The organism is Agrococcus sp. UYP33 (assembly GCF_054060915.1).
On record NZ_JBSSDR010000001.1, the window covers coordinates 947107 to 1057463 of the forward strand.

Consider the following 110357-nt stretch of genomic DNA (forward strand, 5'->3'; position numbering starts at 1 on the left):
GCGCCTCAACAACCCGCGCTTCCGCGAGGAGCAGCTGCCGAAGCTCATCCCGCGCACCGGCCTGCTCGTCGTCGACGAGGCGCACTGCATCTCCGACTGGGGCCACGACTTCCGCCCCGACTACCGCCGCCTGCGCGACCTGATCGCCGAGATGCCGCACGGCGTCCCGGTGCTGGCCACGACGGCGACCGCCAACTCGCGCGTCGTCACCGACGTCGCCGAGCAGCTCGAGCACGCCGGCGGCGAGCCGGTCGTGACGATCCGCGGCCCGCTCGCGCGAGCCTCCCTCCGCCTGGGCGTGCTGCGGCTGCCGGATGCCGGCGCGCGGCTCGGGTGGCTGCTCAGCCACCTCGGCGAGCTGCCGGGCTCGGGCATCATCTATGCGCTCACGGTCTCCGCGGCCGAGGACACCGCCCGGCTGCTGCGCGAGGCGGGCCACGAGGTGCAGGCGTACACCGGGCGCACGGACGCCGGCGAGCGCGAAGGGCTCGAGCAGGCGCTCAAGCAGAACCGCGTGAAGGCGCTCGTCGCGACGAGCGCGCTCGGGATGGGCTTCGACAAGCCCGACCTCGGCTTCGTCATCCACCTCGGGGCGCCATCGTCGCCGGTCGCCTACTACCAGCAGGTCGGCCGCGCCGGTCGTGCCGCGATGATCGCCGGCAGGGCGGCGAGCGCCGACGTGCTGCTGCTGCCCGGCACCGAGGACGAGGCCATCTGGCAGTACTTCGCGACCTCGTCGATGCCCGACGAGCGGAAGGCGCTCGCCGTGATCGACGAGCTCGCGTTCGAGGGCGCGCCGCTGTCGACGCCCGCCCTCGAGGCGCGCGTCAACCTCAAGCGCACGCCGCTCGAGCTGCTGCTCAAGGTGCTCGACGTCGACGGCGCCGTGCGGCGCGTCACGGGCGGGTGGGTCGCCACCGGCCAGCCGTGGGTCTACGACGCCGAGCGCTACGCGCGCATCGCCGCCGCCCGCGTGCAGGAGCAGCAGTCGATGCTCGAGTACGAGCGCACGACCGGCTGCCGCATGGAGTTCCTGCAGCGCGCGCTCGACGACGACACCGCCGTGCCCTGCGGCCGCTGCGACACCTGCGCAGCCGCGGCGGGGCAGCCGGCCTGGTACCCGCGCGACGTGCGGGAGGAGGCGTCCGGCCAGGCGCAGCAGTCGCTCAGCCGGGTCGGCGTCGCCATCGAGCCGCGCGCGCAGTGGCCGACCGGCGCCGGCTCCCTCGGCGTCCCCGTCAAGGGCAACATCCCGCAGGCGGATCGGCTCGAGGCCGGGCGGGCGCTCGCGCGGCTCACCGACCTCGGCTGGGGCGGCGCCCTCCGCGACCTCTTCTCGCCCGGCACGCCCGACGCTCCGGCGAGCCCCGCGCTCGTGCAGGCGTGCGTGCGCGTGCTGGCCGAGTGGGGCTGGGACGAGCGCCCGGCGGCGATCGTCAGCGTGCTGTCGCGGCGCCGGCCGCAGCTGGTCGACTCGGTCGCCCGGGCGCTGTCGGAGGTGGGTCGCCTGCCGTACCTCGGCGCGCTCAGCCTCGTCGACGGCGGCCCCTCGGGCGAGCCGGGCGGCAACAGCGCCTACCGCTTGGCGAGCGTCTGGGACCGGTTCGGCGTCGGACCCGAGCTGGCGACCGCGCTCGAGGGCGTCGCGGGGCGGCCGATCCTGCTCGTCGACGACCTGGTCGACAGCCGGTGGACGATCACGGTGGCGGGCCGCCTGCTCCGCGGCGCCGGCGCATCCGCGGTGCTGCCCTTCAGCCTCGCCCTGCAGGCGTAGCGGTCAGCCCGCGACGTACCGGAGGTCGGCGACGTCGCGCGGGGCGAAGCGCGCGTCGAACGCGCGCTCGGTCGGCGCCCACACATCCCGCCAGAGCGCGTCGTGGTCGTCCCCCGCCTCGCGGTCGCGACGCATCCCCCGTTCCGTCGCCAGCTCGAGCGGCACATCCACCCAGACGGTGAGGTCGAACCGGGGCAGCAGCTGCGGATGCAGCAGGCCGACCGCGTCGACGAGCTGCACGGGTCCCGCCGGCGCGATGCGCGCGGGCTGCCGGCCTCCCGTCGCCCAGTCGACGGGGCGGTGCTCGGCCGGCTCGCCCGCCCGGAGCGCGTCGAGCACGGCGCCGAGCTCGTCGCGCAGCAGCGCCGCCCAGTCGTCGCTGCGATTGCGGCTGCCGCGCGGGTCGAGGAAGTCGTCGCCACGCACCCGCTCAGCGGGCAGGCGTGCCGCGAGCGCCCGCGCGAGCGTCGTCTTGCCGGCGCCGCCGTAGCCCGCGAGACCCACGATCACGACGTCGCGGCCTGCCATCAAGGCGCGGATGCGCGCGGCGACCTCGTCGACGGAGGTCGCGGTGCGCGCGTCGGCCGCGTCAGGCCGCATCGGCCCGCTCAGCGGCGACCGCGCCGACCTCCGGCCGGATCCGCAGGCTCGAGAGCAGCCCGACGACGAGAGCGCTCGCCGCGATCCAGGCCGCGAGCGACGTGCCGTCCGTCATCGCGGCGCGCGCCGCATCCGCCACGAACGCCGTCTGCGGGTTGGCAGCGAGCGCGGCGATGCTGCCACCCGAGCTCGCGTTCACCGAGTCGACGAGGCCATGCAGCGTCGGGTCGCCGGCGACCGCATCCGCGAGCCGGTCCTCGGTGCCGACCTGCAGGGTCGTGAAGAAGGCGGTGCCCAGCACCGCGATGCCGAGCGCCGAGCCCGTCTGGCGCGCCGTGCTCTGCGTGGCCGAGCCCTGGCCGCTCCGCTCGACCGGCACATCCGCGAGCACGACGCTCGTCAGCTGCGCGGTCGCGAGCCCGACGCCCATGCCGTAGACGAAGAGCACCGGCGAGGTCAGCCACGCGGTGCTGTCGGGGCGGATGAGCAGGGCGAGCGCCGCGATCGCCGCGATCTCGAGCACCATGCCGATCCGCACGACGGCGATCGGGCTCAACCGGCGCGAGAGCGCCGCGACCCCACCGCTCGCGAGGAAGGAGCCGGCCGCGAGCGGCACGAGCGCGAGCCCGGCCTCGAACGCAGAGAAGCCGAGCACGTTCTGGAACCACAGCGGCAGCGAGAGGATCAGCCCGAACTCGCCGAAGCTCACGATGAGCGCGGTGATGTTGCCGTTCGCGAACGACGGGATGCGGAAGAGCGACAGGTCGAGGATCACGCCCTTGCCCGCCCTGCTCCTGGCCCGCTCGAGCAGCACGAAGGCGGTGAGGGCGACGACGGCGACGAGGAACGCGACCGGCACGGGCGAGAGCCCCGCGACGTCGAAGGGCGCATCCTCCGAGGCGGTCCACCAGCCGTAGCTCCGCCCCTCGATCAGGCCGAAGACGAGTGCGCCGAAGCCGAGGATCGACAGCATCGCGCCCCCGAGGTCGAGCCGCTGCACCGCACCGGTCACCGCCTCCGACGACTCCGCGACGAACAGCAGCAGGCCCGCGATGATGAGCAGGCCCACCGGCACGTTGATGCCGAACGCCCAGCGCCAACTCGCGTTCTCGGTCAGCCAGCCGCCCGCGAGCGGTCCGATCGCCGCCATGCCGCCGATCGTCGAGCCCCAGACCGCGAAGGCGATGCCGCGCTCGCGGCCGTGGAAGTTGGCGTTCAGCAGCGCGAGCGAGGTCGGCAGGATCATCGAGCCGCCGAGGCCCTGCAGCGCACGGCCGCCGATGAGCAGCGCCCCGCTCTCGGCGATCGCGCACAGCACGCTCGCGACGATGAAGATGACGACGCCGATGAGCATCATCCGGCGCCGGCCGATGCGGTCGGCGAGCCGGCCCCAGGTGAGCAGCAGCGCCGCGAAGAGCAGCGTGTAGATCTCCTGCACCCACTGGATCTCGGTGCTCGAGATGCCCAGATCGTCGACGATCGACGGGATCGCCACCGAGACGATCGTCGAGTCCATGATGATGAGCGCCACGCCGAGGCTGATGGCGAGCAGCCCCCACCAGCGGTACCGGACGAAGCGATCGGCGCGGGCGGTCTGATCGGGGGTCTGGCTCACGAGTGCTCCTCAAGGACGGATGCGCGGGCCGCTCATGCAGTCCGGAGGCACCTCGATCGCAGAATGGTAGCCAGGCTTCCTATGTGCTCGGCGACGGGATCGGCGCCGAGGCCGTCACCGCTGCGCGAGCAGCGTCGCGACCCGCTCGGCGGTGCCCCACGAGAGCGTCATGCCGGAGCCGCCGTGGCCGTAGGCGGCGATCGTGCGCAGTGCCCTGTCCGGCACCTCCTCGACCCGCAGGCGCTCCCGGCCGGGCCGCAGCCCGACCGCGCGCGACAGGATGCGCTGCCCGGCCACGGCGGGCACGAGGGCCGCGCAGCGCTCGAGGATGCCGGCCTCGATCACGGGGTCGGGCTCGAGCGACGTCGCGCCCGGCTCGTGCGTGCCGCCGAGCACGAGGCAGTCGCGCCGCGGCAGCACGTACGCGAGCCCAGCCGGGTTCTCGTCGTCGACGATGAACTCCGTCACGCCCGGGTTCTCGACGCGCACGACCTGGCCGCGGATCGGCACGACGCTCGCGTCGTCGCCGAGCAGCGTGCCGCCGCGCGCCCCGGCCGCGACGATGACGGCGTCGAAGTCGTGGGCGAGCGCATCCACGTCGTCGACGGCGCGGCGCTCGAACCGCACGCCGAGCGCCTCGCACCGCCGCCGCAGCCACGGCAGGTAGAGCGACATCGTCGCGAGCGGCACGGTGGTGCGCATGCCGGTCGCACCCGTCCCGTGCAGCGTGGAGGGCAGCTCGGCCGCATCGACCTCGGTCGCCGGCACGAGCGCCGTCCAGGAGCGGTCCGGCTGCGGCGACCGCTCGACGATGACGCCGGTGCGGAGGTCGATGCCCGCCTCCGGGTGCTCGGCGGCGATCCGCGTGAACCGCTCGAGCGTCGAGGCGAGCATCGCGTCGACGATGGCGGACCGCTCGGCGGCGTAGGGGAACCAGACCGCACCGGCGACGGCCGACGTCGACTCGAGCGGGTCCTGGTCGTGCAGCACCGCGATCTCCCGGCCGCCGCGCTCGGCGAGCTCGAGCGCGACCGACAGCCCGATCACGCCCGCCCCGATGACGGCGACGCGCTCCCCCATCGATCCTCCTCAACCGGTCCAGTGGTCTGCTGACGCGATTATCTCGCCCGCCTACCACTGGACCGGTTGAGATCAGTGGAGGGGGACCGCCTCCAGGGGGTCGCCGCGGTCGATGTAGACGGATGCGTCGGGCGTCGTCGCCGCCGCCAGGTGCGCGAGCGCCGCCTGCTCGAGCTCGGGATGCCGGCCGTCGAGCGCGCCGACGCGGATCGCGACGACGAGGTCGAACGGCTGCTCGTCGCGGCGGAGCCGGAACTCCTCGGCGGCGGAGACGCGGAAGTCGAGGCCGCCGCGGTCGGGGGCGCTCTGCGCCGCCGCGATGGCGAGCGGGGAGCGGTCGATGCCCAGCACGTGGCCCTCCGGCCCCACGCGCTCGGCGATCGCGCGGGCGAGCGCGCCAGGGCCGCACCCGACCTCGAGCACGCGCATGCCCGGACGCAGCGGCAGCGCCCGCAGCACCGCCGCGAGCCGCGGCGAGAGATCGGCAGCCATGTCGCCTCCAGGGCATCGAGCATGGCGGTCGACGGCGGCGGGCACAACCGCCTGCCTCAGTAGGAGGGGTCCGTGCTGGTCCGGATCCACGTGCGCTCGGTGATGAAGCGCACGATGTCGGTGTCGGTGCACGGGTTCCCAGCCGCGCTGCAGTCGAGCAGCAGGAGCGTCAGCTCGTCGCCCGCGAGGCTCCACTCGTACGTCGCCCCGGATGCGTCGTTGCCCATCCGCAGCCGGCTCCCGTCGATCGTGAACGGACCGCCGTCGCCCTCCGGCACGCCGTCGACCACCCACACCTCTCCATCGCCGACGAAGCCCTGCCACCACCGGGGGCCGTCGAAGCCGAGGCGGGCACCGGTCAGGTCGCCGATCTCTGCCATCGCCTCCGGTCCCAGCAGCCCTGCGAGGAATGCGCGCTCCTCGGGCGCGTACACGTAGTCCCAGGTGCCGTCGAGCAGGCCGTCGCCGTAGGCGGCTGGGTCGGGCGCTGCGGCCTCGGGCGGCGCCGACCCGGGGCGCGTGGCCTCCATCTCGGCGGTGACCGCGTCCGCATCGGCGGTCGCCGGCGTGATCCGCACCACGGTGACCGCTCCGGGCCAGAAGTCCGCGGGGGCGGCGTTCGCCTGGGCTCCGCCCACCAGCAGGTCGCCGTCGACGCGGATCGGCGCGTCGAACGCCGTGGTCGCCGCCTCGGCGCCGTCGACGTAGAGGGTCATCGCGCCGGCGGCGGCATTGAACGTGCCGGCCAGGTGCACCCACCGCTGGGCATCGGCGACCGCTGCCGCGCCCTGCGCGCGCACGGTGTGGCCCTCCTCGTTGGTGTCGGCGTCCTTCATGCTGAACGCGAATCCGCCCTCGGCGACGCCGAGGTAGAAGCTGCCGGCGACCGAGCCTCGTTGCGAGACCGCCGTGGCGAACGGCTGCACATCCGCGAGGGCGACCCACGCCGAGACGGTGAAGCCCGCGGTCGTGTCGAGCTCGGCGGGTGCGGCGACCGTCGCGTACCCCGTCTGGCCGTCGAGCACCAGGACCCGGTCGACGAGCGTGGCGCCGCCCTCGAGCACGAGCGACGGGTCGGCGTCGGTGGTGAGGAGCGTCCACGCGGGCGCCTCGGAGGTGGCGCACCCGGCGAGCAACACGGCTGCGGTGAGCACGGCGGCGGCGGATGACGTGCGCGGGTGGCGGAGGGTGGTGTCCATGACGCGAGCGTGCCTGGCGTCGGTATCGACGTGACCCGCCTCGGTATGCATGCGGTATGCGGTGGCCCGAGCGCTTGTTGACCGCGCACGGGTGCGGGCAGACAATGCGACCGTGGCGATCCGCGTGCTCGGCAGCACCGCGGTCGACGACGGCGCGCTGAGCCCTCGCGATCGAGCGGTCCTCGCCGCGCTGGCGGTCCGCCCCGGCCTCGCCGTCACGAGTGCAGCGCTCGCGGAGGCGACGTGGGCGGATCGCCTGCCGGACACCTGGCCGAAGCAGCTGCAGGCGACGGTCAGTCGCTTGCGTCGGCTGCTCGGCCGCCGCGCGATCACGACGGCGCCGGATGGCTACGCCCTCGACGCCGCTGCATCGGTCGACTGGCAGCAGTTCGAGCGCGGGCTGGGTTCGGCGCGGCTGCACCTCGACGCCGGCGAGCCGGAGCGGGCGGTGGATGCGTACCAGCGTGCGCTCGCCCTCTGGCGCGGACCACCCTTCGCCGACCTCCCGGACTGGACGGTGGCGCGGGACGCCGCCGAGGCGCTCGAGGAGCTGCGGCGCTCTGGCGAGGAGGAGCTGCAGGCCGCTCACCTCGCGTGCGGTGAGCACCGCAGCGTGCTGGGTGCTGCCGAGCAGCTCGTGCGCGATGCGCCGCTCCGCGAGTCGCGATGGCACCTGCTCGCGCTCGCGAACTACCGCAGCGGGCGGCAGGCCGAGGCGCTCGCGATCCTTCGCGCCGCGCGCCGCACGCTGGCCGACGAGCTGGGGATCGAGCCGGGTCACGACCTTCTGGCGCTCGAGACAGGCATCCTGCGCCAGGACCCCGCGCTCCTCCCACCGAGGCGCACACCGCCTGCGAGCGAGGACTGCCCGTACCGCGGCCTCGCCTCATTCACGATCGAGGACGCCGCCGCCTTCCACGGTCGCACGACCATGGTGCGGTCGGCGACCGCGCGACTCGAGCGATCCGGATTCCTGGCGCTGATCGGCGCGTCGGGGTGCGGCAAGTCGTCGGTCGCCCTGGCCGGGGTCGGCGCGGCGCTCGGTGCCGCGGGCTGGTCGGTCGAGACGGTCGCGCCCTCCGGTGAGGCGACCCGCGCGCTCGAGCGCATGGCGCGCGAACGTGGTGGACGGCGTCTGCTCATCGTCGACCAGTTCGAAGAGGTCTTCCAGCTCTCGCAGCCCGATCGTGACCGCCAGTGCGCGCTCATCGCGGACGCCGCCGACGCGGGGGTGCGCGTGCTGCTGACCGTGCGATCGGACTTCCTCGACCGAGCCGCATCCCTCGACCACGTGGGCGCGCGCATCGCCGCGGACGTGCTCGTGGTCACGACCATGTCGCGCACCGAGCTCCACGAAGCGATCGAGACGCCTGCCCGGGAGGCCGGACTGCGCCTCGAGGCAGGTCTCACCGAGCTGCTGCTCCGCGACGCCGACGGCGCGCGCAGCGCGTTGCCTCTGCTCTCGCATGCGCTCGTCGAGACATGGTCGCGCCGCGAGGGATCGGTGCTCACCGTCTCGGGCTACGAGGATTCGGGCGGCATCGCCGGCGCTGTGGGCCGCTCCGCGGATTCGCTCTACCGCGCGCTCGATCCGACCGACCGTCGGCTGTGCCGCGACATCATGCTCCGGCTCGTCGAGCCCGGGCTGGACGGGCAGCCGGTGCGCCGGCGCCTGGCGGCCGACATGCTCGCCGATGACCCCGCCCGCCGCGCGGTGGTCGCGCGGCTCACCGGCGCCAGGCTCGTGAGCGCCGATGCCGATGCCCTCGTCATCACGCACGAGGCGATCGCCACGGCCTGGCCCCAGTTGCACGCCTGGCTCGAGGAGGACGCCGACGACGCTCGCGCGATGCGGCAGCTCGCGATCGCAGCCCACCGCTGGGCGACCGATGGCGAGCGCCCCGAGGACCTCGTGCGCGGCAGCCGGCTGACCGCGGCGCTCGAGTGGCAGAGGCGCGCCGATCCCGTGCTGACCGCGACGGAGGCGCGGTTCCTGGACGCTTCGGCCGGCACGGAGCGCGAGGCGGCAGCGGCGCTGGAAGCGCGATCGACGCGCGATCGCCGCCAGAACCGCCGGCTGAGCGTCGCGCTCGCGGGCGTCGCCGCGCTGCTCGTGCTCGCGCTCGCCGCCGGGAGCGTGGCGGTGGCTCGCAGCAGCGATGCGGCGCGCAGCGCGGCCGCCGCGAGCGCCGCGCGGGAGGACGCCGCGATCGAGGCGCTGCTGGGGACCTCACTGGCCCTCCGTGGCTCGGAGCGCGACGTCTCGGCGCTCCTGGCCGCGACGCTCTGGCAGCGCTGGCCCGAGGACGTCCGCGCGCGCTCGGCGCTCATGGGCGTCGTGACGGCGAGCGCCGGGCTCGTCAGCACCCGATACCTGGACGCCGACGGCATGACCGGCACCATGACGCCGACCGGGCAGGCGCTCACCGTGGAGGACGGGGAGCGACTCGTGCTGCGGGATCCGCGCACGGGCGGGGTCGTGATCAGCACCGCGGTCGCCCCGGAGCCAGTCGCGGTCGCTGCCAGCGGCGACGGCGCTCGTGCCGCGGTGCTCGGCGTGGATGCGAGCGGCTCGCTCTCCGTCACCCCCTTCTCGCTGCCCGAGCTCGAGCAGGTCGGCGCACCGGTCGTCCTCCCGGCGATGCCGCACGCCATGGCGATTGATGGCGACGGCACCACGATCGCCATGGCCTTGGACGACGGCACCGTCAGCACGATCGACGTGGCGACCGGCGCGTTGCGCAGCAGCCGAGCGCTCGCCCCCGCCGAGCCGCCGCAGGGCAGCTTCGCCTCGGCGCTCGCCTTCACCGCCTCCGGTGCCGTCGTGCTCGGGACGTCCGCTCCCGAGCTCCTCGTGCTCGACCCGGAGACGCTCGGGGTGTCGGGTCGCATCCCGGTGCCGGCGCGCTCCGCGAACAACGCGCTCGTGCGCGTCGCGGACGGCACGATCGTCGGCAGCGGCGAGCTCTCGACCGTGGCGGTCGACCCCGAGCGCGGCGAGGTGCTGTGGGCGCGCGACCTCGACGCGTCCAAGCCCACGGCGTGCCTGTACCTCGCGGCCTCCGCCGCCTCGGGCCTCGTGTACTGCGCGGACGCGTTCGGCGGCGTCAGCGAGCACAGTCTCACCGATGGCTCGCCTACGGGCCGCAGCTTCGACCCGCAGCTGGGCGAGATGGCGGGGGTCAGCCTGACCGCCGACGGCGCACAGCTGCTCGTCATCGGCGCAGCCACTCCGACGCTCTCGCTCTTCCGGACCGACGGCGGCGGCGCGGTCTCGCGCGTCGTCGCGGCCGGCCACGTCGCGTTCGACGGGTTCGGCCTCCACGGCTCGCGGATCGTGGTCGCCGAGCGACCCGCAGACGCGGTCTACGACACCGACATGACGGCGTTCTCGATCTGGGATCCAGCGCTGGATCGGGCAGCCGTCGCGATCCGCGACCCCGTCTGGGGCACCGGATGGCTCGGCGACGACTTGATCATCGCGTTCCGGCCCGCGGACGCGCGCTTCGTGCTGCTGCGCGCATCGACCGGCGCGAGCGTCGATGGCGGCCCGGTGCCGCCGACGAGCGAACGGCTGTGGCCCAGCCCCTCCGGAGCCCGCGCCTACCTGTCGATGGAGAGCGGGTCCGTCGGGGCGATCGACGGGCGGACGGGCGCACTCCTTCCGCTCGCGATCGAGCCGACCGGCGGGCGGGTCCGATGGATCTCGGCGAACGCGGACGACTCGCTGATCGCTGTCACGCGAGAGCTCGACGGCGCGCTCCGCACGGGCATCTTCGACGGCGCCACGGGGGCGCTCGTCGTCGACGCGCTCGACGGCCCCGGCGTGACCGCCTTCGGCGACGACGAGCTGTTCGCCGCCGCCGACAACCGCATCACGCGCCACGACCTCGGCACGCTCGAGCGCACCGGTGCGCTGCCTGGCGCGCGCGGGGAGGTGAACGGGCTGCAGGTCGCCGCCGACGGCGCGACGCTCCTCGCGACCGCCAACGACGAGACGGTCACCCTGTACGACATCGCGTCGGGCCGCCGGCTCGGCGACCCGATCTCGGCCGACGCGCCGCTCATCGCTCAGGGGTTCCTGCACCCTGACGGCGACACGTTCCTCGTCAACGTCGCGCAGGGCGTGCAGCTGTGGGACGCGCGGCCGCAGGCGCACGTCGAGGCAGCCTGCCTCCTCGCCGGTCGTGAGCTGACCGACGAGGAGTGGCAGACCTACCTCTCGTGGCTGCCGGATAGGCAGCCGGTGTGCGCCGGCCTGATCGACGCGGGCTGACACCGACCGCCACGCGGCGCCGCTACATCGCGGCGGTCACCGGCTCGTCACCCGTGGCGACCACGGACAGCTCGTCGCCCGCGACGTCGACGCGCACCGTGCCCGACTCGAGGCCGCCGACGATGAGGTCGGCCACCCTGTCCTCGACCTCGCGCTGGATGAGCCTGCGCAGCGGTCGGGCGCCGAACTCGGGCTCGTACCCGCGCTGCGCGAGCCACGTGAGCGCCGCATCCGTCACGTCGAGCCGCAGCTCCTGCGCCGCGAGGCGGTCGGCGACGCGGTCGAGCAGCAGCGTGACGATCTGCCGCAGCTGCTCGGGCTCGAGCTTCTGGAACAGCACGATCTCGTCGATGCGGTTGATGAGCTCCGGGCGCATCTGCTCGCGCAGCCGCCCCATGACCTTCGCCCGCAGCTCGTCGGCCGAGCCGGTGCCGTCGCCGGCCTGGAAGCCGATCGGCCCCGACTTCGACGCCAGGAACTCCCCGCCGAGGTTCGACGTCATGATCACGACGGTGTTGCGGAAGTCGACCGTGCGGCCCTGGCCGTCGGTGAGCCTGCCGTCCTCGAGCACCTGCAGCAGCAGGTTGAAGACGTCCGGGTGCGCCTTCTCGATCTCGTCGAGCAGCACGACGGAGTAGGGCTGGCGCCGCACCTTCTCGGTGAGCTGGCCCGCCTCGTCGTAGCCGACGTAGCCGGGAGGGGCGCCGATGAGGCGCGCGACCGTGTGCTTCTCGCCGAACTCCGACATGTCGAAGCGCACGAGCGCGCCCTCCGAGCCGAAGAGGCTCGACGCGAGCGACTTCGCGAGCTCGGTCTTGCCGACGCCGGTCGGGCCGAGGAACAGGAACGAGCCGATCGGCCGCCCGGAGTCGCCGAGCCCGGACCGCGAGCGCCGCACGGCCTTCGCGACCGCGGTGACCGCGTCCTCCTGGCCGATGACGCGCTCGTGCAGCTCCTCCTCGAGGCGGGCGAGCCGGGAGCGGTCGCCCTCGGTGAGGCGCGCCGCCGGGATGCCCGTCGCGCGCGCCACGACCTCGGCGATCTCCTCCTCGCCGACCTCGCCGTCCTCGCCCGAGCCGGAGTCGATCGCCGACTGGATCGACGCGATTCGGTCGCGCAGTCGGGTCGCCTCCTCGAACTCCTCGGCCTCGACGGCCTGCCGCTTCTCGTCTTCGAGGTGCTCGCGCTCCTTCGTCAGCGCATCCACGTCGACCTTCGCGCCGAGCCGGAGCCGCAGCCGCGCTCCGGCCTGGTCGATGAGGTCGATCGCCTTGTCGGGCAGGAAGCGGTCGCTGATGTAGCGGTGCGAGAGCTCGACCGCGGCGCGGAGCGCCTCCGGCGTGTACGAGACGCGGTGGTGCTCCTCGTAGGCCGACGCGAGGCCCTCGAGGATGCGCACGGCGTCCTCGACGCTCGGCTCTGCCACGAGCACCGGCTGGAAGCGGCGGGTGAGCGCCGCGTCCTTCTCGATGCGGCGGAACTCCGCGAGCGTCGTCGCGCCGATCATGTGCAGGTCGCCGCGCGCGAGCCGCGGCTTCAGGATGTTGGCGGCATCCATGCCGCCCTCCCCGCCGCCACCGGCGCCGAGGATCGTGTGGAGCTCGTCGATGAAGACGATGAGCTCGTCGCGGTGGGCGGTGATCTCGTCCATCGCCTTCGTGATGCGCTCCTCGAAGTCGCCGCGGTAGCGGGTGCCGGCGACCATCGCGGTGAGGTCGAGCGCGACGACCCGCTTGCCCATGAGCGACTTCGGCACGTCGCCCTCGGCGATCGCGCGGGCGAGCCCCTCGACGATGGCGGTCTTGCCGACGCCGGCCTCGCCGATCAGCACGGGGTTGTTCTTCGTGCGTCGGGAGAGGATCTCGATCGTCTGCTCGATCTCGTCGGCGCGGCCGATGACCGGGTCGACCTTGCCCTCGCGGGCGCGCTCGGTGAGGTCGATGCCGAACTCGTCGAGCGTGGGCGTCGTCGAGCTGGGGTCGACCGCCTTGCTCGGCGTGCGGCCCTGCTGCGACTCGATCGCCTCGCGCTGCGCCTGCGTCGCCGCGCGCTGCAGGGCCTCGGGCGTGATGCCGGCCTCCTGCAGCAGCCCGCCCGCCGCGGTGTCCCCCGCGACGAGGAACGCGAAGAAGAGGTGCTCGGGGTCGATGTAGCTCGAGCCGTTGGCGCGGGCGATCTGGTACGCGTCGCGCAGCGCCCGCTGGGCGGACGGCGTGAGGCTCGGCGGCCCGTCGACCTCGCGCTCGCCGTCGGCCGGCATGCGGCCCTCGATCGCCCCACGGAGCGAGTCGACGTCTGCGCCGGTGCCCTGCACGGCCGTGGCGACCTCGGGCAGCTCGAGCAGCGCCCGCAGCAGGTGGAGCGCGTCGACCTCCGCGTGCCGGTGCTCGCGCGCGTACTCGACGGCGGTCGCCATGACCGAGCTCGTGCGCCGTGAGACGAGTCGGGACAGGTCGATCGCGCGCTGCGCGGGCACGCGCTGTCCCTGGAGGATCCGGGCGATGAAGTCGTCGAACGATCCGTCGCCGATGGGTCCGTAGATGGCTGCCATGTGCATCCCCTCGAAGTCTGTTCGTCGAACTTGAGTCTGCTCGACTCAAGTTAGAACGGGCTGTGAGCGGATGCATTCCCGATCCGTGCGCGCGTGTCGGGGAGGCGGGTCTGCGCCGCTGTTCGGTCAGCCAGCCGCCCGGCGGACGAGCTCGGCGACGCGCTCACGCACCGCGGGGGTGTCGGCGATGAGCGCGTACGACGTCGGCCACATGTCGCCGTCGTCGAGCGCGGCGATGTCCTGGAAGCCGAGGGTGCCGTAGCGCGAGTCGAACTTCGACGCCTGCTGGAAGAAGACGACGACCTTGCCGTCCTTCGCGTACGAGGGGAAGCCGTACCAAGTCTTCGGATCCAGCTGCGGCGCGACCTCGGTGACGACCTCGTGCACCATCTGCGCGATCGACTTGTCGGGCTCCGGGAGCCCGTCGATCGCCTCGAGCGCATCCTGCAGCTCGCGCTCCTTCTTCGTGCCGCCCTTGCGGCTCGCCTGCTTCTTCAGCTCCGCGGCGCGCTGCTTGACCGCCTTGCGCTCGACGTCGGAGAGGGTGTCGTCGGCCATGGGTTCCTCCGTGCTGGTGCGGGTGCGGGATGGGATGCGTCCGCTCGGGTGCCGCTGGTACCGATCATGGCCGCTCAAGACGACGCTCGCTTCTCCGATCCTGATCGTCCACCGCGGTCGAGGCCGCCGTCGCCGCGTTGCGGGATGCCAGCTCGGCGAAGGCGAGGCGCAGCTCCTCGGGCGCGATGACCTCGATGGCGGCGTCGAAGCGTCCGAGCGACGCCGCGAGCGCGATCCACGACCACGAGCCCACGGTGTAGCGGCATCGCTCGGTGTCCAGCTCCTCCACGGTGCCGTCACCCGCGAAGGGGCGCACGCTGCTCGCGGGCGCGTGCAGCACCACGGCGCCGACGCACGGCCATCCGCCGCCCTCGAGCGCTCCCCGGAAGCGCGCGGCGACGAACGCCCTCGCGTCGCCGCCGGGGACGGTCCGCGGCGCGAATCGGAGGCTCGTCGGGTGGCGCGGGACGATGCGGTCCGCGCGGAAGATGCGCCAGTCCGCTCGCTCCAGGTCCCACGCCAGGAGGTACCAGCGGCCGCTCGAGACCAGCAGGTGATGCGGTTCGACGCGTCGCGGGGAGCGACGGCCGCCGTCGGCGGCGGGGCCCGCACCGACCTCGTCGAAGCGGAGGACCTCCCGGGCTCGCACCGCGGTCGACAGCGCGACGAGCACCTCCGGCGCGACGGGCGTCTGCGTCGCGTCACCGGCACGCGGGACCGTCTCGAACTCGACGGCGGCGAGCCGCTGGCGGAGGCGCGGTGGCAGCACGTGCCGCACGGTCAACAGGGCGCGCAGCGCCGCCTCCTCGATACCGGCGCCCGTCGTCGCCGCCGCCTGCAGCGCGAGGGTGAGCGCGACGACCTGCTCGTCGTCGAACAGCAGCGGCGGCAGCTCGCTCCCCGCGTCGAGGCGGTAGCCGCCTTCCGGTCCCATCGCCCCTCGGATGCCGTAGCCCATGGTGCGCAGCCGGTCGACGTCGCGCCGCACCGTGCGCGGGCTCACCTGGAGCCGTTCGGCGAGGCTCGTGCCCGGCCACTCCCGCCCGGTCTGCAGCAGGGAGAGGAGTGTGAGGAGGCGGGACGTCGCCGTCTCGCGCTCGATCGTCGACCGCTGCGGAGTCATGCGCTGAACATAGCCGCAGTGGAGGACAGAAACTGACCTAGACGGCTGGGAGCGTCGACACCGTCGGAGAGAGCCTCCGGCACGACCGAGGAGCAGCCATGAGCACGACGACCACCATCCACCTCAACCGCCGCGGCGACGCCCGCGCAGTCCTGGAGTTCTACCAGCGGGTACTCCAGGGCGAGCTCACGCTCGCCACCTACGCCGACCTCGGCATGCCGCGCGACCTCGCGGACGCCGACCGCATCGTCTTCGGGCAGGTCGACGCGGACGGGTCGAGGCTGATGGCCTACGACATCCCCGGCGCGGTCGGTGGGGCGGCGCCGGCGGGCGAGACCCGCCGGGAGCACGGCACCACCATCACGAGCGAGCCGTTCTTCGTGTCGCTCTCCGGCGAGACGCTCGACGAGGTCGCGGCGCTGTGGGAGCGGCTCGCCGACGGCGCGGCGGTCATCGAGCCCCTCGCCGCATCTGCCTGGAGCCCCGGCTTCGGCATGCTGACCGACCGCTTCGGCGTGACCTGGACGATCGGCGTCTCGCCCGCGCGCAGCGAGGCGCCTGGCGCGTGACGGTCGCGCGCTCCTGAGCGCCGGCACAGGGAGCGGCGGGTCCGCGTCGGGACCCGCGGGAATCGCGCCAGGCGCCCGCGGGTTCCCTCCGACATGCGCAAGCGGATCGGGTTCCTCTCCTTCGGCCACTACCGCGACGTGCCCGGCTCGCGCGTGCCGACCGCCGGCGACAGCCTGCGGATGCACGTCGAGCTCGCGGTCGCGGCGGAGGAGGCCGGCTTCGACGGCGCCTGGGTGCGCGTGCATCACTTCGACCAGTCGCTCGCGACGCCCTACCCGCTGCTCGCCGCGATGGCGGCACGAACGAGCACGCTCGAGCTCGGCACCGGCGTCATCGACCTGCGCTACGAGCAGCCGCTCGCCATGACCGAGCTCGCGTCGGCGACCGACCTGCTCGCGGACGGCCGCCTGCAGCTCGGCATCTCGCGCGGCTCACCCGAGCGCGCCACCGACGGCCAGGAGCGATTCGGCCTCGGCCTCGCGCCCGGCGGCAGCTGGTCGGACGAGGCGCGAGCGCGCGCCGACCGCTTCCGCCGCGCGCTGCGCGGTGAGCCGGTGGCGCGATCCGAGCGCGCGGTCGAGCTCGCGCAGGGGCCGGACCTGCCGGTCGAGCCGCGCTCTCCCGGGCTCGCCGACCGGCTGTGGTGGGGCGCCGGGAACCACGCGTCCGGGCTCTGGGCGGCCGAGCACGGCTACCACCTGCTCTCCTCGACCCTGCTGACGCAGGACGACGGGCGCCCCTTTCACGTGCAGCAGGCGGACCAGGTGCGCGCCTACCTCGACGTGCACGCGGGCGCGGGTCACGGCATCCGCCCGCGCACGGCGGTGACGCGCAGCGCCTTCCCGATCGTGTCGGACGACGATCGGCGCTACTTCGGCCTCGCCGACGAGCAGCGCGACGGCACCGGGCGCATCGAGGGCGGCGCCGTGCGCGGCGGACCGACGTACGCGGGCGACCCCGAGCACGTCGCTCGGCGCCTGCTCGCCGATGAGGCCGTGCAGGCGGCCGACACCGTGCTGTTCGCGCTGCCGAGCCAGCTCGGCCTGGACTACAACGCGCACCTCTTCACGTCGCTCGCGGCCGTCGCGCGCGAGCTCGGCTGGCTCGAGGGCTGACGCCCGGATCAGTCCACCGCCTCGCCCGCGAGCGCCTTCGCGGCGAGCCGCTCCTCGCCCGCCGCCTCCCACACCTCCCATGCCGCGTGCGCGGCGAGCACGGTGATGACCGCGCCGAGGACGATGTCCGGCCAGCCGCTCGCGGTCCAGGCCGTGACGAGCCCCATCGCGATGATCAGCAGGTTGACGATCACGTCGTTCCGGGCGGAGAGGAAGGCCGCCTTCGACAGCGAGCCGCTCATCCGTCGCACGCGCGCGAGCACGAGCGCGCTCAGGAGGTTGACGACCGCGGCGCCTCCGGCCGTGATCACGAGCAGCGGCACGTCCGGCGGCGTCGGGTCCGACGCCTTCACGACCACCTGCCAAGCGGCGACCGCCGCGGGGACGAGGATGATGCCGGCCATCACGCGACCGGCGAGCGCCTGCGCCCCGAGCGACCAGCCCAGCGCGATAACGATGAGCACGTTGATCGCGGTGTCCTCGAGGAAGTCGGCGCTGTCGGCGAGCAGCGACACCGAGCCGATCGCGAGCGCGACGCCCATCTCGACGAAGCAGTAGGCGAGGTTGAGCGCAGCGACGACGAGGGAGGCGCGTCGCAGCGCGCGCACGCGGTCTCGGTCGGTCACGGGGCGAGCATGCCACCCGCGCCGGGTCGGCGCACGCCAGCCGCGACTACGGGATCCAGACGGTGATCGGCCGGGCGGTGATGCGCCGCGCGTGACCCAGCATCGACGCCCACAGCTTGATCTCGTCGCCGGGCTGCCGGGCGTACCGCGTGCCGTGCCCGTCGGTGATCTCCGTCGTGACCTGCACCTCGAACGACACGCCGATCGCGTAGGTGCGGCCGCCCTGGAGCTGCACATCGACGGTCAGGTCGTCGAACGCGTACTCGTCCCGATCCACGGGCGAGTACCCGGCCCCCGTGATGCGCTGCTTCACGAGCACGCGGGACCCGTAGGGACGCAGGAGCTCCCAGCTGCCGTCCGCGGGATTCACCTGCCACGCCACGAGGTACGCCTGGCAGCGATACGCGACGCTGCCGTAGCCGTTGCCGGTCGGCAAGAACCACCAGCGCCACTCGGTCGTCACGTCGATGTCCGCGCCCAGCCGGTAGGTCGCGAGCGACTCCGTCGGGCGGAGGTAGATGCCCGTGCGCGCGATGCCGAGGTCCGGCGGGCCGAGGTGCGACGTGTTGCCCCACGCGAAGAGCGCGCCGGTGCTGCTGGACGCGTGGCTGCCCGCCGGCTGCCCGCCGATCGTGTTCTGCGCCGCCCAGTCGTACCGGTTGTCGATCGGCGGTGCCACCGGCCAGAACTCGCGGTGGTCCACGTCGGTGGGGATGAACCAGGACGGGGGCCACGAGAGCGTGAAGACGGGGCCGGGGCGGAACGTCTTGGAGAGCAGCGCGCGATAGCCGTCGAGCGCACGCAGCTGCGCCTCCCTCACCTCGGCGTCGGCCGCGTCGATGGCCAGCTCGAGCGCCGCGTGCGCATCGGCGAGCCCCTCGATGGCCGGCGGGCGGATGCCCTCCTGCGGCGGCTCGAGGCGGTCGAGCGGGATCTCGTGCCGAGCGGTGGACGTGTCGAGCGGATCCGTCATGGTGCGTCCTCATGTCGGGTCGGTCGGCGCCGCGCGCCGAGCCCCCGCCCGGCTCTTCGCGCTCAGCTTGGCCGCCCGCTGTGCGCGCGTCGAGATCCCAATCCGCCGAGGTCGCGGTGCGCCGCCTCCGGCTGCCGTCAGCGTGCGACGTCCCCGCCCACCGCCCCTCGGTGCTCGGCGACCTCGCGGTAGTAGTCGATGAGCTCGAGCCCCGCGGCCGCCGCGTCGTCGAGGACGACGAGCGCGTTCGGGTGCAGCTGCAGCGCCGTGCAGGGCCAGCGCGCGGAGACGGCGCCCTCGACCATCTCGCGCACCGCGGGCGCCTTCGCGGCGCCGGTCGCGATGACGATCGCCTGCCTCGACTCCAGGATCGTGCCGAGTCCCTGCGTCAGGCAGTGGCGGGGCACGGCGTCGACGTCGCCGGCGAAGAAGCGCGCGTTGTCGCGCCGCGTCTGCGCGGTGAGCGTCTTGACGCGCGTGCGCGACGCGAACGACGATGCCGGCTCGTTGAACGCGATGTGGCCGGTCGTGCCCACGCCGAGCAGCTGCAGGTCGATGCCGCCGGCGGCCTGGATCGCGCGCTCGAAGGCGGCGCACGCGGCGGCCAGGTCGCTGGCGCCGCCATCCGGGCCCAGCACGGCGCCGGGCGCGAAGTCGACGCGCGAGACGAGCTCGTCGTGGATGACCGCGCGGTACGACCGCGGGTCGTCGGGCGCGAGGCCGACGTACTCGTCGAGCGTGAAGCCCCGCGCGCCGGCGAAGGTCACTCGTCCATCCCGCACGCGCGCCGCGAGCTCGTCGTACACGCGCAGCGGGCTCGATCCCGTCGCGAGGCCGAGCACCGCATCCGGCCGGCGGGCGAGCAGCGCCTGCACCTCGTCGGCGACCAGCGCGCCGATCGCGTCGGCATCGGTGACGATGATCTCCATCGGGCTCCCTGCGGTCGTCGGCGGCGCGTCGAAGAAGCATCCCGTGCCCTGCTGAGGGATGCCTCCCCGACGCGCCAGCGCTGACGACGGACGGCGCTCGGCGCCGGATCAGCGCGGGTGCACGCCCTCGGCGAACTCCTCGATGATCTTCGCGTTGAAGGCGGGCAGGTCGTCGGGCGTGCGGCTCGACACGAGGCCCTGGTCGGTCACGACCTCCTCGTCGACCCACGTCGCGCCCGCGTTCTGCAGGTCGGTCCGCAGCGTCGGGTAGCTCGTGATGGTGCGGCCGGAGACGCCGCCCGCCTCGATGAGGATCCAGGCGCCGTGGCAGATCACGCCGATCGGCTTGCCGGACTCCACGAAGCGCTGCACGAGCTGCACCGACGGCTGGTCGATGCGCAGGTGGTCGGCGTTCACGACGCCGCCCGGGAGGACGAGCGCGTCGAAGTCGTCGGCGCTCGCATCGGCCGAGACCGCGTCGACCGCCTGCGTGTGACCGTTCTTGCCCTCGACCTGGCCGTCCTTCGGCGCGATCAGGGTCGGCAGGGCGCCGGCGCCCTGCACGGCCTCCCAGGGGCTGGTGAGCTCCGAGTCCTCGAAGCCGTCCGTGAGGATGAACGCGACCTTCTTGCCGGTGATGTCAGCCATGGCTGTGCTCCTTCCAGTTGGGGTACGCCGGGGACGATACCCCGGGCGCATCCGCGCCGCGTGTGAGTCCGCAGCGAGCGCGACGATCGCGCCGGATCGTGTGGGCGGCCGGTCGTAGCGTGGCCGTGACGGGGCGATCGGCGACCCGTCGGAGGGCTCCAGCGATGGCAGGGAGGGCACGATGCGCGGCTCGAACGACACCGCTGTAGTTCCCGCCCGGCGTGTCGCGGATCGAGTTTCCGGGTCGTGCACAGGCCGTCGCCACCGCTCTCCACAGGCTTTTCCGCGTCGTTCCGCGGCGGGAATCACAACCTGGGGACGGTTGTTGAAACAGGTGTGGAGAAACACACCATCTTGTGTCGTTGCTCCGCCGCAGACCCCACATATAGTGGGAGCCCGGCAACGGCCGGACTGCTTCCCAGCACACGCACCACACGAGAACACACACGAGGAGTGCCGCTCATGACCGTCACCGTCTACTCCAAGCCGGCTTGCGTCCAGTGCACGATGACCACCCGCGCGCTCGACGCGCAGGGCATCGAGTACCAGATCTTCGACGTCACCGCCGATGACAAGGCGCTCCAGACCGTCAAGGACCTCGGCTACATGCAGGCGCCCGTCGTCATCGCCGACGAGCAGCACTGGTCGGGCTTCCAGCCCGACCGCATCAAGGCGATCCTCGCGGCCTGAGCCGCATCGCCGTCGTGGAGGCTGCCGTGAGCGAGGTCGTCTACTTCTCGAGCGTCTCGGGCAACACCGCCCGGTTCGTCGAGAAGCTCGGACGGCCCGCCTCGCGCATCCCCCTCTACGCCACCGAGCCGCCCCTCGAGCAGCGTGAGCCCTACGTGCTCATCGTGCCGACGTACGGCGGCGGCGACGGCAAGGGCGCTGTGCCCAAGCAGGTCATCCGGTTCCTCAACGACGAGCAGAACCGGCAGCACCTGCGCGGCGTGATCAGTGCCGGCAACACGAACTTCGGTGCGGGCTACGGACTGGCGGGCGACATCATCGCCAAGAAGTGCCACGTGCCCCACCTCTACCGCTTCGAGCTCTTCGGAACCCCCGACGACGTGCGCGTCGTGAACGATGGATTGGATGCACTATGGCAACGGTGACGCCAGAGATGACGACGGGCAAGACGTCCGTGATGGACTACCACTCGCTGAACGCGATGCTCAACCTCTACGGACCGGACGGCAAGATCCAGTTCGAGAAGGACCGCGAGGCTGCGAACCAGTACTTCCTGCAGCACGTCAACCAGAACACGGTCTTCTTCCACTCGCTGAAGGAGAAGCTCGACTACCTGGTCGAGAACGAGTACTACGAGCAGGAGGTGCTCGACCAGTACTCCTTCGAGTTCATCAAGTCGCTCATGAAGCGCGCCTACGGCTACAAGTTCCGCTTCCCGACGTTCCTCGGGGCGTTCAAGTACTACACCTCGTACACGCTCAAGACGTTCGACGGCAAGCGCTACCTCGAGCGCTACGAGGACCGCGTCGTCAACGTCGCGCTCGCGCTCGCCGAGGGCAGCGAGCCGCTCGCCGAGGCCTACGTCGACGAGATGGTGAACGGCCGCTTCCAGCCGGCCACCCCGACGTTCCTCAACGCGGGCAAGAAGCAGCGCGGCGAGCTCGTCTCCTGCTTCCTCCTCCGCATCGAGGACAACATGGAGTCGATCGGCCGCTCGATCAACTCGGCGCTGCAGCTCTCGAAGCGCGGGGGCGGCGTGGCGTTCAACCTCACGAACATCCGTGAGTACGGCGCCCCGATCAAGCAGATCCAGAACCAGTCCTCCGGCGTCATCCCCGTGATGAAGCTGTTCGAAGACAGCTTCTCGTACGCGAACCAGCTCGGTGCCCGTCAGGGTGCGGGCGCGGTGTACCTGCAGGCGCACCACCCCGACATCATGCGGTTCCTCGACACGAAGCGTGAGAACGCCGACGAGAAGATCCGCATCAAGACGCTGTCGCTCGGCGTCGTCGTGCCCGACATCACGTTCGACCTCGCCAAGAAGGGCGAGGACATGTACCTCTTCTCGCCCTACGACGTCGAGCGCGTCTACGGCGTGCCCTTCAGCGACATCTCGGTGACCGAGAAGTACCACGAGATGGTCGACGACGCCCGGATCACGAAGACGAAGATCAACGCGCGGGAGTTCTTCCAGACGCTCGCCGAGATCCAGTTCGAGTCGGGCTACCCCTACATCATGTTCGAGGACACGGTGAACCGGGCCAACCCGATCGACGGCCGCATCAACATGTCGAACCTGTGCAGCGAGATCCTGCAGGTCAACACGCCGTCGACCTACGACGACGACCTCGACTACGAGTCCGTCGGCAAGGACATCTCCTGCAACCTCGGCTCGATGAACATCGCGCTGTCGATGGACTCGCCCGACTTCGGCAAGACGGTCGAGACGGCCATCCGCGCGCTGACGGCGGTCTCCGACCAGTCGAACATCGGCTCGGTGCCCTCGATCGCCCGCGGCAACTCGATGAGCCACGCCATCGGCCTCGGCCAGATGAACCTGCACGGCTACCTCGGCCGCGAGCGCATCCACTACGGCTCCGAGGAGGGGCTCGACTTCACGAACATCTACTTCTACACGGTGCTGTTCCACGCCCTCCGGGCGTCGAACCTGCTCGCGCAGGAGAAGGGCCAGACGTTCGAGGGCTTCGAGCGCTCGAAGTACGCGTCGGGCGAGTTCTTCGAGAAGTACACGCAGCAGGAGTGGAAGCCGGCGACGGCCCGGGTGCAGGAGCTGTTCGACACGTCGAACATCCACATCCCGACGCAGGAGGACTGGCGCGCGCTGCAGGCGCTCGTGCAGCAGCACGGCATCTACAACCAGAACCTGCAGGCGGTGCCCCCGACCGGCTCGATCTCGTACATCAACAACTCGACGTCGTCGATCCACCCGATCGCGTCGAAGATCGAGATCCGCAAGGAGGGCAAGCTCGGGCGCGTCTACTACCCGGCGCCGTTCATGACGAACGACAACCTGGAGTACTTCCAGGACGCCTACGAGATCGGCGCCGAGAAGATCATCGACACCTACGCCGCGGCCACGCAGCACGTCGACCAGGGCCTGTCGCTCACGCTGTTCTTCAAGGACACCGCGACGACGCGCGACATCAACAAGGCGCAGATCTACGCATGGCGCAAGGGCATCAAGACCATCTACTACATCCGTCTCCGCCAGCTCGCGCTGGAGGGGACTGAGGTGGATGGCTGCGTCTCCTGCATGCTGTGACGCCGACGACGAGACGATGAGAGACACCGACATGGACACGCAGGACACGCAGACGGGCTCGGCGTTCGACGAGATCGCCGAGGCCCCGGTCGCCCCCGAGGCGCGGGAGGCGATCGCCGCCGAGCGCGACGAGGTCGAGGCGGCGCTCGGCGCCGGCAAGCCGCAGACCGAGGCGCAGCAGCGCGCGCACAAGCACAACCAGCTCGTGCGGGCGATCAACTGGAACCGCATCGAGGACGATAAGGACCTCGAGGTCTGGAACCGGCTCGTCAACAACTTCTGGCTGCCCGAGAAGGTGCCGCTGTCGAACGACGTGCAGTCGTGGGGCACGCTGACGCCCGACGAGAAGACGCTCACGATGCGCGTCTTCACGGGCCTGACGCTGCTCGACACGATCCAGGGCACGGTCGGCGCGGTCTCGCTCATCCCCGACGCGATCACGCCGCACGAGGAGGCCGTCTACACGAACATCGCGTTCATGGAGTCGGTGCACGCGAAGTCGTACTCGTCGATCTTCTCGACGCTCGCGTCGACGCCCGAGATCGACGACGCCTTCCGCTGGTCGACCGAGAATCCCTACCTGCAGCGCAAGGCAGAGATCATCATCGACTACTACGAGGGCGACGACCCGCTGAAGCGCAAGGTCGCCTCGACGCTGCTCGAGTCGTTCCTGTTCTACTCGGGCTTCTACCTGCCGATGTACTGGTCGAGCCGCGCGAAGCTCACGAACACGGCCGACCTCATCCGCCTCATCATCCGCGACGAGGCCGTGCACGGGTACTACATCGGCTACAAGTTCCAGAAGGGCTACGAGAAGCTCAGCCCCGCGGAGCAGGCCGAGATCAAGGACTACACGTACTCGCTGCTCTACGAGCTCTACGAGAACGAGTCGAAGTACACGGCCGACCTCTACGACGCCGTCGGCCTCACCGAGGACGTCAAGAAGTTCCTGCACTACAACGCGAACAAGGCGCTCATGAACCTCGGGTTCGAGCCGCTGTTCCCGTCGACGGTGACCGACGTCAGCCCGGCGATCCTGTCGGCGCTCTCGCCGAACGCCGACGAGAACCACGACTTCTTCTCGGGGTCGGGCTCGTCGTACGTGATCGGCAAGGCCGAGGCGACCTCGGACGACGACTGGGACTTCTGACCCGCGACCCGTCTCGCACTGCCCGCACGAGGCCCGCGACAGCAGATCACTGCCGTCGCGGGCCTCGTGCCGTATGCGCTGCCGACGAGAGGCGGGGCGTCACACGGGGTCCAGCACCTCGCGGAGCTTGGCGGCGAACGCCTCCGGCTGGCCGGCATAGCCGAACTCGCCACCCATGAAGCCGCCGTGGTGGCTCGGGAAGACGGTCGCCTGCTGGCCGAGCTGCTCCGCCAAGGCGATCGCGGTCCGGCCGGTGTAGACATCCACCGACTCCTCCCCGACCGCGACGACGATCCGGGTCGGTGCCGCCCGCAGTGCGTCGAGGTCCGGCCGGTAGAGGGGCACCGCCCAGGATCGGTCCGACAGGAGTGGATCGTCGCGCGTCCCGTCGTCCGCGGTCGGCAGACCGAACGCGGCCGGGTCCGGCGCCGGTCGAGCGAGGTGCTCATCCGTCACCTCCCCCTCCCATGAGGTCATCGCGATGAACGCGGCCATCCCGGCGCCCCAGCCCTTGTCCTGGTACACCTGCGTGTAGGCCGCGCGGGCTCGCTGCACGGCCTCCGCATCCGGCAGGACGCAGTCGATCGGCGGCTCGTGCGCGACCAGGGTCGACACGTCTCCCGGGTGGGCCGTCACCAGGGCCAGCGCTGTCACCGCGCCGCCGCTGCTGGCGAGCATCTCCACCGGGCCGGCGCCGAGCGCCTCGATGATCGCGTGGACGTCTTCCGCCTGGACCTCCGGCTCGTTCGTGGTCGCGCCGTCCTTCCGCTCGCTCCGACCCAGGCCCCGCGGGTCGTAGGTCACGACGGTGCGGTCCCCGAACAGGCCCACCTGGGCCTCGAAGCCGCTCGCGTCCATCGGCTGGCCGATCATCATCAGCGGCGGCCGGCCATCCGCGGTCGGCAGCGGCCCGTGGACGTCGTAGACGAGGTCGACCTCCGGCAGCGCGAGGGTGTGTTGCGGCACGAGCGACCTCCTCGATGGAACGAGCTGACCGGATGCTACGACGCGGGGTCTGCAGTGCGCCAGTCGGTCGTCACCCGCCGGCCGCATGCGGCGACCGCGCCCGATCCCGTGACCAGTGCACCGGCTCAGGTGTCGAGCAGGCCGTCCGGGTCCTCGAGGCGCACCTCGTGGCCGTCGCGCTCCAGGCGCCGGATGCCCTCGCGCAGCATCCGCCGGCCGACCTTGTTCGTCGAGGCGACGCGCGAGAGGTCGACCACGACCGGCTCGCCGTCCTGCGGCACGCGCTCGAGCTCGCGCAGCGCCACCTCGGCGGCGGCGAAGTGCATCGTGCCCTGCAGCTGCACCTCGCGCACCCCGTCGGCATCGGCGTCCGGCTCGACCACGCCGTAGAGCACGTGCGAGGCGACCTCGGGCGCCTGCATGAGGTGCAGGCCCATGTCGCGCGAGAGGCGCTCGCACACGCGCACGCCCCGCACGCTGTTGCCGTACTCGTCGAGCCGCGGCGAGAAGGCGCCGATGCCGACCTGGCCGGGCAGCGCGCCGAGCACGCCGCCCGCGACGCCGCTCTTCGCCGGGATGCCGACGTGGCTCATCCAGTCACCCGCCGCGTCGTACATGCCGCACGTCGCCATCACGCTGAGCACCTGCCGGCACACCCAGGCGGGCACGACCTGCTCGCGCGTCACCGGGTTGCGGCCGCCGGCGGCGAGCGTCATCGCCATCACCGCGAGGTCGCGCACGTCGACGAGCAGCGAGCACTGCTTCGTGTAGCCGTCGACGGCGTCGTGCGGCTCGCCCACGAGCTTGCCCTGCGCATGCACGAGGTAGGCGAGCGCCATGTTGCGGCTCGAGGTCGAGCGCTCCGACTCGTAGACCTGCTCGTCGATCTCGAGCTCGCGGCCGGCGAAGGCGGAGAGGCCCGATCGGATGCGCTCGACGCGCTCGGCCGGGCTGGCGTCGGCCTCGCCGACGAGCGTGTGCGTGGTGATCGCGCCGATGTTGATCATGGCGTTCCGCGGGCGACCGTTGCGCTCGAGCGAGATCTCGTTGAAGGCGTCGCCGGACGGCTCGACGCCCACGTGCTCCAGCACCGTCTCGAGCCCGCGGTCGGCGAGCGCGAGCGCATAGGCGAAGGGCTTCGAGATCGACTGGATCGTGAAGCGGTGCTCGTCGTCCCCTGCGCCGTAGAGCGTGCCGTCGATCGTGCAGATCGCGACCCCGAAGCGCTCGGGATCGGCATCCGCGAGCTCCGGGATGTAGCTCGCGACCTCGCCCTCGTCGCCGTCGTCGGCGCACGACCGGCGCACCTCGTCCAGGTAGTCGGGTACGGGGCTGCGCATCCGTCGAGGCTACCGAGCGGCCCCTGGACGGGCTGGCGCCAGCCGGCGAGGTCGGGGCTGTTGCGCCACGTGGCGCGGTGCCATCCTCGGATCGTCCTGACGCGCGGGATCATGCGGACGCCGCGCGGATCGGGGCGGTGCTGCGAAGGGGTGGCGACGATGGCCGACGGCGGCGAGCGCGAGGACCACATCGGCGACGACGAGATCGAGATGCTCGTCGGCTCCCTCGACAGGACCGCGCTCCGGCGCCGCGCGATCATCGCGGCGGCGTCCGGACCGGTGGTCGAGGAGCAGCTGCTCGACGACCGGCCGGTGCCGGATGCCGTGGCCGAGCGGCTCGACCGCTTCCGCCAGACGCTCGTGCCGCTGACGCACCTCGATCTGCGCGGCGCGGTCATGCACAAGGTCTCCGACGGCCTCGACCTCACCATGAGCGGATGGTTCGAGGCGATGGCCCAGCCGGAGCCGCGCGACCTGCTCCACGTCTACGGACCCGACCGCGACGCCACCGGCGAGCAGCGCTACTACCGCTGGGCATGGCTCGACCACAGCACCTACGCGAGCGCCTTCAGTACCACGGGGCCCGCGATCGTGCGCTCCGGCCGCCTCGCCGGCAGCTGCGGCGTCTACTGGGGGCAGTGGGCGTTCAGCGTCGGCGGCGCGGGGATGCTGTTCACCGCGCAGCACGGCGCCTCGCGCGTCTCGGTGCGGCCCTACGTGCCGTGGGTGGCCCTGACCTCCTTCAACCACTACTCGATCGGCGCGTCGGTCGTCTGCCACCTCGGCATCCTGGTGGAGAGCTGGCGACCCGGGGATGCGCAGACGCAGCAGGAGCGCGACCACTTCATCACCGTGGTGCAGCGCACCTCGGCGGAGGGCTACCTCTTCGACAGCGAGACGAGCGGCACGGCGGTGTCGAGCGAGGGGCTGGTCACCGACTTCGTCGCCGTCCCGGGCCGCCGCTACGCGATCTACGTCTACGCGTGGCTCGAGACGAACGGCGGCGCGGTGGGCTCGGGGCCGCTCGGCTACTCGCGCATCGAGGTCGACGCCTCGGTGCCCTTCGTCGTGGCGCAGGAGACGCTGCTCTGAGGCTCAGTCGGGATCCGCTTCGTCGACCCACTCGAGCAGGTCGCCGGGCTGGCACTCGAGCACGCGGCACATCGCGTCGAGCGTCGAGAAGCGCACGGCCTTCGCCCGGCCGTTCTTCAGGACAGCGACGTTGGCGGGCGTGAGCCCCACCCGCTCGGCGAAGTCACCGACGCTCAGCTTGCGCTTCGCCAGCTCGACGTCGATCCGCACCACGATGGGCATCAGATGACCTCCTCGAGCTCGGCGCGATAGCCGGTCGCCTGGCGCAGCAGGCCGCGCATGACGATCATGAGCAGCAGCGGCAGCGACGAGAGCACGACGACGCCGAACAGCAGCATCGGGATGCCCGGGTCGCGGATCTCCGGCGTGAAGAAGATGACCGCGGTGACCGCGAGCGCGAAGCCCGCGAGCAGCGCCCAGCCGATCGCGAGCGACCACACGATCGCGTCGACCCAGCGACGCGAGGCGTCGCTGAACAGCCGGTCGCGGCCGATCAGTGTCAGCAGCCGCCAGATGCACACGATCACCACGAGCACGCTCAGCAGCACGAGCGAGAGGACGACCTGCGTCGGCAGGCGCACCCCGGCCTCCGGGGTGCCGTCGGACAGCTCGCCAGGCAGCGCGAACGTCAGCAGCACGATCAGCCAGAGGGCGGCGACGACGAGCATGACGCGGAGGGCGAAGACGACGAGTCGGGACTGCAGCATGCATCGAGTCTCGCGCGATATCGATCGAAAGTCAATTGGTTGAATGCTGGATGTCCCCCGAATGCGGTGCCTCAAACCGTCTGCCACTGTTGTCCCCCACCCGCTGTACCCCAACCAGGGGTGCGCGCAAGAAGAGGGGGAACCAATGACGGATCACACCTTCAGCATCGACGAGCTCTACCGGGGCACGGTCTACGACTCCGCCGGCGACAAGATCGGTGGCGTCAAGCAGGTCTACACCGACGACACCACCGGAGAGCCGCAGTTCGTGACGGTCAACACCGGCCTGTTCGGCGCCCGCGAGAGCTTCGTGCCCGTGCGCGGCGCGACCCGGCAGGGCGACGACATCCACGTGCCGTACACGAAGGACTTCGTGAAGGACGCACCCGGCATCGACGCCGACGGCCACATGGAGGAGAGCGAGCAGGACGAGCTGTTCCGCTACTACGACTACAGCGGCGGCTCCCGCGACACCACCACGTACGACCGCGACACCACCGCGGGCGTCGGCGGCGTCGGCGGCCTGGGCGACGGATCGCTCGACCGCGACCGTGACCTCGACCTCGACGGCGACCGCGACCGCACGGCGGACCTCGGCGACGAGTCGATCGTGCGCCGCGAGGAGCAGCTGAACGTCGGCACCGAGCGCGTCGAGACCGGCCGCCTGCGCATCCGCAAGCACGTCGTCACGGAGCAGCAGACCGTGACCGTGCCCGTCGAGCGCGAGGAGTTCGAGGTCGTGCGCGAGCCGATCTCCGGCACCTCGACCGGCGGCGCGCTCGGCGACGACGAGATCGCTGTCACCACGCACGCCGAGCGTCCCGTCGTCGACAAGGAGGTCGTCGACGCGGAGCGCATCGGCGTCGAGAAGCGCACCGTCACCGATCAGGAGCGCGTCTCCGCGGACGTCTCCAAGGAGGAGGTCGACATCGACCGCGAGGGCGACCTCGACCGCGACCGCGGCATCGACGGCGAGGGCGGCCTCCGCCGCTGACCGTCCGGGCTCGCGCCGCATCGTCGACCCGTCCCGCTTCGGCGGGGCGGGTCGACCGGCGTCACGGCAGCAGGTCGCCCTCCGGCACGCGCTCCGGGGCGGGGCGCGCAGGGGCCGCCGGCGTGCGGCGGAGCGGGATGCGGCGCAGCATCGCCGGCACATCGGGTGCGCGGAACAGCCAGGTGATGGGGCGGTACCGCTGCACGACCGCGAGCGCCGAGCAGGCGGCGATCGCGATCACGAAGAGCAGCAGCGAGGCGACCGCGATGCTGTCGCCGAGCGCGCCGCGCACGAGCAGCCAGGCACCCAGGACGATCGGGAAGTGCGCGACGTAGAAGACGAGCGAGTTGCGGCCGACGAACCGCAGCGGGCGCGTCCAGCGCCGATGCTCGATCCGCCGGGCGCAGTAGATGGCGGCGACGATCCCGCAGAGCGAGAACGGTGCCGTCCATGCCTCGAACTGGTGGCGCTCGAAGGCGGAGACCACGCCGAACCCGACGGCGACGACGCCGGCGGGCAGTGCGACCCACCACGTCGAGCCGATGAGCCCCAGGAGCCTCGGCGAGCGGCTCACCGCCGCTCCGGCGAAGAAGAAGAAGGCGAAGTAGGTCATGCGCACGGCGAGCCCGTCGGGCAGCACGAGCGCGGCGGCGAGCGCGGCAGCGGGCACGATCCACGGGGGCAGCCGGGCCAGCAGGGGCGCCACCAGGTAGTAGCACGCGATGAAGAAGATGAACCAGAGGTAGCCGGTCGCGACCCACGACCGCCAGTGGAAGAACGGCTCCCCGGAGTCCGACTGCAGGATGTGCAGGGCCGACCACACGAGGTACGGCCAGACGACGAGCTGGAGCTTGCCCCAGTAGTACCGGCCTGCCGGCTTGCGCAGCGCCGCGGGCAGCAGCAGGCCGGACACGAACATGAGGGTCGGCATCCGGTACGGCAGCAGTGCGTCGTTCGCGGCGAGCAGCCAGTCGGGCAGCTCCGCCCCGAGCAGCGCCGGGATGGCGGGCGCGTGCCACGCGAGCACGAGGATCATGGCGAAGCCCCGGAGGATGTCCATCCAGTGCATCCGCTGATCGGTGGTCAGCTGCATGGTGGATGAGCCTAGGTGGCGCCGCGGGCGCTCCCCGCGAGCGGGATCCGAGCACCGCCTGAGCGTTCCGTCAGGAGGTCAGCGCGGGTCGCGCTCCGGACGGTCAGCCCCGCGTGGTTCGATCGGCAGCATGCAGCCACCGGTCGAGGCGGATGCGCGCCGCGAGTCGCGCGCGATCGCGGCGGCGTGGGCGTGCTTCGCCGCGGGCATCGCGCTCGGGCTCATCGCGCTCGCCGGCCCCCCGCGGCCGATCGCCGGCGAGGGCTCGGTCGCCCTGCCGGCCGCCGGCATCGCCGCGCTCGTCGCCGCGACGGCGTTCGTCGTCAGCTCGGCCGTGCACCGACGCGGGGAGACGTCGCCGATGCCGGGCTGGCAGGCCATGATCGCGCGCATCTCGACCGTCGCGATCACCATCGCCTTCGCCGCGGTCGCGTACCTCGCGGTGCTCACCGCCGGAGAGATCCTCGCGCTCGGCCTGCAGGGGCTCCAGGCGCCCGCGGTGGGCGGCGCGCTGCTGACCGGTGCCGCGAGCGCGGCCGCCGGGTGGCTCGCCTTCCAGGCGGGCGTCGAGCTGCGCACCACCGACCTGGCCACCCTGCTGTTCGCGTTCCTCACCATCGGCACCGTGTTCGCGATGATCACGGCAGCCGACCCGCGCTGGTGGGAGCGGCACTTCTCCGACCTCGGCACCGGCTGGGCGTTCAACCTCACGCTCATCGTCGCGGGACTGCTCGTCGCGACGATCGGCGCCTACATCGGTCGCGACCTGCACCGCCGGCTCGGCGACCCCGCGCTCCGCCGGATCGCGCTGGTGGTCGCGCTCTTCGCCCTCACGGGCGCTGCGCTCGCCGGGGTCGGCATCTTCCCGGTGCATCGCGGGCAGCTGCTCCACGACATCGCGGCGTTCGGCGCGCTCGGCCTCTTCGGGGTCACGATGGTGGTCGTGACGATCGTGATGCCCGGGCCGCCCCGCGCGCTGCTCCTCACGACCGTCGGCGCCGGGGTCGCGCTCGTCGTCGCGGTGCTGCTGTGGCGACCCCTCGAGGTCTACAGCGCCACGGCGCTCGAGGCGATCGCCGTCGGCATCCTCTTCGTCTGGCTCACGACGCTCGTCCGCACCCTCGCAGCGCTCGTGCCGCAGGAGAGCCGCCCGTCGGCGTCGCCGTCGCCGCTGCGCGCGGCGCCCGCGACCTGACCGCGGGCGCGGCCGACTCGACATCGGTGCCCGCAGCGGGCAAGGTTGAGCCATGACGAGTCACGATCCGGTCGAGCCTGAGACGCCGCAGGACACCCCTGAGGGCACCGAGACGGCCGAGGAGGCGCAGCGTCGCAAGTTCCGCGAGGCGCTCGACAAGAAGAAGCTCGGCCACCACGGGCAGGGCATGGGCGCCCCCGGCAGCGTGCAGGGTGCGCACTCCGGTCCCGCCGTGCAGAAGCGCGTCCACCGCCGCAAGAGCGGCTGAGCACGGCACCCGCTGGTGCTCGCGCTTCGCGCTGAGCGCCGGCGTCAGCCCGCGTGCGCGAGGTAGGCGAGCTGCGCCGCCATCGACGCCTCGGCCGCCTGCCGCACCGACGGGTCGACGTCGGCGTAGACGACGTCGGTGACGGCCGCGACGGATGCGTCCGCCGCCGTCGTGCCGAGCGTCGCGAGCGCGTCGCGCACCTGGTCGAGCCGCTCGAGCCGGTGCGAGCGGTACTCGCGCGCCACCGCGGCGACGGACGGCAGCGGATCGCCGTGGCCCGGGAGCGCCTCGAGGTCGCCGAGCGCCTCCAGCCGGTCGAGCGTCGCGAGGTAGGGCCCGACCGCGCCGTCGGGGTGCATGATCACGGTCGTGCCGCGGCCGAGGATCGTGTCGCCGGTGAGCACCGCCCTGCCCGGCACCACGATGCAGACCGAGTCGGCGGTGTGGCCGGGCGTGGCGATGATCTGCAGCTCGACGTCGTCGACGGGGATCCACTCGCCGTCGACGAGCGGCTCGCCGCCCAGGCACTCGTCGGGATCCAGGCCGCGGAGCGCGGCGCCGGTGGAGCGCGCGAGCTCAGCCGCGGCCTCCGTGTGGTCGGGGTGGCGGTGCGTCACGAGGATGAGCCGCGGCCGCAGCCGCACCAGCCGCTCGATGTGCTCGGCATCGGCGGGCCCGGGATCGACGACGACCTGCCCGCCCAGCACGTAGGTGTTCGTGCCGTCCAGCGTCATGGGGCCGGGGTTGGGTGCCAGGATGCGCTCGATCTCGACCATGCGTCGACCCTACGACGCCCGGCATCCGCCGCGCTGGCGCGCCCCGGCGGCGATGTCACCGGCCTCTGGTCCCATGGACCCATGGAGCCGCTCGTCATCGTCGCCGCACTCGCCGCCGTGCTGCTCGCCGGCGGGCTCGGCGCGCTGCTCGGCACGCGGATCGGGCACGCGCGCGCCGCCGCCGACAGCGCCGCGACCAGGGGCGACCTGCAGGCCGCGCGCAGCCGGCTCGAGGTGCTCGAGGCCGAGCGGGTGCGCGAGCGCGACATCGCGGAGCGCCGGCACGCCGCCCAGCTCGAGGAGGTGCGCGATGAGGCGCAGCGCCGCGTCGCGGAGGAGCGCGAGCGTGGCAGGGAGGTGCTCGCCGAGCTGCAGCAGGACGCGCAGCGCCGCGCCGACGAGTTCGCCGCCCTCAGCAGCGCCGCGCTCGAGCGCAACTCCGCCGTGTTCCTCGAGCAGGCGGAGGAGCGGCTGCGGCGATCGCAGACCGAGGGGGCGGCCGAGCTCGCGAAGCGCGAGGCCGCGGTGCAGCAACTCGTCGAGCCGCTGTCGAAGTCGCTCGAGTCGGTGCGCGGCGAGGTGACGGCGGCCGAGCAGGCGCGCGCGCAGGCGAACGCTGCGCTCGCCGAGCAGCTGCGGGCCATGCGCGCGTCGTCCGAGCAACTGACGGTCGAGACGCGGCAGCTGGTCACCGCGCTCCGCGCGCCGCAGGTGCGCGGGCGCTGGGGCGAGCTCCAGTTGCGCCGCGTCGTCGAGTCGGCCGGCATGCTCGAGCACGTCGACTTCACCGAGCAGGCCCACCACGCCACCGACGACGGGGCGCTGCGCCCCGACATGCTCGTGCACCTGCCGGGCGACAAGCAGGTGATCGTCGACGCGAAGGTCGCGTTCAGCGGCTACCTCGAGGCGATGGAGGCGCGCGACGACGCGACCCGCGACAAGCGGCTCGACGCGCACGCGCGCCACATGCGCGACCACATCGACCAGCTGGGCTCGAAGGCCTACTGGGAGGCGGTGCCCGGCACCCCCGAGTTCGTCGTCATGTTCGTGCCCGCGGAGCCGTTCCTCAACGCGGCGCTCGAGCGCGACCCGACGCTGTTCGAGCGCGCCTTCGCGCGGAACGTCATCCTCGCCACGCCTGCGACGCTCGTGGCGCTGCTCCGCACGGTCGGCTACACCTGGCGACAGGAGCAGCTCGCCGGCGAGGCGATGCAGGTGCTCGAGGTCGGCCGCGAGCTGCACAAGCGGCTCGGCACGATGGGTTCCCACCTCACGACGCTCGGCAAGCGCCTCAACAGCACGGTCGAGGCGTACAACGCGTTCAACGCGTCGCTCGACCGCAACGTGGTCACGCAGGCGCGGCGCTTCTCGAGCCTGCAGGGGCTCGATCCGTCGCTCGACCGCACGCCGCCGCTCGAGGTGCTCGCCGTGCCGGCGCAGAAGCCCGACCTGCACGCCGTCTCGGTGACGCAGATCCGCGAGCATCCCGGCATTGCAGACGCGGATGAGGCCTCCTCAGCGATAGCGTGAGTCCGTGACCGTCATCCCGACCGCCGCCACGCTCGTGCTCATGCGCGACGGCGCGGGCGCGATCGAGGTGCTGCTGCTGCAGCGGCCCGACCGCGGCGCGTTCGCGGGCGCCTGGGTGTTCCCCGGCGGCAAGGTCGAGCCGGTCGATCGCGTCGACGACGAGGAGTCGACCGCGCGCAACGCCGCGGTGCGGGAGACGGCCGAGGAGTCGGGACTCGTCGTGGCGCCCGACGCGCTCGTGCCGCTCTCGCACTGGTCGCCGCCCGAGCAGCTCGCGACGAAGTTCATCACCTGGTTCTTCGTCGCCGAGGCGCCCGCGGGCGAGGTCGTGGTGCAGCAGGCCGAGGCCGTCGCCGCTCGGTGGATCCGGCCGGCGGACGCGCTCAAGCAGCACGGCGCCGGCACGCTCCGGCTGTTCCCGCCCACGTGGGTGACGCTCGACACGCTCATGGCCTATCCGACCGTCGACGCGGCGCTCGCCGGCATCGCGCGGCACGAGCTGCGTCGCTACGCGACGAAGCAGGATCCTCAGCGCGGGCTCGCGATCTGGGACGGCGACGAGGCCTACGACGGCCTGCCCGACACCGAGGAGGGCCCTCGCCACCGCTTGCACGTGGGCTCGCTCCCCTGGCGGTTCGAGCACCGCTGAGGTCTGGGCCCCGCTGGCGTGCGGGCATCGACTAGCATCGCGCCCATGGCCGCCCCCGGTGCGTCACGCTCGATCGGTGCGTCGCGCTCGATCGGTGCGACGGTGCTGCTCGCCGTGGTGGTGCTCTGCGGCTGCGCGGCGGACCCGGTGACCGGCGGCGCCTCGCCGTCGACCTCGTCGCCGCCCTCGTCGACGACGACGTCACCCCCGGCGGCATCCGCATCGGCCGGGCCCACGTCGATCGGGCCCGGCCCCGACTGCCCCGCGACGGCGCCACCCGAGGCCGGCACCGCGTTCGACCAGGCGCTGCACGACGAGCTCGTGGCGATGCTCGAGCGCGATCAGGCGGGGCGGCTCGGCACCGGCCCCGACGACGAGGGGGATGCGGCCCGCACGGAGCGGCTCGCCGAGGTCATCGCGGAGCACGGGTGGCCGTCGTTCGACCTCGTGGGCGAGGACGGCGAGGACGCCGCGTGGGCGATCGCCCAGCACGCCGATCTCGACCCGGGGTTCCAGCGGTGCGCGCTCGAGCACCTGCGCGTCGCCGTCGACGCGGGCCAGGGGTCGCCCGGCAACCTCGCGTACCTCGACGACCGCATCCAGGCAGCGGCGGGAGCGCCCCAGCGGTACGGCACCCAGGTCGCCTGCACAGACGACGGGCCGGTGCCCGCCACGCCGCTCTCGGACCCCGACGGCATCGAGCGGATCCGCGCAGAGGCGGGCCTCGCGCCGTACGCCGACTACCTCGCCGAGATGGCCGAGATCTGCGCGCAGCCGGAGTGAGGGCGGCGCGGCGCGACCGCCCAGCCCGCGCGGGACCGGTTCAGGAGGTCGCGCCCGTGCCGTCCGACACGCGCTCCCAGCCCTCGATGCCGCCCGCCTCCACGACGAAGCAGGGATGCGGCAGCGCGCGCACCGCGAGCGGCAGGCGGTCGGGGCTGCGCGCGGCGAGCTTCGCGCGCAGGTGCTGCAGCTCGTGCTCGAGCTGGCCGTCGGTGACCGTCATGAGCGGCGCCGGCCCCGGCCGGTCGATGCGCGTCCGGTCGTACGAGTAGCCGCGGGCATCGGCCTCGTCGGCGACGCGCGCGAGGTAGGCACCGATGCTCGCGAGCGGATCCGGCTGCGCGCGGAAGCGCTCGAGCTGCGGGTGCCGCAGGTAGCCCTTCGTGCGCCCGGCGAGCACCGCCTGCGCGAGCAGCCCCTCCCGCCAGCAGGCCGTGAGCCCCTGGCGGTCGAGCAGCGCGGGGTGCAGCGACCAGATCCTCATCTGCTCGATGCTAGCCGCGAGCGGTGCGCTCGGACGCCTCCGCGACGCCGACCAGCCGGCTCGCCATCGCCTCGAAGATCACGTGGTGCGCGGGGACGAGCGACCACCAGTAGAGGCGGCCGGTGAGGCCGCTCGGCAGGAAGATCGCGCGCTGGCGGTAGTGCGCCCCCTCGCCCTCCGGCGTGACCTCGAACTCGATCCAGGCCCGCCCCGGCACCTTCATCTCGGCGCGCAGCCGCAGCAGCCGACCGCGGTCGATTCGCTCGACGCGCCACCAGTCGACCGTGTCGCCCTCGCGCAGCCGGTCGGGGTCCCGGCGGCCGCGGCGCAGGCCGACGCCGCCGACGAGCCGGTCCGCGAGGCCGCGGAGGCTCCAGAGCAGCGGCACGGAGTACCAGCCGCGAGCGCCGCCGATCGACTCGACGACCGCCCAGACGGCCGCCGGCGACGCTGAGGTGGTGCGCTCCCGCGCATCCTCGAACACCGTCGTGCCCGACCAGCGCGGATCGCTCGGCAGCGGATCCGACGGCGCCCCCGCCGCCGACGCAGAGCGCCAGCTCGATTCGATGTCGCCGGAGCGCTCCCGCGCGAGCGCGAGGCGCACGGCCTTGCGGTAGCCGGTGAGGCCGCCCTCGGGCGGCGGGATGACGGCGTCGATGCGCCGCTCCTCGACGACGCAGTCGTGCAGCAGCGAGCCGATCAGCGGGATCGCGATCGCGCGCGGCACGGGGGTCACGAGGTTGACCCACTGCGAGGCGAGCCACGGCGTGAGCACCGGGAGCGGCGCGATCGGCCGCTGCGGCAGCCCGGCCTCGACGGCGTAGCCGTTCATCACCTGGCCGTAGCGCAGCACGTCCGGGCCGCCGATGTCGAAGGTGCCGTGCACGTCGCCGGGCACCGAGGCCGCCTCGACGAGGTAGTGCAGCACATCGCGCACCGCGATCGGCTGCACGAAGTTGCGCACCCAGCGGGGCGCGGGCATGTAGGGCAGCACGTCGGTGAGGTGCCGGATCATCTCGAAGGAGGCGGAGCCCGAGCCGATGACGATGCCCGCCTCGAGCACGATCGTCGGCACGCCGGAGGCCAGCAGCACATCGCCGACCGCGACGCGCGACGCGAGGTGCTTCGACAGGTGCTCGCCCTCAGGGTGCAGCCCCGACAGGTAGACGATGCGCTGCACGCCCGCCGCCTTCGCCGCCGCGGCGACGTGCCGGGCCTGGACGAGCTCGGCCTTCGCGAAGTCACCGCCCGCGCCCATCGCGTGGACGAGGTGGTAGACGACGTCGATGCCCTCCATGACGCGCTGCACGTCGCCGGGCGCCTCCAGGTCCCCGCGGACGATCTCGACCGCACCCGCCCACGCCGCGTCGCGTAGGCGCCCGGGGTCGCGGGCGAGCACGCGCACGGTGTGCCCCGCCTCGACGAGGCGCGGCGCGAGGCGACCGCCGACGTAGCCGGTGGCGCCCGTGACGAGCACGCGACGGCCGCTCATCGCACGCCCATCGCCCACAGGATGCAGACCATCGTCACCACGAAGCCGGCGGCGTAGTTGACCCACAGGAACCGCCGCCAGCCGCGGTTCGCGGCGGCGCTGTCGGCGTCGGTGACGCTCCAGAAGGGCGCGGCGAGCACGATGTAGGGCAGCGCGACGGCGGCCGCGAGCCACGCGGGCCACGGCGTGAGCAGCATGAGCGCGCCGGCCGCCGCCCAGAGCGCGATGGCGAGCCGCACGGTCGTCCGGGCGCCGAGCGCGGTCGCGATCGAGCCGATCCCCGCCTCGCGGTCGGGCACGACGTCCTGCACGGCGCCGAAGGCGTGGCTCGCCATCCCCCAGCAGAAGAAGGCGGCGAGCACCGCGACGAGCTGCGGGCTCCAGTCGGCGCCGGCGAGCACGAGCCCGTAGACGGCGGGGCTGACGAAGTGCGTGCTCGAGGTGACGGAGTCGAGCACCGGCACCTCCTTGAAGCGCAGCCCCTTCGCCGAGTAGGCGACGACCGCGAAGAGGCTCACCGCGAGCACCGCCCACGACGCGGGCCCACCGAGCGCGATGAGCACGAGCACGAACGGCGCGGCGAGGCCGACCGACCACGCGAGCGTCGCGCGGTGCGTCGACGGCGGCAGCAGTGCGCCCTCGACGCCGCCCTTCCGGGGGTTGTTCGCGTCGGACTCGTAGTCGAAGACGTCGTTGATGCCGTACATCGCGAGGTTGTACGGCACGAGGAAGAAGAGGGTGCCGATGACGAGCCGCGCGTCGACCTCGCCGGTGGTGAGCAGCATCGCGGCGGCGAACGGGAACGCGGTGTTGATCCAGCTGACCGGCCGGGAGGCGAGCAGCAGGCGGCGGCCGAGGCCGGTCGCGCGATCGACCTCAGGCATCCGCGCGCTCCCCTGCTCCCGCGCTGCCGGGCGCGCGGTCCGCCCAGCTCGCGCGCGCGGCACGCGACGAGCGGATGCGCGTGGGCAGCAGTCGCCAGAGCGCCACCACGACGAAGAGGGCGATGAGCGCGTAGGCGAGGTCCTCGACGGGGGCGAGGCCCACGCGCGGACCGAGCAGCAGGGCGTCGTCGTAGCGGAACAGGTCGATCGCGATCATGACCGAGTCGAAGGCGATCGTGAGGGCGAGCAGGATCGCGGCGGCGATCGCGAGCGACGCCCAGCTGCGGCGCCGCCGTCGGAGCGCGACGACGATAGCGACGATCGCGGCCGCCAGCAGCGGCGCGAGCAGCAGCGCGTAGGTCACGACGCCTCCCTCGTCCGGCGCGACACGAGCACGCGCTCCGCGCCGGTGAAGGCGACGAGCGCGACGTAGGCGAGGAAGAGCAGGAAGGCCAGCTCCTCGATCGGCAGGTGCGGCAGCACCTCGATGCCTGTCATCCACGGCGACGCTCCGAGCCGGAAGTTGCCGGTCGCGATGGCCGCGAGGTCGAAGCCGACCATCACGAGCGCGGTGAGCACCACCGCCAGCAGGGCGCGCGGGGCGTCGCGGAACAGGGCGAGGCGGTAGCGGGCGTCGAGCGCGCCGGTGCCGAGCGCCGCGACGGCGATCGCACCGAGGTACGCGAGGCTCATCGCGCGCCTTCGGTCGAGGGCGCGAGCGGCTGCAGCGGGCCCGTCGAGCGATCGCCCCGCACGTGCTTCACGACGAGCTCTGCAGAGATCAAGCACATCGGCACCCCGATGCCGGGCACGGTCGTCGAGCCGGCGAGCAGCAGGTCGCGCACCCGCGGGTGCTTCGTCGAGCCGCGCAGGAACGCGCTCTGCCGCAGCGTGTGCGCGGGGCCGAGGGCGGTGCCGCGCCAGGCGTCGAAGTCGGCGGCGAAGTCGGCGGGGCCGACCGTGCGGCGCGTGACGATGCGGCCCGCGAGGTCGTCGACGCCGGCCCACTCGGCGATCTGCGCGATCGCCCGGTCGGCGATGGCCTCGACGGCCGTGTCGCCGGCGCCGTCGACGCCGCCGGCACCGAGGCGCACGTCGGCGGGGACCGGCACGAGCACGAAGAGCGCCTCGTGGCCCGCGGGTGCGACGGAGGGGTCGGTCGCGGAGGTGCGGCTGACGTAGAGCGAGGCGGGATCGGTCACGCCGTCGGCGGGATCGGCGGCAGGCGGCCCGAAGATGCGGCGGAAGCCCTCCTCCCAGTCGCGCGTGAACAGCAGCGTGTGGTGCTCGAGCTCGGGGAGCTGCCCCTCGACGCCGAGCATGACGAGCACGGCGGACGGGCCGGCGACGCCGCGCGCCCAGCGGCGGCGCCCGCGCTCGGCGACGCCCGGCACGTGCGCGAGCAGCTTCGTGTCGGTCGCGTGGCCGTCGGCGGCGGACACGACGAGGTCGGCCTCGAGGCGCTCGCCACCGGCGAGCACGACGCCGCGCGCCGCGCCGTCCTCGACGAGGATGCGCTCGACGCGCGCGCCGGTGCGGAGCGTCGCGCCGGCCTCGGTCGCGAGCCGCGCCAGCGCCTCCACGATCCGGGTGAAGCCGCCCTGCGGGTACCAGACGCCCTCGACGAGGTCGAAGTGGCTCATCAGGTGGTACATCGAAGGCGCGGACCTCGGCTCGGTGCCCAGGAACACGGCCGGGTAGCCGAGCGCCTGCCGCAGCCGGCGATCGCGGAACGAGCGCGCGATGCGCGACTCGAGCGACTCCACGAGCAGCCGGGCGAGGGTCGGGAAGCGCCGCGCGAGCCCCATCCCGGCGAACGCGCGAGGCGAGTCGAACCGGTTGGAGAGCAGGCCGCCGGTCGCGAGCGCCGCGGTCTCGGTCGCCGAGTCGAGGTAGCGGCGCAGGCGCGCGCCGGCACCCGGCTCGATCGCCTCGACGCGCTCGATCGTGGTCGCGAGGTCGCCCGAGATCTCGAGCGCCTCGGACTCGCCCTCGAAGAGCACCCGGTAGGCGGGGTCGAGCCGCACGACGTCGAGCTCGGCATCGAGGCTCGAGCCGAGCATCCGGAACGCGTGCTCGTACGGCTCGCGCATGAGCATCCACGACGGGCCGGTGTCGAACGTGAAGCCCCGCGAGCGCCACACCCCTGCGCGGCCGCCGAGCGCGTCCGACTGCTCGACGAGCGTGACGTCGTGCCCGTCGTGCGCGAGCAGCCCGGCGCTCGCGAGCCCCGCGATGCCGCCGCCGATCACCACGATGCGGCTCATCGGACGGGCTCCGGCCGCGGCATCCGGACGGACGACGCGGAGGCGCGCGCCAGGCCGGCGCCGAGCGCCGCCCGGGCGATGATCGCCGCCTTCTCGCTGCGCGGCACGCTGATGCGCCGCGTCGGCAGCTCGGCAGCCGGGGTCGCCCGGATGCGGCGCGCGAGCGAGGCGAAGAGGTCGTGCGCCGCCGTGACGGCCGGCCGCGCCTCGCGCGGCAGGCTCGGGATCGTGCCGCGAGCGATGCGCAGCTCGCCCTCGAGCCGGTCGAGCACGCGGCCCACGGCCTCGTCGGTGGGATGCGCGGGGTCGAGCCCCGGCAGGTACGTGCGGCCGAGCCCCTGGGCGTCGGCACCGAGGTCGCGCAGGAAGTTGACGACCTGGAAGGCGCTGCCGAGTGCCCGGGCGCCACGCGCCACCCGCCGCGCCTCGGCGTCGGGCAGGCTGCGGCCGACGGTGAAGCAGCGCACGCACATGATGCCCACCACCTCGGCGGAGCCGTAGACGTACTGCCGCAGCTCGCGATCGTCGGCGAACGCGACGGGGTCGAGGTCGCGGCGCATGGCGGCGAAGAACGGCGCGGTCTGCCCGCGGTCGATGCCGACCCTGCGCGCCGTCTCGGCGAACGCGTGGACGACGAGGTCGGCGCTGAAGCCGGTCGCGATCGCGCGCTCGACCTCCTGCTCGAGCCCGTCGAGCACGCGGCGGCACGCGGCCACGTCGAGCCCCGACTCCGCGCCCGGGCCGTCGACGATCTCGTCGGCGACGCGCACGAGCGCGTAGACGGTCTGGATGTCGCCGCGCATCGCCGGCGGCAGCAGCCGGCTCGCCATGCCGAACGAGGTCGAGTAGGCGGCGATCACCGCGGAGCTCGCCCGCCGAGCGGTCGCGGTGTAGAGCTCGAGGCCCGTCATCGTCCCCGCTCCGCGCAGCGCCCGACGATCGTGGTGAGCTCGGCCCGCAGGGACGCCTCGATCGGCGCAGCCTCGAGCAGCGCCTTCACGGCCGCGCACTCGGCGTCGATGCGCCGCTCGACCTCGGCGAGCGCGCCGCTGCCGCGCATGACGGCGCGGATGCGCGCTGCGGCGCCCTCGTCGGCCGTCGGGTCGCCGTAGTGGTGCGCGACGCGCGCCCACGCCGGGTCGCGGCTCGCGAGCGCCGAGAGCAGCGTCGGCGCTCCGGCCCGGATGTCGCTGAGCACGCTCTTGCCCGTGACCGCCTCGTCGCCGAAGACGCCGAGCACGTCGTCGCGCAGCTGGTAGAGCACGCCCATCCGCAGGCCGATCGCGCCGAGCTCGGCGATCACGGCCTCGTCGCGACCGCCGAGCACCGCGCCCAGCTCGAGCGGTGCGCGGAAGGAGTAGTCGGCCGTCTTCCCCTCGAGGATGCGGCCGATCGCCGCCTCGTCGGGCACGGCGCCGGCGAAGAGGACGTCGTCGTGCTCGCCCTCCGCGGCCCGCACCATCGCGCGCTCGACGATGTCGGCGAGCCGGATGCGCACGATCGTCGGCACGTCGAGCCGCGCGAGCGCCGCGATCGCGCGCACGAGCAGTGCATCGCCCGCGACGATCGCCGTGGTCATGCCGATGCGCGCGGCGGTCGCGGCGGGGATGCCGGCGGCGATCGCCGTGTCGGCGGCGGCGCGGGACAGGGACGGCTGGCCGCGGCGCTCGTCGTCGGCGTCGATGACGTCGTCGTGGACGAGCAGCGCCGCGTGCAGCAGCTCGACCACCGCGGCGGTCGCGATCACCGCCTCGCGATCGGCGCGCTCACCCGCAGCGGCGACGACGAGCCGCGGGCGCAGCAGCTTGCCGCCCGTGACGGCGTGCTGGGCGGCGACCTGCACCGGGTGCTGCCCCGTCGGGGCCGCGAGCAGCGCGATCCGCTGCTCGACCTCGGCGAGCAGCGTCGGGGTGTCGACGGCGGTCACGGCGCACCCACGAGCGCGGGCAGCTGCTCGGCCTGCAGCACGAGCCAGGGGCTGAACGCCCACGGCGTGGCTCGGATGCCCGCGAGCAGCTGGTCGGGCTCGACCCACTGCCACTCGGCCACCTCGGTCGGGTCCGGGTCGAGCGCGCCGACGACGCGGCCGACGAAGACGGGGCAGACCTCGTTCTCGACGATGCCGCTCGCGTCGACCGCGCGGTAGGCGAAGTCCGGGAGCGCGAGCTCGAGCTCGCCCACCTCGGCGCCGAGCTCGTGCTGCAGCCGGCGGCGCACGGCCGCCTCCATCGATTCGCCGGGCGCGGGGTGGCCGCAGCAGGAGTTCGTCCAGACGCCGGGCCACGCGACCTTCGAGAGCGCGCGGCGCGTGACGAGCATGCGCCCGGCGTCGTCGAGCACGTGGCACGAGAACGCCAGGTGGAGCGCGGTCGACGTCGTGTGCACCGTCGACTTCGGCGCGGAGCCGATCGGCTCGCGTCGCTCGTCGAGGAGGACGACGAGCTCCTGCTCGAGCGGCTCGATGATCGTCATGACCACACCGTAGCAAATAGTGAGTCTACGCAACTATGAGTCTTTCGTCCTACTATGGGCTCATGATGCGCCCTGAGGACATCCCCGCCGAGCAGCGAGCGATGCTCGACCCCCGGCGCCTCGACGCATCCGCCGAGCTGGTGACCGAGCTGGGGATGAGCGATGCCGACGTCGAGGAGGTCATGGACCTCTTCCACGCGCTGCGGCGCTGGCACCAGGCGTCCGAGGCGCACAGCGAGGCCACCCGGCGCTTCATGAAGCTCAACGAGAACGACATGCGCGCGGTCCGCTTCCTCATGGTCGCCCGGCGCGAGGGGCGCATCGTCACCTCGACGATGCTCGCCGAGCACCTCGGGATCACCGGGCCGTCCGTGACGAAGCTGCTCGACCGCCTGGAGCACGCCGGGCACATCCGCCGCGAGGCGCATCCGACCGATCGCCGGGCGCTCTCGATCGTCGTGACCGACGAGACGCGGCAGACCGCGACCGCGTCGGTCGGCAGGGACCACACGCGCCGCTTCGCGGTGGCCGCGGCGATGACGAGCGAGGAGCGGCGGGCGGCGACCCGGTTCCTGCGGGAGCTCGCCGCGCTGCCGGTGCTCGACCACAGCGCCCCGCCCGTCGCGCGCTGAGCCGCTAGAAGGGCGGCGGCGCGTCGGAGGCGAAGGCGTCGACGCGGTCGCGACGATCCTCCTCGGCGGCCGTCTCGGCTGGTGCGGCATCCGGCGCCGGCGCCCGGCGCAGGTCGTCGCGCGCCGCGCGCGCGGCGTCGCGCTCGCGCACCTCGTGGATGAAGCGGCGCACCCGCTGGTCGACGATGATGTCGGCGGGCCGCAGCGGCCGCGTGAGGTACAGGCCCTCGAGCGACGTGAGCCGCGACAGCGCCACATAGGTCTGGCCGGGCGCGAACGCGCGGGTGCCGAGGTCGACGACCGCCCGATCGAAGGTCTTGCCCTGCGACTTGTGGATCGTGACCGCCCACGCGAGCCGCAGCGGGAACTGCGTGAACTCGGCCACCACGTTGCGCTTGATCTCCTTCGTGGTCGGCGAGTAGGAGTAGCGGTACTGCTCCCACACCGCCGGCTCGACCTCGTGCTGCTGGCCGTCGACCTCGACCCAGACCGTGCCGCCGATGTCGACGACCTTGCCGAGCGAGCCGTTGACCCAGCGCCCCTCCGCGTCGTTGCGCAGGAACATCACCTGGGCGCCCAGCTTGATCTGCAGCTCGGCGTCGGCCGGGTACTGCCGGCCGCCGAAGTCGCCGGAGATCTCGGCCATCGCCGTCTTGTGCCTGCCGGGGAGGCGCGCGAGCTCGCGCGCGTTGATGCGGTTGACGGTGTCGTTGCGGGTCGCGAGCGTGAGCACGTCGTCGCCGGGCGGCGTGCGCGCGCCGGCGTCGTTGAGCAGCTGCGCGATGTCGGCGGTCACGGTGCCGTGCCGCACCGCGTTGAGCGCCTGCTTGAACTCCAGGTCGGACTGGCGGTGGATGTGCACGAGCTCGACGACGGTGAGATCGCACTCCTCGCGCCACACGCGCGCGTCGAAGAACCACATCGACTCGTAGTGGTCGGCGAAGTAGGCGCGCTCCTCGGCATCGCCCGGCACCGGGGCGAGCTGGTAGGGATCGCCGAACATCACGACCTGCACGCCGCCGAACGGCACCGACCGCACCCCGCGGGCCTGCCGCAGCGACCGGTCGATCGCATCCATGAGGTCGGCGTTCACCATCGAGATCTCATCGATGACGAGCAGGTCGAGCTTGCCGAGCATGCGCTTGAGCTCGGCGCTCTGCCGCAGCGGCGCGTCGGCGATCACGCCGAGCGGCAGCTTCAGCAGCGAGTGGATCGTCTGGCCGCCGACGTTGAGCGCGGCGACACCGGTCGGCGCGCACACGATGATCTGCTTCTTCGAGTGCTCGGTCAGGTGGCGCAGCAGCGTCGACTTGCCCGTGCCGGCGCGGCCGGTGATGAACAGGTGGCCGTCGCCGTCCTCGATGGATGCGAAGATCGCCAGCTGCTCCGGGGTGAGCTCGACGGTCATCCCACCATCCTCCCGCATCGGGGCGCGACAGCCGGGAGCGCCGCAGCGCGGCTGTGGGTCGGCCCCGTCGGCCTTGTGTGACCGAGTGTGACGACGCATCCGACATCGACGCGCAGGATGCGAGAGGATGGAGGGGACGGAGAGGGGAAGACCATGTGCAGACTGCTGGCGCACGTCTCCCCCGCCCCTGCCACGACGAAGGACGTGATCGGCGCTCGCGCCGCCGTGGAGTGGCAGCGGCTGGGCCGACTGCACACCGACGGCTGGGGCACCGCGTGGCTCGACGGCGACGCCGTGCGCCGCTACCGCGACCCCGTGCGCGGCCTCGACAACCCCGACCTCACCGACGCGCTCGGCGACACGCCATCGCGCGCTCGCCTCACGCACCTGCGCCTCGCGACCGAGGGCTTCGCGAGCCGGGTGCAGAACACCCACCCGTTCCGCGTCGACGAGATCGTGCTCGCGCACAACGGGTCCGTGACGCCCTTCGCCCGGCTGCGCGCGAAGGTGACGGACGAGGAGCTCGCCCGCGTGGGCGGCGAGACCGACACCGCGGTGGTCTTCGCGCTCATCCTGCGCCGGCACGACGCCGGCGAGCCGCTGTTCGACGCCGTCACCGCGACGGTGACCGAGCTGCGGCGCGAGTTCCCCACCTCGGCGCTCAACCTGCTGGTGCTCTCGCCGCGCGAGCTCATCGCGGTGCACGCGAACGAGGGCGCGCCGATCCCCCACGAGCTGTTCGAGGAGTCGGGCCTCGGCGACGACCTGCCGGCCGGCCACGTCGACCACTACTACCAGCTCTCCTGGCGTCGCTCGGAGGACGGCTCGATCGCCGTGACCTCGAGCGGGCTGACGGGTGACGGCTGGAACCGCATGGCGCCGGAGACGGCGGTGCGCGTCGACCTCGCCGAGCTCACCGTCGACCGCCGCGAGCTGCGCGCGGTCGAGGCCGCCGCCTAGGAGCCGCCGATCGCGGCGGTCGAGCACGTCGCGCTCATCCACCGCGGCGTCGTGCTCGTCGACGGGACGGGTGCGCTGCCGGTGCTGCCCGACCTGCCGGCCGACCACGACGGCCATGCGCTCTCCGACGTCCTCGCCCTGGTCGGCGCCGACATCCCGCTCGCACCGACCGCGAGGCTCGCCGACGGCGGCTTCGTGCACCTCGTGGGCATGCGCGGCGGCGCACCCGACGGCGCCTTCGTCGCACCGGACGCCCTCGCGGACCCCGACCACGCCGCCGTGGCGGCGCGCGCGATCGCCGAGCTCGACCCTCGGCGGTCACCGGTGCTGCGGCCCGGCTGGTTCCGCCCGGGATGGTTCGACCTCGTCGAGGCGTGGATCGACGCCGTGCTGGCGCCGAGCGGGCGGCGACGCACGGGACCGGTCGAGCCGTTCCGGCTGTGGAGCATCTCTGCCGTCGTGCGCGTGCCGACCGACGACGGCGAGCTGTGGTGCAAGGCGTCCTGCGAGCACTTCCGGCGCGAGGCGAGCATCCACGCCGCGGTCGAGCGCCTGCTGCCCGACCTCGTGCCGCGGCTCGTCGCGATCGAGCGCGACGAGGGCTGGCTGCTCATGGAGCCGATGGCCGGCACCGAGCCGGGTGCGCAGGCGGCGGGCACCGCTGTGGAGGTCGCCCAGCGGTGGGCGGCCGCGCAGCTCGACGCGATCGAGCACGTGCCCGCGCTGCTGGCCGCGGGCCTCGAGCACCGGGGCGCCGACGAGACGATCGCAGCCTTCCTGCGCCTCCTCGCCTCGAGCGCCGAGCTCGCGCTGCTCACGGATGCGGAGCTGGCCGACGTCCGCGCGTCGGCCGACCGCGCGGTCGCGCTGACGCGCGCGTGCTGGGAGGCCGGCGTCCCCGAGACCCTCGCGCACGGCGACCTGCACCTGGGCAACGTCGCCTGGGACGGCCGCGCGCTGCGCATCTTCGACTGGACCGACGGCTGCGTGAGCCACCCGTTCCTGGATGCGACGCACCTCACGCGGTTCGCCGACGACGCATCCGCATCGGCTGCGGACGCGGTCTACGCCGCGGTCTGGCGCGCCGCGCGTCCGGACGTCGACGTCGACCGCGCGCTCCGGCTCGCGCCGCTCGCGGACCTGGTCTTCCAGACCGTCACCTTCGAGGCGATCGCCGCGGCGACGGAGCAGCAGTCGGCCTGGGAGCTCGGCGGCGTGGTCGCGCGCAACCTGCGGCTCCTCCCCGGCCTGGTGGCCGAGGTCGGCTGACGGCGCGGGCTGCTACTTGCGGCCGAAGATCGCGAGGGCGATGCCGCCCAGCACGAGCACGGCGACACCGGCAGCGCCGGCGATCCAGGGCGTGGGGTCCTCGTTGTAGGAGTCCTGGGCCTTGCCCACCACGCGGTCCGCGACCTTCTTGGGGTTGACGCGGTCCTCGATCTCGTTGAGGTGCTGGCGCAGCTCCTCGCGCTTGCGGTCGATCTCGCGCTGGTCGGTCATCGCACGTCTCCGTTCGTCCTGGGCGCCGCGACAGTCGCCCCGGTCCCCGACGGTGCGGGCAGGTCGTCGAGCGGGTTCGTGCCATCGGCCGCGTGGCCGAGGCCGCGCACCATGTTCACGTCGTCCTTGATGCTGTCGACGGCCTCGAGGTCGTCGAAGTCCTTGTTCTTCTTGATGGAGCCGAGGCCCGCGAGCGCCAGGATCGCGACCACGACGAGCAGCACCGCCGAGACGATGAGCGCCGAGAGCCAGGGCGCGAACACGACGTTGAGGCCCTCGAACCCGGCGTAGATGAGCCACGAGAAGAGGAAGATCGCGAAGAACCCGGCGGCGGCGAGCAGCGCGGCGCCCACGCCGAGGCCCTTGGCCTTCTCGGACAGCTCGCCCTTCAGGTGCGCGATCTCGGCCTTGACGAGGTCGACGATGAGCTGCGGCGTCTCGGACAGGAGATCGCCGAGCGACTTGCGCTGGACCATCAGACGTCCTCGGGGCGCGCGATCTCAGAGCCGTGGTCGCCGCGGCGGCCCTTGCGCTTCGTCACCTTGCCGATGGCGTCGCCGGCCGCGTCGGTCGCGGTCTCGACGAGCTTGGGCGCCTTCGTCTCGACGAAGTGCTGCACGTCGTGGCGCTGCTTCTTGACGCTGGGCGAGTTCCACACCTTGTCGGCGGTGCTCGCGATCTGCTCGTACCGCTGCCGTCCGGCCTTCGCTCCGAGCACGTAGCCCGCGCCGAGGCCGATCACGAAGAGGATCCTGCCGCGCATGTTCGCTCCTGACGTTCGGGGGCCAGCTGTGCTGGACCTGGTCGCCCCAACGATACCCACGCGAGACCGCGGCGCGCTCCCAGGTTCGTCCCCCGCCGCTGCGGTGCGGGGCGGGCGCGCGGCCCGCCCCGCATGCTTCAGCAGCAGCTGTCGCCGCAGCACTCGCGGCGAGCCTCAGCCAGGATCTGCTCGTCCATCGCACACCTCCTCTCATCGATGTCCATCGATGTCTACCACATCGATGCCCATCGATATGAGAGGATGTGCGACATGCCCACCGCCGTCTGTTGCACCCCAGGAGGACCCGCGCTCGAGCGCGCCGAAGCCGAGGCGCTCGCCGCGCGCCTCAAGGCGGTCGCCGACCCGTCCCGACTGCGGATGCTGTCGATGCTCGCGGCCGCGGACGGCGAGATCTGCGTGTGCGACCTCGCCGAGGCCATCGAGGTGTCGCAGCCCACGGCATCCCACCACGCCAAGGTGCTCGCCGCCGCCGGGCTCGTCGAGCGCGAGCAGCGCGGACGCTGGGCCTACTTCCGGGTCGTGCCGGGCGCGCTCGACGAGCTCGGCGCGCTGCTGCGCTCCCCGGCGGCCTGACCCGTCACCAGATCGTGACGCGCGCCGCCGGATCGAGCCACAGGCCGTCACCCGGACGCACGTCGAACGCCTCGACGAACGCGTCGAGGTTCTTCACCACCTGGTTCGTGCGGTGCTCGTTCGGCGAGTGCGGGTCGAGCGACGCGAGGCGGATGGCCTCCTCGGTGCGGATCTTCAGCTGCCAGGCGTACGCCCACGACAGGAAGAAGCGCTGGGCGCCGGTGTAGCCGTCGATGACGGGCGCCTCCTCGCCTCCGAGCGACGCGACGTAGGCCTTCCACGCGATGCCGAGCCCGCCCAGGTCGCCGATGTTCTCGCCGATGGTGAGCGCGCCGTTCACCGTGGTGCCGGGTGCCGCGGCCGGCTCGAGCGCGTCGTACTGCGCGATGAGCGAGCCGGTGCGCTCCTCGAAGGCGGCCCGGTCGTCGTCGGTCCACCAGTCGGACAGCCGGCCCTCGCCGTCGTACTTCGAGCCCTGGTCGTCGAAGCCGTGGCCGATCTCGTGGCCGATGACGGCGCCGATCGCGCCGAAGTTCGACGCGGCGTCGCGCCCGGCGTCGAAGAACGGCGGCTGCAGGATCGCGGCGGGGAAGACGATCTCGTTGAAGCCCGGGTTGTAGTAGGCGTTCACCGTCTGCGGGTTCATGAACCACTCGTCGCGGTCGATCGGCCTGCCGATCTTCGCCAGCTCGCGGTCGTGCTCGAACCGGGTCGCCGCCTGCACGTTGGCGACGAGGTCGTCGCCGATCTCGAGCGAGCCGTAGTCGCGCCAGCGGGCGGGGTAGCCGATCTTCGGCGTGAACTGCTCGAGCTTCTCGAGGGCTCGCGCCCTGGTGCCCTCGCTCATCCACTCGAGCGCCGCGATCGACTCGCGGTAGGCGCCCACGAGGTGCTCGATGAGCACGTCCATCGCGGCCTTCGCGTGCGGCGGGAAGTGCCGCTCGACGTAGATCTTGCCGACCGCGTCGCCGAGCAGCCCCTCGACGAGCGAGACCCCGCGCTTCCAGCGCTCGCGCTGCACGCTCGCACCGGTCAGCACCGTGCCGTAGAACGCGAACTGGTCGCGCGAGATCTGCGTCGACAGGTAGGAGGCGAACGCGTGCATGATGCTCATCCGGAGCCACGCCTTCCACTCGTCGAGCCGCTCCTCGACGAGCATCGTCGCGAGCCCCTCGAAGTAGCTCGGCTGTCGCACGACCACCTCGTCGAAGACGCCCTCCGGTGCCCGGATCGCCCGCAGCCACGGCTGCAGGCGCGGGTGCGCCTCCGCGGGCCGCTGCAGGTTGTAGGTCTTCTCGTCGTCGCGGGAGGCGACGCGGTCCCAGTGGTGGGTCGCGAGCTCGGTCTCGAGCGCGAACACCGTTGCGGCCTCCGCCTCCGGGTGCTCCGCGCCGAGGTGGCCGAACATCGTCGTCAGGTGGGTCAGGTAGGCCTCGCGCACCTCGGCGAAGCCCTCCTCGCGGTAGTACGACTCGTCGGGCATGCCGAGGCCGCCCTGGCTCATCTGCACGATGTAGCGCCCGGGGTCGCCCGGGTCGGTGTCGACCCACTGGCCGGCGATGCTCGGGCCGCCGATGGCCTCGAGGTCGCCGATGAGCGCGAGCAGGCCGTCGACGTCGGTCACCTGCTCGACGCGCTCGAGCAGCGGGCGGATCGGGTCGATGCCCTTCGCGTCCGCCGCCGCCTCGTCGAGGAACGAGGCGTACAGATCGCCCACCTTGCGCGCGTCGGTGCCCGGCTCCGCCTCCTGCATCTCGATCACGATCTCGCGCACGGCTCGCTCGGCCTCCTCCGCCAGCACGGCGAACGAGCCCCAGCGCGCCTTGTCGTCGGGGATCTCGGTGCGCTCGAGCCAGCGCTCGTGCACGTGGAGGAAGAGGTCGTCCTGCGGCCGGATGCGGTCGCTGAAGTCGTCGACGGGGAGGCCGGAGGGCAGGGTGGTCATGCCGCCAGCCTAGGGCGAGCGCGCCCCGCTAGCGTTGGTGGGTGCGGAGGCGGGCGGATGCGCTGGATCGCGAGATCCTCGCCCTCGCCGTCCCCGCGCTCGGAGCGCTCGTGGCCGAGCCCGCGTTCCTGCTCGTCGACACCGCGCTCGTCGGCCACCTGGGGGCGGAGGAGCTCGCGGGCGTCGGCATCGGCGTCGCGGTGCTCTCGACCGTCGTCGGGCTGCTGATCTTCCTCGCGTACGGCACCACGCCCGCGGTCGCGCGGCTGCTCGGCGCGGGCGACCGGCCGGGCGCGATCCGCGCCGGCATCGACGGCATCTGGCTCGCGATCGTCGCCGGCGTCGCGCTGCTCGCGACCGCCCCGCTCGCGGGCCCGGTCGTCGCGCTCTTCGGCGCCGCATCCGCCGTCGCCGAGCATGCCGCGGTGTACCTCGGCATCTCGATCCTCGGCCTGCCGGCGATGCTCATCGTGCTCGCCGCGACCGGTCTGCTGCGCGGGCTGCAGGACACCCGCACGCCGCTCGTCGTCGCCGCGATCGGCTTCGCGGCGAACGCGGTGCTCAACGTCGCCCTCATCTACGGCGCCGGGCTCGGCGTCGCGGGAAGCGCGCTCGGCACCGTGATCGCGCAGTGGGGCATGGCCGCGTTCTTCGTCTGGTCCGCGGTGCGCGCCGCGATCCGGGAACGCGTGCCGCTCGGCATCCGGTGGGGCGACCTCGGGCGCACCGCGTCGACCGGCGGCTGGCTCTTCGTCCGCACGCTCTCGCTCCGCGCGGCGCTGCTCGCCACCACCGCGGTCGCGACGCAGGCGGGCACGACCGCGCTCGCCGCGACGCAGATCGCGTTCACCCTCTTCTCGACGCTCGCGTTCGCCCTCGACGCGCTCGCGATCGCCGGGCAGGCGATGGTGGGCAAGGCGCTCGGCGCCCACGACGCCGCGCAGGCGCGCGCCGTCACACGACGGCTGCAGCGTTGGGGCGTGGGCTTCGGATGCGTCGTCGGCGCGCTGCTGCTCTCGGTCGCCTGGGTGCTCGGCGGCGTCTTCACGACCGACGCCGACGTGCGCTCGGCGCTGCCGGTCGCGCTCGTGCTGCTCGCGCTCGCGCAGCCGATCGCGGGCTTCGTCTTCGTGCTCGACGGCGTGCTGATCGGCGCCGGCGACGCCCGCTACCTCGCCTGGACCGGCATCGTGAACCTCGCGGTGTACCTGCCGCTGCTGCTGCTCGCGCTCGTCCCGGGCTGGGATGCGCTCGCCGTCATCTGGGCGGCGTTCTCGTTCGGCTACCTGGGCGCGCGCGCCATCACGCTCGGGCTCCGCGCCCGCTCCGACGCCTGGCTGCGCCTCGGCGCGGTGCGCTGAACCCGCGCCTCCGTCGCGCGGCCGAGCGGTGTCCGTCGGGCGGTGGATGCGCCACCGCGCCCTCCCTGCGACGGTGGTCGGGTCGGCGCGAGATGCCACCACCGCGATCGAGCCGGCCCCGATCGAGGAGGAGACACGCATGCGAGCCCGACACGTCCTGACCACCGCCGCAGCCATCGCCGCCGTGACGGCACTGACGGCCGCGAGCGCCGCGCCCGTCGCACCGACCGCGCCCGACGAGGCGGCGCTCCACCAGCAGCTGTGGTCGGCCGCCACCCCGGCGCCCGGCACCGCAGCACCCGTCGCATCCCAGCGATCGGCGCCCTCCGCCGCCGGCGAGACCCGCGCCCAGCTCGACGCCGCGGTCGAGGCGCTCGTCGCCGAGGGCGCGATCGGCGTCACCGCGCGCGTCGAGGTCGGCCGGCACGTCTGGGCGGATGCGGCGGGCACGCGTGGGCTCGACCGGAACCCTCCGGCGCTGCCGCACAGCCCGTTCCGCGCCGCGAGCAACACGAAGATGATGATCGCCGCGCTCGTGCTGCAGGAGGTCGCGGCGGGCACGTGGACCCTCGACACCCGGATCGACGACGTCGTGCCCGGCATCTTCCCCGGCCACCCGGAGGTCACGCTGCGGCAGCTGCTCAGCCACACCGCCGGCACGCCGTACGGCACCGACGCGCTGCTGCTCGGGCACGTCGCGGACCCGACCTCGATCGAGCAGACCATCGCCGCGCTCGGCGAGCGCTACCCCGACGAAGAGCACCTCGCGGCGGCGAACGCCGGCACGTGGACGGAGCCGGGCGGCTTCGTCTACTCCAACGTCGGCTACGTCGCGCTCGGGGTGGCGCTCGAAGCCGCCACGGGCGAGGCCGTCGGCGACCTGCTGCGCGACCGCATCTGGCGACCGCTCGGCATGCGCGCCACGAGCTACCCCGACGCTCCGGGGATGCGCGGGAACGCCCTGCAGGAGGCGCTGTGGGACGGCGCCGCCTGGCACGACCTCCGGCACTTCGACCCCACCTTCTTCTCGCACGCCGGCGCGGTCGTGACCACGACGGAGGACCTCGCGACCTTCACCGAGGCCCTCGTGACCGGGCGCGTGGTGCCGGCCGAGCTGCTCGACGTCATGCTCGAGCCGGTGAGCGAGGCACCCCTCGCCTACGGGCTCGGCGTCTACCGCGTCCCGGACCCGTGCGAGCCGGGCGCCTGGATGTACGGCCACGACGGCGGCGCCATGGGCACGGTCAGCGTCGCCTACACCTCCGCCGACGGGGAGCGCCAGGTGTCGTTCGGCGTGACGGGGCGCGACAGCTCCGGGTCGCCGACGCCGCTCTACGACCTGAACGCGCTGCTCGTGCCGATGCTGCTCGCGACCTGCGGCTAGTCAGACGAGGGCGTCGCGGCGTCGGAAGCGCAGCACCGACGCGGCGAGCAGCACCGCCGCGACGCCCAGCAGCCACCAGCTGCCGGTCCAGTCGGGATCGGCGGCGAGCGGGTTCGCGACCCAGTGGAACGGGCTGATGTTCTCGATCCAGGCCCACGCGTCGCCGAACAGCGGCGCGAACTCCCCCACGAGCATGAGCCCCACGAGCAGCACCCAGCCGAGCCACGCGACCGTCGACGGCAGGAAGGCGACGAGCGCCGCGCCGACGGCGAGGTAGATCGCGACGAGCGGCAGGTGCGTGACGGCGATGTCGACGAGCTGCCGCCAGCGGTCGTCGTCGCTCGCGGCGAGCGACGCGCCGGTCACCACGGTGAAGCCCGCGAGCGTCGTGAGCGCCGCGAGCGCCCCGAGCAGCAGGTGGCTGCCCAGCCACCCGGACCGCCGCACCGGCGTCGCGAGCAGCAGCTCGCCGTGCGCCTGCTCCTCGTGCCGCAGCCGCAGCACCGCCTGCATCGCGGCGGCGCACGCGATCACGCCCAGGATGCCGGCCAGCGCCGTGATGAACGTGCCCTCCGCGTCACCGCCGCCCTCCTCGCCGAGCCGGGCCACGATCGCGCCCAGCGCCGGGTTGTCGTCGAGCGCGGTCGCGATGACCGGCGCGAGGCGACCCGCCATCGCGCCGAGCACGAGGCCGACGACGGTCCAGCCCACGGTCGCGCCGAGCAGCAGCCGCCCGGTGAGCCCGACGGGCGCACCGCCGGGGTGCCAGCCGAGCAGCGTGCTGCCGGCGCCCCGCCCCGGCCGCTCCGGCAGCAGCGAGCGCCCCAGCTCCCGCCGCGCCTCGAGCACCACCACGACCGCGCCGAGCACGACGGCGGCCGCGACGAAGAGCAGCAGCGGCGTGCCGTCGGGCGCCCACGGCTCGTCGGCGTACGGATGCGCCAGCGCGCCCCAGCCGATCGGCGACGCCCAGCTGAGCCACGCGGACTCGACGCGCGTGAGGTCGGCGCTCGGCTCGCCCAGCGCATCCCCGATGCCGCGCACGAAGAACCACACGCCGACGACGATCGCCGCCGCGCCGTTCGCGGCGCGCGAGGTCGGGAAGACCTGCCCCGCCAGCAGCCCGACGAGCATCGCGGCCACCCCGACGCCCGCGAGCGCCGCCGCCAGCAGCAGCGAGCCGAGCACGGGCAGCCCGAGGGCGACCGATGCCGCGAGGGTGACGCCGCACACGAGGGCCAGCTCGATCGCGCCGGCGAGCAGCGTCGCGACGAGCGGCGCCCAGCGCCCGACCGCGGTGCCGCGGACGAGCTCCGCGCGCCCCGCGTCCTCGTCGCCGCGCGAGTGCCGCACCGCGAAGAACGTCATCATGAACGCCACCATCACCGCGAGGTACGCGTAGGTCGACACGAACATGACCGCGCCGAGGCCGGTGCCGGCCGGTGCCCCCCGCGCGAGCAGCAGGGCCGGCTGGGCCGACAGCAGCGCGACGAGCCCCCGCCTGGCCGACTCGTCGAACGCCGCGCCGACGCCGCCCACGCCCGCAGCCCAGAGGCCCGCGATGCCCACCACCCAGAGCACCACGACGAGGCGGTCGCGCCGCAGCGCCGCCGCGAGCAGCAGTCCGGTGCCGGTCACGCTCACCTCGAGTGGCGGCCGTGCCCGGTCGGTTGCGCGGGCGCGGCGGCCGCGCCGGCATCGTCGACCGCACCGGCATCCTCGGCCGCGCCGGCATCCTCGACGGCGCGGACATCCTCGGCCGGACCGCCATCGTCGATGGGACCGGGCGCCTCGACGACCGCCGAGGCATCCGCGTGCCGATCACCGATCGCCCGCTCTGCGCGTGCCCGGTCGACCCGCGGCTCGTCGCCGTAGTGGCGGAGGAAGAGCTCCTCGAGGCTCGGCGGCGTGAGCGTGACGCTCTGCGCCCCGCGCTCGCCGAGCCAGCGCAGCACCGCGGGCACGTCCTCCCCCGCGATCGAGCCGCGCACGCGCTCGCCGTCGATCGCGGCGTCGGCGATCGGCACGCCCTCCGGCGCAGGTCCCCGGTAGGCCACCACGGTGTGCTGGAGGTGCCGCAGCTCGTCGAGCGTGCCGGACTCGACGATCGAGCCGTCGCGGATGATCGACACCCGGGAGCAGAGCCGCTCGACCTCGCTCAGGATGTGGCTCGAGAGCAGTACGGTCGCGCCGCGGTCGGCGATCCGCCGCACCTCCGCCTGGAAGACGCTCTCCATGAGCGGGTCGAGGCCGCTCGTCGGCTCGTCGAGGATGTAGAGGTCGGCCTCGCTCGCGAAGGCCGCGATGAGCGCGACCTTCTGCCGGTTGCCCTTCGAGTAGGTCTTGGCCTTCCTGCGCGGGTCGAAGTCGAAGGCGCTGATGAGCCGGGCCCGATCCGCGGCCGGCGCCCGGTGGCCTCGCAGCCGCGTGATCGTGTCGATCGCCTCGCCGCCCGTCAGGGTCGGCCAGAGGGTCACGTCGCCCGGCACGTACGCGACCCGACGGTGGATCGCCACGGTGTCGTGCCAGGGGTCCATGCCGAGCACGCGCGCCTCGCCGCCGCTCGCGCGCAGCATCCCGAGCAGCACCCGGATGGCCGTCGACTTGCCGGCGCCGTTGGGCCCGAGGAAGCCGTGCACATCGCCCCGCTCGACGACGAGGTCGAGCCCGTCGAGCGCTCGTACGCGCCCGAACCGCTTGTCGAGACCCGAGGTCCGGATGACGGGGGTCTCGATGACCGTGCCTGCCACGCTGCCGACGCTACTCCTCGGAGCCCCGGGCGCGAGGTGGCAGTCGGCCGCGCGTGCGCCGTGGCACCCGGCACGGCAGAATGTCTGGGTGCCCCCTCTGATCGCCTGGCGGAATGCCGTCTTCGCCGCCTTCTTCACCATGGGCTTCGGCTTCGCCAGCTGGATGGCTCGGGTCCCCCACGTGCGCGACGTGCTCGGCGTCTCGACGGGCGAGATGGGGCTCCTGCTGCTCGGCATCTCGATCGGCTCGATCACCGGACTGCTCGTCGCGAGCCACGTGATCCACGCGATCGGCACGCGGATCGTCGCCTCGTTCGGCATGATCGCCGTCTCCGGCGGCCTCGCCATCGCGGGCTGGGCCGCGGAAGCGTCGCTGCCGTGGCTCGTGGTGGCGGGCTTCATCCTCGGCGGCAGCCTCACCGGCATCACCGACGTGGCGATGAACATCTCGGGGGCCGCGAACGAGCGCGCCGCGGGCAAGCCGATCATGCCGGTCTTCCACGCCTTCTTCTCGATCGGCACCGTCGCCGGCGCGGGGCTCGGCGGCCTGTGCGAGCTGCTCGGCGTCACGCTCGGCTGGCAGGCGACCCTCGTGGCCGCGCTCACCGTCGCGCTCGGCGTCGTCGTCTACCGCCACCTGCCCGAGGACGCGGTCGAGGAGCACGAGGAGCCCGTGACGCTCCGCGAGCGCCTCGCCGTCTGGAAGGACCCGCGCACGCTGCTGCTCGGCCTGCTCGTGCTCGGCATGGCGCTCACCGAGGGCAGCGCCAACGACTGGCTCGCGCTCGTGATGGTCGACGGCCACGGCTTCAGCTTCGAGGGCGGCGCCTTCACGCTGGCGCTCTTCCTCACCGCGATGACGGCCGGCCGGCTGCTCGGCGTCTGGCTGCTCGCGCGCTTCGGCCGCGTGCCGGTGCTGCGCGGCACGGCGGCGCTCGCCGCGATCGGTCTGCTGCTCGTGATCTTCGCCGACCACCCCGCGCTCGTCATCACCGGGGTCGTGCTCTGGGGCCTCGGCGCGAGCCTCGGCTTCCCGGTCGGCATGAGCGCCGCCGCCGACGAGCCGCGGCTCGCGGCCGCCCGGGTCGGCACCGTCTCGGCGATCGGCTACATCGCCTTCCTCGCCGGGCCGCCGCTGCTCGGCCTGCTCGGCGACCTCGTGGGGCTGCGCAGCGCGATGCTCGCGGTGCTCGCCTTCGTCTTGCTCTCGCTGCTCACCAGCCATGTCGCGCGCGAGCGCGGCCGCGTCCAGGAGGTGCGGTCGTGAGGATCGTCGTCGCCCACTGCTCCGTCGACTACGCGGGCCGCCTGTCCGCCCACCTGCCGCTCGCGCCGCGCGTGCTGATGCTCAAGGCAGACGGCTCGATCCTCGTGCACTCCGACGGCGGCTCGTACAAGCCGCTCAACTGGATGAGCCCGCCCGCCGTCTTCCACGCATCCGAGCCCGACAAGGCCCAGCGGGATGCGGGCATCACCGAGGTGTGGACCGTGACGCACAAGAAGACCGGCGACTCGCTCATCGTCTCGGTGCACGAGGTGCTCTCCGACTCGAGCCACGAGCTCGGCGTCGACCCTGGCCTCGTGAAGGACGGCGTCGAGGCGCACCTGCAGGTGCTGCTCGCCGAGCAGATCGAGCGGCTCGGCGACGGCTTCGAGCTGTGGCGGCGCGAGTACATGACGCCCATCGGACCCGTCGACATCCTGGCGAAGGACGAGGCCGGCGTCACGGTCGCGGTCGAGATCAAGCGCCGCGGCGAGATCGACGGCGTCGAGCAGCTCACCCGCTACCTCGAGCTGCTCAACCGCGACCCGCGCATCGCGCCGGTGAGCGGGGTCTTCGCCGCGCAGGAGATCAAGCCGCAGGCGCGCACGCTCGCCGAGGATCGCGGCATCCGCTGCGTCGTGCTCGACTACGACGAGATGCGCGGGATCGACTCCGGGCACGCGCGCCTGTTCTGATCGCGGTCCCGCCGCGGCATCAGTCGTCGTCGCGACTGCCTGGCGGCCAGCCCTCCTCCTCGGCGTCGGTGAAGTCGCTCGTGAAGCTCCAGCGGGCGTCGACCGCCTCTCCGGGCACCGTGTCGGCACCGTCGTCGACCGGCGGGATGCCCGCGGATGCCGGGTCGACGGGCGCCTCGTCGGCCGGCGAGACGGTGTACGGCTCGACCCGCTCGCGCCACGCGCCGGTCGCCTGGGGCAGCTGGTCGTCGCGCGAGGCGTAGGGGTCGACGTGGTCGCGACCGGGCGCGGATGCCGGCGGCAGGTCGTGCGCGCGCGACGCGTAGGGCTCGACGTGATCGGGCGTCACGGGTCCGCCGGCGGGCAGCGGGTCCTCCCGCGAGGCGTACGGCTCGACATGGTCGGGCGTCGGGGCGGACGGCGGCGGCAGTGCGTCGTCGCGCGACGAGTACGGCTCGACGCGATCGCGCCACCCGTCGCCGGCCGCGGCGCCGCCGAAGTCCTCGTCGACGAACGGCGACGCATCCGCGCCGTCCGGCGGTGCGTGCGACGATCCGGTGTCCGGTCGCACCTCGTGCGCATCCGTCATGGTGACCTCCCATCGTTCCCGGGGCGGGCTGCTGAAGCTCACGGCGAAGGGGTGCTCGGTGGTCGCCGGCGCCTGCGGCGCCTCGAGCGCGACGCCCTGGGCGTCGGCGCGCGTGCCGCAGACCGGGCACTGGAGCGCGGCGACGCGGCCGTCGTCGTCGACGTCGATGACGCATCCGCCGATCACCACGTCGCCCGCGTCCTCGACGTCGGCGATCGTGCCGTACCCCCACACGATCTCGCGCATGGGGGTGCCGCAGCTCGGGCACCTCGGCGACGTCGCCATGCCGCCACGCTAGTCCGTGGGCGGTCGTCCGCCTAGGGCCAGGGTCAGACGGCGGTCGCCGCCGCGGCGGCGCGCGCCGCGCCCGGCAGCGCGTCGACGATGCGGCCGAGCGCCGCCTCGTCGTGCGCGGCGGTCACGAACCACGCCTCGAACACGCTCGGCGGCAGGCTCACGCCCGCGTCGAGCATCGCGTGGAAGAACGGCGGGTAGCGGAAGGCGTCCTGCGCCTTCACCTCGTCGAAGTTCCGCGGGGCGCCGTCGCGGAACGCGACCGAGAACAGGCTGCCGACGCGCGAGATCGCGTGCGCGACGCCCTCCGCCCGCAGGGCGTCCGCGAGCGCATCGGTGATGACGTCGGCCGCGTGGTCGAGCCTGCGGTAGACGTCGTCGGTCGCGAGGCGCAGCGTCGTGAGGCCGGCCGCGACCGCGACGGGGTTCCCCGACAGGGTGCCCGCCTGGTAGACGGGGCCGAGCGGCGCGAGCAGCTCCATGAGGTCGCGGCGACCGCCGAGCGCGGCGAGCGGCATGCCGCCGCCGATGACCTTGCCGAAGGTCAGGAGGTCGGGGGCGTCGTCGCCCGTCCACTGCTCGAGCCCCCACATGCCGGAGCGGTGCACGCGGAAGCCGGTGAGCACCTCGTCGCTGATGAGCAGCGCGCCGTGGGCGTGCGCCGTGCGGGCGAGGAAGGCGTTGAAGTCGCCGTCGGGCTCGACCAGGCCCATGTTGGCGGCGGCCGCCTCGACGATGATCGCGGCGATCTCGCTGCCGCGCTCGGCGAAGAGCTGCTCGATCGCGCCGCGGTCGTTGTAGGGCACGACGACCGTCGTGGCCGCGACGGCTGCGGGGATGCCGGCCGAGCCGGGCATCGCGAGCGTCGCGAGGCCGGAGCCGGCCGCGACGAGCAGGCCGTCGGAGTGGCCGTGGTAGTGCCCGTCGAACTTCACGAGCAGGTCGCGGCCGGTGGCGCCGCGCGCGAGCCGGATCGCGGTCATCGTCGCCTCGGTGCCGGTGGAGACGAGCCGCAGCCGCTCGACCGGGCCGACGCGCCGCTCCACCTCCTCGGCGAGCAGCGCCTCGGCGGGCGTCGAGGCGCCGAACGAGAGTCCGTGCGCGGCGGCGTCCTGCACCGCCTCGACGACCTCCGGGTGCGCGTGGCCGAGGATCGCCGGCCCCCAGCTCGCGACCAGGTCGACGAGGTCGCGGCCCTCGGCGTCGGTCACGTGGGCGCCCTTCGCGCGCACGAGGAACGCGGGTGTGCCGCCGACCGAGCCGAAGGCGCGCACGGGGCTGTTGACGCCGCCCGGGATCGCGAGCTTCGCCCGCTCGAACAGCTCGGCGTTCGTGCTCATCGTCCTGCTCCCGTCGTCGGCGCGCCCAGTCCGTGGGTGCCCAGCAGCTGCGCGTGCTCGATCGCCCAGTACGTGAGCACGACGTCGGCGCCCGCGCGCACGATGCTCGTCAGGCTCTCGGCGATCATGCGGTCGCGGTCGATCCAGCCGTTCGCGGCGGCCGCCTCGACCATCGCGTACTCGCCGGAGACCTGGTAGGCCCACACCGGCACGTCGGAGGCCGCGGCCACGTCGGCGAGCACATCGAGGTAGAGGCTCGCCGGCTTCACCATCACGATGTCGGCGCCCTCGGCGATGTCGAGCAGCGCCTCCCGCAGGCCCTCGCGGCGGTTCGCCGGGTCCTGCTGGTAGGTCTTGCGGTCACCGGTGAGGCTCGAGTCGACGGCCTCGCGGAAGGGACCGTAGAGCGCGGTCGCGTACTTCGCCGAGTAGGCGAGGATCGCCGTGTCGAGGTGACCGGCCGCGTCGAGCGCGGCGCGCACGTGCTCGACCTGGCCGTCCATCATGCCGCTGAGGCCGAGGATCTGCGAGCCGGCCTCGGCCTGCGCGATCGCCATCGCCGCGTAGCGCTCGAGCGTCGCGTCGTTGTCGACCGCGCCGCGCTCGTCGAGCACGCCGCAGTGGCCGTGGTCGGTGAACTCGTCGAGGCAGAGGTCGGTCTGCACGACCGTCGCATCGCCGAAGCGCTCGGCGAGGAAGCGCGTCGCCACGTTGAGGATGCCGTCGGGGTCGGTCGCGCCGGAGCCCACCGCATCCTTCGCCGTCGGCACACCGAAGAGCATGATGCCGCCGACGCCCGCGGCGATGGCGCGCTCGACCTCGCGCGCCGCCGAGTCGAGCGTGTGCTGCACCTGCCCGGGCATCGAGCGGATCGCGCGGGGCTCGTCGATCCCCTCGGCGACGAACATCGGGAGCACGAGCTGCGCCGGGTGGATGCGGGTCTCGGCCACGAGGCGGCGCATGGGAGCGCTCTGCCGCAGCCTGCGGGGGCGGAGGGTGGGAGGCATCCTCCCAAGGGTACTCTCGCGCTGCAGCCGAGCGCTGTCGGGCGTGGGCTACCGGTCGAGCGCGCGGTGCAGCGCCGCAGCCTGGTGGCGGTGTCCGACCGCCTCGTAGCCGACGATCACGACGAGCGGCGCACAGGCCGTGAGGACGATGCCCGTGCCCATGCTCGCGCCCGCGACGACCGCGAGCACCGCGGCCACGAGCGTTGCCACGCTGAGCGCGAAGAGCAGGATGTGGAACCGGTCGAGCTCGCGCAGCAGCAGCGAGTAGATCGCGAACAGCGCGATGAGGAACACGCCGACCGGCACGGCGACGGTGACCATCGCCGCCACGTGGTCGATGTGCGCCACGCCCTGGATCTCGTACGCCGCGACGTGCAGGCCCGCGCCGGTCGCCGCGATCGAGCCGAAGATCACCAGGTGCCCGTACCCCCAGGTGAACCCGCGCTCGCGGAACCGATGCAGCACCTTCCCCGACGGCATCGTGAAGTAGACCCACCACATGCAGAACGCGAGCGCCGTGCCGCCGAAGGCGACGAGCCCGGCCTCGACGCTCCACCCCTGCTCCTCCACGACGGCCGAGATCGCGAGGATGGTGCCGAGGATGACCTCGCCGATGGTGATGATGACGAGCAGGGCGTAGCGCTCGGCGATGTGGTGCGCGTGCCACGGCGTGCTGCCCACGCGGCGCTCGATCACGTACGGGCCGAGCAGCTCGAGGGTGCCGAGCACCACGAAGATCCCCAGCATGACGGGCAGTGCGGGGTTGATGACGATCGTCGTCGCCCAGCCGACCTGGATGAGCCCGATGACACCCGCGTAGGCGAGCGCGGATCGACGCCGCGCCGGCGCGTGGCGCGCGACCCGGAGCCACATCGCGACGGTGGCGACGCGCATGATCACGTAGCCGCCGACCAGCACGCCGTTGTCGAGATGCTCGCCCTCGTCGATCGAGTGGAACGCGGGTGGGAGCCCGAGGGCGAGCACGAGCACGCCGATCATCTGCACCATGGTCGCGACGCGGAAGAAGATGTCGTCGTTGTCGAACGCCGAGGCGAGCCACGAGTAGTTGATCCAGGCGAGGCAGATCGCGAAGACCGCGATCGTGAAGCCGATGATCGCCGGGACGACGTGCCCGATCTCCAGCAGGTGCGCGGCCTGGGTCCCTGCCTGGCTGAACGCGACCACGAAGGTCAGGTCGAAGAGCAGCTCGAGCGGTGTCGCGCTGCGGTGCGGCTCATCGGGGTCGCGGCCGACCATGCGCCGCAGCCGGTGATCGAGCGGCGGGTGCGCGGACGCCCCCACTCCGGCTCCGGCTCCCGCTTCGAGGGGATGCGGCTGGCTCCCGGTCATGCTGCTCCCCTCCGTCGGCGCGCGGCCGGCGCCGGTCGCATCATGCTGGCATGCGCCGGGGCTACCCGCTCGTGTCGGCGGTCCGGCGGTCGACCGACACCGCGGACTCGGACGCGGCCCAGCTCGCGAGCAGGCGCAGCGCCCCGTCGGACGCGGAGCCCGGCTCGGCGGTGAACGCGATCAGCTGGAGCCCGCGCTCGGTGCTGACGTCGAGCGCCTCGAACGAGAGGTCGATCTCGCCGACGAGCGGATGCGTGACCGCCTTCACTCCCGTCCGGTGCTCCCGCACGTCATGCGACGCCCACAGCGCGCGGAACGTGTCGCTGCAGGTCGCGAGCTCGCCCACGAGGTCGCTGAGCTCGCGGTCGCGCGGGGCGCGCCCGGCCTCGGCGCGCAGCAGGGCGACGATCTGCTGGGCCGCGTCGTCCCACTGCCGGTAGAACCGGGGGGCGCGCGGGTCGAGGAACAGGTAGCGGGCGAAGTTCGCCGGCTGGCGCGGGCTGTCGAAGAGCTCCGAGAACAGCGCGCGACCCAGGGCGTTGACGCCCACGACGTCGAGACGTCCGTTCTGCACCACCACCGGGATGCCGTGCATCGCGTCGAGGAGCTGCTGCATGCCGGGCCGGATCGACTGCGTCCGGGGTCGTGCCCGCCGCCGCCCGGGAGCGGCGCCGTCGTTCGCGGCGCGCACGAGGTCGTGGAGGTGCTGGACCTCGGCGTCGTCGAGCCGCAGGGCGCGGGCGATGCCCTCGAGCACCGACTCCGAGACGCCCGTCGCGTTGCCGCGCTCGAGGCGCACGTAGTACTCGACGCTCATGCCGGCGATGAGCGCGACCTCCTCGCGACGGAGGCCCGCGACGCGGCGACGGCCGCCAAAGTCCGGCAGCCCCACGTCGGCAGGGGTGAGCCGCGCCCGACGGGTGGTCAGGAACTCGCGGATGTCGTCCCGGATGTCCATGGGGACGACGCTAGGCCACCCCCGGCACCCGAGGGAGGTACGGCCAGTGACCCTATCGACCGGGTCTCCCTCGGGCCGCGGCGCGCACGTTGACTGGGGGCATCCGCAACGGACACCGGCCGCTGGGCCGTCACCCGAGAGAAGGAAGCACCCACCATGGCTGACCCCAAGGTCTGGCTCATCACCGGCGCGAGCCGCGGCATGGGCATCGACATCGCCCACGCAGCGCTCGCGGCAGGGCACGCCGTCGTCGCGACGGGCCGCGACGCGCAGCGCGTCACCGCCGCCCTCGGCGAGCACGACCGCCTGCTGGCGCTCGCGCTCGACGTCACCGACCCCGCATCCGCCGAGCGCGCCACCGCCGCCGCGGTCGAGCGCTTCGGTCGCATCGACGTGCTCGTCAACAACGCGGGCAACTTCTACGCCGGCTACTTCGAGACCCTCAGCCCCGAGCAGGTGCGCGCGCAGATGGAGACGAACTTCTTCGGCCCGCTCAACGTCACGCGCGCGGTCCTGCCGGTCCTCCGCGCGCAGCGCTCCGGCCAGATCATCACGGTCACGTCGACCGCGGGCTTCGTCGGCGGCGGGTTCACGTCGGCCTACGCCGCCTCGAAGCACGCCCTCGAGGGCTGGATGGAGTCGCTCGCCGAGGAGGTCGCGCCGTTCCGCATCGAGACCATGTCCGTCGAGCCCGGCTTCTTCCGCACCGAGCTGCTCGTCGAGGGCTCGTCGACCCTCTGGCCGGAGCTCGAGATCGAGGACTACGCCGAGGGCACCGCGCAGACCATCGAGGCGTGGCGCGGCATGCACGGCACGCAGGCCGGCGACCCGGCGAAGCTCGCCGCGGCGCTCGTGACCCTGTCCGACGGCGGCGCGCTCCCCGGCCGCTTCATCGCAGGGGCAGACGCCATGGCCGGGATCGAGCAGAAGCAGGCGACCGTGCAGCAGCAGATCGACGCCCACCGCGAGCTCTCCGCCTCGCTCTCGCACGACGCCTGACACCCCTGACACCACCACGGCCGAGCGCTGGGCCAAGCCCACCGCATAGGCCCCAACCGGAGGAGCACCACCATGCAGACCGCACGACTCGGAGGCCTCGAGGTCTCCCGCATCGGCCTCGGCGCCATGACCATGGCCGGCACCTACACGTCCGAGGGGGCGCTCGACCACGACGAGTCCACCCGCACCATCCACCGGGCGCTCGAGCTCGGCGTCACGCACATCGACACCGCAGAGGTCTACGGGCCGTTCCTCAGCGAGGAGCTCGTCGGACGCGCCGTCGCCGGCCGCCGCGACGACGTCGTCATCGCGACGAAGTTCGGGCTCGTCTCCCACCGCGACGGCGCCGAACCCGCGGTCGGTCGGATCGACAGCCGGCCGGAGAGCATCCGAGCCGCGGTCGAGGGCTCCCTCCGTCGCCTCGGCACCGACAGGATCGACCTGTACTACCAGCACCGCGTCGACCCCGCCGTGCCCATCGAGGACACCATCGGCGCGGTCGCGGAGCTCGTCGCCGCGGGCAAGGTGCTGCACCTCGGGCTCTCGGAGGCGTCGGCCGAGACGATCCGGCGGGCGCACGCCGTGCACCCGGTGACGGCGCTGCAGACGGAGTACTCGCTCTGGACGCGCGATGTCGAGGCCGAGATCCTGCCGGTGCTGCGCGAGCTGGGCATCGGCTTCGTGCCCTACTCGCCGCTCGGGCACGGGCTGCTCGCGGGCAGGATCCGCAGCGTCGACGACGTCGCCGACGATGACTGGCGCAAGACCAACCCGCGGTTCACCGACGCCAGCTTCGCACGCAACCTCGCGCTCGTCGACGAGGTCACCGCGATCGGCGCCGAGATCGGTGCGACGCCGGCACAGACCGCGCTCGCCTGGATCCTGTCGCGCGGCGACGACATCGCGCCGATCCCCGGCACCCGCCGCGTGGCGCGCGTCGAGGAGAACACCGCGGCCGACGGCATCAGGCTCTCGCCTGACCAGATCGCGCGGCTCGAGGCGCTCGAGCCCGCAGCAGGCGCGCGGCACGACGACGCGAACATGGCCTCGATCGACCGCTGACGCGCCGGGCGCTCAGGCGATCTCGACGACCTCCACCTCCGCGTCCCGGGAGGCGTAGCGGAGCGGCATGCCGGGCCGGTCCACGGCGAACCAGAACGTGCTGGCGCCGTCGTCCCGTTGCACGTCGTACCGCAGGCAGTCGACCTCGCCGACCGCGAGCCGGATGCGCTCGTGCGTCACGGTCGTCGCCGCCTCCGGGAAGGCGGCGTGCGCCTGCAGCTCGCGCCAGGTGACGCGCGAGGTGCGCGGGTCGTCGACGGGCGTCCCCGACGCATCCGTCACGACCTGCGAGAGCGCGCAGCCGTCCGCGTCGCCGTCCTGGAAGCTGTCGCAGTGGTAGGTCGTGCGGCCCTCGAGCCGGGTGCGCACGAGCAGCCTGCGGCCGTCGGGATTGCCGGCGCGGATCTCGTCGGCGGTGAACGGCGTCGGCGCCAGGTCGGGGCCGAGCACGTGCGGGTCGCTCACGCGCCGAGCTCCGCGTCGACGGCGTCGGCGAGCGCGAAGATCACGGGCCAGCCGCCCTCCGAGCTGTTGCCGAGCACGCTCACGGTCGTCCGGCTCGCGACGAGGTGCGTCGAGCGGAAGGAGGCGCCGGCGTCGTAGCCCTCGAGGATGAGCGCGTCGTGGGTCGGGTGCAGCCAGAAGCCCATGCCGTACCGCTTGCGCTCGTCGGGCACGTCGAAGCGCGGCCGGATCATCGCCTCGACGCTGCCCCGCGACACGATGCGCCCGTCGAGCAGCGCGAGCCAGAAGCGGTGCAGGTCGGCGGCGGTCGTGAACGCGCCGCCGTCGCCGTTGCCGAGCACCGGCAGGTGCAGCGTGTTCACGAGGTCGCCCGCGTCTGCCACGTAGCCGGGTGCCGCATCCGCCGGCAGGTCGTTGAGCGGCAGGAAGCCGGTGCGCTCGAGGCCCGCCGGCTCCAGCACGAGCCGGCGCACCACGTCGTGGTAGCCCTCGCCCGTCACGCGCTCGAGCAGCACGGCGAGCACCATGTAGCCACCGTTGCAGTACGAGAACCGCTCACCCGGCGGGCGCTTCTGGTCGTGGCCGTCGAGCATCGGCAGGAACGCCGCGGCGCTCGTGAGCTCGTGCGACGGCACCGTGAGCACGTAGTCCTCGGGCTCCCAGTCGGCCTCCTCGTCGAGGTAGTCGCCGATGCCGGACGTGTGGGTCAGCAGCTGCTCGATCGTGACGGCATCGTCGATGCGGGGCAGGTCGTCGCCGAGCAGCTCGCGCACCGGCTGGTCGAGGCGCAGGCTGCCGTCCTCGACGAGGCGCATGACGGCGAGCGCGGTGAACGCCTTGCTGCCGCTCGCGATCGCGATGCGCGCCTCCGGGATCATGGGCACCCGCAGCGCCCGGTGCAGGTGGCCCTCGCAGCGCTCGAGCGTGCGCCGGTCGCCCACATCGATCGCCGCGACGCCGGTGAACGCGTGCTTCGCGACGGCGGTGTCGAGCGCCTCAGGATCCACGTGCATGGCTGCTCCCTCGTGCTGGTCGGATCGTACGCCGGTCAGGCCGGCCGGTCGATGAGCCGGCCGCCATGGATCGTCCACCGGCGCGTGAGCCCCAGGCGCTCGAGGAACGCGGCGTCGTGGCTCACGACCACGACCGCTCCCTCGAAGGCCGTGAGCGCATCCACGAGCCCGTCGATGCTGTCGAGGTCGAGCGAGTTCGTCGGCTCGTCGAGCAGCAGCAGCTGCGGCGGCGGGTCGGCGAGCAGCAGCCGCGCGAGCGCGAGCCGGAAGCGCTCGCCGCCCGACAGCTCGCGCACGCGCTGCTCGGCGCGCGCACCGCGGAAGAGGAACCGCGCGAGCTGCGCCCGCACCTCCTGCGGCGGCCGCGTCGGCGCCGTCTCGCGCACCGCGTCGACGAGCGTCGCGTCGCCGTCGGCGAAGCGGATGCGCTGCGGCAGCATCGCGGTCTGCCGGATGCGGTGCGTCACCTGGGCGACCGGATCCGGCCGTCCGGGTGGCGGCTCGACGCCGGCGATCGCGTCGAGCAGCGTCGTCTTGCCCGCGCCGTTCCCGCCCGTGAGCGCGATGCGCTCGGCGCCCCGGACGAGCACCTCGCCGGCGCTCGTGCGCAGGGCGAGCACATCGCGGCCGGGCGGCACGCGCGTGCCGGGCAGGTCGATGCGGATCGACCGGTCGTCGCGGAGCCGCTCCTCGGCCAGCTCGAGCGCCGCCTCGGCGGTCGCCTCCCGCCCCTCGTGCAGCGCCTTGGACCGGGCGCTCGTGCGCTCCGCTCTGCGCTGCAGTCCGCCGGCGACGATCTTCGGGATGCCGCCCGCCTGGCCCGCGCGGCGGCCGGCCGCCTCGGCCTTCGACCGCTGCTCCGCGGCGTCGAGGCGATCGCGGCGCTCACGCCGGACGAGCTGCTCGGCGTCGCGCAGCGCATGCGCGGCCGCCGCCTGCTCCGCCTCGATCGCGCTGCGGTAGACCGAGTAGGGGCCCTCGAAGGAGCGCAGGGCCGACCCGTGCAGCTCGGCGATGCGGTCGAGCCGCTCGAGCAGCTCGATGTCGTGGCTCACCACGAGCAGCGAGCCGCGCCACGCCGAGACCGCGTCGTGCAGGCGGCGGCGCGCGGCGGCATCCAGGTTGTTCGTGGGCTCGTCGAGCAGCGCGATGTCGGCGCGCTGCAGCCGGATCGCAGCGAGCCCGACGAGCACGGCCTCGCCGCCGGAGAGCGCGGCGATCGGGCGCCGCAGCAGCGCCTCGTCGCCGGCGAGGCCGAGCGCGGACAGCTCGCCGAGCGCCTCCGCCTCGACGCCCCAGCGGTCGCCGACGACGTCGAAGTGCCGGGTGGCGACGTCGCCGCGCTCGATCGCGGCGACGGCGTCGAGCACCGGGCGGATGCCGAGCGCATCCGCGACGGTGCCGGGACCGAGGCCGAGCTGCTGCGGCAGCGTCGCGACGCTGCCGTGCACGACGAGCTCGCCAGAGACTGGCTCGAGCCGGCCCTCGATGAGCCCGAGCAGCGTCGACTTGCCGGCGCCGTTGCGCCCGACGATGCCCGTGCGGCCGTGGCCGAGCGCACCGGAGACGCCGGGGGCCCCGAAGACGCCGGTGCCGTCCGGCCAGTGGAAGGTGACGCGCGAGAGCGCGATGACAGGGTGTGCCAAGAGAGATCCTCCGAGAGCGGATGAGCGCTGACGGATGCGTCGACGATGCGTGGTCGTCGGGTCAGCGCGCTGTCGCGGCTCCGCGGATCTCGGTCATCTCGGCTGCTTCCTGGCGTGGGGCGTCGGCGCTGACACCGCCGACGATTGCGCGAGCGATGCTACGCGCTCGAGCGGCCCCGCGCATCCCCCAGCTGATGGCAGCGCCGCCTCCCCCAAGCGATGACGCCGTACGAGGTCCGCTCGGCCGGACGTAGCATGCGCCCATCGGCGGCGGACGCCGCCGCAATCGAAGGAGAAGACGATGCTGCACATGCGTGTCCTCGATCGGCTCGAGCCGTGAGGACCCGTCTCAGGAGCGCCATCGTGGCGCTGCTCGCAGCCGGAGCGCTCGTCGCCGCTCCGACCGCCGCGGGAGCCGCGGGGCACACGCCCTCGGCCTACAACCGCGATCTGGCCGAGCTCCGCACCTCGATCGCGCAGTACCACAACACCGATCACGCGATGGCGGACGGCTACCTGCCGCCAGAGGAGGGCACCCTGCTCGACGCGTGCTTCACCCTGCCGGACGCCGGCATGGGCGTGCACTGGGCGGACTGGTCGCTGTACGACACCACCGTCGAGGTCGGCGCACCGGAGCTGCTCGTGTACGAGCCGATGCGCAACGGCAGGCTGCGGCTCGTCGCGGTCGAGTACATCGTGCCGCAGGCCGAGTGGGATGCGGAGCACGACGACCCGCCGATGCTCTTCGACCGCGTCATGCAGGTGGTGGCCCCGCCCGGGACACCGCCGTTCTATGCGCTGCACGCCTGGGTGTTCAAGCACAACCCGTGGGGCATGCACGCCGACTTCAACCCGAACGTCACGTGCCAGTACTGGGAGGGCTGAGCTGAAGGGAGCGGGGCGGCTGCCGAGCCGCCCCGCTCCTGGCGTCCGGGCGGCGCCGCGGCAGCGCGGTCGCGCGGCACTGGGGCTACCGTCGAGGCATGGACGATGCGCCCGACGACCTGGACGCGCTCGTCGCGCGCGTGCCGCTCGGCTGGAGCCGGCATCGCATCGACGGGCGCGCCTGGGGCGTCACGCGGGTCGACCGCGCCGGCGGCCGGGCGAGCACGATCGACGGCGAGGAGCTCGGCGGTGCGCGGCGGATGAGCGCGAACGTCTGGCGCACCCGTGCCGGCACGCTGCTGCGGCCGTGCGAGATGCCCGCCGAGCAGGTGCTCGAGGTGCTGCGGGCGATCGACGAGCCGCCGGCCTGACGCAGCCCCGGTCAGACCTCGTGCTCGGTGACGTCGGCGACTTGCGCGTGCAGGTAGGCGACGAGCGCGTCGCCGTCGACCGTCGCCGCGACGCCGTGCTCGCCGCCGCCGATCGACACCCGGTGGCCGAGCACGCGCTCGTCGGCGACGATCGGCAGCGGCGTGGTCGTGCCGAACGGCGTGATCGTGCCGCGCCGGAACCCCGTCACCGCGAAGGCGGCGTCGGCGTCGGGCATCGACAGGCGGCTGACGCCGAGCAGCTGCCGCAGCTTCGGCCAGGCGATCGTGCGGTCGCCCGGCACGAGCACGAGCAGGTGGTCGCCCTCCCCGCGGCGCACGACCATCGTCTTGATGACCTCGGCGGGGCTGACCCCGCGGGCCCCGGCCGCCTCCGCGAGCGACGACACCCGACCGTGGCGGGTGATCTCATGCTCGAGCCCGGATGCGGCGAGCGCCTCGAGCGCGGGGTTCGTGTCGGCCATGCCGTCAGGCTATGCCGGTTCTCGACGTCGCGGGTGGTGGTACGAGGCGATATCGCCGGTGTGCGACCACCCGCGACGTCGAGGATTCAGCCGGTGGCGGCGACGAGGGCGGCGACGAGCGCCTGCGCGTTCGGGCGCTGCGCGATGCCCGCGACCTGCAGCCCGTACTTGCGGCAGTCCTCCGCCGTCTGCTCGCCGATCGCGATGATGCGGGTCTCGGCCGCGAGGCCGAGCCGCGCGACCTGCTTCGCGACAGACCCCGAGGTGACGAGCACCGCGTCGATGGGCGTCTCTGCGGGCTCGACGGCGGTGAGCACCGCGTCGTGGGCGCCCTGCTCCGTGACGTGGTCCCTGTCCTGCTGCTCGCGGGCGTCGCGCTCGGCCGCCTCGGGGCCCTGCGCGGCCTGCTGCTCCTGCGCGTCCGCCCTCGCGGGGTGGGCCGGGGCGCCGATGATCGGGATCGCGCCCGTCTGCGTGGTGACGGCCTCGACGAGCTGCTCGCCCGACTCGAACACCGGCACCGTGCGGTAGGCGACCACCTCGGTGACCTGCATGCCGTGCTGGCGGAGCCCGCTCGCGATCGTCGGGCGCGCGTCGAGCGCGTGCGGCCAGAGCACCCGGCCCTCCCGGATCGGCCACTCGTCGACGAGGCCGGCCGCGGACTGCCGCGTGGGGATGAACGCGACCGGCACCCCGCGCTCGCGCAGCGATGCGGCCGTCACGGAGCCGACGGCGGCGACCTGCACGGAGGACGGCACGCGTGGCAGCACCCGCACGGTCGACTGGCTCGTGACGACCAGCCAGTCGAAGCGGCCCTCCGCCAGCTGCCCGAGGATCTGCTGCAGCCGCTGCTGGTCCTCGGCGGGCTCGATCTGCACGAGCGGCAGGATGAGCGGCTCGAGGCCGGCATCGGTGACGAGCTCGGCCACCTCGTCGCCCCAGGTGCCGCCTCGGGGGATCAGGACGCGCATGGGTTCCTCCGGGATCGGTGGTGGGTGCTCCGCATCCTCGCAGACCCAGCCGGGCTCGTGGTCACGGCCCGTCGTCGACGGGGTGGTCGGTGCGGGCGGTCGCTCGCCGCCCGGGACTACGCCCTGGCGGCCTGCACGAGGTCGGCCGCGCCGCCGTCCAGCAGCTCGGTCACCGCACGGTCGGCCACGTCGCGCGCGGCCTCCTCGAGCTCGGACGCCCTGGTCGAGTCGAGCGTGTAGGCGTGGGATGCCGCCACCCGGCTCGAGCCGTCGGTCGCGTACGCGATCGCCGAGAGGAAGAGCATGCCGTCGGCGACCTCCGCGTGGGCGGCGAGCGGCGCCGCGCATCCCGCCTCGAGCCCCGCGAGCACGCGCCGCTCGGCATCGACCGCGGCGCGCGTCGGTGCATGGTCGGTCTTCGCGACCGCCGCTCGCGCCGCGTCGTCGCCGTCGCGGATCTCGACCGCGAGCGCGCCCTGCGCGGGCGCGGTCGGGAAGTCGATGAGGTCGAGCACCTCGGTCGCCCGGTTCTCGAGCCCGAGCCGCTTGAGCCCCGCGAGCGCGAGCACGACCGCGTCGAGGTCGCGCTCGCCGGTCTGCGGGTCGCCCTGCGCGCGCGCGAGCCGCGTCGGCACGTTGCCGCGGATGTCGACGACCTCGAGATCGGGCCGCGCGACCCGCAGCTGCGCCATGCGGCGGGGCGAGCCGGTGCCCACCTTGGCGCCCTCCGGCAGGTCCGCGAGCGTGAACCCGTCGCGCGCGCACAGCGCGTCGCGGGCGTCCTCGCGCTTCGTGACGGCCGCGAGCTCGATGCCGGCGGCGGGCGCGGTGGGCAGGTCCTTCATCGAGTGCACGGCGACGTCGACGCGGCCGTCGAGCAGCGCATCCCGCAGCGCCGAGACGAACACGCCGGTGCCGCCGAGCTGCGACAGCGACGAGCGGTCGGTGTCGCCCTGCGTCGTGATCTCGACGATCTCGACCTCGCCCGCGAAGCGGGCCGCGAGCGCCCTGGTCTGCGCGAGCGCGAGCGCCGAGCCGCGCGTGCCCACCCGGATGGTCACGGCTGCAGCCCCGCGATCGCCGGCCGGAACCCGAGCCGCGGGTTCTCGCAGCACCCGGGACGGCAGACGTCGTACCAGGTGTGGATCGAGGTGACCGCCTTGCGCTCGGCCTCCGGCCGGCCCTCGAGGCGCTCCTGCACGAGGTCGACGAGCGCGCCCACGTACTGCGGGTCGATGCCAGGGGTCGGCGCGCGGCGCGCCCACAGCCCCGCCTCGGTGGCCGTCTCGATGGCCTCCTCGTCGAGGTCCCACATGACCTCCATGTGGTCGCTCACGAAACCGAGCGGCACGATCACGATGGCCTTGCGCGACTCGAGCGCCTCGATCGCGTCGTTGATGTCGGGCTCGAGCCACGGCTGCGACGCGGGGCCGGAGCGCGACTGGTAGACGAGCTGCCACGCGATGCCGGGCGCCGCCTCCGCCATCACGTGCTCGGCGGCGGCGAGGTGCTGGCCCTCGTACCCGCCGCCCGGTCCCCACTCGTGCAGGTCTGGGGCACCGGAGCGCTCGGCGTCGGCGGTCGGGATCGAGTGGGTCGCGAAGAGCACCTCGATCTCGGCGTCGGCGAAGCCCGCCTCGCGCGCCTCGGCGACGGATGCGCGCACGCCGTCGACGAAGGTCGCCAGGAAGCCCGGGTGGTTGAAGAACTGCCGCACCTTGTCGATCTGCATCGACGCCTGCAGGCCGGTCGCCTCGAGCGCATCCGCCCAGTCCTCGCGGTACTGGCGGCACGACGAGTAGGAGGAGTAGGCCGAGGTGGGGATGGCGATCAGGCGCGTCGCGCCCGCGTCGGCGGCCTGCTGCAGCGCCTCGTCGAGGTAGGGCGCCCAGTTGCGGTTGCCCCAGTAGACGGGCAGGTCGACGCCGGCCGCGGCGAGCGCGCCTTCGAGCGCCGCCTTGAGCTCGCGGTTCTGCTCGTTGATGGGGCTCACGCCGCCGAAGTGGCGGTAGTGGCCCGCGACCTCCTCGAGGCGCTCGTCCGGGATGCCGCGGCCGCGCGTGACGTTCCGGAGGAAGGGAATGACGTCGTCCTGCCCCTCCGGGCCGCCGAAGCCCGACAGCAGGATGCCGTCGTAGGCGACCGGCTCCTCCACGTGCTCGGGGCCTGCCTGCGCGGCCGGGCTCGCGCTCGGCACGGCGGCACCCGGCTCGAGGTGCACGGAGGTCGCCGCCGGCGCCTTCGTCTCGCGCCGCTGCGGTGCCTGCTGCTCCGCCTGCTGCTGCTCGCTCTGCTGCTGCTCTGCCTGCTGCTGCACGGCATTCGATGCGGACGTGCCGCAGCACCCACCGCCGCAGCAGCCGCCGGTCGTCGTCGTGTCGCTCATGCGAGCACCTCCTCGATCTCGTCGGCCGCGATCCGGCGGCCCGTGAAGAATGGGATCTCGTCGCGCACGTGCATGCGCGCCTCGACGGCCCGCAGCTCGCGCATCATGTCGACGAGCTCGGTCAGCTCGTCCGCCTCGAGCGGCAGGATCCACTCGTAGTCGCCGAGCGCGAACGCCGAGACGGTGTTCGCCACGACGCCGCGGTAGGCGGCGCCCGCGCGGCCGTGCTCGGCGAGCATGCGGCCGCGGTCCTCGGCCGGCAGCAGGTACCAGTCGTACGAGCGGTTGAACGGGTAGACCGTCACCCACTGCTTCGGCTCGATGCCGCGCATGTAGCCCGGCACGTGGCGCTTGTTGAACTCGGCGTCGCGGTGCACGCCCATCGCGCCCCACGTCTGCGTGGTGCCCGCGAGCTCGCGGGTGCGGCGCACGCGGCGCACGGCCGCCTGCAGCGCCTGCGGCTCGACGGCGGCGCCGGGCGCCCCGTGCATCCACACCATCACGTCGGCGTCGTGGCGGAGCCCCGAGACGTCGTAGATGCCGCGGACGACGATGCCCTCGCGCTCGAGCGCGGCGATCTCGTCCGCCAGCGACGTGCCCGCGGCCGACGCGCCGTCGGCGGTCGTGCCCCGGCGGTGGACGCTCCAGATCGTGTAGCCGTCGTCCTGCTGCTCGGTGTCCTGCTGCTGACCGGCCTGCTGCGGCGTGTGCTCGCTCATGCGTCTCCTCGCTCGTCTGCGTCTCGTGCTGGGGTGGCGGATGCGGCGGGCGCCGCCGCGTCCGTCTCGTCGTGCGCGGCGGCCGCATCGGGGGCCACCTCGTCGGTCCACGGTGTGCCCGGCACCGCGAAGCGCTCGCGGCGGATGCCGAGCGCCGCCCGCCGCGCGTCCGGCACGACCTGCGCGAGGCCGGTGCCGGCGACCGCGGCGCCGACCAGGAACAGGTTGGCGTGCGCGTCGGCCGCGTCGCGCAGCGCCTGCTGGCGGCCGCGCGCGCCGACGACGGTGGTGGGCTGCCCCTGCTCCCACCGCACGCGCGCGCTCGCGACCGGCTCGGGGAGGTCGCGGCCGAGGATCGCGCGCGCGTCCCGCAGCGCGAGCGCCGCGGCCGCGTCGTCGTCGAGGCCCTCGGTCGCAGGGGCGGCGGCGCCGGAGCCGTACGACAGCCGCACGACCTCGCGGCCGTCGGCCGCCTCGCGCAGCCACGGCCACTTCGCGCTCGCGTGCGTGAGCGCCTTCGCCCGGATGCCCGGGGCGTCGGCCGCGACGAGCACGCCCGTGCCGCGCGGGTCGCCCGAGATCGCGCCGGGCGGGAGGACGAGCGTGACGAGCTCGACCGTGACGCCCGCCGCGTCGGTCGCGAGCGGCGCGAAGCCGTCGAGCCCGCCCAGCACGCGCAGCGCCTCCGGCTCCGGCAGCGCGACGACGAGCGACGACCCGGCGAAGGCACCCGCGTCCGTCTCGACGGCCCAACCGGTCGGCGTCGGGGACGCCGAGGTCACGCGCACCCCGGTGCGCAGGTCGGCGTGGTGCGCGCGAGCGCGCTCCGCGAGCGCGGCCGTGATCCGGTGGACGCCCCCGCGGATGCCCTGCACCGCCGAGCCGGGCCGCTGCGCGTTGCTCGGCGCGGCGTCGCCCCGCGCAACCGCGGCGGCGCGCTCCTCGAGCACGACGGCGACGGCGCCCGAGAGCGAGCCCGCCTGCGTGAGCGCGTTGTTGAGTCCCGGCGCGACCGTCGCGACGTCGAGCCGCTCGACGTCGGCGGAGTAGACGCCGCCCGCGAGCGGCGCCACGAGCCGGTCGAGCGCCTTGCGCCCCATGCGGCGCCGCACGAGCGGGCCGAGGGCGTCGTCCTTGCCGATGCGCAGCACCGGCATGAGCCGATCCGCGTAGGCGCGGATGGCGCCGCCCCAGCCGAGCGCGTCGATGACGTCGCGCGCGAGCGGCGACGAGGGGATGCCGAGCAGGCTCGCCTTCGGCAGCGGCACCGCGCGGTCGCCCAGCTGCAGCCACGCACCCGCCGGGTTCGGCGACACGATGTCGTCGGCGAGGCCCAGCTCCGCAGCGAGCTCGGCGACGGCGCCGCCGCGGGTGGCGAACGACTCGGCGCCGGCGTCGAGCGCGAGCCCCGCGACCTCGATACCGGTGGCCACGCCGCCCAGGCGATCCGAGGCCTCGAGCACGAGCACGCGGTAGCCCCGTCCGGCGAGGTCGTGCGCGACGGTCAGGCCACCGGCGCCCGCGCCGACGACGATCGAGTCCCATCGCTGCGCCTCGGGCAGCGGGGTCTCCGGCAGCGAGCCCTCGGGCAGCGGGGTCGCGTCCGCCTGCCCAGCGTCAGCGGTCACCGCGCGTGCACCGCCTGCACGATGCGCGTCAGCACATCCGGGTCGGTCGACGGCGGCACGCCGTGGCCGAGGTTGAAGACGTGCGCGCGGGCGACGGAGCCGGCCATCATCACGTGGTCGATCGCCGCCTCGACGATCTCCCACGGGGCGCCGAGCACGGCCGGGTCGAGGTTGCCCTGCACCGTCACGTCGGAGCCGATGCGCTCGAGCGCGACGTCGAGCGGCACGCGCCAGTCGACGCCGACGCAGTCGACGTCGAGGTCCATCGCGCCGTAGAGCTCGCCCGCGCCGACGCCGAAGTGCACGAGCGGCACCCGACGCCCGGATGCGTCGACGAGGTCGCGCACGGCGTCGAGCGCGATGCGCGAGGCAGGCGCGACGTGCTCGCGGTACTGCTCGAGCGGCAGCGAGCCCGCCCACGAGTCGAAGAGCTGGGCCGCGGAGGCGCCCTCCTCGACCTGCGCGCGGAGGAAGCGGCCGGTGACGTCGGCGGTCCAGCGCGCGAGCCGGTCCCAGGCATCCGGGAACGCGCGCATGAGCGTGCGCGCCTCGAGGTGGTCCTTCGAGGGACGCCCCGCGACGAGGTAGGCGGCGAGCGTGAACGGGGCGCCCGCGAACCCGATGAGCGGGGTCGAGCCGTCGCCGATCGCCGCGAGGCCGGCGACCGTCTGCCGCACGCCCTCGCGCACCGGCTCGAGCGCGGTGTCGAGCGCTGCCGGGTCGAGCGAGACGAGCCGCTCGACGTCCTCCGGCGTGCGGATCGGCTGCGCCACCACCGGGCCGACGCCCGGCTCGATCTTGACGTCGACGCCCGCGAGCCGCAGGGGCACCATGATGTCGCTGAAGAAGATGGCGGCGTCCACGCCGTGGCGGCGCACCGGCTGCAGCGTGATCTCGCTCGCGAGCGCGGGGTCGAGGCACGTGTCGAGCATGTCGCGCTCCGGGCCGTCGGTGCGGCGGCGCAGCTCGCGGTACTCGGGCAGCGATCGACCGGCCTGCCGCATGAACCAGACGGGGGTCACCGCGGGGCGGTCGCCGCGGTACGCCCGCACCAGCCCGGACGAGCCGGTGCGGGTGCTGAGCGGGTGGTCTTCGCGGAGAGCAGGCATCCCCTCCATCATCCCACCTCGTACGTGGGGCCGCGCCGTGCGCGCTCAGCCGTGCGCGTCGACCTCCGGCTGCTCGATGCGGCGCACCTGCACGCGCACCGCGGCGTCACCCCAGTCCTCCGGCAGCGCGTCGCGCACCGCGCGGGCGACCTCGGAGGCCACGACGCGCGAGTCGTCGACCTCTGCCACGCCAACGCTCACGGCCACGCGTCGGGGCAGCAGCGTGACGTGCGCGAGCACGCTCGACGGCGCCGCCCGGCCGGCCACGGTCGGCACGGCGCGGTAGGCGCGCGCGACGCTCGGATGCGCGGCGACCGCCGCGTCGACGAGCTCTGCCACGCGCTGCGGGCTCTCAGGCATCCAGCACCCCCGCGTCGAAGACGTCGTCGATCACCACGTCGATCTCGCGCACCGGCGCCGGCGCGTGCGCCGCGAGGGCGGCGACGATGGCGGCGCGCACGGCGTCGGCCCTGGCGCGCATGGGCGAGCCGAACCGCACCCCGATGGTGACGCGCACGTGCAGCGCCGGCGCCTCGTCGATCCGCAGCTCGACGCTGCCGACGAGCACGTCGTCGACCTCGTCGCCCGCGCGGCGGACGAGCTCGCGCAGCGCCCCCTCGGTGACGGTCGTCTCGGTGCGGTCGTCGATGGCCTCGAGCGGCAGGTCGCGGCCGGCGCGCACCTCGTCCCGCACCACGGCCAGCACGCGGTCGACCCATCCGGCGTCGACCGCGCCCGACTCCTCGACGACGAGCGCCCGCGTGAGGCGCGACAGGCGCTCCATCGACGCGAGCATGGCGCGGCACTCCGCGTCCTCCTCGATGGCGGCGACCCGCGGCGACCTGCCCGCGTCGAAGTAGGCGGACAGCTGCTCGAGCGTCCGGCCGGATCCTCCGATCGTGTCGTCCATGGTCACCTCCACTCTGCCATCGCCGCGAGGACCGCACCCCGGGCGCGTGCCAGGCGACCGCGCACGGTGGCGGGGCTGACCTCGAGCCGCGCCGCGATCTCGTCGTAGGAGAGCTCCGCCATCTCGCGCAGCAGCCACACCTCGCGCTGGTCCGCGGGGAGCGCCGCCAGCACGTCGCCGAGCGCTCGCGTCGCCGCCCTGCCCTCGGCGACGGCGTCCGGCTGCGGCGAGGTCGCCGGGCCCTCCTCGTCGGGCAGCGGCTGCACGTCTCGGCGCGCCCGCGTGCGCAGCACGTCGGTCGCGCGCCTCGCCACCGAGGTCGCGAGCCAGGAGCGGACGCGCGCGGGCTCGCGCAGCTCGTCGAGCTGCCGCCAGGCGGTGACGAGCGCCTCCTGCACGACGTCGTCGGCGTCGCTCGAGCCGCCCAGGTAGCGGGTGGCGAACGCGATGAGGAACGGCGAGTGCCGCCGCACGAGCACGGCGAACGCCCGCTCGTCGCCGTCCTTCGCGCGCTGCGCGAGGAGTGCGTCGGGTGCCGTCTCCAGCTGCACGCTCATCTGCTCGGAGCGTAGCCGGAGTCGCCGCGAGCGGCGTCCGCGACCCGATCCACGATCCGCGGAGGCGATCCGTGACGAATCCCTCGCTCGTGACGTCACAGTCACGGAGGGCGGATCCGCCCCCGGAATCGGAGGACAGCATGAGCAGCACCACACCGACCGACGGGCTGAAGGCCGACGGCGTCCAGGGCACGACGACCGTGGTCGACCCCGTCGTCGCCAAGATCGCCGGCATCGCCGCGCGCGAGGTGCCCGGCGTGCACGCGCTCGGCGGCGGCGCGGCGCGCGTGGTCGGCGCCGTCCGCGACGCGCTCGGGCAGAGCGACCTCGGCCAGGGCGTGCGCGTCGAGGTCGGCGAGCACCAGGTGGCCGCCGACGTCACGATCGTCGTCGCCTACCCCGAGCAGCTGCACATCGTCGCCGAGAACGTGCGCCGCGCGGTCAGCACCGCGATCGTCGAGCTCATCGGCATGGAGGTCGCCGAGGTCAACGTGACCGTCTCCGACGTGCACATCCCGGGCGAGGACGACGAGCCCGACGAGCCGCGCGCCGCATGAACGCCATCACGATCGGCGTCCTGACCGGCCTCGCCCTCGCGGCGCTCGCGCTCGCGTTCGGCTTCGGGGGCTTCCTCCTCGGCCTCGCGCTCGCGGCCCTCGGCGCCCTCGTCGGCGCGGTCGCGACCAGGAGGCTCGACCTGCGGGCGGCTGTCGACGCGGCCCGCGGCAGGAGCGTCGGGTGACCGACGTGCCCGGCGCGATCACGATCGCCCCCCGCGCGCTGCGCGCCACCGTGCGCGCAGCCGCGGCGGAGGCGTTCGGCGCCCCGCGCGCAGACGTGCGCGCCGACGTGGTCGAGCGCGGCCCGGCGCTCGACCTCCGCATCACGACCCCCATCGGCCTCGGCGACGAGACCGTGCTGGCCGCCGCCGAGCGCGCCAGGCGGCTCCTGCTCGACCGGGCCGGCGCCCTCACCGGCGCGAGCCTCGGCACGTGCGAGGTCCGCATCACCGGTTGCTCGGTGCCCGAGCGCTCGCGCGTCCGCTGAGCGCTCCACCCCCCAGGAAGGACACCCCCATGACCCCGCAGCCGAGTTCCCAGGCCGGCGCTCCGGCCCCGGATGCGCGCGAGCTCCGGCGCCTCGAGCGGCGCGAGCTCCACCGGTCGCGCTCCCTCTCCGCGAGCATCGCGCTGTGGCTCACCGCCCTCGCCGTCGCGGCCGTGGCGGCGCTGCTGCTGCTCGAGCGCACGGGCACGACCGTGCCCGGTGCGACGCTGCCGGGGAGTGCGGAGATCGCCTCGCTCGCGGGCGGAGCCGGTGCCGTCGGCATCGCGATCGGCGCTGCCGCCGGGCTCGTCGGGCTCGCGATGCTCATCCTCGCGCTCGCCCCCGGGCGACGCTCCCGGCGAGCGCTGCAGCGCGAGGGCGTGGCGATCGTGGCCGACGACGCCGTGCTCGCGAGCGCCATCTCGCGAGCCGCGGCGCTCGCATCACGGGCGCCGGTCGACCGCACCCGCACGACGCTCGGCAGGACCTCGGCGGAGGTCGCGCTGCGGCCGCCGAGCGGCTTCGCCACCGACACCGCCGCCGCGGACGAGGCAGCGCGCGCGCTCATCGAGGCGCTGCGCCCACGACCGACGGTGCGCGTCGTCGTCCGAGAGGAGCGCGACGCGTGAGCCGCTCGTCGAGGACACTGAACCGGATGCTGCTCGCCCTCCTGGGCACCGCATGGCTCGCGCTGGGCGCGGTCGTGGTGCTCTGGCACGTGCGACCCGACCTCGTGCACGCCGCCCTCTCGCCCGTCGCGGCGACCGCGGCGTCGGTCGACTGGACGATCGTCGCGACCGCGGCGGGCGCAGCCCTCGTGCTGCTCGCGGCGGTGCACGGCGCGACCCGCGGCCGCGGCCGCAGCGGCGACGCGGTGGCCGACCACGGCATCGCCGTCGACAAGCACGCCGTCCGCGACCTGTACCGGCTCGAGCTCGGCTCGATGCCCGACGTGCTCGACGTCGACGTGCAGCCCTGGTGGGCCCGGCGCGGCCGACCCGCGTGGCGCATCGCGCTCCACGTGCGGCACGGCGCACGCCTCGACGAGGTCGTGGAGCGCGCCGCGACCGCCGCCGAGCGCACGCAGCAGCGGCTCGGCGCCCAGGTGCCGATCCTCATCCACGTCAGCGGCGGGCTGCGCGCCGCCGTCGCGACCACCCGTCGCGCCGACTGACCGCTCCTGCGGCGCGTCCGCGCCGCAGCCATCGCGCGATCTCGCGCACCCGATGAAGGAGGCCCGACATGGGCACGGACGACAAGATCAGCAACAAGGCCCAGGAGCTCGGCGGCAAGGCCAAGGAGGTCTTCGGCGCCGCGACCGGCGACGAGCGCCTCGAGGCCGAGGGCAAGGCCCAGCAGGCGAGCGCGAACGCCAAGCAGGCGGGCGAGCACGTGAAGGACGCCGCGAAGGACGCGTTCGGCAAGTGAGGCCGTCGGAGCGGTCCGGGCGAACGCCCGGGCCGCTCCCGTTCGCGGTGGGCGGAGGCGCGCGTGCTCCGCGGGCACCCCTGGGGGACAGTAGGATGGTCTGGTGCTCATCTGCCTGACGGCGAGTCACAAGAACGCCGACTTCACTGCCCTCGAGGCACTGTCGACGGCTGACGCCTCACAGCTGCCCAGCTCCTTCGCCTCGCACCCCTCCGTCGACGGGGCGGTCGTCGTCTCGACCTGCAACCGCTTCGAGGTGTACCTCGACATCGACGCCGAGGCGGACGACGCCGCCGGCATCGCGCAGACCGTCGCGGCCGACGCGCTCGGCTTCCACCAGCCGGAGACGCTCGAGCCGCTCGCCGACGTCGAGGCCGCGGAGCACCTGTTCGCCGTCGCCGCCGGCCTCGAGTCGGTCGTCGTCGGCGAGGGCGAGATCGCCGGCCAGGTGCGCCGCGCGCTGCAGTCGGCGCAGGTCGCCGGCACCACGTCGCCGCACCTCGAGCGCCTCTTCCAGCGCGCCTCCGAGACGCAGCGCGGCATCAAGAACCGCACGGGCATCGGCGAGGCCGGCCGCTCGATCGTGCGCCTCGCGCTCGACCTCGCGAGCGCGCGGGTCGACTTCGTGGACGCCCGCGTGCTGCTCGTCGGCACGGGCCGCTTCGCCGGCGTCTCGCTCGCCGAGCTGCGTCGCCGCGGCGCGAAGCACATCGAGGTGTGGAGCCCGTCCGACCGCGGCGAGGGCTTCGCCCGCAGCCACGCGATCGGTCACGTCGACGCGCGCGACGCCGCGCTCGCCGCAGCGTCCGCCGACGTCATCATCACCTGCACGAGCGCCGACCGGTTCGTCGTCGACGCCGCCCTGCTGCACGCCGGCCGCGCGCGGCTCGCGACGCACGACTTCCCCGGTCAGGCGCACGACGCCGCGACCTGCCCGGTCGCCCTCGGCGGCACGAGCGCGGGATGCCCGATGCACGCCGCCGGCGCGACGGTCGCGGGCTGCCCCGTCGAGCACGGTCGCGGCGCGCAGCTCGTCATCGACATGGGCATGCCGCGCAACGTCGACCCCGATGTCGCGACGGTCGCGGGCGTCGAGGTGCTCGACCTCGAGACGATCCGCCTGCACGCCCCGCTCGAGCACCTGACCGCCGCCGCCGATGCGCGCGACCTCGTGCGCAAGGCCGCGCGCCGGTTCGAGCGCGGCACGGAGGAGCGCCGCCTCGGACCCGCCATCGCCGCCCTGCGCCAGCACGTCGAGGAGGCCATGGAGGCCGAGCTCGCCCGCGTCGCGAAGCGCGGCAGCGAGGAGGAGCGGCGCGCCGCCGAGCAGGCGCTGCGCCACTTCGCCGGCGTGCTGCTGCACAAGCCGACCGTGCGCGCGCGGGAGCTCGCCGCCGAGGGCCGTCACGACGACTTCCTGTCGGCGATCGACGCGCTCTACGGCATCGACGACGTGGCGTGACCGGCCAGGACGAGAGCACGGCGACCGGCGACCACGCGATCCTGCCGCCCGCCGGCGTCGAGACCGATCCGCGCGAGACGGCCGGCGCATCCGCGCCCGCGAAGCGCCGGCGGCTCGTCGACCTCGCGCCGCTGACGGCCTCGCCCGTCTTCGCCCGGCTGTGGATCGGCAACGCCATCAGCGGCATCGGCGCGCAGATGACCGTCGTCGCCGTCGGCCTGCAGATCTTCGACATGACCGGCAGCACCATGGCCGTCGCCCTCGTCGGCGGCATCGCCCTGCTGCCCATGGTGGTCGCCGGCCTCTGGGGCGGCATGATCGCCGACGCCTTCGACCGCCGTGCCGTGCTCATCGTCTCGAGCCTCGTCGGCTGGGCCGCGGTGCTGGGCCTCGTGGCGCTCTCGACCTGGGACGCGGCGCTCGTCGCCGACGGCGAGCGCGCGCTCGTGTGGCCGTTCTACGTGCTCACGACGCTCAACACCGTCGCCGCCACCGTCTCGGGCGCGACGCGCTCCGCTGTCACGCCGCGCATCCTGCCCGCGCACCTGATCTCGCGCGCGACCGCCCTCAACGGCATCGCGATCGGCATCATGCTGACCGTCGGTCCCGCGCTCGCGGGCGTGCTCGTGGCGGGCGTCGGCCTGCCGATCACGTTCGCGATCGACGCGGTGCTCTTCACCGCCGGGTTCGTCGGCATCCTCGGGCTGCCGCGGCTGCCGCCGCTCGGCGCGGTCGCGAAGCCGGGCCTCGCATCGCTGCTCGACGGCTGGCGGTTCCTGCGCCAGGCGCCGAACATCCGCATGTCGTTCCTCGTCGACATCATCGCGATGTCGTTCGGCCGCCCCTTCGCGCTGCTGCCGGCGGTGGGCGCGATCGCGATCGGTGGTGGCCCGATCACCGTCGGCGTGCTCACCGCCGCCGCCGCGGTCGGCACGCTGCTCGCGAGCCTCTTCTCCGGCCCCGTCGCCCACGTGCACCGGCACGGCGTCGCCGTCGCCCGGGCGATCACCGTCTACGGCGCGTTCGTCGCCCTCTTCGGCGCCGTGCTGCTCGCGATGTCGCTCGGATGGGGCGGCCCGGTCGGCGCGGACTGGTCGCAGGTCGCGTGGCCGGCGCTCGCCGTCGCGGCGCTCGCCCTCGCCGGCATGGGCGCGAGCGACGAGATCAGCGCCATCTTCCGCTCGACCATGATGCTGACCGCCGCGCCCGACGAGATGCGCGGGCGCACGCAGGGCCTCTTCACCGTGGTCGTCGCGGGCGGGCCCCGCATCGGCGACCTCTACGCCGGCGCCGCCGCGAGCCTCGTCGCGCTGTGGTGCCCGCCGCTCATCGGCGGGCTCCTCATCGTCGCGCTCATCGCGATCGTCACGCGCACGCAGCGCTCCTTCCTCGCCTACGACGCGCGCACGCCGACGCCATAGCGGTCCGCGCACCGCCCGACGGCCCCGTCGAGCGGCGGCGCGGGCGGTTGAGCCTCCCGTGCGCCAAGGCTGAGGGCGCCTTGGGCACTGCCCTCCGACGCCGCGGCTAGCGTGACGAGTGCCGCAGCACGGCGACGATAGGACATCCGATGCATCCCGAGCTCGATGCGAAGACCGGCAGACCGCCGCTCCTCCACGACGAGCTCGTCGCGCTCTCGGCCCCGACGCAGGTGTGGTCGCGTCGGGACGGCACGATGGGCGGCGCCGCGGACGGCATCTTCCACGGTGACTGGCGCTGGGTGCGCAGCCTCGAGCTGCTCGTCGACGGCCGGCCGATCGAGCACCTCACGACCGCGGACGACCGCGACAGCACCGTCTTCCGCGCCGTCGCTCGCCAGCTCGACGGCGACTCGTCGACCCCGCGCCTGCTCGTCGAGCGGATGCGCGCAGTCGAGCCGGGCGGCTTCGTCGAGCGCGTGACGATCGTCAACGGCCGCAACGTCGAGGTCACCGCGCTCCTCGAGCTGCGCCTCGACCTCGAGCTCGCCCCGCTCGCCTCCGTGCACGCCGGCAGGCCGGAGGCCGTGCCGATCGACCTCCGGCTCGACGACGGCGCGGCCGTCGCGACGGACGGCACCCGCACGCTCCGCTGCGCGAGCACCAAGGGCGCGATCGAGATCGACGGGCACCGCGTCACGGCGTCGCGCAGCGTGGTCGTGCGACCGGGCGACTGGGCGACGCTGTCGATCGAGCTCGCGGTCGACGACGCGCAGCTGGCCGAGCCGGGACCGCCGACCGCATCCCTCCCGCCGCTGCGCGCGACCGGCGTGGCAGCCCTCGATCGCTGGGCCGGGCGCGCCGTAGCCGATCTCGACGACCTCTCCCTCGACGTCGGCCACGGCCCGTTCCTCGCCGCCGCGGCGCCCTGGCAGCTGACGCTGCTGTCGCGCGAGGCGCTCGTGGCGGCGCGCCTCGCGCTACCGCAGACCGCGGCGATCGCCGAGGGCACGCTGCGCACGCTCGCGACCCGGCAGGGCGTGCTCCACGACGCCGAGACGGGCGAGGAGCCCGGTCGCATCCCGCACGAGGTGCGGCAGGACGGCAGCGCGCCCGCCTTCCGCGCATCGGTGGACGCGACGCCGCTGTGGATCGTGCTCCTGCACGAGACGTGGCTCGCCGGCATGCCCACCGAGACCGCCCGCGAGCTGCGCACCGCGCTGCACGCCGCGCTCGGCTGGCTCGCCGCGCACACCGGCGACGGCTTCCTCGCCGATCCCGACGACGACGAGGTGAGCGCGGCCGTGCAGGCCATCGCCTGCCGCGCCGCCGTCGGCGCGGCAGACCTGCTCGACGCGCTCGGCGACGACGGCGACGAGTGGCGCGCGTGGGCGGCTCGGCTGCGCTCGCGCTTCCGCGACGCGTTCTGGAGCGGCGACGGCTCGGCGCGCACCCCCTCGCTCGCCATCGACCACGACGGCGGGCAGCACGACCGCCTCGGCGCGGAGCTCGGCCAGCTGCTCGGCACCCGGATCCTCGACGAGTACGAGGAGTCGATCGTCGCGCGGATGCTGCTCGACGACGCGATCGCCTCGGGCTTCGGGCTGCGCTCGCTCGCCGCGGACGACCGCGACTACTGGCCGCTGCTCGAGCGCGGCGGCGCGATCCATCCGCACGAGACGGGCCTCGCGATCGAGGGGCTGCTGCGCGCGGGCTTCCGCGACGAGGCGCGCGCGCTCGCCGAGCAGCTCCTCGCCGCCGCCGACGCGTTCCACGGGCGGCTGCCGGCGGCCTTCGCGGGGTTCGGCCTCGAGGACGTCGCGATGCCGGTGCCGCTGCCGGGGGCGGGGAGCCCGCACGCCGCGAGCGCCGCTGCCGTCGTCGTCGTCCAGCGCGCGCTCGAGGCGCGCGCCGGCCGGCCGAAGCAGCGCATCGACACCGGCGAGCGGCACCTCGCGGCGGTCGAGCGCGTGCAGCGGCTCGACACCGGGCCGGTGCAGCTGCCGCTCCTGCGGGGCACGGGCAGCGGCGATCGATCGACCCAGCGGCCGCGCCTGCGGCTGGTCGACCCGGAGGGGTGAGGCGCGCCATCGCCTCGACCTGCTGACGCCGAGGGGCGCGGTGCGGCGCTGCCACCCCGCGCCCCTCGGCGTCCGGCGTCACCCCTTCTCGGCGCCCTCCGTCGTCGACATGATGCGCTTCTGGAAGATGAAGAACACGATCGCCACCGGGATCGTCATCAGCACCGCCGCCGCGAGCTTGAGCGGGAACTGCGTGCCGGAGCCCAGCGCCCCCGACACGAGCGAGCCGACACCGGTCGTGAGGGTGTGCAGCTCGGGGCTCTGCCGCGAGATGACGAAGTGCCCGAACTCGTTCCAGGAGCCCTGGAACGACAGGATCGTCAGCGTGATGAGCGCCGGCGAGGCCATCGGGAGCGTCACCGACCAGAAGGTGCGGAACACGCCCGCGCCGTCGATCCTGGCGGCCTCCTCGATCGAGACCGGGATCGAGTCGAAGAACTGCTTCATGATGAAGACCCCGGCAGCGGTCGCCAGCAGCGGGATGATCATGCCGCCGTAGGTGTCGTAGAGCCCGAGCTCCTTGATCACCAGGAAGCGCGGGATCATCAGCACCACCGACGGCACGGCGAGCACCGCGATGAAGACCGCGAACACGAAGCCGCGGCCGCGGAACTTCAGCCGCGACAGCGCGTAGCCCGCCAGCGAGTCGAAGAACACCCGGAAGACGGTCACCACGATCGTGATGAACGCGGAGTTCGCCGCCCACAGGGGCAGGTCGCCGGTGAACAGCCGCTCGTAGGCGGCGTACGTGAACGTCTGCGGGATGAGCGACATCGGATCCCCGTTGGCCTCCGCATCCGTCTTGAACGAGCCGCTCACCGCGATCACGAACGGGTAGATGTAGACCAGCGCCAAGATGACGAGGATGACGTAGCCGACGATCAGGCCGCCGCTGACGCGCTCCTTCATGTGAGTCCACCTCCCGTGGTGCTCTGCGGACCGGCTTCGAGCCGCACCGCGCCCTCTGCGAGCAGCGGCGCCTTGCGGTCGCGCCCCTTGCGCCGCTTGCCCATGCCGCTCTCGTCCCGCTCGCCCAGCACCAGCCGCTGGATGAGCGTCATGGCGATGATGATGAGGAACAGCACGAACGCGATGGCCGCGGCGATGCCGGGCTCGTTGTTCTCGAACGCCTGGTTGAAGGCGAGGTACGCCGGGCTGGAGAGCGTCGGTGCCGCCGGGGTGCCGCGCGTCAGGTAGATCTGGTCGAACACCTGCCACGTGCCGATGAGCCCGAGCGTCAGCACCGTGAAGAGCGTCGGGCGGAGCATGGGCAGCGTCACGGAGAAGAAGGTGCGGATGGGGCCCGCGCCGTCCATCACCGCCGCCTCGCCGACCTCGGCGCCGATGTTCTGCAGCCCCGCGAGGAACAGCAGCATGAAGGTGCCGGAGGTGGTGAAGATGTTCATCGTGATGATCACGCACATCGCGACCGACGGGCCGGCCAGCCAATCCCATCCGGTGACGCCCAGGAAGCCCGGGCTGTCGAGGCCGGGCGGCGCAGCATCGCTGCGGAACAGGATGTGGAACACGCCGCGCGGGTCGGCGAACCAGTTCGGGCCGTCGATGCTGAGCGCCCCGAGCACGCGGTTGACCACGCCCGTGGCCGCGAAGAGGAAGAGGAAGACGCCCGTGATCGCGATCGACGAGGTCACCGACGGGAAGTAGAACGCGGTGCGGAAGAAGCCCTTGCCCTTCAGCAGCCGCCGGTTCACCTGCACGGCGAGGAAGAGCGCGAGCGCCGTCTGCAGCGGCACGACGAAGAGCACGAAGTAGGCGGTGTTGCGGATCGTGCGGCCGAACAGCTCGCGCGTGAGCGAGTCGTCGGTCGTGATCGCGGCGTAGTTCTCGAGGCCGACGACGTCGACGCTCTCGTTGAAGAGCGGCGAGTTGCGGCCGTTCCAGTCGGTGAACGAGACCCACAGCGCGAGGGCGATCGGCGCGATCAGGAAGACGCCGATGATGAGGATCGCCGGCAGCGTGAAGAGCCAGCCGGCGACCGTCTCACCGCCCCGCGCGCCCCCGCGCCGCTTGCGCGGCGCGGGAGCGGTCGAGACGGAGCTCATCAGCCCTGCGACGACTCGTAGGCGGCCTCGAGCTGCGTCTGCAGCTCGTCGAGCGCGGCCTGCGGGTCAGCGCCCTGCAGCGTCGTGATCGTGTTGTTGAACTCGGTCACGACGTCGGCCGCGCCCGAGAAGTTCACCGGGCTGACCGCGTAGTCGGCGCCCGCGACGAACGCGGCGTTCTCCGGGTAGGTCTCGGCGTAGGTGGCAGCTGCCGCCTGCGTCGAGGGGATGACGCCGAACGCGTCGGCGAACTCGAGCTGCTGCTCGTCGCTCGTCAGGAAGGCGACGAGCTCCTGCGCGGTGGCCGCGGTCTCCTGGCCCTGCGGGATGCCCCAGCAGTTCGAGAAGGTGAAGGTGCCGGGACCGGCCGGTCCCTCCGGCAGCTCCGCCACCAGGAACTCCACGTCCGGGAAGTCGGCCTCGAGCGCGCCGCGGATCCACGGCCCCTCGATCACCATCGCCGCTGCGCCGTTGCCGAACGCCTCGCCGCCCCAGCCGGCGCCGAGGTCGGCCGGCCACTTGAGCGAGCCCGCCTCGAGCAGGCCCTGCACGTACTCGAGCGCCTCGACGTTCTCGGGCGAGCTCGCGGTCACGGTGTCGCCGTCCATGAGCCCGCCGCCCGCCTGCTCCATGAAGACGCCGACGCGCGCGTACTCCGCGCCCATCGAGAGCCCGACGGTGTCGCCGGTCGTCAGCGTCTGGGCGACGGTCTGCAGCTCCTCCCAGGTGGTCGGCACGTCGGCGTCGGTGAGGCCTGCCGCCTCCCACAGCTGCGTGTTGATGACGAGGCCGAGCGTCGAGAAGTCCTTCGGGGCGCACACGAACTCGCCGTCGAAGGTGAAGGTGTCGACGAGCGCCGGGTAGAAGTCGCCCGCGTTCGCGAGGTCGCCCGCGTAGGGCTCGAGGTAGTCGTCGCCCGCGTAGGTCTGGAACTGGTCCCAGCCCATGTAGAAGACGTCGGGTGCCGAGTCGCCCGCGAAGCCCTGCGCGAGCTCCTGGTTGAGGTCGGACGCCGCGATGACCTCGACGGTCGTGCCCGACTCGGCGCTCCAGGCGTCGGCCGCGGCCTGCACGGCCGCCGTCTCCGCCTCGCCGGAGGAGCCGATGAGCATCGTCAGCGCCTCGGCGGGCGCTTCGGGCTCTCCACTGGAGCCGGTGCTGCCACCCCCGGAGCAGGAGGCCAGGGCGAGGGCGAGCGTGCCGGCGAGGGCGACGCTGCCCAGCTTGCTGTGTCGCATGGTTGTTCCTTTCAGGATGGGGAGGGTCCCCGGTCGGCGGCGGGGGCGATCCCCCACCGTGCGTCGTCCCGCCGCACGAGGTGCGGCCGGACGATGGTCGTGACGGCGCCCGGCTGGGCGTCGATCGCGGCGAGCGCCGCGGTGGCCACCTCGCCGAGGCTCTGGTCGACGCTCGGGAAGCCGAGCCCCGCGGCGAGCGAGGTGTTGTCGAAGCCGATGACCGGCAGCCGGATCCCCAGCTGCGACGCCGCGCCGATGCCGCCGGTCGCGAGCGAGTCGGAGGCGCAGACGAGCGCGGTCACCCCACGCTCGAGCAGCGGTCCGGCGGCGACGAGCGCGTCCGCGACGCGGTCCTGGCAGCGCGCGGTCAGGGCGTCGAGGGCGTCGCCGCCGACGCCGAGCCGCTCGGCCATCGCCTCGGCCCAGCCTCGGCGCCGGTCGTCGCCGGACCCGCTGCCCGCGGGCCAGCCCAGGAAGCCGATGCGCCGGTGTCCGGCGTCGAGCAGCGCATCCGTCGCGGCGCGCGTGCCCGCGGCGCCGTCGACGTCCACCCAGTTGTGCGCGCGCGCAGCCCCCCAGGGACGGCCGAACGCGGCGAAGGCGAGGCCCTCGTCGAGCAGGGAGGTGACGCGCGCGTCGCCGAGGTGGGTCGAGGTGAGCAGGAAGCGGTCGGCGACCCGCTGGCCGGCGAGCTCGCGGATCTTGCGCACCTCCTCCTCGTCGTCGACAGCGGTGAAGAGCAGCACGTGCCTGCCCTGCGCGTCGGCGCGGGCGGTGAGCTCGTGCAGGAACCGGTCGAGCAGCGACGCGGCCACGTTCTCGGTGAGCGGGTCGATGCGCAGGCCGATCGTCGCGACGGTCTGCTGCCGCAGGCGCCTCGCCTGGAGGTTGGGCGAGTAGTCGAGGTCGTCGACGGCGGCGAGCACGCGGTCGAGCGTGGAGCGCTTGAGCAGCGCGGGGTTGTTGAGCGCGTTGGAGACGGTCTGCACCGAGACGCCGGCATGCGCCGCGACGTCGGCGAGGGTCGTCCCCATCAGCTGCTCCTCGGTCTCACACCCTTGTGATGCCTTCGACCCGCGCGGCGAAAGCCCGCTTGGATCGTTCCAATCCTGACGGTAGCGTATCGATCGTCCGAAGTGAACCCCGGTCGGGAGGCCCAGGATGAGCAGTGCAGCTCCAGCGTCGGATCGCGGTCGACAGCCGCTGCTGAACGATGCCCTCGTGGTGCTCGAGGCGCCGACGCAGTCGTGGTCGGATGCGTCCGGCGAGATGGGCGGCGCGGCGATCCACGGGGTGTTCCACGGCGACTGGCGCTACGTGCGCGGCCTCTCGCTGCGCGTCGGCGGCGAACCGGTCGAGGCGACCGGCACCGGCCGGTCCGCCGGCCGCGTCGTGTTCCACGGGGTCGCCCGCGCGATCGACGACGAGACCCCTGACCCGCGGGTGCTCGTCGAGCGCGAGCGCAGCGTCGCGGCCGGCGCGCTCGAGGAGCGCGTGCGCATCCGCAACGGGCTCGACGAAGCCGTCACCGCCGACGTCGAGCTCGCCGTCGACGTCTCGATCGCCGAGCTCTCGACGGTGAAGGCGGGGCTGCCGGCGCCGATGCCGCTCTCGTGGCGCGAGCAGGGGCCGGACGCCCTCGAGGCCGGCGACGGCACGCGCACGCTGGCGCTCGCCGCGCCCGGCGCCGAGGTCTCGCGCGACGGCGACCGCGTCGTCGTGCGCTGGCGGCTGCAGGTGGCGCCCGGCTCGGCGGTGGATGCGGGCCTCACGATCGGGCTCCACGACCCGACCGCCGTCGTCGGGCCGGCCGCCGACCGGCCGCTGGCCGAGCTCGAGCCGAGCGGCGACGCCGCGCTCGACCGCTGGGCCGCCTGCGCGGCGGACGACCTGCGGGCGCTGCTGCTCGACGCCGGCCAGGGGCCGTTCGCGGCGGCCGGCGCCCCGTGGTTCATGACGCTCTTCGGGCGGGACTCGCTCATCACCGCGCGCCTGCTGCTGCCGCTCTCGCTCGAGCTCGCCGAGGGCACGCTCCGCACGCTCGCCGCACGCCAGGGGGCCGTCGTCGACCCTGCGACCGCGGAGCAGCCGGGCAAGATCCTGCACGAGCTGCGGCAGTCGACCTTCACGATGCCCGGCGAGGGCATCGTCCTGCCGCCCGTGTACTTCGGCACGATCGACGCGACGCCGCTCTGGGTGGTGCTGCTGCACGACGCCTGGCGCGCCGGCCTGCCGATCGCGACGGTGCGCGAGCTGCGCCCGGCGCTCGAGGGCGCGCTCGGCTGGTTGCGCGACCACGGCAGCCCGGACGGATCCGGCTTCTTGAAGTACATCGACGAGACCGGCACCGGGCTCGCGAACCAGGGCTGGAAGGACTCGGGCGACTCCGTGCGCTTCCGCGACGGCCGCATCGCCGAGGGGCCGATCGCGCTCTGCGAGGTGCAGGCGCAGGCGTGCCAGGCGGCGGAGGACGGCGCGGCGCTGCTCGAGGCGCTCGGCGACACGGAGGGCGCCGACGAGTGGCGCGCGTGGGCCGAGGGCATGCGCGAGCGCTTCCGCGCCGCGTTCTGGGTCGAGCGCGACGGGGAGCGCTACCCGGCGATCGCGCTCGACGGCGCGGGCGCGCCGGTCGACGCGAAGACCTCGAACATGGGTCAGCTGCTCGGCACGACGCTGCTCACCGCCGAGGAGGAGGCGCAGGTCGCGCGGCTGCTCGTCGACGAGCGCTTCGCCTCCGGCTGGGGGCTGCGCACCATGTCGACCGACCAGGGCGGCTACTGGCCGCTCTCGTACCACTGCGGGTCGGTCTGGCCGCACGACACCGGCGTGGTGATCGAGGGGATGCTGCGGGCCGGCCTCGGCGATGCGGCCCGCGTGCTCGCCGCGCAGCTCGTGCGCGCGGCCGACGCGTTCGACGGCCGGCTGCCGGAGCTCTTCGCCGGCTTCAGCCGCGACGAGGCATCCTCCCCCGTCGCCTACCCGGCGTCGTGCCGCCCGCAGGCGTGGAGCGCCGCGGCCGTCGTGCCGGTGCACCGGGCGCTCGCCGGCGGCTGAGCGCAGAGCGATTCCCGATCGGTGACGGACAGATGCGGTACCGAATCGTCGCCTCACTGACTGCGAGAGGACGATCCGGTACCGCAAGCGCGGGTGACTAGCCCTTCGCGGAGCCCGCCAGCAGGCCTCGGACGAAGTAGCGCTGGAGGCCGAAGAACACCGCGAGCGGCACGAGCAGCGAGACGAACGCCCCCGCCGTGAGTCGCTCCCAGTTCTCGCCGCGCGAACCCGCGAGCTCTGCCAGCCGCTGCATGAGCGGCGCGGTATCCGGTGTGCCGGAGGAGAACACGAGGGCGACGAGCAGGTCGTTCCAGACCCACAGGAACTGGAAGATCGCGAACGACGCGATCGCCGGCGTGGCGAGCGGCAGGATGATGCGGAAGAAGATCTGCCCGTGCCCCGCGCCGTCGACGCGCGCCGCCTCGATGACCTCGCCCGGGATCTCCGAGATGAAGTTGTGCAGCAGGAACGTGGCGAGCGGGAGCGCGAAGATCGTGTGCGCGATCCACACCGGCAGGAACTGCCGCTCGCTGATGAACGGCAGCGTCTCGTGCAGCGCATCCTGGAACGGCTGCATGAACGTCACGAACAGCTGCAGCAGCGGGATGAGCGCCATCTGCAGCGGCACGATCTGCAGGGCGAAGACGATCACGAAGAGCGTCGACGAGCCGCGGAACTTGATCCACGCGAAGGCGTACGCCGCGAGCGACGCGAGCACGAGCGGGAAGATCGTGCCGGGGATGGCGATCGCGAGCGAGTTGACGAAGTACTCGCCCAGCTGCGGCGACGACGACGAGGCCGAGAACAGCACCTCGCTGTAGTTCGCGAGCGTCAGCTGCGGGTCGGTGAAGAACGTCCACCAGCCGGACCCGGAGATCTGGTCGGAGGGGCGGAACGACGACAGCAGCAGCCCGAAGGTCGGGATCGTCCAGATCACGGCGATGACGATCGCCGCGATCGTGGCCCACGGGCTGGTGAGGCGCCGCTTCACGCGGTCGAGCTTCGTGCCGAGCGCCGCGTCGGTCGACGCGAGCGTGATCTCGGGGTCTGGGGTCACGGCGATCTGGCTCATCGGATGCCCTTCTGCTGGTTGAGCACTCGGATGTTGTAGACGACGATCGGCAGCACCATCACGAACAGGATGAGCGCGAGCGCGGCGCCTCGGCCGGGCTCGCCCGACCGGAACGCCTGCGTGTACATCTCGTTCGCCACCACGGAGGTGTTGAAGTTGCCCGCGGTCATCGTGCGGACGATGTCGAACACCTTGAGCGTGGCGATCGAGATCGTCGTGACGACCACGACGAGCGAGGAGCGGATGCCCGGGAGCACCACGTTGGAGAACCGCTGCCACGGGTTGGCCCCGTCGATCGAGGCGGCCTCGATCTGCTCGACGGGCACGCCCTTGATGGCCGCCGAGAGCACGACCATCGCGAATCCGGTCTGGATCCAGATCATCACGATGATGAGCGCGAGCGTGTTCCACGGGCTGTTCTGCAGGATCTGCTGCGGCTCGCCGCCCAACCAGACGATGATCTGGTTGACGAAGCCGATCTGGTCCTGCTCCGGTCCGCGGTAGGCGTACATGAACTTCCAGATGATGCTCGCGCCCACCATGGAGAGCGCGAACGGCATGAAGAGCAGCATCTTGAAGAACCGCTCGCCGCGGCTCTTGTCGATGAAGATCGCGTACGCGAGGCCGATCGCCGTCGAGAGCAGCGGCACCAGGATCACCCACACGATCGTGTTGCCGAGGGTGATGAGCGCCTCCGGCTGGGTGAACATCCAGACGAAGTTGTCGGCGCCGTTGAAGGTGCCCGTCGCGTCGGTGAACGCGAGGATCGCGGTGCGGATCGCCGGGTAGACGAGGCCGATCGTGAGCAGCAGCGCCGCCGGCATGAGGAACACGAGCATCGGCTTCGAGTCCTCGTCGTGGTCGGCGAGGTAGCCGAGCAGCCCGGCGATGCTGAGCGCCGCGGCGAAGGCCCACGGCCAGACGCCGATCGGCACCTCCCGCCCGCCCTCGAGCACGAGCGCGATCACCACGATGGCGACCGCGGCCGCGATCCAGGCGAGCAGCCGCAGCGAGCGGCGGATGCGCGCTGGCGCGAACGCGATGGCGGCGGTCGCGACGAGCGCCGCGACGAGCGGCCACCCAGCGATGGTCGCCGCGAGCGACAGCGCGGGCGTCACCCAGTCGAGCATCGGGATCGCGCCGCTCTCGCCCATCGGGGCGAGGACGATGACGACCGCGATGAGCGCGGCCGCCACGAGCCGGAAGACCGCGCTGCGGACCGCGGGCGACGCGGGCTCGAGCGCCCGGTCGAGCAGCAGCTGCAGCACGACGCCGACGACGCCGAGGATGCCGATGAGGATGAGCGAGTTCGTGAGCTCCTGCGTCATCCACGAGACCGTGCCGTAGAGCACGCGCGCGAGCACTGCGAGCAGCACGAAGGCCGCCGCGATGATGATGCGCGGCCGCAGCCCGACCTTGAGCGACGCGAGGAAGCCGCGCCGCTGCACGGTGTCGTCGCGGTCGAGGAAGGCGAGCAGCAGCGCCATCACGACGCCGAACGCCGCGAGCGCGACGATCGCCTGCAGCACCTTGCCGAAAAGATCCAACGTGGTCATGGACACCTCCCAGATGCCGAAGTGGGGGCCGCGAGCGCGGCCCCCACTTCGGGCATCAACGGCCGATCAAGGCCAGCTCTGCTCCACCGTGGACAGGACGGACTGCGTGTCGGCACCGGAGATCCAGTCGACCATGCCGGTCCACAGCGTGCCCGAGCCCACAGCGCCCGGCATTGAGTCGGATCCGTCGAACCGGAACGTGGTGTTCGGGTCCTGCAGGATGTCGTACGCCTGGCGCAGCAGGTCGCTCGAGGCGTTCGCCGGGTCGAGGCCCGAGTTGGCCGAGAGCACACCGCCGAGCGAGACGCGGCTGTTCGCCCACTCGGGGCTCGACAGGTAGGTCTGCACCGCGACGACCTCGTCGGCGTCGTTGAACGCCGCCACGATCTCGGCGCCGCCGGTGACCGCGGCTGCGTCAGCCTCGGTGCCGGGCAGGAGGAACGCCCAGACCTGGCCGTCCTCGGCCACCTCGACCGAGTTGTCGTCGCTCCAGAAGCCCTCGTAGAACGAGGCCTGGTGGTGCATCGCGCACTCGCCGTCGAGTACCGGCAGGCCGGCCTCGCCGAAGTCGGTCGTCGCGATCGTCGAGACGTCGCCGATGCCGCCGTTCACGTACTCGGGGTTCTTGATGAGGTCACCGACGCGGTCGAGCGCCTCGACGATGCGGGGGTCGTCGAACGGGATCTCGTGCGCGACCCACTGCTCGTAGACGTCCGCGCCGTGCAGGCGCAGGACGTAGTCCTCGAGCCAGTCGGTGCCGGGCCAGCCGGTCGCCTCACCCGAGCCGAAGCCCACGCACCACGGGGTGACGTCGGTCTCGGCGATGGTCGCGGTCAGCTCGTCGAGCTCGTCGAGCGTGGTCGGGATCTCCCAGCCGTTCTCCTCGAAGACCGCCGGCGAGTACCAGACGAAGCCCTTGACGGACGACATGAGCGGTGCGCCGTAGAGCGTGCCGTCGACCGTGCCGAAGCCCTGGAACGTCTCGTTCCAGTACTCGGTCGCGTTGGCGGCCACCGACTCGGGCGCGGGCAGCACGCTGCCGGTGCCGACGACGGATGCGAGCAGGCCGGGCTGCGGGAAGAAGGCGAGGTCGGGCGGGTTGCCGCCCTGGACGCGGACGTTGATCTGCGCCTCGAACTCCGCGGAGCCCTCGTACACGACGTCGATGCCCGTGCAGTCCTCGAACTCGGCCCACGAGTCGTTGAGGCGGTCGGCCTCGGCGTCGAGGATGGTGCCGTAGGCGTTGACCTCTGCGCCGTCGAACGTGCCGTAGTCGGCGTAGGCCTCGCAGCCCTCCGCCGCGGTGCCACCGGATGCGCCGGGTGCCGCCGACGGATCGGTGGGCGCGTCGCCGACACAGCCCGTGAGGGCGAGCGCGGCGACGCCGGCGATGCCGAGCGGCACCGCGATCCTGCGTGCGTGCTTCACGTGAACTCCTTCGTTCGCTCAGTGCCAAGGGGTACGAGCCGCGACGGAGCACGGCCTCGTGCAGGGAGCCGGAACCGGTTCCACTGCCAGTGACGGTAGCGCACGCCGGACGGGTCCCGGCCACATGACAATGTTTCGATTCGGTCACGATCGCTGGGGGCCCACGCTCGCGTGCGACATGGTGGCGCTCTACACTCGGAACCGGTTCCATCGATGGACGGGCGACGAGGCCCGTCACGGCGCGAGGAGGCGCGATGCCCAGGCTCGACGACGTCGCCCGCGCAGCCGGGGTGTCGAAGGCGACCGCGTCCCGCGCGCTATCGGGCGCCGACGGGGTGTCTCCGGCGACGCGGGAGCGCGTCCGCCGCACCGCGGGCGACCTCGGCTTCCGCGCCTCGGGCGCCGCGAGGCGGCTCGCGACCGGCCTCACGCGCACGATCGGGGTGCTGACCCCCTCCGTCGACCGCTGGTACTTCGGCTCGGTGCTGCACGGCATCGCGCACGCCGCCGACGCGCACGAGCACGACGTGCTGCTCTACGACCTCGGCGCGTTCGGCCGGGGCGGGCACGAGAAGTTCGAGCGCTTCATGGACCGCGGCGAGGTCGACGGGCTCGTCACGATCACCTGGAGCCTCGTGGGCGGCGACCTGTCGCGGCTCAACGAGCTCGGCATCCCGGTGGCCACGGTCGGCGAGCCCACGCCGCACTCGCGCTCGTTCTGCCTCGACGACGACGCGGCCGGCGAGCAGGCGGCGGAGCACCTCGTGCGCCTCGGTCACCGCGACCTGCTGCACATGATGAGCGAGACGGAGGTGCAGCCGATCGACGCCTCGTCGTCCGACCGCCGCAGGCGCGCGTTCGAGCGGGTCTCGGTGAGGCACGGGCTGCGGATGCGCCCGATCATGACGGTGCCGACGACGCTCGAGGGCGCGCACGCGACCGCCCGGGAGCTGCTCGCCAGGGCCGATCGCCCCACGGGGATCGTGGCGGGCACCGACGAGGTCGCGCTCGGGGTGCTGCTCGCGGCGCACCAGCTGGGCATCCGCGTGCCGGAGCAGCTGAGCGTCATCGGCGTCGACGACGTGCCGACGGCGGCCGCGTTCGGCCTCACGACCATCCGGCAGGACCCCGCGCAGCACGGCGAGGACGTGGTCGCCTGGATCATGACCGCGCTCGCCGAGCATCCGCACGGCCGGCCCGACGCCGAGCCGGACCGCAGCCACACGAGCTACGCGCCCGTGCTCGTCATCCGCTCGTCGACGGGGGCGCCGCCGGTCTGAGGCGGCGCGGCGCCACGTGCGCGTCCATCGCGCGCGGGCCGCGTTCCGTGGTTGGCTTGCGCTCCCAGGCACCGCACCTCGAGGAGCGCCCGTGAGCTTCACCTCCAGCTTCACCTCGCCCATCCCGATCATCGGCGGCAACGTGCCCGGCCTCGCCCTCGATCGCGATTGGCATCGCAAGAGCGTCTTCTACGAGGTGATGGTGCGCTCGTTCGTCGACTCGAACGGTGACGGCTTCGGCGACTTCCAGGGGCTCACCTCGAAGCTCGACTACCTGCAGTGGCTCGGCATCGACGGCATCTGGGTGCCGCCGTTCTACCAGTCGCCGCTGCGCGACGGCGGCTACGACGTCTCGGACTTCAAGGCCGTGCTCGCCGAGTACGGCACGATCGACGACTTCAGCCACTTCGTCGCCGAGGCGCACGCCCGCAACATGCGCGTGATGATCGACATGCCGATCAACCACACGAGCGACCAGCACCCGTGGTTCCTCGCCTCCCGGGAGGACCCGGAGGGCCCGTACGGCGACTTCTACGTGTGGCGCGACACCGATGACGGCTACCCCAACGTGCGCATCATCTTCGTCGACACCGAGGAGTCGAACTGGGCGTTCGACGCCGTGCGCCGGCAGTTCTACTGGCACCGCTTCTTCTCGCACCAGCCCGACCTCAACTTCGAGAACCCCGCCGTGCACGCCGCGATCGAGGACGTGCTGCGCTTCTGGCTCGACCTCGGCGTCGACGCCATCCGGCTCGACGCGATCCCCTACCTCTACGAGTCGGAGGGCGGCAACGGCGAGTCCGAGCCCGCCACGCACGAGTACGTGAAGCGGCTGCGCCGCATCGTCGACGACGAGTACCCGGGCCGCGTGCTCATCGCCGAGGCGAACCAGTGGCCCGCAGAGACCGCCGCGTACTTCGGCACGGCCGCGGAGCCCGAGTGCCACATGGCCTTCGACTTCCCCACCATGCCGCGCATCTTCTACTCGCTGCGCGCGCAGAACGCGCTCGAGCTCAAGCGCATCCTCGCCGAGCAGGTCGACGTGCCGCCGGGCGCCGCGTGGGGCGTGTTCCTGCGCAACCACGACGAGCTGACGCTCGAGATGGTGAGCGAGGAGTACCGGCAGGCGATGTACGGGTGGTACGCCTACGACCCGCGGATGCGGTCGAACGTCGGGGTGCGCCGCCGGCTCTCATCGCTGCTGGACAACTCGCGCGCGGAGCTCGAGCTCGCCAACGCGCTGCTCCTGTCGCTGCCGGGCTCGCCGTTCCTGTACTACGGCGACGAGATCGGCATGGGCGACAACATCTGGCTCGACGACCGCGACGCATCCCGCACGCCGATGCAGTGGACGCCCGACCGCAACGCCGGCTTCTCGAACGCCGACCCGGGCAAGCTGTTCCTGCCGGTCGTGCAGTCGCTCGTCTACCACTACGCCGCCGTCAACGTGGAGTCGCAGATGGCGCAGGCGTCGAGCCTGCTGCACTGGATGCGCTCCGTGCTGCACGTGCGCCGCGCCCACCCCGTGTTCGGGCTCGGCGACATCACGGTGCTCGACACCGACAACGACGCGGTGCTCGCGTTCGTGCGCTCGTATGAGGGCGACGGCAGCTACGCGGGACCCAGGGCCGAGCGCGTGCTCTGCGTCTTCTCGTTCAGCCACAACCCGGTGCACGTGACGATCGACGCCCCGCAGTTCGCGCGCGCCCGGCTCAACGACCTGTTCGGCGGCGGCCAGTTCCCGACGATCGCTGAGGACGGGCGCTTCTCGCTCACCTTCGGCACCCAGTCGTTCTACTGGCTCGGCCTCAGCTGACGCTCCGGCGCGGCGCCCGGACGACGATCGTGCGGGCGGCCTTGTCGTGCAGCGCCTGCCCGCGCGGATCCCACAGCGGCCACAGGTGGTCGACGATGCTGAAGACGCCGGCGAGGAAGCCGAGCCCGGCGAAGCCGCTCAGCAGCTGCGGAGCGCCCTGCTGCACCGCCCAGCGCACGATCGCCGCGCGCGCGTCCGGCAGCCGATCCTCGTCGCGCATCCGCACGCGGATGCCGACGAGCATCTTGCCGGGCGTCTGGCCCTTCGCCATGTGGAAGCCCACGTTGTAGCAGAAGTAGGCGATCGCGCCGATCACGATGCTCGCGATGGATGCGGGGCTGCCGGGCGCGCTGAGCGCCTCGAGCTCGGCGAACGCCGCCTCGTCGCCCTCGGCTGCGCGGCCGACGAGGCCGAACCAGCCGAAGGCGCCGAGGACGACCATGGCGAGCACCACCATCGGGATCATGTCGAGCAGGTAGGCGCCGAGGCGAGCGCCCCAGCTGGCGGTCTCCCGCTCCGGCTCGGGGACGTCCTCCCACGGGGCCGGCGACCAGGTCGGCTGCGCGGTCGGGTCGCGCGTCTCGGCGAGCCACTGCAGGCCGTTCCACCAGCGCTCGACGCCGGGCGTCGCGGCGTACGGATCCGGGTACCACCCGGGCGGCTGCGAGGACGGCGGCGGCGTCGAGGTCATGCTCCGATGCTAGGCGTCCGCGGTGCGCCGCGCCTCGACCGGCACCTCCGCGGGGCTGTCCCCGGCGATCTCGGGCAGCACGCGATCGTGCGAGGACTCGACCGCTCGGGTGACGACGCCGCCGACGGCGAGCAGCAGCGCGACGGCCAGCGCCAGCGCGACGACGCCGAGCCAGAAGGGCACGTGGATGCTGATCGCCGCGCCGACGATGCCGGCGACGAGCGGCGCGAGCCCCCCGCCCAGGAACCGCACGAAGCTGTAGGACGCGCTCGCCACCGGGCGCGACACCGGTGCGACCTGCATGACCGCCTGCGTGACGAGCGTGTTGTTGAGCCCCGAGCAGGCACCCGAGAGCACCACCGTCGCGATGAGCACCGCCGGCACGTCGGTCCACGCCGCCATCACCGCCAGGTCGAGCGCCATGACGACGAACGTGCCGACCAGGACGGGCACGAGGCCGAACCGCCGCTCGAGGCGGGGCGCGACGGCGACCGCGAAGATCGCGACGAGGAGTCCCCAGCCGAAGAAGACGGCCCCGAGCGCGATCGCGTCGAGCCCCAGCACGAGGGGCGCGTAGGCGAGCACGGTGAAGAACGCCCAGTTGTAGAGCAGCGCCACGAGGCTCAGCACGAGCAGGCCGCGGTGCCGCAGCGCCCGGAGCGGCTCGAGCACGCCGATCGGCCGGGTGGACGTCCGGGTGCTCGGCACGAGCACGAGCGTGCCGATGAGGCCGACGAGCATGAGGGCGGCCACCCCGAGGAACGGCCACTGCCAGCCGATCGAGCCGAGCAGGCCCCCGAGCAGCGGACCGACCGCGATGCCGATGCCCATGGCCGCCTCGTAGATCGCGATCGCGCCCGGCACGCCGCCGCTCGCGCTGCCGACGATGACGGCGAGGCTCGTGGCGATGAAGAGGGCGTTGCCGAGGCCCCAGCCTGCGCGGAACCCGACCATCGCGCCGATGGTCGGCGAGGCTGCCGCGAGCGCGGCGAAGACGACGATGATGCCCAGGCCCAGCAGCATCGTGCGCTTGCCGCCGATGCGGCTGGAGACCCAGCCGGTGATGAGCATCGCGACCGCGGTGACGACGAGGTAGCTCGTGAACAGCAGCTCGACCTCGGCGTGCGAGGCCCGCATCTGCTCGCCGATCGCGGGGAGGATCGGGTCGACGAACCCGATCCCCATGAACGAGATGACGCAGGCGAAGGCGACCGCCCACACGGCCTTGGGCTGGGCCCGCCGGCTGCGCGCCGTGGGCGCGATCGCTGGCGCGTCGTGAGCGGCGGCGCGCGCGGGCGCGTCGGTGTGCTGTGCCATGGAGGCTCCTCGAACGGCCGCGCGTCAGCGCGGCGGATGGACGGCGTCGGCGGCGTCGGCGAGCCGCTCGAGCGCTGGGAGCGCCCTCGCGATCGCTGCAGCGTCGTCGGCGTCGAGGGTGGTGATGACGGCGGCGATGGTCGCCGCGCGCCGCGCGCGCCGCTCGGACGACAGCGCGCGGCCCGCCGCGGTGATCGCGATGGAGCTCGCGCGCCCGTCGACGGGATCGGGGCGCCGCTCGACGAGGCCGTCGGCCTCGAGCGCCTGCACGATCTGCGACATCGCGGGCTGGCTCACCCGCTCGCCGGTCGCGAGCTCGCCCAGCCGCTGCGGACCGCGCTCGACGAGCGTGAACAGCGTCGACGCGCGCGCGGGGCTGAGCGCGCCGGGCAGCTCGGTGCGGCGGTGCATGCGCACGATGCGATCGACCGCGGTGGCCAGCCTGGCCGCCTGCTCCCCGCTCGCCTCGTGCACCGTCCAATCATATAAGTGACTTATGCATCTGTCCAGGCGGCCACTTTTTGGCGCGCGTCGGGTCCGTAGTGGAGACTGGCGCGATGCAGGAGACCGTCATCCTCGCGATCGTCGTGGTCGTCGCGCTCGCGTTCGACTTCACGAACGGGTTCCACGACACCGCGAACGCGATGGCTCCGTCCGTCGCGACCGGCGCGCTGAAGCCGAAGCCCGCGGTCGCCCTCTCGGCGACCCTCAACCTCGTCGGCGCGTTCCTCTCCATCGAGGTGGCGCGCACCGTGGGCTCCGGGATCGTCGACCTCACGGGCGTCGACGGCGAGAGCCTCATGCTCATCGTGCTGTGCGGGCTCACCGGCGCGATCGTGTGGAACGTGCTGACGTGGCTCTTCGGGCTGCCGTCGTCGTCGAGCCACGCGCTCTTCGGCGGCCTGATCGGCGCCACGATCGCGGCGCTCGGGCTCACCGGCGTGCTGTGGGGCGGCGTCGCGCAGAAGATCCTCATCCCGGCGCTGCTCGCGCCGGTGATCGCCGGCCTCGTCGCCTTCTGCGGCACGTGGCTCGTGCAGCGCGTGACCGCCGGCCTGAGCGAGCGGCGCGAGCGCACCGACTTCCGCTGGGGCCAGATCGGCGCCGCCTCGCTCATGTCGCTCGCGCACGGCACGAACGACGCCCAGAAGACGATGGGCGTCATCTTCCTCGCGCTCGTCGCGCACGGGACGCTCGACCCGGAGGCGGACATGCCGCTGTGGGTGCGGATCGTCTGCGCGGTGGCGATCGCGGCCGGCACCTACATGGGCGGCTGGCGCGTCATCCGCACGCTCGGCAAGGGCATCGTCGACATCTCGCCGCGGCAGGGCATGTCGGCCGACTTCTCGAGCGCCTCGATCATCCTCACGTCGAGCCACCTCGGGCTGCCGCTGTCGACCACGCACGTGGCCTCCGGCTCCGTCATCGGCTCGGGGGTCGCCCGCACCGACGCCAAGGTGCGCTGGTCCGTCGCGCGCCGCATGCTCATCGCGTGGCTCATCACCCTGCCCGCGGCCGGTGCCGTCGGCGCGCTGTGCTTCGGCATCGCCAGCAACTTCGGGCACCTGGGCGGATCGATCGTCGTCACCCTGCTGCTGCTCGCCGCGTGCCTCGTGATGTGGCTGCGCTCGCGCGCGAGCCACGTCGGCCACCACAACGTCACCGAGGAGTGGGACCAGCCGAAGGCCGAGCGCAAGCGCGAGATCGACCGCGAGCTGAGCGCCGTCGCCTCCGGCATCGCGCCGCTCGCGAAGCCGCGGAAGCGCAAGAAGCGACCCAAGCCCCGGACGGAGGACCGCTGATGGGCTTCGACCTCGGCGCGCTCGCCACAGCCATCGTCTCGGTGCTCGCCGTCGGGCTGCTGCTCGGCGCGGGCATCCCGGTCGTCTACGCGCTCGCCATCCGCTCGCTCGAGAGCCGCAGGCCCGGCTCGACCGCCGTGGCCGGCGTGCTGCTCGCGCTGTGCGCGCTGCTCGCGGTCGCCGGCATCGTCGTGATCGTCTTCGGCAAGCAGCTCTTCGGCATCTGACGCGTCAGCCGCGCGCCGCGTCGCGCTGCACGCGATCGTAGGAGGGCTGCCGCGCTCGCCGCGCCCAGTCGTACTGCTGCGTGCCCGGCAGCGGGTGGCGCCCGGCGTCGAAGCGCAGCAGCGGATCGAGCGGGCCGGGCTCGCGGGTGAGCTCGAGCTCGGCGAACGGATGCCAGGCCCCGCGGGGGCGCGCCACGAGCAGGGTCAGGCGCCACGGCTCCGCCTGGAGCCGCTCGCCGAGCGCCTCGGGCGCCATCGGCAGGTCGGCGGGAGCGCGGGTGCGCGCGGCGACGAGCACCGGGCCCGTGGGCGTGCGGTACGGGAAGAGGGAGCCGAGGTGCGCGCGCGACGGCGAGCGGTGCAGCAGCAGCCAGAAGCGCGACGGCCAGCCCCGCCCGGTCGACGCGAGCTCGAGGTCGGCGGGTCCGGCATCGCCGTCGACGCGCACGGCGAGGCCGATCACGTCCGGCAGGGGCGCGGGGAGGCCCGCCGAGCGCGAGGCGCGCGCGAGCACGCGCACGGGTGCTGCGCCGGCCTCGTCGAACCACGGGACGCCGGTGTGCAGCGCGCTGCCGGTGCGACGGAGGGAGCCGTGCAGCTGCACGCCGTGCGGGTGGATCGGGTGCGGGCGTCGGACCGACGCGAGCGCGGCGAAGCCCGCGCCCAGGGCGTGGCCGATGACGGTCGAGACGTGCGGCATCCGTCGTGCCTCCTCGGTCGGTCGAGCGGTCGCCCCATCCTGGCACCGCCGCGCTGCACCGCAGCCGGATCGCGGATGGGCGCCTAGGAGCCGCTCGACGTGATCGGCACGATCATCGTCACGACCATGATCGCCACCATCGCTGCCTCGATCGCCTCGATCGCGGCGCGCACCGAGGCGGACGCCCAGCTCGCGCTCGCCAGCGCCTCGCCGCGGCGCTCGAGCGCCTCCTTCGGCAGGTCGGGGAACACGGCGGGCAGCGCCTTCGCCCCGTGCAGGATCGCGAGCGCCGTCGCGACGCGCGGCTCGTCGCGGCCGTCGAGCACCTCGCGCGCCGTCGCCTGCAGCGCATCCTCGACCGCGCGGCGCTCGCCGCGCTCCCAGCGCTCGCGCCACGTCATGCCGAGGAAGCGGTCCTGCTCGCGCGCGAGCACGCCGGCGGTCGCGAAGTCGTCCATCAGGCGTCCGCGCAGCCTCCCGCCCGGGGTGCGCGTGCCGCCCCAGCCGGCCACCCGCTCGATCGCGGCCTTCGGCGTGCGCCCGGCGATCTCTGCGACGAGCGGCTCGAGCCTCCCGTCGGTGCCGCCGGCCGCGGCGACGAGGGTGCCCTCCTCCGCGCCGGGCTCCCCGGCGCCGGCGAGCCGCATCCGGCCGTCGAGCAGGAGCTGCGCGGTCGCCGCGGCCGCCATCGCGATGCCGAGCGAGGAGTCGTCGATGAGCGGCGTGCCCGCCTCGTCGTCGATCGCGAGCAGGAGCACGGCTTCCGGGATCGTGAGGTCCATGCCCGCCACGGTAGGGCGGCGCCCGGACGGCCGCCTCCACCGGCCGACGGAGGCCGCGCGGCGGAGGCTACCGTGGACCCATGAGCAACGACGAGGCGCTGCTGGTCGAGGGGGCGGAGCGAGCCTGCATCGACGAGGCGCGCGCGGCCGGCGTCGAGCTGCTGCTGCCGCGCGAGGTGCCGCTCGGCGGCCCGCGCGCGCTGCCGGTGCTGCGCAGCCTGCCCAACAAGCACCGCCACATGATCGGCGCGTGGTGCTTCGCCGACTCCTTCGGGCCGGTCGACATCAGCGGCGGTCCGGGCATGGATGTGCCGCCCCACCCGCACACCGGTCTGCAGACGGTCTCGTGGCTCGTCGAGGGCGCCATCGCGCACACCGACTCGACCGGCGCGCAGCACACCGTGCGCCCTGGCGGGGTCAACGTCATGACCGCGGGGCACGGCATCTCGCACAGCGAGTACTCCACGAGCGACACGGCCGTGCTGCACGGCGTGCAGCTGTGGACGGCGCTGCCGCTCGACCAGCACGACATCGCGCCGTCGTTCGCGGGCGTCGACGACGTGCCGAGCGCGCGGCTGCCGGGCGGCGCGACGGTGCGCGTCTTCGTGGGCTCCTACGCCGGGGCCACGAGCGCCGCGCCGACGTTCTCGCCGCTGCTCGGCGCCGAGCTGCGCATCCCGGGCGGCGCCGAGGCGCAGCTCGCGCTCGAGGAGCGCTTCGAGCACGGGGTGCTCGCACTGACGCCGGGCATCGCGCTCGACGACGTGCCGATCGGCGTCGGGGAGATCGGTGTGCTCGAGCCCGGGCGAGCCTCCGCGATCGTGTCGGCGGAGCGGGCCGACGGCGTCGCGATCCTGCTCGGCGGCGTGCCGCACGAGGAGGAGGTCGTGATGTTCTGGAACTTCATCGGGCGCGACCATGCCACGGTGCAGCGCGCGCGCGACGCGTGGATGGCCGAGCGCGAGGCGCCGACCGACGCGCGCCCGCGCTTCGGCGTCGTCGACGACGGCTCGGGCACGACGCTGCCGTCGCCGCGCATCCCCACGGTCGAGCTGCTGCCGCGAGGGCGCGCGAAGCGCCGTTGACCCGCGGGCGGGCGGCGCGGCTCGATCAGCTGGCGGCCTGCTTCGCGGCGGCCTTCGCCGCCTGCTTCGCCTTCCGCACCTCGGCGAGCGAGTCCGCGTCGACGATGTCGGCCACGGAGCGCTTCGAGCCCTCCTCGCCGTAGGGCTCGGACGCCTCCCGCCATCCCGCGCCGTCGAAGCCGGCGCGCTTGCCGAGCAGCGCGAGGAAGATGCGCGCCTTCTGCTCACCGAAGCCCGGGAGCGCCTGCAGGCGACGGAGCACCTCGGCGCCGTCCGGATCGCCCGATCGCCAGATCGCGCCGGCATCGCCGCCCCACTCGTCCGCGACCACGGCCGCGAGCTGCTGCACGCGCTTCGCCATGGATCCGGGGAAGCGGTGCACCGCCGGCTTCTCGGCGAACGCGGCCTGGAACGCGTCGGGATCCATCGTCGCGATCGCGGCCGCGTCGAGGTCGCCGAGCCGGTCGCGCAGCTTCGCGGGCCCCGCGAAGGCCGTCTCCATCGGCACCTGCTGGTCGAGCAGCATGCCCGTCAGCAGCGCGAAGTCGTCGTCGGAGAGCAGGCGGTCGGCGGCGTCGTCGCCGGTGAGGTGGAGCTCGCGCGTCATGGCTCCAGCCTGCCACGGCGCATGCACCCCGGACAGGGCCGAGCCCCCGCCTGGTCACGACAGACGGGGGCTCGGGGTCGGTGGGGTCAGCGGGGCATGAGCTCCCGGGAGCGGACGAGCAGCAGGCCGCCGGCGACGAGCAGGGCGAGCGCGAGCCCGATGCCGCCGAGCGGGATCTCGCCCCCGCTGCGGCGCGCGGCGGGCAGCGCGTGGCTGGCCCGCAGCGTGACCATGTTCGTCGGCGCGCTCTCGACGTTGTCGCTCGAGAGCGAGGCCGCGCTGTCGAAGGCGACGCGCACCGTGGTGCCGTCCGCCTGCGACGGGACGCCGGGCACCGTCGCCTCGATGGTCACGGTGACGACGTCGCCGGGCTCCATCGTGCCGATCGTGATGCGCTGCGTGCCGGTCGCGTCGTCGAGGTCGACGGCGCACGGCATCGAGCAGCGGGCCGCCGCGTCGACGAGCAGGCCGTCGGGCAGCCGGTCGAGGAGCACGACGCCGGTGCTCGGCGCCTCCCCCACCGCGCGCACGACGATGCGGAACTGCACGCTGTCGCCGAAGCGGACGGTGCCGTCGGACGACATCCACGCCCCGTTCACCCGCTCCCACACCGACTTCTGCGCCGTCACCGACCCGGCGACGACGCGCGTGCGCAGGCACGCGGCGTTGTTCGAGGGCCGCTCGCAGCCGCCCGCGGTCACGGGGTCGTCCTCGGTCGACACGGTCGTCGCGGTCTCGAGCGTGCCGGCGACCGCGTCCGCCGCGATCGCGACCCGCAGCTCGAGCCGCACGGCGGCGCCCGATCCCAGCGCCGCGGGCTCGATCGCGCAGGCGACGGTGCCGCCGTCGGCGGCGCAGCCCGCGCCGCTCGCGAAGCGCATGCCGGTCGGCAGCGCCACGACGACCTCGACCGGCTCGTCGTCATCGACGCCTCGGGCACCGAGGTTGCGCACGAGCAGCGAGAGGCCGGTCTCGCTGCCGACCGCGACGACCTCGTCGCCGCTCGCCGTCAGCTGCAGGTCGACGGCCCCGTCGTCGCGCCCGATGGTGCAGGTGACGTCGACGGCGCCGGTGATCGTGAGCGTGTCGCCCTCGAGCGAGCCGCCGGTGCAGCTCCACGCCCCTGCCGCGTAGCCGGCGGGACCGGCGGCGCTCAACCGGTAGGCCCCGGCCGGCACCGGTGCGACGGTGACGGCCGGTGCGCCGCTCGGGCCGACGATCTCGACGGGTCCGGATGCGCTGAGCGCGAAGTCGGCGAGCGTGGCGTCGCCGCCGTCGTCGGTCGCGAGCACCTGCACGAGCGTGAGCGTCGGGTAGCGCAGCTCGGTCTGCTCGCAGTCGACGTTGTTCGACGCGCCGCACGCTGCGGGGACGGGCGCCGGGTCGTCCTCGGTGGAGACGGATGCGACCGTCCCGAACGCACCGGCGGTCGCGCCCGCATCGAACCGGAGCGCGATCGAGAGCACCACACCGGCGCCGGCCGCGAGCGCGGCCGGGTCGATGCCGCACGTGACGATGCCGGCGGACGCCGAGCAGCCCCCGGGCACGGCCGTCACGACCGCGCCGACGGGCGCGGCCGCGAGCACGGTGACCGGCTCGTCGAGGTCGACGTCGCGGGCGCCGAGGTTGTGCACGCCGATCGTGAGGTCGAACGCGCCGCCGTTCGCCGGGGCGGCGCCGCCGTCGTCGAGCGTGAGCGCGAGGTCGACCGGGTGGTCGTCGAGCACGACGGCGCAGGCCACGTCGTCACCGGCGACGAGCGTGAGCGTGGCTCCGTCGAGGACGCCGCCCGTGCAGGACCACGCGGACGCGCTGTATCCGCCCCTGCCACCGGTCACCTGCAGCGCGTAGGCGCCGGCCGCGACGGGCGTGCCCGTCACCGAGGGGTCGCCGCTCGCGCCGCGGATGGGCGTCGGGCCGGCGGCCTCGAGCATCCACTCGCCGAGCGCGGCATCCCCGCCGTCGCCCCCGTCGACCTCCGCGAGCAGGGTGAGCGTGGCCGCGACCTCGTCCGGCTCGTGCGGCGGCTCGGTGGCCGCCGCGGGCGCGGCGCCGAGCGGCGCGAGCAGGCTCGTGGTGATGGCGACGGCGGCCGCGAGCGCCGGGTGCCCGCGGTGGCGCTCGCGCGGCGCCGCGTGGCGAGGCGTGCGCGACCGGGGCGCGGGAGCACCCGGCGCGCGTCCCCGACCCTCTGCCCGCATCGTCCACTCCCGGCCGCGGCGCCGGAGCGCCTGGCAGCGCGCTCAGGCCTCGCACGGCCTTCGTCGCAGCTGCTGCGACCAGCAAAGACCCGCCACCCGGCAATCGCAACAGTGTCCGCAAAAGCCTGACGACAACGTCGGGCGGTGCTGAGGAAGCCGCTCGGCGCCGCGATCACCAGCGGCCTCCGAGCCTGCTGCTGCCACCATGGGGCCATGGAGACGAAGCGATCCAACCCGTGGGCGTGGTGGGCGTTCTGGATCGGCCTGGTCGGCCTGGTCCTCATGCCGATCCCGTTCTTCATCGGCGTCATCTTCGGCGGCGGCCCTGCCGCGATCGCCGGCATCCTCGCGATCATCGCGCTCTTCAAGTCGCGCCACGCGGGCGGCCGCGGCATCGCGCCCGCCGTCGTCGCGCTCGTGCTCGTCGCGCTCACCTTCGCCGGCATCTCGGCGGGCGGCGGCATCTGGTGGTGAGCCGCCC

109 protein-coding genes (1 of these 109 running past the window's edge) are annotated in these 110357 nt (G+C 73.5%); 43 read left to right on the forward strand and 66 right to left on the reverse strand.

Annotated elements, in window-relative coordinates; all coding sequences use genetic code 11:
* A protein-coding gene (locus ACVWW9_RS04620; protein ID WP_456514581.1) for a DEAD/DEAH box helicase crosses the window boundary here: on the forward strand, positions 1–1774 show its 3' portion. The gene continues 374 nt to the left of window position 1, outside the view; the window shows 1774 of its 2148 coding nt (coding positions 375–2148); its start codon lies beyond the left edge, outside the window; it ends in the stop codon at positions 1772–1774.
* Between the two features lie 3 nt (positions 1775–1777).
* On the opposite strand, the gene ACVWW9_RS04625 is transcribed toward ACVWW9_RS04620, so the two are convergent.
* The 5 genes from ACVWW9_RS04625 to ACVWW9_RS04645 form a co-directional block, all read right to left on the reverse strand.
* Complete coding sequence (locus ACVWW9_RS04625) at positions 1778–2374, reverse strand: uridine kinase family protein (RefSeq protein WP_456514582.1); 597 nt, start codon at positions 2372–2374, stop codon at positions 1778–1780.
* Positions 2364–3989: a DHA2 family efflux MFS transporter permease subunit gene (locus tag ACVWW9_RS04630; protein ID WP_456514583.1), complete on the reverse strand. Its 1626-nt coding sequence runs from the start codon at positions 3987–3989 to the stop codon at positions 2364–2366. Before ACVWW9_RS04630 ends, ACVWW9_RS04625 begins: the two co-directional genes overlap by 11 nt.
* A gap of 114 nt (positions 3990–4103) precedes the next feature.
* Positions 4104–5069, reverse strand: coding sequence for an NAD(P)/FAD-dependent oxidoreductase (locus ACVWW9_RS04635; RefSeq protein ID WP_456514584.1), 966 nt, complete (start codon positions 5067–5069; stop codon positions 4104–4106).
* A gap of 72 nt (positions 5070–5141) precedes the next feature.
* On the reverse strand, positions 5142–5561 hold the full coding sequence (locus tag ACVWW9_RS04640; protein ID WP_456514585.1) for an SAM-dependent methyltransferase: 420 nt from the start codon (positions 5559–5561) through the stop codon (positions 5142–5144).
* A 56-nt stretch (positions 5562–5617) separates the two neighbouring features.
* Positions 5618–6760, reverse strand: a complete 1143-nt coding sequence (locus ACVWW9_RS04645; RefSeq protein WP_456514586.1) for a LamG domain-containing protein — start codon at positions 6758–6760, stop codon at positions 5618–5620.
* A 112-nt stretch (positions 6761–6872) separates the two neighbouring features.
* Between ACVWW9_RS04645 and ACVWW9_RS04650 the strand changes: the two genes are divergently transcribed.
* Positions 6873–11036 carry an nSTAND1 domain-containing NTPase gene (locus ACVWW9_RS04650; RefSeq protein ID WP_456514587.1) on the forward strand — a complete coding sequence of 1388 codons (4164 nt, stop codon included), beginning with the start codon at positions 6873–6875 and terminating at the stop codon, positions 11034–11036.
* A 22-nt stretch (positions 11037–11058) separates the two neighbouring features.
* On the opposite strand, the gene ACVWW9_RS04655 is transcribed toward ACVWW9_RS04650, so the two are convergent.
* The 3 genes from ACVWW9_RS04655 to ACVWW9_RS04665 form a co-directional block, all read right to left on the reverse strand.
* Positions 11059–13587 (reverse strand): ATP-dependent Clp protease ATP-binding subunit, encoded by a 2529-nt coding sequence (locus ACVWW9_RS04655; RefSeq protein ID WP_456514588.1) that lies wholly within the window; start codon positions 13585–13587, stop codon positions 11059–11061.
* A 126-nt stretch (positions 13588–13713) separates the two neighbouring features.
* Complete coding sequence (locus ACVWW9_RS04660; protein ID WP_456514589.1) at positions 13714–14145, reverse strand: iron chaperone; 432 nt, start codon at positions 14143–14145, stop codon at positions 13714–13716.
* Positions 14146–14209: 64 nt separating this feature from the next.
* Complete coding sequence (locus tag ACVWW9_RS04665; protein WP_456514590.1) at positions 14210–15268, reverse strand: helix-turn-helix transcriptional regulator; 1059 nt, start codon at positions 15266–15268, stop codon at positions 14210–14212.
* A 98-nt stretch (positions 15269–15366) separates the two neighbouring features.
* Between ACVWW9_RS04665 and ACVWW9_RS04670 the strand changes: the two genes are divergently transcribed.
* Together ACVWW9_RS04670 and ACVWW9_RS04675 are read left to right on the forward strand one after the other, a co-directional pair.
* A complete protein-coding gene (locus tag ACVWW9_RS04670; RefSeq protein ID WP_456514591.1) occupies positions 15367–15837 on the forward strand; it encodes a VOC family protein in 471 nt (156 codons plus the stop codon).
* A 93-nt stretch (positions 15838–15930) separates the two neighbouring features.
* A complete protein-coding gene (locus ACVWW9_RS04675; RefSeq protein WP_456514592.1) occupies positions 15931–16953 on the forward strand; it encodes an LLM class flavin-dependent oxidoreductase in 1023 nt (340 codons plus the stop codon).
* 8 nt (positions 16954–16961) lie between these two features.
* Here the strand turns inward: ACVWW9_RS04675 and ACVWW9_RS04680 are convergent, their stop codons facing one another.
* The 4 genes from ACVWW9_RS04680 to ACVWW9_RS04695 form a co-directional block, all read right to left on the reverse strand.
* The gene (locus tag ACVWW9_RS04680) at positions 16962–17579 is read right to left on the reverse strand and encodes a cation transporter (RefSeq protein ID WP_456514593.1); all 618 of its coding nucleotides are present in this window, start codon (positions 17577–17579) and stop codon (positions 16962–16964) included.
* Positions 17580–17625: 46 nt separating this feature from the next.
* Positions 17626–18552, reverse strand: a complete 927-nt coding sequence (locus tag ACVWW9_RS04685) for a hypothetical protein (protein WP_456514594.1) — start codon at positions 18550–18552, stop codon at positions 17626–17628.
* Positions 18553–18689: 137 nt separating this feature from the next.
* Positions 18690–19481, reverse strand: coding sequence for a glucosamine-6-phosphate deaminase (gene nagB / locus ACVWW9_RS04690; protein WP_456514595.1), 792 nt, complete (start codon positions 19479–19481; stop codon positions 18690–18692).
* A gap of 108 nt (positions 19482–19589) precedes the next feature.
* Positions 19590–20129 carry a type 1 glutamine amidotransferase domain-containing protein gene (locus tag ACVWW9_RS04695; RefSeq protein ID WP_354257788.1) on the reverse strand — a complete coding sequence of 180 codons (540 nt, stop codon included), beginning with the start codon at positions 20127–20129 and terminating at the stop codon, positions 19590–19592.
* 462 nt (positions 20130–20591) lie between these two features.
* Here ACVWW9_RS04695 and nrdH point away from each other — a divergent pair, with 462 nt between their 5' ends.
* Genes nrdH through nrdF form a run of 4 tightly spaced genes read left to right on the forward strand, consistent with a single transcriptional unit; the run spans position 20592 to position 24532 of the window.
* On the forward strand, positions 20592–20819 hold the full coding sequence (gene nrdH / locus ACVWW9_RS04700) for a glutaredoxin-like protein NrdH (protein ID WP_123696556.1): 228 nt from the start codon (positions 20592–20594) through the stop codon (positions 20817–20819).
* A 26-nt stretch (positions 20820–20845) separates the two neighbouring features.
* On the forward strand, positions 20846–21244 hold the full coding sequence (gene nrdI, locus ACVWW9_RS04705) for a class Ib ribonucleoside-diphosphate reductase assembly flavoprotein NrdI (protein ID WP_123696557.1): 399 nt from the start codon (positions 20846–20848) through the stop codon (positions 21242–21244).
* Positions 21245–21252: 8 nt separating this feature from the next.
* Positions 21253–23382: a class 1b ribonucleoside-diphosphate reductase subunit alpha gene (gene nrdE, locus ACVWW9_RS04710; RefSeq protein ID WP_456515404.1), complete on the forward strand. Its 2130-nt coding sequence runs from the start codon at positions 21253–21255 to the stop codon at positions 23380–23382.
* Between the two features lie 16 nt (positions 23383–23398).
* Positions 23399–24532: a class 1b ribonucleoside-diphosphate reductase subunit beta gene (gene nrdF, locus ACVWW9_RS04715; protein WP_456514596.1), complete on the forward strand. Its 1134-nt coding sequence runs from the start codon at positions 23399–23401 to the stop codon at positions 24530–24532.
* A 99-nt stretch (positions 24533–24631) separates the two neighbouring features.
* On the opposite strand, the gene ACVWW9_RS04720 is transcribed toward nrdF, so the two are convergent.
* On the reverse strand, positions 24632–25498 hold the full coding sequence (locus ACVWW9_RS04720; protein WP_456514597.1) for an alpha/beta fold hydrolase: 867 nt from the start codon (positions 25496–25498) through the stop codon (positions 24632–24634).
* 125 nt (positions 25499–25623) lie between these two features.
* Entirely contained in the window at positions 25624–26838 is a 1215-nt protein-coding gene (locus ACVWW9_RS04725; RefSeq protein ID WP_456514598.1) for a glutaminase, read from the reverse strand.
* A gap of 159 nt (positions 26839–26997) precedes the next feature.
* Here ACVWW9_RS04725 and ACVWW9_RS04730 point away from each other — a divergent pair, with 159 nt between their 5' ends.
* Complete coding sequence (locus ACVWW9_RS04730; RefSeq protein ID WP_456514599.1) at positions 26998–27930, forward strand: hypothetical protein; 933 nt, start codon at positions 26998–27000, stop codon at positions 27928–27930.
* 3 nt (positions 27931–27933) lie between these two features.
* Here the strand turns inward: ACVWW9_RS04730 and ACVWW9_RS04735 are convergent, their stop codons facing one another.
* Together ACVWW9_RS04735 and ACVWW9_RS04740 are read right to left on the reverse strand one after the other, a co-directional pair.
* Complete coding sequence (locus ACVWW9_RS04735) at positions 27934–28152, reverse strand: helix-turn-helix domain-containing protein (RefSeq protein ID WP_354257775.1); 219 nt, start codon at positions 28150–28152, stop codon at positions 27934–27936.
* Positions 28152–28637 carry a DUF2975 domain-containing protein gene (locus ACVWW9_RS04740; protein WP_456514600.1) on the reverse strand — a complete coding sequence of 162 codons (486 nt, stop codon included), beginning with the start codon at positions 28635–28637 and terminating at the stop codon, positions 28152–28154. The genes ACVWW9_RS04735 and ACVWW9_RS04740 overlap by 1 nt, the downstream gene beginning before the upstream one ends.
* A 145-nt stretch (positions 28638–28782) precedes the next feature.
* Here ACVWW9_RS04740 and ACVWW9_RS04745 point away from each other — a divergent pair, with 145 nt between their 5' ends.
* On the forward strand, positions 28783–29631 hold the full coding sequence (locus ACVWW9_RS04745) for a DUF2382 domain-containing protein (protein WP_456514601.1): 849 nt from the start codon (positions 28783–28785) through the stop codon (positions 29629–29631).
* Positions 29632–29692: 61 nt separating this feature from the next.
* On the opposite strand, the gene ACVWW9_RS04750 is transcribed toward ACVWW9_RS04745, so the two are convergent.
* Complete coding sequence (locus tag ACVWW9_RS04750) at positions 29693–30724, reverse strand: acyltransferase family protein (RefSeq protein ID WP_456514602.1); 1032 nt, start codon at positions 30722–30724, stop codon at positions 29693–29695.
* A 130-nt stretch (positions 30725–30854) separates the two neighbouring features.
* Between ACVWW9_RS04750 and ACVWW9_RS04755 the strand changes: the two genes are divergently transcribed.
* Both ACVWW9_RS04755 and ACVWW9_RS04760 read left to right on the forward strand, forming a co-directional pair.
* The gene (locus ACVWW9_RS04755) at positions 30855–31919 is read left to right on the forward strand and encodes a DUF998 domain-containing protein (protein ID WP_456514603.1); all 1065 of its coding nucleotides are present in this window, start codon (positions 30855–30857) and stop codon (positions 31917–31919) included.
* Positions 31920–31971: 52 nt separating this feature from the next.
* On the forward strand, positions 31972–32187 hold the full coding sequence (locus ACVWW9_RS04760; protein WP_354257762.1) for a DUF5302 domain-containing protein: 216 nt from the start codon (positions 31972–31974) through the stop codon (positions 32185–32187).
* Positions 32188–32231: 44 nt separating this feature from the next.
* On the opposite strand, the gene ACVWW9_RS04765 is transcribed toward ACVWW9_RS04760, so the two are convergent.
* Positions 32232–32963 carry an MBL fold metallo-hydrolase gene (locus tag ACVWW9_RS04765; RefSeq protein ID WP_456514604.1) on the reverse strand — a complete coding sequence of 244 codons (732 nt, stop codon included), beginning with the start codon at positions 32961–32963 and terminating at the stop codon, positions 32232–32234.
* 81 nt (positions 32964–33044) lie between these two features.
* On the opposite strand from ACVWW9_RS04765, the gene rmuC reads away from it, so the two are divergent.
* From rmuC to ACVWW9_RS04780, 3 genes are read left to right on the forward strand one after another with little or no spacing between them, the layout of a single operon-like run.
* Positions 33045–34493 carry a DNA recombination protein RmuC gene (gene rmuC, locus ACVWW9_RS04770; RefSeq protein ID WP_456514605.1) on the forward strand — a complete coding sequence of 483 codons (1449 nt, stop codon included), beginning with the start codon at positions 33045–33047 and terminating at the stop codon, positions 34491–34493.
* Between the two features lie 4 nt (positions 34494–34497).
* Complete coding sequence (locus ACVWW9_RS04775; RefSeq protein ID WP_456514606.1) at positions 34498–35142, forward strand: NUDIX hydrolase; 645 nt, start codon at positions 34498–34500, stop codon at positions 35140–35142.
* A 45-nt stretch (positions 35143–35187) separates the two neighbouring features.
* Positions 35188–35925: a DUF6624 domain-containing protein gene (locus ACVWW9_RS04780; protein ID WP_456514607.1), complete on the forward strand. Its 738-nt coding sequence runs from the start codon at positions 35188–35190 to the stop codon at positions 35923–35925.
* A 40-nt stretch (positions 35926–35965) separates the two neighbouring features.
* Here the strand turns inward: ACVWW9_RS04780 and ACVWW9_RS04785 are convergent, their stop codons facing one another.
* From ACVWW9_RS04785 to idi, 9 genes are read right to left on the reverse strand one after another with little or no spacing between them, the layout of a single operon-like run.
* Complete coding sequence (locus ACVWW9_RS04785; RefSeq protein WP_456514608.1) at positions 35966–36409, reverse strand: pyrimidine dimer DNA glycosylase/endonuclease V; 444 nt, start codon at positions 36407–36409, stop codon at positions 35966–35968.
* Between the two features lie 10 nt (positions 36410–36419).
* Positions 36420–37901 carry an SDR family oxidoreductase gene (locus ACVWW9_RS04790; protein WP_456514609.1) on the reverse strand — a complete coding sequence of 494 codons (1482 nt, stop codon included), beginning with the start codon at positions 37899–37901 and terminating at the stop codon, positions 36420–36422.
* Entirely contained in the window at positions 37898–38785 is an 888-nt protein-coding gene (locus tag ACVWW9_RS04795; RefSeq protein ID WP_456514610.1) for a prenyltransferase, read from the reverse strand. Before ACVWW9_RS04795 ends, ACVWW9_RS04790 begins: the two co-directional genes overlap by 4 nt.
* On the reverse strand, positions 38778–39149 hold the full coding sequence (locus tag ACVWW9_RS04800; RefSeq protein WP_456514611.1) for a lycopene cyclase domain-containing protein: 372 nt from the start codon (positions 39147–39149) through the stop codon (positions 38778–38780). The genes ACVWW9_RS04795 and ACVWW9_RS04800 overlap by 8 nt, the downstream gene beginning before the upstream one ends.
* On the reverse strand, positions 39146–39478 hold the full coding sequence (locus ACVWW9_RS04805) for a lycopene cyclase domain-containing protein (RefSeq protein WP_354257735.1): 333 nt from the start codon (positions 39476–39478) through the stop codon (positions 39146–39148). The genes ACVWW9_RS04800 and ACVWW9_RS04805 overlap by 4 nt, the downstream gene beginning before the upstream one ends.
* Positions 39475–41052, reverse strand: a complete 1578-nt coding sequence (gene crtI, locus ACVWW9_RS04810) for a phytoene desaturase family protein (RefSeq protein WP_456514612.1) — start codon at positions 41050–41052, stop codon at positions 39475–39477. Before crtI ends, ACVWW9_RS04805 begins: the two co-directional genes overlap by 4 nt.
* Positions 41049–41963 (reverse strand): phytoene/squalene synthase family protein, encoded by a 915-nt coding sequence (locus ACVWW9_RS04815; protein WP_354257729.1) that lies wholly within the window; start codon positions 41961–41963, stop codon positions 41049–41051. Before ACVWW9_RS04815 ends, crtI begins: the two co-directional genes overlap by 4 nt.
* Positions 41960–42979 (reverse strand): polyprenyl synthetase family protein, encoded by a 1020-nt coding sequence (locus ACVWW9_RS04820; RefSeq protein WP_456514613.1) that lies wholly within the window; start codon positions 42977–42979, stop codon positions 41960–41962. Before ACVWW9_RS04820 ends, ACVWW9_RS04815 begins: the two co-directional genes overlap by 4 nt.
* On the reverse strand, positions 42976–43524 hold the full coding sequence (gene idi, locus ACVWW9_RS04825; RefSeq protein ID WP_456514614.1) for an isopentenyl-diphosphate Delta-isomerase: 549 nt from the start codon (positions 43522–43524) through the stop codon (positions 42976–42978). The genes ACVWW9_RS04820 and idi overlap by 4 nt, the downstream gene beginning before the upstream one ends.
* Before the next feature lie 62 nt (positions 43525–43586).
* Here idi and ACVWW9_RS04830 point away from each other — a divergent pair, with 62 nt between their 5' ends.
* Positions 43587–44156 carry a MarR family winged helix-turn-helix transcriptional regulator gene (locus ACVWW9_RS04830; RefSeq protein ID WP_456514615.1) on the forward strand — a complete coding sequence of 190 codons (570 nt, stop codon included), beginning with the start codon at positions 43587–43589 and terminating at the stop codon, positions 44154–44156.
* Between the two features lie 4 nt (positions 44157–44160).
* Here the strand turns inward: ACVWW9_RS04830 and ACVWW9_RS04835 are convergent, their stop codons facing one another.
* Entirely contained in the window at positions 44161–45564 is a 1404-nt protein-coding gene (locus tag ACVWW9_RS04835) for an ATP-dependent DNA helicase (protein ID WP_456514616.1), read from the reverse strand.
* Between the two features lie 153 nt (positions 45565–45717).
* Here ACVWW9_RS04835 and ACVWW9_RS04840 point away from each other — a divergent pair, with 153 nt between their 5' ends.
* Positions 45718–46524: a class II glutamine amidotransferase gene (locus tag ACVWW9_RS04840; RefSeq protein ID WP_456514617.1), complete on the forward strand. Its 807-nt coding sequence runs from the start codon at positions 45718–45720 to the stop codon at positions 46522–46524.
* Between the two features lie 51 nt (positions 46525–46575).
* Positions 46576–47793: a phosphotransferase family protein gene (locus tag ACVWW9_RS04845; RefSeq protein WP_456514618.1), complete on the forward strand. Its 1218-nt coding sequence runs from the start codon at positions 46576–46578 to the stop codon at positions 47791–47793.
* Between the two features lie 12 nt (positions 47794–47805).
* On the opposite strand, the gene ACVWW9_RS04850 is transcribed toward ACVWW9_RS04845, so the two are convergent.
* From ACVWW9_RS04850 to ACVWW9_RS04860, 3 genes are read right to left on the reverse strand one after another with little or no spacing between them, the layout of a single operon-like run.
* Positions 47806–48024, reverse strand: coding sequence for a DUF3618 domain-containing protein (locus tag ACVWW9_RS04850; RefSeq protein ID WP_354257711.1), 219 nt, complete (start codon positions 48022–48024; stop codon positions 47806–47808).
* Positions 48021–48500, reverse strand: a complete 480-nt coding sequence (locus tag ACVWW9_RS04855) for a phage holin family protein (protein ID WP_354257709.1) — start codon at positions 48498–48500, stop codon at positions 48021–48023. The genes ACVWW9_RS04850 and ACVWW9_RS04855 overlap by 4 nt, the downstream gene beginning before the upstream one ends.
* Positions 48500–48787 carry a hypothetical protein gene (locus ACVWW9_RS04860; protein ID WP_354257707.1) on the reverse strand — a complete coding sequence of 96 codons (288 nt, stop codon included), beginning with the start codon at positions 48785–48787 and terminating at the stop codon, positions 48500–48502. The genes ACVWW9_RS04855 and ACVWW9_RS04860 overlap by 1 nt, the downstream gene beginning before the upstream one ends.
* A gap of 270 nt (positions 48788–49057) precedes the next feature.
* Between ACVWW9_RS04860 and ACVWW9_RS04865 the strand changes: the two genes are divergently transcribed.
* A complete protein-coding gene (locus tag ACVWW9_RS04865) occupies positions 49058–49381 on the forward strand; it encodes an ArsR/SmtB family transcription factor (protein WP_456514619.1) in 324 nt (107 codons plus the stop codon).
* Positions 49382–49385: 4 nt separating this feature from the next.
* On the opposite strand, the gene ACVWW9_RS04870 is transcribed toward ACVWW9_RS04865, so the two are convergent.
* A complete protein-coding gene (locus ACVWW9_RS04870) occupies positions 49386–51326 on the reverse strand; it encodes a M13 family metallopeptidase (protein WP_456514620.1) in 1941 nt (646 codons plus the stop codon).
* 41 nt (positions 51327–51367) lie between these two features.
* On the opposite strand from ACVWW9_RS04870, the gene ACVWW9_RS04875 reads away from it, so the two are divergent.
* Both ACVWW9_RS04875 and ACVWW9_RS04880 read left to right on the forward strand, forming a co-directional pair.
* The gene (locus ACVWW9_RS04875; protein ID WP_456514621.1) at positions 51368–52687 is read left to right on the forward strand and encodes an MATE family efflux transporter; all 1320 of its coding nucleotides are present in this window, start codon (positions 51368–51370) and stop codon (positions 52685–52687) included.
* Between the two features lie 139 nt (positions 52688–52826).
* Complete coding sequence (locus ACVWW9_RS04880) at positions 52827–54071, forward strand: serine hydrolase domain-containing protein (protein ID WP_456514622.1); 1245 nt, start codon at positions 52827–52829, stop codon at positions 54069–54071.
* Here ACVWW9_RS04880 and ACVWW9_RS04885 read toward each other — a convergent pair whose 3' ends face one another.
* Both ACVWW9_RS04885 and ACVWW9_RS04890 read right to left on the reverse strand, forming a co-directional pair.
* The gene (locus tag ACVWW9_RS04885) at positions 54072–55709 is read right to left on the reverse strand and encodes an ABC transporter permease (RefSeq protein WP_456514623.1); all 1638 of its coding nucleotides are present in this window, start codon (positions 55707–55709) and stop codon (positions 54072–54074) included.
* Between the two features lie 2 nt (positions 55710–55711).
* On the reverse strand, positions 55712–56821 hold the full coding sequence (locus ACVWW9_RS04890) for an ABC transporter ATP-binding protein (RefSeq protein WP_456514624.1): 1110 nt from the start codon (positions 56819–56821) through the stop codon (positions 55712–55714).
* 88 nt (positions 56822–56909) lie between these two features.
* Here ACVWW9_RS04890 and ACVWW9_RS04895 point away from each other — a divergent pair, with 88 nt between their 5' ends.
* Together ACVWW9_RS04895 and nucS are read left to right on the forward strand one after the other, a co-directional pair.
* Positions 56910–58088, forward strand: a complete 1179-nt coding sequence (locus ACVWW9_RS04895; protein WP_456514625.1) for an MFS transporter — start codon at positions 56910–56912, stop codon at positions 58086–58088.
* Complete coding sequence (gene nucS, locus ACVWW9_RS04900) at positions 58085–58780, forward strand: endonuclease NucS (protein WP_456514626.1); 696 nt, start codon at positions 58085–58087, stop codon at positions 58778–58780. Before ACVWW9_RS04895 ends, nucS begins: the two co-directional genes overlap by 4 nt.
* Before the next feature lie 19 nt (positions 58781–58799).
* On the opposite strand, the gene ACVWW9_RS04905 is transcribed toward nucS, so the two are convergent.
* From ACVWW9_RS04905 to ACVWW9_RS04925, 5 genes are all read right to left on the reverse strand, one after another.
* Complete coding sequence (locus tag ACVWW9_RS04905; RefSeq protein WP_456514627.1) at positions 58800–59654, reverse strand: hypothetical protein; 855 nt, start codon at positions 59652–59654, stop codon at positions 58800–58802.
* A 44-nt stretch (positions 59655–59698) separates the two neighbouring features.
* Positions 59699–61003, reverse strand: coding sequence for a glutamate-1-semialdehyde 2,1-aminomutase (gene hemL / locus ACVWW9_RS04910; protein ID WP_456514628.1), 1305 nt, complete (start codon positions 61001–61003; stop codon positions 59699–59701).
* Positions 61000–62010 carry a porphobilinogen synthase gene (gene hemB / locus ACVWW9_RS04915; RefSeq protein ID WP_354257677.1) on the reverse strand — a complete coding sequence of 337 codons (1011 nt, stop codon included), beginning with the start codon at positions 62008–62010 and terminating at the stop codon, positions 61000–61002. The genes hemL and hemB overlap by 4 nt, the downstream gene beginning before the upstream one ends.
* 48 nt (positions 62011–62058) lie before the next feature.
* Positions 62059–63360 carry a low temperature requirement protein A gene (locus ACVWW9_RS04920; protein ID WP_456514629.1) on the reverse strand — a complete coding sequence of 434 codons (1302 nt, stop codon included), beginning with the start codon at positions 63358–63360 and terminating at the stop codon, positions 62059–62061.
* A gap of 61 nt (positions 63361–63421) precedes the next feature.
* Positions 63422–64318 (reverse strand): helix-turn-helix transcriptional regulator, encoded by an 897-nt coding sequence (locus ACVWW9_RS04925; protein ID WP_456514630.1) that lies wholly within the window; start codon positions 64316–64318, stop codon positions 63422–63424.
* 156 nt (positions 64319–64474) lie between these two features.
* Here ACVWW9_RS04925 and ACVWW9_RS04930 point away from each other — a divergent pair, with 156 nt between their 5' ends.
* Both ACVWW9_RS04930 and ACVWW9_RS04935 read left to right on the forward strand, forming a co-directional pair.
* Positions 64475–65317 carry an SDR family oxidoreductase gene (locus tag ACVWW9_RS04930; RefSeq protein ID WP_456514631.1) on the forward strand — a complete coding sequence of 281 codons (843 nt, stop codon included), beginning with the start codon at positions 64475–64477 and terminating at the stop codon, positions 65315–65317.
* Between the two features lie 72 nt (positions 65318–65389).
* Positions 65390–66379, forward strand: a complete 990-nt coding sequence (locus tag ACVWW9_RS04935) for an aldo/keto reductase (RefSeq protein ID WP_354257665.1) — start codon at positions 65390–65392, stop codon at positions 66377–66379.
* A gap of 12 nt (positions 66380–66391) precedes the next feature.
* Here the strand turns inward: ACVWW9_RS04935 and ACVWW9_RS04940 are convergent, their stop codons facing one another.
* The 3 genes from ACVWW9_RS04940 to ACVWW9_RS04950 are packed head-to-tail and all read right to left on the reverse strand — an operon-like array spanning position 66392 to position 69503.
* Complete coding sequence (locus ACVWW9_RS04940; RefSeq protein ID WP_456514632.1) at positions 66392–66844, reverse strand: hypothetical protein; 453 nt, start codon at positions 66842–66844, stop codon at positions 66392–66394.
* Positions 66841–67857: a serine hydrolase domain-containing protein gene (locus ACVWW9_RS04945; protein WP_456514633.1), complete on the reverse strand. Its 1017-nt coding sequence runs from the start codon at positions 67855–67857 to the stop codon at positions 66841–66843. The genes ACVWW9_RS04940 and ACVWW9_RS04945 overlap by 4 nt, the downstream gene beginning before the upstream one ends.
* A 35-nt stretch (positions 67858–67892) precedes the next feature.
* Positions 67893–69503 carry an ATP-binding cassette domain-containing protein gene (locus ACVWW9_RS04950; RefSeq protein ID WP_456514634.1) on the reverse strand — a complete coding sequence of 537 codons (1611 nt, stop codon included), beginning with the start codon at positions 69501–69503 and terminating at the stop codon, positions 67893–67895.
* A gap of 363 nt (positions 69504–69866) precedes the next feature.
* Between ACVWW9_RS04950 and ACVWW9_RS04955 the strand changes: the two genes are divergently transcribed.
* Positions 69867–70388, forward strand: a complete 522-nt coding sequence (locus tag ACVWW9_RS04955) for a hypothetical protein (protein WP_456514635.1) — start codon at positions 69867–69869, stop codon at positions 70386–70388.
* 98 nt (positions 70389–70486) lie between these two features.
* Positions 70487–70759: a hypothetical protein gene (locus ACVWW9_RS04960; RefSeq protein WP_456514636.1), complete on the forward strand. Its 273-nt coding sequence runs from the start codon at positions 70487–70489 to the stop codon at positions 70757–70759.
* An 11-nt stretch (positions 70760–70770) separates the two neighbouring features.
* Here the strand turns inward: ACVWW9_RS04960 and ACVWW9_RS04965 are convergent, their stop codons facing one another.
* The 10 genes from ACVWW9_RS04965 to ACVWW9_RS05010 form a co-directional block, all read right to left on the reverse strand.
* Positions 70771–71241: an aminoacyl-tRNA deacylase gene (locus tag ACVWW9_RS04965; protein WP_456514637.1), complete on the reverse strand. Its 471-nt coding sequence runs from the start codon at positions 71239–71241 to the stop codon at positions 70771–70773.
* 86 nt (positions 71242–71327) lie between these two features.
* On the reverse strand, positions 71328–72212 hold the full coding sequence (locus ACVWW9_RS04970) for a uroporphyrinogen-III synthase (RefSeq protein ID WP_456514638.1): 885 nt from the start codon (positions 72210–72212) through the stop codon (positions 71328–71330).
* A gap of 116 nt (positions 72213–72328) precedes the next feature.
* On the reverse strand, positions 72329–73273 hold the full coding sequence (gene hemC / locus ACVWW9_RS04975) for a hydroxymethylbilane synthase (protein ID WP_456514639.1): 945 nt from the start codon (positions 73271–73273) through the stop codon (positions 72329–72331).
* On the reverse strand, positions 73270–74598 hold the full coding sequence (locus tag ACVWW9_RS04980; protein WP_456514640.1) for a ferrochelatase: 1329 nt from the start codon (positions 74596–74598) through the stop codon (positions 73270–73272). The genes hemC and ACVWW9_RS04980 overlap by 4 nt, the downstream gene beginning before the upstream one ends.
* On the reverse strand, positions 74595–75317 hold the full coding sequence (hemQ, locus tag ACVWW9_RS04985) for a hydrogen peroxide-dependent heme synthase (RefSeq protein WP_456514641.1): 723 nt from the start codon (positions 75315–75317) through the stop codon (positions 74595–74597). The genes ACVWW9_RS04980 and hemQ overlap by 4 nt, the downstream gene beginning before the upstream one ends.
* Complete coding sequence (gene hemG / locus ACVWW9_RS04990) at positions 75314–76945, reverse strand: protoporphyrinogen oxidase (RefSeq protein ID WP_456514642.1); 1632 nt, start codon at positions 76943–76945, stop codon at positions 75314–75316. Before hemG ends, hemQ begins: the two co-directional genes overlap by 4 nt.
* Positions 76942–78054: a uroporphyrinogen decarboxylase gene (gene hemE, locus ACVWW9_RS04995; protein WP_456514643.1), complete on the reverse strand. Its 1113-nt coding sequence runs from the start codon at positions 78052–78054 to the stop codon at positions 76942–76944. Before hemE ends, hemG begins: the two co-directional genes overlap by 4 nt.
* Positions 78055–78099: 45 nt before the next feature.
* The gene (locus ACVWW9_RS05000) at positions 78100–78414 is read right to left on the reverse strand and encodes a hypothetical protein (protein ID WP_354257635.1); all 315 of its coding nucleotides are present in this window, start codon (positions 78412–78414) and stop codon (positions 78100–78102) included.
* Positions 78407–78964: a hypothetical protein gene (locus tag ACVWW9_RS05005; protein WP_456514644.1), complete on the reverse strand. Its 558-nt coding sequence runs from the start codon at positions 78962–78964 to the stop codon at positions 78407–78409. The genes ACVWW9_RS05000 and ACVWW9_RS05005 overlap by 8 nt, the downstream gene beginning before the upstream one ends.
* A gap of 2 nt (positions 78965–78966) precedes the next feature.
* On the reverse strand, positions 78967–79521 hold the full coding sequence (locus ACVWW9_RS05010; RefSeq protein WP_456514645.1) for an RNA polymerase sigma factor: 555 nt from the start codon (positions 79519–79521) through the stop codon (positions 78967–78969).
* A 140-nt stretch (positions 79522–79661) separates the two neighbouring features.
* Here ACVWW9_RS05010 and ACVWW9_RS05015 point away from each other — a divergent pair, with 140 nt between their 5' ends.
* From ACVWW9_RS05015 to ACVWW9_RS05055, 9 genes are all read left to right on the forward strand, one after another.
* Positions 79662–80078, forward strand: a complete 417-nt coding sequence (locus tag ACVWW9_RS05015; RefSeq protein WP_456514646.1) for an Asp23/Gls24 family envelope stress response protein — start codon at positions 79662–79664, stop codon at positions 80076–80078.
* Positions 80075–80263, forward strand: coding sequence for a hypothetical protein (locus ACVWW9_RS05020; RefSeq protein WP_354257623.1), 189 nt, complete (start codon positions 80075–80077; stop codon positions 80261–80263). Before ACVWW9_RS05015 ends, ACVWW9_RS05020 begins: the two co-directional genes overlap by 4 nt.
* Positions 80260–80568: a hypothetical protein gene (locus tag ACVWW9_RS05025; protein WP_456514647.1), complete on the forward strand. Its 309-nt coding sequence runs from the start codon at positions 80260–80262 to the stop codon at positions 80566–80568. The genes ACVWW9_RS05020 and ACVWW9_RS05025 overlap by 4 nt, the downstream gene beginning before the upstream one ends.
* A 29-nt stretch (positions 80569–80597) precedes the next feature.
* Complete coding sequence (locus tag ACVWW9_RS05030) at positions 80598–81197, forward strand: hypothetical protein (protein WP_456514648.1); 600 nt, start codon at positions 80598–80600, stop codon at positions 81195–81197.
* Positions 81198–81223: 26 nt separating this feature from the next.
* Positions 81224–81742: a hypothetical protein gene (locus ACVWW9_RS05035; protein ID WP_354257614.1), complete on the forward strand. Its 519-nt coding sequence runs from the start codon at positions 81224–81226 to the stop codon at positions 81740–81742.
* 68 nt (positions 81743–81810) lie between these two features.
* Positions 81811–81996, forward strand: a complete 186-nt coding sequence (locus ACVWW9_RS05040; protein WP_354257611.1) for a CsbD family protein — start codon at positions 81811–81813, stop codon at positions 81994–81996.
* A gap of 103 nt (positions 81997–82099) precedes the next feature.
* The gene (locus ACVWW9_RS05045) at positions 82100–83458 is read left to right on the forward strand and encodes a glutamyl-tRNA reductase (RefSeq protein ID WP_456514649.1); all 1359 of its coding nucleotides are present in this window, start codon (positions 82100–82102) and stop codon (positions 83456–83458) included.
* Entirely contained in the window at positions 83455–84879 is a 1425-nt protein-coding gene (locus tag ACVWW9_RS05050) for an MFS transporter (RefSeq protein ID WP_456514650.1), read from the forward strand. Before ACVWW9_RS05045 ends, ACVWW9_RS05050 begins: the two co-directional genes overlap by 4 nt.
* Positions 84880–85028: 149 nt before the next feature.
* Complete coding sequence (locus tag ACVWW9_RS05055) at positions 85029–86957, forward strand: glycogen debranching N-terminal domain-containing protein (RefSeq protein ID WP_456514651.1); 1929 nt, start codon at positions 85029–85031, stop codon at positions 86955–86957.
* A gap of 78 nt (positions 86958–87035) precedes the next feature.
* Here ACVWW9_RS05055 and ACVWW9_RS05060 read toward each other — a convergent pair whose 3' ends face one another.
* Genes ACVWW9_RS05060 through ACVWW9_RS05075 form a run of 4 tightly spaced genes read right to left on the reverse strand, consistent with a single transcriptional unit; the run spans position 87036 to position 91292 of the window.
* Complete coding sequence (locus ACVWW9_RS05060; protein WP_354257599.1) at positions 87036–87866, reverse strand: carbohydrate ABC transporter permease; 831 nt, start codon at positions 87864–87866, stop codon at positions 87036–87038.
* Positions 87863–89020, reverse strand: coding sequence for a carbohydrate ABC transporter permease (locus tag ACVWW9_RS05065; protein ID WP_456514652.1), 1158 nt, complete (start codon positions 89018–89020; stop codon positions 87863–87865). The genes ACVWW9_RS05060 and ACVWW9_RS05065 overlap by 4 nt, the downstream gene beginning before the upstream one ends.
* Positions 89020–90258, reverse strand: a complete 1239-nt coding sequence (locus ACVWW9_RS05070; protein WP_456514653.1) for a sugar ABC transporter substrate-binding protein — start codon at positions 90256–90258, stop codon at positions 89020–89022. Before ACVWW9_RS05070 ends, ACVWW9_RS05065 begins: the two co-directional genes overlap by 1 nt.
* Positions 90259–90269: 11 nt before the next feature.
* Positions 90270–91292 carry a LacI family DNA-binding transcriptional regulator gene (locus ACVWW9_RS05075; RefSeq protein WP_354257591.1) on the reverse strand — a complete coding sequence of 341 codons (1023 nt, stop codon included), beginning with the start codon at positions 91290–91292 and terminating at the stop codon, positions 90270–90272.
* Positions 91293–91479: 187 nt separating this feature from the next.
* On the opposite strand from ACVWW9_RS05075, the gene ACVWW9_RS05080 reads away from it, so the two are divergent.
* Positions 91480–93312 (forward strand): glycogen debranching N-terminal domain-containing protein, encoded by a 1833-nt coding sequence (locus ACVWW9_RS05080; RefSeq protein WP_456514654.1) that lies wholly within the window; start codon positions 91480–91482, stop codon positions 93310–93312.
* 97 nt (positions 93313–93409) lie between these two features.
* Here the strand turns inward: ACVWW9_RS05080 and ACVWW9_RS05085 are convergent, their stop codons facing one another.
* The 3 genes from ACVWW9_RS05085 to ACVWW9_RS05095 all read right to left on the reverse strand — a co-directional run bounded on the left by ACVWW9_RS05085 (position 93410) and on the right by ACVWW9_RS05095 (position 97368).
* Positions 93410–94384, reverse strand: coding sequence for a carbohydrate ABC transporter permease (locus ACVWW9_RS05085; protein WP_123696629.1), 975 nt, complete (start codon positions 94382–94384; stop codon positions 93410–93412).
* On the reverse strand, positions 94381–95514 hold the full coding sequence (locus ACVWW9_RS05090; protein ID WP_123698446.1) for a carbohydrate ABC transporter permease: 1134 nt from the start codon (positions 95512–95514) through the stop codon (positions 94381–94383). Before ACVWW9_RS05090 ends, ACVWW9_RS05085 begins: the two co-directional genes overlap by 4 nt.
* Positions 95515–96006: 492 nt before the next feature.
* Positions 96007–97368 (reverse strand): ABC transporter substrate-binding protein, encoded by a 1362-nt coding sequence (locus tag ACVWW9_RS05095; protein WP_456514655.1) that lies wholly within the window; start codon positions 97366–97368, stop codon positions 96007–96009.
* 254 nt (positions 97369–97622) lie between these two features.
* Between ACVWW9_RS05095 and ACVWW9_RS05100 the strand changes: the two genes are divergently transcribed.
* On the forward strand, positions 97623–98648 hold the full coding sequence (locus ACVWW9_RS05100; protein WP_456514656.1) for a LacI family DNA-binding transcriptional regulator: 1026 nt from the start codon (positions 97623–97625) through the stop codon (positions 98646–98648).
* A 91-nt stretch (positions 98649–98739) separates the two neighbouring features.
* Entirely contained in the window at positions 98740–100464 is a 1725-nt protein-coding gene (gene treS / locus ACVWW9_RS05105) for a maltose alpha-D-glucosyltransferase (RefSeq protein ID WP_456514657.1), read from the forward strand.
* Here treS and ACVWW9_RS05110 read toward each other — a convergent pair.
* The 3 genes from ACVWW9_RS05110 to ACVWW9_RS05120 are packed head-to-tail and all read right to left on the reverse strand — an operon-like array spanning position 100457 to position 102946.
* Positions 100457–101155 carry an RDD family protein gene (locus ACVWW9_RS05110; protein WP_354257576.1) on the reverse strand — a complete coding sequence of 233 codons (699 nt, stop codon included), beginning with the start codon at positions 101153–101155 and terminating at the stop codon, positions 100457–100459. The genes treS and ACVWW9_RS05110 overlap by 8 nt on opposite strands.
* A 9-nt stretch (positions 101156–101164) precedes the next feature.
* Positions 101165–102472, reverse strand: coding sequence for an MFS transporter (locus tag ACVWW9_RS05115; RefSeq protein WP_456514658.1), 1308 nt, complete (start codon positions 102470–102472; stop codon positions 101165–101167).
* A 24-nt stretch (positions 102473–102496) separates the two neighbouring features.
* Positions 102497–102946 (reverse strand): MarR family winged helix-turn-helix transcriptional regulator, encoded by a 450-nt coding sequence (locus tag ACVWW9_RS05120; protein WP_456514659.1) that lies wholly within the window; start codon positions 102944–102946, stop codon positions 102497–102499.
* 83 nt (positions 102947–103029) lie between these two features.
* Here ACVWW9_RS05120 and ACVWW9_RS05125 point away from each other — a divergent pair, with 83 nt between their 5' ends.
* Both ACVWW9_RS05125 and ACVWW9_RS05130 read left to right on the forward strand, forming a co-directional pair.
* Complete coding sequence (locus tag ACVWW9_RS05125; protein WP_456514660.1) at positions 103030–104274, forward strand: anion permease; 1245 nt, start codon at positions 103030–103032, stop codon at positions 104272–104274.
* On the forward strand, positions 104274–104501 hold the full coding sequence (locus ACVWW9_RS05130; protein ID WP_354257564.1) for a hypothetical protein: 228 nt from the start codon (positions 104274–104276) through the stop codon (positions 104499–104501). Before ACVWW9_RS05125 ends, ACVWW9_RS05130 begins: the two co-directional genes overlap by 1 nt.
* Positions 104502–104505: 4 nt before the next feature.
* Here the strand turns inward: ACVWW9_RS05130 and ACVWW9_RS05135 are convergent, their stop codons facing one another.
* Positions 104506–105201, reverse strand: a complete 696-nt coding sequence (locus ACVWW9_RS05135) for a hypothetical protein (RefSeq protein WP_456514661.1) — start codon at positions 105199–105201, stop codon at positions 104506–104508.
* Positions 105202–105284: 83 nt separating this feature from the next.
* Positions 105285–105983 (reverse strand): GOLPH3/VPS74 family protein, encoded by a 699-nt coding sequence (locus ACVWW9_RS05140; protein ID WP_456514662.1) that lies wholly within the window; start codon positions 105981–105983, stop codon positions 105285–105287.
* Between the two features lie 80 nt (positions 105984–106063).
* On the opposite strand from ACVWW9_RS05140, the gene ACVWW9_RS05145 reads away from it, so the two are divergent.
* The gene (locus tag ACVWW9_RS05145; RefSeq protein ID WP_456514663.1) at positions 106064–107068 is read left to right on the forward strand and encodes a pirin family protein; all 1005 of its coding nucleotides are present in this window, start codon (positions 106064–106066) and stop codon (positions 107066–107068) included.
* A 25-nt stretch (positions 107069–107093) separates the two neighbouring features.
* Here the strand turns inward: ACVWW9_RS05145 and ACVWW9_RS05150 are convergent, their stop codons facing one another.
* Both ACVWW9_RS05150 and ACVWW9_RS05155 read right to left on the reverse strand, forming a co-directional pair.
* Entirely contained in the window at positions 107094–107675 is a 582-nt protein-coding gene (locus ACVWW9_RS05150; protein ID WP_456514664.1) for an HhH-GPD-type base excision DNA repair protein, read from the reverse strand.
* Between the two features lie 86 nt (positions 107676–107761).
* Positions 107762–109876, reverse strand: coding sequence for a hypothetical protein (locus ACVWW9_RS05155; protein WP_456514665.1), 2115 nt, complete (start codon positions 109874–109876; stop codon positions 107762–107764).
* Between the two features lie 213 nt (positions 109877–110089).
* On the opposite strand from ACVWW9_RS05155, the gene ACVWW9_RS05160 reads away from it, so the two are divergent.
* Complete coding sequence (locus ACVWW9_RS05160; protein ID WP_354257547.1) at positions 110090–110350, forward strand: hypothetical protein; 261 nt, start codon at positions 110090–110092, stop codon at positions 110348–110350.
* Positions 110351–110357: the final 7 nt, after the last annotated feature.

Coding starts and splice junctions, on each gene's coding strand:
- ACVWW9_RS04625 (WP_456514582.1), bottom strand. CDS start 2,374: ATGCGGCCTGACGCGGCCGACGCGCGCACCGCGACCTCCGTCGACGAG.
- ACVWW9_RS04635 (WP_456514584.1), bottom strand. CDS start 5,069: ATGGGGGAGCGCGTCGCCGTCATCGGGGCGGGCGTGATCGGGCTGTCG.
- ACVWW9_RS04640 (WP_456514585.1), bottom strand. CDS start 5,561: ATGGCTGCCGATCTCTCGCCGCGGCTCGCGGCGGTGCTGCGGGCGCTG.
- ACVWW9_RS04645 (WP_456514586.1), bottom strand. CDS start 6,760: ATGGACACCACCCTCCGCCACCCGCGCACGTCATCCGCCGCCGCCGTG.
- ACVWW9_RS04655 (WP_456514588.1), bottom strand. CDS start 13,587: ATGGCAGCCATCTACGGACCCATCGGCGACGGATCGTTCGACGACTTC.
- ACVWW9_RS04660 (WP_456514589.1), bottom strand. CDS start 14,145: ATGGCCGACGACACCCTCTCCGACGTCGAGCGCAAGGCGGTCAAGCAG.
- ACVWW9_RS04665 (WP_456514590.1), bottom strand. CDS start 15,268: ATGACTCCGCAGCGGTCGACGATCGAGCGCGAGACGGCGACGTCCCGC.
- ACVWW9_RS04670 (WP_456514591.1), top strand. CDS start 15,367: ATGAGCACGACGACCACCATCCACCTCAACCGCCGCGGCGACGCCCGC.
- ACVWW9_RS04675 (WP_456514592.1), top strand. CDS start 15,931: ATGCGCAAGCGGATCGGGTTCCTCTCCTTCGGCCACTACCGCGACGTG.
- ACVWW9_RS04685 (WP_456514594.1), bottom strand. CDS start 18,552: ATGACGGATCCGCTCGACACGTCCACCGCTCGGCACGAGATCCCGCTC.
- nagB (WP_456514595.1), bottom strand. CDS start 19,481: ATGGAGATCATCGTCACCGATGCCGACGCGATCGGCGCGCTGGTCGCC.
- ACVWW9_RS04695 (WP_354257788.1), bottom strand. CDS start 20,129: ATGGCTGACATCACCGGCAAGAAGGTCGCGTTCATCCTCACGGACGGC.
- nrdH (WP_123696556.1), top strand. CDS start 20,592: ATGACCGTCACCGTCTACTCCAAGCCGGCTTGCGTCCAGTGCACGATG.
- nrdE (WP_456515404.1), top strand. CDS start 21,253: ATGACGACGGGCAAGACGTCCGTGATGGACTACCACTCGCTGAACGCG.
- nrdF (WP_456514596.1), top strand. CDS start 23,399: ATGAGAGACACCGACATGGACACGCAGGACACGCAGACGGGCTCGGCG.
- ACVWW9_RS04725 (WP_456514598.1), bottom strand. CDS start 26,838: ATGCGCAGCCCCGTACCCGACTACCTGGACGAGGTGCGCCGGTCGTGC.
- ACVWW9_RS04730 (WP_456514599.1), top strand. CDS start 26,998: ATGGCCGACGGCGGCGAGCGCGAGGACCACATCGGCGACGACGAGATC.
- ACVWW9_RS04735 (WP_354257775.1), bottom strand. CDS start 28,152: ATGCCCATCGTGGTGCGGATCGACGTCGAGCTGGCGAAGCGCAAGCTG.
- ACVWW9_RS04740 (WP_456514600.1), bottom strand. CDS start 28,637: ATGCTGCAGTCCCGACTCGTCGTCTTCGCCCTCCGCGTCATGCTCGTC.
- ACVWW9_RS04745 (WP_456514601.1), top strand. CDS start 28,783: ATGACGGATCACACCTTCAGCATCGACGAGCTCTACCGGGGCACGGTC.
- ACVWW9_RS04750 (WP_456514602.1), bottom strand. CDS start 30,724: ATGCAGCTGACCACCGATCAGCGGATGCACTGGATGGACATCCTCCGG.
- ACVWW9_RS04755 (WP_456514603.1), top strand. CDS start 30,855: ATGCAGCCACCGGTCGAGGCGGATGCGCGCCGCGAGTCGCGCGCGATC.
- ACVWW9_RS04760 (WP_354257762.1), top strand. CDS start 31,972: ATGACGAGTCACGATCCGGTCGAGCCTGAGACGCCGCAGGACACCCCT.
- ACVWW9_RS04765 (WP_456514604.1), bottom strand. CDS start 32,963: ATGGTCGAGATCGAGCGCATCCTGGCACCCAACCCCGGCCCCATGACG.
- rmuC (WP_456514605.1), top strand. CDS start 33,045: ATGGAGCCGCTCGTCATCGTCGCCGCACTCGCCGCCGTGCTGCTCGCC.
- ACVWW9_RS04780 (WP_456514607.1), top strand. CDS start 35,188: ATGGCCGCCCCCGGTGCGTCACGCTCGATCGGTGCGTCGCGCTCGATC.
- ACVWW9_RS04785 (WP_456514608.1), bottom strand. CDS start 36,409: ATGAGGATCTGGTCGCTGCACCCCGCGCTGCTCGACCGCCAGGGGCTC.
- ACVWW9_RS04790 (WP_456514609.1), bottom strand. CDS start 37,901: ATGAGCGGCCGTCGCGTGCTCGTCACGGGCGCCACCGGCTACGTCGGC.
- ACVWW9_RS04795 (WP_456514610.1), bottom strand. CDS start 38,785: ATGCCTGAGGTCGATCGCGCGACCGGCCTCGGCCGCCGCCTGCTGCTC.
- ACVWW9_RS04805 (WP_354257735.1), bottom strand. CDS start 39,478: ATGAGCCTCGCGTACCTCGGTGCGATCGCCGTCGCGGCGCTCGGCACC.
- crtI (WP_456514612.1), bottom strand. CDS start 41,052: ATGAGCCGCATCGTGGTGATCGGCGGCGGCATCGCGGGGCTCGCGAGC.
- ACVWW9_RS04815 (WP_354257729.1), bottom strand. CDS start 41,963: ATGACGGGCCTCGAGCTCTACACCGCGACCGCTCGGCGGGCGAGCTCC.
- idi (WP_456514614.1), bottom strand. CDS start 43,524: ATGACGATCATCGAGCCGCTCGAGCAGGAGCTCGTCGTCCTCCTCGAC.
- ACVWW9_RS04830 (WP_456514615.1), top strand. CDS start 43,587: ATGATGCGCCCTGAGGACATCCCCGCCGAGCAGCGAGCGATGCTCGAC.
- ACVWW9_RS04835 (WP_456514616.1), bottom strand. CDS start 45,564: ATGACCGTCGAGCTCACCCCGGAGCAGCTGGCGATCTTCGCATCCATC.
- ACVWW9_RS04840 (WP_456514617.1), top strand. CDS start 45,718: ATGTGCAGACTGCTGGCGCACGTCTCCCCCGCCCCTGCCACGACGAAG.
- ACVWW9_RS04850 (WP_354257711.1), bottom strand. CDS start 48,024: ATGACCGACCAGCGCGAGATCGACCGCAAGCGCGAGGAGCTGCGCCAG.
- ACVWW9_RS04855 (WP_354257709.1), bottom strand. CDS start 48,500: ATGGTCCAGCGCAAGTCGCTCGGCGATCTCCTGTCCGAGACGCCGCAG.
- ACVWW9_RS04860 (WP_354257707.1), bottom strand. CDS start 48,787: ATGCGCGGCAGGATCCTCTTCGTGATCGGCCTCGGCGCGGGCTACGTG.
- ACVWW9_RS04865 (WP_456514619.1), top strand. CDS start 49,058: ATGCCCACCGCCGTCTGTTGCACCCCAGGAGGACCCGCGCTCGAGCGC.
- ACVWW9_RS04870 (WP_456514620.1), bottom strand. CDS start 51,326: ATGACCACCCTGCCCTCCGGCCTCCCCGTCGACGACTTCAGCGACCGC.
- ACVWW9_RS04880 (WP_456514622.1), top strand. CDS start 52,827: ATGCGAGCCCGACACGTCCTGACCACCGCCGCAGCCATCGCCGCCGTG.
- ACVWW9_RS04905 (WP_456514627.1), bottom strand. CDS start 59,654: ATGGCGACGTCGCCGAGGTGCCCGAGCTGCGGCACCCCCATGCGCGAG.
- hemL (WP_456514628.1), bottom strand. CDS start 61,003: ATGAGCACGAACGCCGAGCTGTTCGAGCGGGCGAAGCTCGCGATCCCG.
- hemB (WP_354257677.1), bottom strand. CDS start 62,010: ATGCCTCCCACCCTCCGCCCCCGCAGGCTGCGGCAGAGCGCTCCCATG.
- ACVWW9_RS04920 (WP_456514629.1), bottom strand. CDS start 63,360: ATGACCGGGAGCCAGCCGCATCCCCTCGAAGCGGGAGCCGGAGCCGGA.
- ACVWW9_RS04925 (WP_456514630.1), bottom strand. CDS start 64,318: ATGGACATCCGGGACGACATCCGCGAGTTCCTGACCACCCGTCGGGCG.
- ACVWW9_RS04930 (WP_456514631.1), top strand. CDS start 64,475: ATGGCTGACCCCAAGGTCTGGCTCATCACCGGCGCGAGCCGCGGCATG.
- ACVWW9_RS04935 (WP_354257665.1), top strand. CDS start 65,390: ATGCAGACCGCACGACTCGGAGGCCTCGAGGTCTCCCGCATCGGCCTC.
- ACVWW9_RS04945 (WP_456514633.1), bottom strand. CDS start 67,857: ATGCACGTGGATCCTGAGGCGCTCGACACCGCCGTCGCGAAGCACGCG.
- ACVWW9_RS04960 (WP_456514636.1), top strand. CDS start 70,487: ATGGACGATGCGCCCGACGACCTGGACGCGCTCGTCGCGCGCGTGCCG.
- ACVWW9_RS04965 (WP_456514637.1), bottom strand. CDS start 71,241: ATGGCCGACACGAACCCCGCGCTCGAGGCGCTCGCCGCATCCGGGCTC.
- ACVWW9_RS04970 (WP_456514638.1), bottom strand. CDS start 72,212: ATGCGCGTCCTGATCCCCCGAGGCGGCACCTGGGGCGACGAGGTGGCC.
- ACVWW9_RS04980 (WP_456514640.1), bottom strand. CDS start 74,598: ATGAGCGACACGACGACGACCGGCGGCTGCTGCGGCGGTGGGTGCTGC.
- hemQ (WP_456514641.1), bottom strand. CDS start 75,317: ATGAGCGAGCACACGCCGCAGCAGGCCGGTCAGCAGCAGGACACCGAG.
- hemE (WP_456514643.1), bottom strand. CDS start 78,054: ATGCCTGCTCTCCGCGAAGACCACCCGCTCAGCACCCGCACCGGCTCG.
- ACVWW9_RS05000 (WP_354257635.1), bottom strand. CDS start 78,414: ATGCCTGAGAGCCCGCAGCGCGTGGCAGAGCTCGTCGACGCGGCGGTC.
- ACVWW9_RS05005 (WP_456514644.1), bottom strand. CDS start 78,964: ATGGACGACACGATCGGAGGATCCGGCCGGACGCTCGAGCAGCTGTCC.
- ACVWW9_RS05010 (WP_456514645.1), bottom strand. CDS start 79,521: ATGAGCGTGCAGCTGGAGACGGCACCCGACGCACTCCTCGCGCAGCGC.
- ACVWW9_RS05015 (WP_456514646.1), top strand. CDS start 79,662: ATGAGCAGCACCACACCGACCGACGGGCTGAAGGCCGACGGCGTCCAG.
- ACVWW9_RS05020 (WP_354257623.1), top strand. CDS start 80,075: ATGAACGCCATCACGATCGGCGTCCTGACCGGCCTCGCCCTCGCGGCG.
- ACVWW9_RS05030 (WP_456514648.1), top strand. CDS start 80,598: ATGACCCCGCAGCCGAGTTCCCAGGCCGGCGCTCCGGCCCCGGATGCG.
- ACVWW9_RS05035 (WP_354257614.1), top strand. CDS start 81,224: ATGCTGCTCGCCCTCCTGGGCACCGCATGGCTCGCGCTGGGCGCGGTC.
- ACVWW9_RS05040 (WP_354257611.1), top strand. CDS start 81,811: ATGGGCACGGACGACAAGATCAGCAACAAGGCCCAGGAGCTCGGCGGC.
- ACVWW9_RS05055 (WP_456514651.1), top strand. CDS start 85,029: ATGCATCCCGAGCTCGATGCGAAGACCGGCAGACCGCCGCTCCTCCAC.
- ACVWW9_RS05060 (WP_354257599.1), bottom strand. CDS start 87,866: ATGAAGGAGCGCGTCAGCGGCGGCCTGATCGTCGGCTACGTCATCCTC.
- ACVWW9_RS05065 (WP_456514652.1), bottom strand. CDS start 89,020: ATGAGCTCCGTCTCGACCGCTCCCGCGCCGCGCAAGCGGCGCGGGGGC.
- ACVWW9_RS05070 (WP_456514653.1), bottom strand. CDS start 90,258: ATGCGACACAGCAAGCTGGGCAGCGTCGCCCTCGCCGGCACGCTCGCC.
- ACVWW9_RS05075 (WP_354257591.1), bottom strand. CDS start 91,292: ATGGGGACGACCCTCGCCGACGTCGCGGCGCATGCCGGCGTCTCGGTG.
- ACVWW9_RS05085 (WP_123696629.1), bottom strand. CDS start 94,384: ATGAGCCAGATCGCCGTGACCCCAGACCCCGAGATCACGCTCGCGTCG.
- ACVWW9_RS05090 (WP_123698446.1), bottom strand. CDS start 95,514: ATGCTCGACTGGGTGACGCCCGCGCTGTCGCTCGCGGCGACCATCGCT.
- ACVWW9_RS05100 (WP_456514656.1), top strand. CDS start 97,623: ATGCCCAGGCTCGACGACGTCGCCCGCGCAGCCGGGGTGTCGAAGGCG.
- ACVWW9_RS05110 (WP_354257576.1), bottom strand. CDS start 101,155: ATGACCTCGACGCCGCCGCCGTCCTCGCAGCCGCCCGGGTGGTACCCG.
- ACVWW9_RS05115 (WP_456514658.1), bottom strand. CDS start 102,472: ATGGCACAGCACACCGACGCGCCCGCGCGCGCCGCCGCTCACGACGCG.
- ACVWW9_RS05125 (WP_456514660.1), top strand. CDS start 103,030: ATGCAGGAGACCGTCATCCTCGCGATCGTCGTGGTCGTCGCGCTCGCG.
- ACVWW9_RS05130 (WP_354257564.1), top strand. CDS start 104,274: ATGGGCTTCGACCTCGGCGCGCTCGCCACAGCCATCGTCTCGGTGCTC.
- ACVWW9_RS05135 (WP_456514661.1), bottom strand. CDS start 105,201: ATGCCGCACGTCTCGACCGTCATCGGCCACGCCCTGGGCGCGGGCTTC.
- ACVWW9_RS05140 (WP_456514662.1), bottom strand. CDS start 105,983: ATGGACCTCACGATCCCGGAAGCCGTGCTCCTGCTCGCGATCGACGAC.
- ACVWW9_RS05145 (WP_456514663.1), top strand. CDS start 106,064: ATGAGCAACGACGAGGCGCTGCTGGTCGAGGGGGCGGAGCGAGCCTGC.
- ACVWW9_RS05150 (WP_456514664.1), bottom strand. CDS start 107,675: ATGACGCGCGAGCTCCACCTCACCGGCGACGACGCCGCCGACCGCCTG.
- ACVWW9_RS05155 (WP_456514665.1), bottom strand. CDS start 109,876: ATGCGGGCAGAGGGTCGGGGACGCGCGCCGGGTGCTCCCGCGCCCCGG.
- ACVWW9_RS05160 (WP_354257547.1), top strand. CDS start 110,090: ATGGAGACGAAGCGATCCAACCCGTGGGCGTGGTGGGCGTTCTGGATC.